101 protein-coding genes and 1 riboswitch are annotated in these 102504 nt (G+C 69.4%); of the genes, 61 read left to right on the top strand and 40 right to left on the bottom strand.

The genetic code is table 11. From position 1 onward, the window contains the following. Positions 1–277 precede the first annotated feature (277 nt). Entirely contained in the window at positions 278–922 is a 645-nt protein-coding gene (locus tag JOD27_RS41115; RefSeq protein WP_204767799.1) for a DedA family protein, read from the bottom strand. Between the two features lie 23 nt (positions 923–945). On the opposite strand from JOD27_RS41115, the gene JOD27_RS41110 reads away from it, so the two are divergent. The 3 genes from JOD27_RS41110 to JOD27_RS41100 all read left to right on the top strand — a co-directional run bounded on the left by JOD27_RS41110 (position 946) and on the right by JOD27_RS41100 (position 2669). Then, the gene (locus JOD27_RS41110; protein ID WP_307830620.1) at positions 946–1737 is read left to right on the top strand and encodes a cytochrome c biogenesis CcdA family protein; all 792 of its coding nucleotides are present in this window, start codon (positions 946–948) and stop codon (positions 1735–1737) included. Between the two features lie 8 nt (positions 1738–1745). After that, positions 1746–2216 carry a redoxin domain-containing protein gene (locus tag JOD27_RS41105; protein ID WP_204767798.1) on the top strand — a complete coding sequence of 157 codons (471 nt, stop codon included), beginning with the start codon at positions 1746–1748 and terminating at the stop codon, positions 2214–2216. A 159-nt stretch (positions 2217–2375) separates the two neighbouring features. Beyond that, the gene (locus JOD27_RS41100; protein WP_204767797.1) at positions 2376–2669 is read left to right on the top strand and encodes an HPF/RaiA family ribosome-associated protein; all 294 of its coding nucleotides are present in this window, start codon (positions 2376–2378) and stop codon (positions 2667–2669) included. A gap of 70 nt (positions 2670–2739) precedes the next feature. On the opposite strand, the gene JOD27_RS41095 is transcribed toward JOD27_RS41100, so the two are convergent. Beyond that, complete coding sequence (locus tag JOD27_RS41095; RefSeq protein WP_204767796.1) at positions 2740–4974, bottom strand: PEP/pyruvate-binding domain-containing protein; 2235 nt, start codon at positions 4972–4974, stop codon at positions 2740–2742. A 60-nt stretch (positions 4975–5034) separates the two neighbouring features. Between JOD27_RS41095 and JOD27_RS41090 the strand changes: the two genes are divergently transcribed. Together JOD27_RS41090 and JOD27_RS41085 are read left to right on the top strand one after the other, a co-directional pair. Beyond that, complete coding sequence (locus JOD27_RS41090) at positions 5035–5385, top strand: YciI family protein (RefSeq protein ID WP_204767795.1); 351 nt, start codon at positions 5035–5037, stop codon at positions 5383–5385. Then, positions 5382–6608, top strand: a complete 1227-nt coding sequence (locus JOD27_RS41085; RefSeq protein WP_204767794.1) for an RNA polymerase sigma factor — start codon at positions 5382–5384, stop codon at positions 6606–6608. Before JOD27_RS41090 ends, JOD27_RS41085 begins: the two co-directional genes overlap by 4 nt. Here JOD27_RS41085 and JOD27_RS41080 read toward each other — a convergent pair. Further along, the gene (locus JOD27_RS41080; protein ID WP_204767793.1) at positions 6516–7046 is read right to left on the bottom strand and encodes a copper resistance CopC family protein; all 531 of its coding nucleotides are present in this window, start codon (positions 7044–7046) and stop codon (positions 6516–6518) included. The two genes, JOD27_RS41085 and JOD27_RS41080, sit on opposite strands and share 93 nt — an antisense overlap. Before the next feature lie 94 nt (positions 7047–7140). On the opposite strand from JOD27_RS41080, the gene JOD27_RS41075 reads away from it, so the two are divergent. The 3 genes from JOD27_RS41075 to JOD27_RS41065 all read left to right on the top strand — a co-directional run bounded on the left by JOD27_RS41075 (position 7141) and on the right by JOD27_RS41065 (position 8577). Next, complete coding sequence (locus tag JOD27_RS41075; protein ID WP_204767792.1) at positions 7141–7629, top strand: sigma-70 family RNA polymerase sigma factor; 489 nt, start codon at positions 7141–7143, stop codon at positions 7627–7629. Between the two features lie 68 nt (positions 7630–7697). Further along, the gene (locus tag JOD27_RS41070; RefSeq protein ID WP_204767791.1) at positions 7698–8093 is read left to right on the top strand and encodes an ATP-binding protein; all 396 of its coding nucleotides are present in this window, start codon (positions 7698–7700) and stop codon (positions 8091–8093) included. A gap of 82 nt (positions 8094–8175) precedes the next feature. Then, the gene (locus JOD27_RS41065; protein WP_204767790.1) at positions 8176–8577 is read left to right on the top strand and encodes an ATP-binding protein; all 402 of its coding nucleotides are present in this window, start codon (positions 8176–8178) and stop codon (positions 8575–8577) included. Here JOD27_RS41065 and bla read toward each other — a convergent pair. Beyond that, positions 8570–9454, bottom strand: a complete 885-nt coding sequence (bla, locus tag JOD27_RS41060; protein ID WP_204767789.1) for a class A beta-lactamase — start codon at positions 9452–9454, stop codon at positions 8570–8572. The two genes, JOD27_RS41065 and bla, sit on opposite strands and share 8 nt — an antisense overlap. Positions 9455–9473: 19 nt before the next feature. Then, positions 9474–9641 (bottom strand): hypothetical protein, encoded by a 168-nt coding sequence (locus JOD27_RS41055; RefSeq protein WP_204767788.1) that lies wholly within the window; start codon positions 9639–9641, stop codon positions 9474–9476. 144 nt (positions 9642–9785) lie between these two features. Here JOD27_RS41055 and JOD27_RS41050 point away from each other — a divergent pair, with 144 nt between their 5' ends. Next, a complete protein-coding gene (locus tag JOD27_RS41050; RefSeq protein WP_204767787.1) occupies positions 9786–9950 on the top strand; it encodes a hypothetical protein in 165 nt (54 codons plus the stop codon). A gap of 88 nt (positions 9951–10038) precedes the next feature. On the opposite strand, the gene JOD27_RS41045 is transcribed toward JOD27_RS41050, so the two are convergent. After that, on the bottom strand, positions 10039–11157 hold the full coding sequence (locus tag JOD27_RS41045) for an alpha/beta hydrolase family protein (RefSeq protein WP_239571284.1): 1119 nt from the start codon (positions 11155–11157) through the stop codon (positions 10039–10041). 134 nt (positions 11158–11291) lie between these two features. Here JOD27_RS41045 and JOD27_RS41040 point away from each other — a divergent pair, with 134 nt between their 5' ends. The 13 genes from JOD27_RS41040 to JOD27_RS40980 all read left to right on the top strand — a co-directional run bounded on the left by JOD27_RS41040 (position 11292) and on the right by JOD27_RS40980 (position 26248). After that, a complete protein-coding gene (locus JOD27_RS41040) occupies positions 11292–12671 on the top strand; it encodes an extracellular solute-binding protein (protein WP_204767785.1) in 1380 nt (459 codons plus the stop codon). Then, the gene (locus tag JOD27_RS41035; RefSeq protein WP_204767784.1) at positions 12664–13554 is read left to right on the top strand and encodes a carbohydrate ABC transporter permease; all 891 of its coding nucleotides are present in this window, start codon (positions 12664–12666) and stop codon (positions 13552–13554) included. Before JOD27_RS41040 ends, JOD27_RS41035 begins: the two co-directional genes overlap by 8 nt. After that, positions 13551–14372 (top strand): carbohydrate ABC transporter permease, encoded by an 822-nt coding sequence (locus JOD27_RS41030; protein ID WP_204767783.1) that lies wholly within the window; start codon positions 13551–13553, stop codon positions 14370–14372. Before JOD27_RS41035 ends, JOD27_RS41030 begins: the two co-directional genes overlap by 4 nt. Further along, positions 14372–15355, top strand: coding sequence for an ABC transporter ATP-binding protein (locus JOD27_RS41025; protein WP_204767782.1), 984 nt, complete (start codon positions 14372–14374; stop codon positions 15353–15355). The genes JOD27_RS41030 and JOD27_RS41025 overlap by 1 nt, the downstream gene beginning before the upstream one ends. Positions 15356–15359: 4 nt before the next feature. Then, complete coding sequence (locus JOD27_RS41020; protein WP_204767781.1) at positions 15360–16043, top strand: phytanoyl-CoA dioxygenase family protein; 684 nt, start codon at positions 15360–15362, stop codon at positions 16041–16043. A gap of 132 nt (positions 16044–16175) precedes the next feature. Next, a complete protein-coding gene (locus JOD27_RS41015; protein ID WP_307830619.1) occupies positions 16176–16964 on the top strand; it encodes an ABC transporter permease in 789 nt (262 codons plus the stop codon). Then, a complete protein-coding gene (locus JOD27_RS41010; RefSeq protein ID WP_204767779.1) occupies positions 16961–17962 on the top strand; it encodes an ABC transporter substrate-binding protein in 1002 nt (333 codons plus the stop codon). Before JOD27_RS41015 ends, JOD27_RS41010 begins: the two co-directional genes overlap by 4 nt. 11 nt (positions 17963–17973) lie before the next feature. Then, on the top strand, positions 17974–18765 hold the full coding sequence (locus JOD27_RS41005) for an ABC transporter ATP-binding protein (protein ID WP_204767778.1): 792 nt from the start codon (positions 17974–17976) through the stop codon (positions 18763–18765). Between the two features lie 157 nt (positions 18766–18922). Continuing rightward, positions 18923–20944 carry a PQQ-dependent sugar dehydrogenase gene (locus tag JOD27_RS41000; RefSeq protein WP_307830618.1) on the top strand — a complete coding sequence of 674 codons (2022 nt, stop codon included), beginning with the start codon at positions 18923–18925 and terminating at the stop codon, positions 20942–20944. Beyond that, complete coding sequence (locus JOD27_RS40995; RefSeq protein WP_204767776.1) at positions 20944–21873, top strand: hypothetical protein; 930 nt, start codon at positions 20944–20946, stop codon at positions 21871–21873. Before JOD27_RS41000 ends, JOD27_RS40995 begins: the two co-directional genes overlap by 1 nt. 61 nt (positions 21874–21934) lie before the next feature. Next, positions 21935–22453 (top strand): RICIN domain-containing protein, encoded by a 519-nt coding sequence (locus JOD27_RS40990; protein WP_204767775.1) that lies wholly within the window; start codon positions 21935–21937, stop codon positions 22451–22453. 155 nt (positions 22454–22608) lie between these two features. Continuing rightward, complete coding sequence (locus JOD27_RS40985) at positions 22609–25725, top strand: AfsR/SARP family transcriptional regulator (RefSeq protein WP_204767774.1); 3117 nt, start codon at positions 22609–22611, stop codon at positions 25723–25725. A 40-nt stretch (positions 25726–25765) separates the two neighbouring features. Continuing rightward, complete coding sequence (locus JOD27_RS40980; RefSeq protein WP_204767773.1) at positions 25766–26248, top strand: hypothetical protein; 483 nt, start codon at positions 25766–25768, stop codon at positions 26246–26248. Positions 26249–26251: 3 nt separating this feature from the next. Here the strand turns inward: JOD27_RS40980 and JOD27_RS46310 are convergent, their stop codons facing one another. Beyond that, the gene (locus JOD27_RS46310; RefSeq protein WP_275591941.1) at positions 26252–26383 is read right to left on the bottom strand and encodes a hypothetical protein; all 132 of its coding nucleotides are present in this window, start codon (positions 26381–26383) and stop codon (positions 26252–26254) included. 216 nt (positions 26384–26599) lie between these two features. On the opposite strand from JOD27_RS46310, the gene JOD27_RS40975 reads away from it, so the two are divergent. Continuing rightward, complete coding sequence (locus JOD27_RS40975; protein ID WP_204767772.1) at positions 26600–29728, top strand: COR domain-containing protein; 3129 nt, start codon at positions 26600–26602, stop codon at positions 29726–29728. Here JOD27_RS40975 and JOD27_RS40970 read toward each other — a convergent pair. Continuing rightward, positions 29725–30900, bottom strand: coding sequence for an SGNH/GDSL hydrolase family protein (locus JOD27_RS40970; RefSeq protein WP_204767771.1), 1176 nt, complete (start codon positions 30898–30900; stop codon positions 29725–29727). The genes JOD27_RS40975 and JOD27_RS40970 overlap by 4 nt on opposite strands. Positions 30901–30967: 67 nt before the next feature. On the opposite strand from JOD27_RS40970, the gene JOD27_RS40965 reads away from it, so the two are divergent. Continuing rightward, complete coding sequence (locus tag JOD27_RS40965) at positions 30968–31498, top strand: methyltransferase domain-containing protein (protein WP_307830617.1); 531 nt, start codon at positions 30968–30970, stop codon at positions 31496–31498. A 2-nt stretch (positions 31499–31500) separates the two neighbouring features. Here the strand turns inward: JOD27_RS40965 and JOD27_RS40960 are convergent, their stop codons facing one another. Next, a complete protein-coding gene (locus JOD27_RS40960) occupies positions 31501–32865 on the bottom strand; it encodes an alpha-amylase (protein ID WP_307830616.1) in 1365 nt (454 codons plus the stop codon). Between the two features lie 226 nt (positions 32866–33091). On the opposite strand from JOD27_RS40960, the gene JOD27_RS40955 reads away from it, so the two are divergent. Beyond that, positions 33092–33484: a hypothetical protein gene (locus tag JOD27_RS40955; protein WP_204767769.1), complete on the top strand. Its 393-nt coding sequence runs from the start codon at positions 33092–33094 to the stop codon at positions 33482–33484. Here JOD27_RS40955 and JOD27_RS40950 read toward each other — a convergent pair. After that, complete coding sequence (locus JOD27_RS40950; RefSeq protein ID WP_204767768.1) at positions 33481–34152, bottom strand: alpha/beta fold hydrolase; 672 nt, start codon at positions 34150–34152, stop codon at positions 33481–33483. The genes JOD27_RS40955 and JOD27_RS40950 overlap by 4 nt on opposite strands. 55 nt (positions 34153–34207) lie before the next feature. Here JOD27_RS40950 and JOD27_RS40945 point away from each other — a divergent pair, with 55 nt between their 5' ends. Further along, positions 34208–34615: a MarR family winged helix-turn-helix transcriptional regulator gene (locus JOD27_RS40945; RefSeq protein WP_204767767.1), complete on the top strand. Its 408-nt coding sequence runs from the start codon at positions 34208–34210 to the stop codon at positions 34613–34615. A gap of 186 nt (positions 34616–34801) precedes the next feature. Here the strand turns inward: JOD27_RS40945 and JOD27_RS40940 are convergent, their stop codons facing one another. From JOD27_RS40940 to JOD27_RS40930, 3 genes are all read right to left on the bottom strand, one after another. Continuing rightward, positions 34802–35359, bottom strand: coding sequence for a TetR/AcrR family transcriptional regulator (locus JOD27_RS40940; protein ID WP_204767766.1), 558 nt, complete (start codon positions 35357–35359; stop codon positions 34802–34804). After that, positions 35356–36750 carry a fatty acid desaturase gene (locus JOD27_RS40935; protein WP_204767765.1) on the bottom strand — a complete coding sequence of 465 codons (1395 nt, stop codon included), beginning with the start codon at positions 36748–36750 and terminating at the stop codon, positions 35356–35358. The genes JOD27_RS40940 and JOD27_RS40935 overlap by 4 nt, the downstream gene beginning before the upstream one ends. Before the next feature lie 75 nt (positions 36751–36825). Then, on the bottom strand, positions 36826–37647 hold the full coding sequence (locus JOD27_RS40930; protein WP_204767764.1) for a LysR family transcriptional regulator: 822 nt from the start codon (positions 37645–37647) through the stop codon (positions 36826–36828). Between the two features lie 82 nt (positions 37648–37729). On the opposite strand from JOD27_RS40930, the gene JOD27_RS40925 reads away from it, so the two are divergent. Continuing rightward, on the top strand, positions 37730–38608 hold the full coding sequence (locus tag JOD27_RS40925) for an MBL fold metallo-hydrolase (protein WP_204767763.1): 879 nt from the start codon (positions 37730–37732) through the stop codon (positions 38606–38608). Here the strand turns inward: JOD27_RS40925 and JOD27_RS40920 are convergent. Both JOD27_RS40920 and JOD27_RS40915 read right to left on the bottom strand, forming a co-directional pair. Continuing rightward, the gene (locus JOD27_RS40920; RefSeq protein ID WP_204767762.1) at positions 38605–38955 is read right to left on the bottom strand and encodes an MmcQ/YjbR family DNA-binding protein; all 351 of its coding nucleotides are present in this window, start codon (positions 38953–38955) and stop codon (positions 38605–38607) included. The two genes, JOD27_RS40925 and JOD27_RS40920, sit on opposite strands and share 4 nt — an antisense overlap. Beyond that, positions 38955–40199 (bottom strand): serine hydrolase domain-containing protein, encoded by a 1245-nt coding sequence (locus JOD27_RS40915; RefSeq protein WP_204767761.1) that lies wholly within the window; start codon positions 40197–40199, stop codon positions 38955–38957. Before JOD27_RS40915 ends, JOD27_RS40920 begins: the two co-directional genes overlap by 1 nt. 186 nt (positions 40200–40385) lie before the next feature. Here JOD27_RS40915 and JOD27_RS40910 point away from each other — a divergent pair, with 186 nt between their 5' ends. Next, the gene (locus tag JOD27_RS40910; RefSeq protein ID WP_204767760.1) at positions 40386–41081 is read left to right on the top strand and encodes a carbonic anhydrase family protein; all 696 of its coding nucleotides are present in this window, start codon (positions 40386–40388) and stop codon (positions 41079–41081) included. Between the two features lie 237 nt (positions 41082–41318). Next, positions 41319–42545: an MFS transporter gene (locus tag JOD27_RS40905; protein WP_307830615.1), complete on the top strand. Its 1227-nt coding sequence runs from the start codon at positions 41319–41321 to the stop codon at positions 42543–42545. On the opposite strand, the gene JOD27_RS40900 is transcribed toward JOD27_RS40905, so the two are convergent. Next, a complete protein-coding gene (locus JOD27_RS40900) occupies positions 42452–43033 on the bottom strand; it encodes a DedA family protein (protein ID WP_204767759.1) in 582 nt (193 codons plus the stop codon). The genes JOD27_RS40905 and JOD27_RS40900 overlap by 94 nt on opposite strands. A gap of 116 nt (positions 43034–43149) precedes the next feature. Here JOD27_RS40900 and JOD27_RS40895 point away from each other — a divergent pair, with 116 nt between their 5' ends. The 6 genes from JOD27_RS40895 to JOD27_RS40870 all read left to right on the top strand — a co-directional run bounded on the left by JOD27_RS40895 (position 43150) and on the right by JOD27_RS40870 (position 49002). Continuing rightward, complete coding sequence (locus JOD27_RS40895) at positions 43150–43704, top strand: DUF1453 domain-containing protein (protein ID WP_204767758.1); 555 nt, start codon at positions 43150–43152, stop codon at positions 43702–43704. Then, entirely contained in the window at positions 43701–44816 is a 1116-nt protein-coding gene (locus JOD27_RS40890) for a sensor histidine kinase (RefSeq protein ID WP_204767757.1), read from the top strand. The genes JOD27_RS40895 and JOD27_RS40890 overlap by 4 nt, the downstream gene beginning before the upstream one ends. Further along, positions 44813–45436, top strand: coding sequence for a response regulator (locus JOD27_RS40885; RefSeq protein ID WP_204767756.1), 624 nt, complete (start codon positions 44813–44815; stop codon positions 45434–45436). Before JOD27_RS40890 ends, JOD27_RS40885 begins: the two co-directional genes overlap by 4 nt. Positions 45437–45548: 112 nt before the next feature. After that, positions 45549–46334 carry a hypothetical protein gene (locus JOD27_RS40880; protein ID WP_239571279.1) on the top strand — a complete coding sequence of 262 codons (786 nt, stop codon included), beginning with the start codon at positions 45549–45551 and terminating at the stop codon, positions 46332–46334. Between the two features lie 72 nt (positions 46335–46406). After that, positions 46407–47759 carry a gamma-glutamyltransferase gene (locus tag JOD27_RS40875; RefSeq protein WP_204767755.1) on the top strand — a complete coding sequence of 451 codons (1353 nt, stop codon included), beginning with the start codon at positions 46407–46409 and terminating at the stop codon, positions 47757–47759. A 61-nt stretch (positions 47760–47820) separates the two neighbouring features. After that, positions 47821–49002 carry an MFS transporter gene (locus tag JOD27_RS40870; RefSeq protein ID WP_307830614.1) on the top strand — a complete coding sequence of 394 codons (1182 nt, stop codon included), beginning with the start codon at positions 47821–47823 and terminating at the stop codon, positions 49000–49002. Here the strand turns inward: JOD27_RS40870 and JOD27_RS40865 are convergent. Further along, positions 48980–50086, bottom strand: a complete 1107-nt coding sequence (locus JOD27_RS40865) for a hypothetical protein (RefSeq protein ID WP_204767753.1) — start codon at positions 50084–50086, stop codon at positions 48980–48982. The genes JOD27_RS40870 and JOD27_RS40865 overlap by 23 nt on opposite strands. A gap of 160 nt (positions 50087–50246) precedes the next feature. Here JOD27_RS40865 and JOD27_RS40860 point away from each other — a divergent pair, with 160 nt between their 5' ends. Next, positions 50247–50702, top strand: coding sequence for an Hsp20/alpha crystallin family protein (locus JOD27_RS40860; protein ID WP_204767752.1), 456 nt, complete (start codon positions 50247–50249; stop codon positions 50700–50702). Positions 50703–50777: 75 nt separating this feature from the next. After that, a complete protein-coding gene (locus tag JOD27_RS40855) occupies positions 50778–51665 on the top strand; it encodes a coiled-coil domain-containing protein (protein WP_204767751.1) in 888 nt (295 codons plus the stop codon). Here JOD27_RS40855 and JOD27_RS40850 read toward each other — a convergent pair. Beyond that, positions 51622–51939 carry a MerR family transcriptional regulator gene (locus JOD27_RS40850; protein ID WP_204767750.1) on the bottom strand — a complete coding sequence of 106 codons (318 nt, stop codon included), beginning with the start codon at positions 51937–51939 and terminating at the stop codon, positions 51622–51624. The two genes, JOD27_RS40855 and JOD27_RS40850, sit on opposite strands and share 44 nt — an antisense overlap. A 94-nt stretch (positions 51940–52033) precedes the next feature. Between JOD27_RS40850 and JOD27_RS40845 the strand changes: the two genes are divergently transcribed. The 6 genes from JOD27_RS40845 (at position 52034) to JOD27_RS40820 (ending at position 55217) form a co-directional block, all read left to right on the top strand. Beyond that, positions 52034–52363 (top strand): hypothetical protein, encoded by a 330-nt coding sequence (locus JOD27_RS40845; RefSeq protein ID WP_204767749.1) that lies wholly within the window; start codon positions 52034–52036, stop codon positions 52361–52363. 251 nt (positions 52364–52614) lie between these two features. Next, entirely contained in the window at positions 52615–52800 is a 186-nt protein-coding gene (locus tag JOD27_RS40840) for an Rv3202a family protein (protein WP_204767748.1), read from the top strand. Beyond that, positions 52797–53177 carry a hypothetical protein gene (locus JOD27_RS40835; protein WP_204767747.1) on the top strand — a complete coding sequence of 127 codons (381 nt, stop codon included), beginning with the start codon at positions 52797–52799 and terminating at the stop codon, positions 53175–53177. Before JOD27_RS40840 ends, JOD27_RS40835 begins: the two co-directional genes overlap by 4 nt. A 6-nt stretch (positions 53178–53183) precedes the next feature. Further along, entirely contained in the window at positions 53184–53507 is a 324-nt protein-coding gene (locus JOD27_RS40830; protein ID WP_204767746.1) for a DnaJ domain-containing protein, read from the top strand. Positions 53508–53784: 277 nt separating this feature from the next. Continuing rightward, the gene (locus JOD27_RS40825) at positions 53785–54690 is read left to right on the top strand and encodes a hypothetical protein (RefSeq protein ID WP_204767745.1); all 906 of its coding nucleotides are present in this window, start codon (positions 53785–53787) and stop codon (positions 54688–54690) included. Continuing rightward, positions 54687–55217, top strand: a complete 531-nt coding sequence (locus JOD27_RS40820; protein ID WP_204767744.1) for a histidine phosphatase family protein — start codon at positions 54687–54689, stop codon at positions 55215–55217. Before JOD27_RS40825 ends, JOD27_RS40820 begins: the two co-directional genes overlap by 4 nt. On the opposite strand, the gene JOD27_RS40815 is transcribed toward JOD27_RS40820, so the two are convergent. Together JOD27_RS40815 and JOD27_RS40810 are read right to left on the bottom strand one after the other, a co-directional pair. Beyond that, positions 55204–56355, bottom strand: coding sequence for a metallophosphoesterase (locus JOD27_RS40815; RefSeq protein ID WP_204767743.1), 1152 nt, complete (start codon positions 56353–56355; stop codon positions 55204–55206). The two genes, JOD27_RS40820 and JOD27_RS40815, sit on opposite strands and share 14 nt — an antisense overlap. 30 nt (positions 56356–56385) lie before the next feature. Further along, positions 56386–59229 carry a S8 family serine peptidase gene (locus JOD27_RS40810; protein WP_204767742.1) on the bottom strand — a complete coding sequence of 948 codons (2844 nt, stop codon included), beginning with the start codon at positions 59227–59229 and terminating at the stop codon, positions 56386–56388. A gap of 217 nt (positions 59230–59446) precedes the next feature. Here JOD27_RS40810 and JOD27_RS40805 point away from each other — a divergent pair, with 217 nt between their 5' ends. The 5 genes from JOD27_RS40805 to JOD27_RS40785 all read left to right on the top strand — a co-directional run bounded on the left by JOD27_RS40805 (position 59447) and on the right by JOD27_RS40785 (position 65389). Next, positions 59447–59836 (top strand): hypothetical protein, encoded by a 390-nt coding sequence (locus JOD27_RS40805; protein WP_204767741.1) that lies wholly within the window; start codon positions 59447–59449, stop codon positions 59834–59836. Between the two features lie 34 nt (positions 59837–59870). Continuing rightward, on the top strand, positions 59871–60302 hold the full coding sequence (locus JOD27_RS40800) for an SRPBCC family protein (RefSeq protein ID WP_204767740.1): 432 nt from the start codon (positions 59871–59873) through the stop codon (positions 60300–60302). A gap of 209 nt (positions 60303–60511) precedes the next feature. After that, positions 60512–63514, top strand: coding sequence for an amidohydrolase family protein (locus tag JOD27_RS40795; protein WP_204767739.1), 3003 nt, complete (start codon positions 60512–60514; stop codon positions 63512–63514). Between the two features lie 82 nt (positions 63515–63596). Further along, positions 63597–64739, top strand: a complete 1143-nt coding sequence (locus tag JOD27_RS40790; protein WP_204767738.1) for a hypothetical protein — start codon at positions 63597–63599, stop codon at positions 64737–64739. After that, positions 64736–65389, top strand: coding sequence for a hypothetical protein (locus JOD27_RS40785; protein ID WP_204767737.1), 654 nt, complete (start codon positions 64736–64738; stop codon positions 65387–65389). The genes JOD27_RS40790 and JOD27_RS40785 overlap by 4 nt, the downstream gene beginning before the upstream one ends. Positions 65390–65398: 9 nt before the next feature. Here JOD27_RS40785 and JOD27_RS40780 read toward each other — a convergent pair whose 3' ends face one another. Next, positions 65399–65749, bottom strand: a complete 351-nt coding sequence (locus JOD27_RS40780; protein ID WP_204767736.1) for an ArsR/SmtB family transcription factor — start codon at positions 65747–65749, stop codon at positions 65399–65401. Between the two features lie 131 nt (positions 65750–65880). Between JOD27_RS40780 and JOD27_RS40775 the strand changes: the two genes are divergently transcribed. Beyond that, a complete protein-coding gene (locus JOD27_RS40775; RefSeq protein ID WP_204767735.1) occupies positions 65881–66537 on the top strand; it encodes a CBS domain-containing protein in 657 nt (218 codons plus the stop codon). Here JOD27_RS40775 and JOD27_RS40770 read toward each other — a convergent pair. Both JOD27_RS40770 and JOD27_RS40765 read right to left on the bottom strand, forming a co-directional pair. After that, positions 66524–67279 (bottom strand): hypothetical protein, encoded by a 756-nt coding sequence (locus JOD27_RS40770; RefSeq protein ID WP_204767734.1) that lies wholly within the window; start codon positions 67277–67279, stop codon positions 66524–66526. The two genes, JOD27_RS40775 and JOD27_RS40770, sit on opposite strands and share 14 nt — an antisense overlap. Further along, positions 67276–67482 carry a hypothetical protein gene (locus JOD27_RS40765; RefSeq protein ID WP_204767733.1) on the bottom strand — a complete coding sequence of 69 codons (207 nt, stop codon included), beginning with the start codon at positions 67480–67482 and terminating at the stop codon, positions 67276–67278. The genes JOD27_RS40770 and JOD27_RS40765 overlap by 4 nt, the downstream gene beginning before the upstream one ends. A 134-nt stretch (positions 67483–67616) precedes the next feature. Between JOD27_RS40765 and JOD27_RS45595 the strand changes: the two genes are divergently transcribed. Next, positions 67617–68141, top strand: coding sequence for an RNA-guided endonuclease InsQ/TnpB family protein (locus JOD27_RS45595; RefSeq protein WP_239571274.1), 525 nt, complete (start codon positions 67617–67619; stop codon positions 68139–68141). A gap of 24 nt (positions 68142–68165) precedes the next feature. On the opposite strand, the gene JOD27_RS40745 is transcribed toward JOD27_RS45595, so the two are convergent. The 7 genes from JOD27_RS40745 to JOD27_RS40715 form a co-directional block, all read right to left on the bottom strand. Continuing rightward, positions 68166–69638, bottom strand: a complete 1473-nt coding sequence (locus JOD27_RS40745) for a hydrogenase large subunit (protein WP_204767732.1) — start codon at positions 69636–69638, stop codon at positions 68166–68168. Beyond that, positions 69635–71074: a proton-conducting transporter transmembrane domain-containing protein gene (locus tag JOD27_RS40740; RefSeq protein ID WP_204767731.1), complete on the bottom strand. Its 1440-nt coding sequence runs from the start codon at positions 71072–71074 to the stop codon at positions 69635–69637. The genes JOD27_RS40745 and JOD27_RS40740 overlap by 4 nt, the downstream gene beginning before the upstream one ends. Beyond that, complete coding sequence (locus tag JOD27_RS40735) at positions 71074–71736, bottom strand: hypothetical protein (protein ID WP_204767730.1); 663 nt, start codon at positions 71734–71736, stop codon at positions 71074–71076. Before JOD27_RS40735 ends, JOD27_RS40740 begins: the two co-directional genes overlap by 1 nt. 3 nt (positions 71737–71739) lie before the next feature. Next, on the bottom strand, positions 71740–72687 hold the full coding sequence (locus JOD27_RS40730; protein WP_204767729.1) for a respiratory chain complex I subunit 1 family protein: 948 nt from the start codon (positions 72685–72687) through the stop codon (positions 71740–71742). Beyond that, the gene (locus tag JOD27_RS40725) at positions 72684–74636 is read right to left on the bottom strand and encodes a proton-conducting transporter transmembrane domain-containing protein (protein ID WP_204767728.1); all 1953 of its coding nucleotides are present in this window, start codon (positions 74634–74636) and stop codon (positions 72684–72686) included. Before JOD27_RS40725 ends, JOD27_RS40730 begins: the two co-directional genes overlap by 4 nt. Further along, entirely contained in the window at positions 74633–75115 is a 483-nt protein-coding gene (locus JOD27_RS40720; RefSeq protein WP_204767727.1) for an NADH-quinone oxidoreductase subunit B family protein, read from the bottom strand. Before JOD27_RS40720 ends, JOD27_RS40725 begins: the two co-directional genes overlap by 4 nt. 76 nt (positions 75116–75191) lie before the next feature. Then, positions 75192–75533 (bottom strand): ArsR/SmtB family transcription factor, encoded by a 342-nt coding sequence (locus JOD27_RS40715; protein WP_204767726.1) that lies wholly within the window; start codon positions 75531–75533, stop codon positions 75192–75194. Between the two features lie 90 nt (positions 75534–75623). Between JOD27_RS40715 and JOD27_RS40710 the strand changes: the two genes are divergently transcribed. Continuing rightward, positions 75624–76019 carry a DUF5313 family protein gene (locus JOD27_RS40710; RefSeq protein WP_239571272.1) on the top strand — a complete coding sequence of 132 codons (396 nt, stop codon included), beginning with the start codon at positions 75624–75626 and terminating at the stop codon, positions 76017–76019. Here JOD27_RS40710 and JOD27_RS40705 read toward each other — a convergent pair. After that, on the bottom strand, positions 76001–78841 hold the full coding sequence (locus JOD27_RS40705; protein WP_204767724.1) for a hypothetical protein: 2841 nt from the start codon (positions 78839–78841) through the stop codon (positions 76001–76003). The two genes, JOD27_RS40710 and JOD27_RS40705, sit on opposite strands and share 19 nt — an antisense overlap. Positions 78842–79001: 160 nt before the next feature. Between JOD27_RS40705 and JOD27_RS40700 the strand changes: the two genes are divergently transcribed. After that, positions 79002–79934, top strand: coding sequence for an aminoglycoside phosphotransferase family protein (locus tag JOD27_RS40700; protein WP_204767723.1), 933 nt, complete (start codon positions 79002–79004; stop codon positions 79932–79934). Here JOD27_RS40700 and JOD27_RS40695 read toward each other — a convergent pair. The 3 genes from JOD27_RS40695 to metH form a co-directional block, all read right to left on the bottom strand. Next, a complete protein-coding gene (locus JOD27_RS40695; RefSeq protein ID WP_204767722.1) occupies positions 79925–81847 on the bottom strand; it encodes a putative bifunctional diguanylate cyclase/phosphodiesterase in 1923 nt (640 codons plus the stop codon). The two genes, JOD27_RS40700 and JOD27_RS40695, sit on opposite strands and share 10 nt — an antisense overlap. After that, entirely contained in the window at positions 81844–82878 is a 1035-nt protein-coding gene (locus JOD27_RS40690) for a sugar ABC transporter substrate-binding protein (RefSeq protein WP_204767721.1), read from the bottom strand. Before JOD27_RS40690 ends, JOD27_RS40695 begins: the two co-directional genes overlap by 4 nt. Positions 82879–82994: 116 nt before the next feature. Next, positions 82995–86567, bottom strand: coding sequence for a methionine synthase (gene metH / locus JOD27_RS40685; protein WP_204767720.1), 3573 nt, complete (start codon positions 86565–86567; stop codon positions 82995–82997). 13 nt (positions 86568–86580) lie between these two features. Next, positions 86581–86661: riboswitch (S-adenosyl-L-homocysteine riboswitch) on the bottom strand. Between the two features lie 64 nt (positions 86662–86725). On the opposite strand from metH, the gene JOD27_RS40680 reads away from it, so the two are divergent. From JOD27_RS40680 to JOD27_RS40650, 7 genes are all read left to right on the top strand, one after another. Then, a complete protein-coding gene (locus JOD27_RS40680; protein ID WP_307830613.1) occupies positions 86726–87556 on the top strand; it encodes a patatin-like phospholipase family protein in 831 nt (276 codons plus the stop codon). A 201-nt stretch (positions 87557–87757) separates the two neighbouring features. Next, complete coding sequence (locus JOD27_RS40675) at positions 87758–89407, top strand: HEAT repeat domain-containing protein (protein WP_204767718.1); 1650 nt, start codon at positions 87758–87760, stop codon at positions 89405–89407. Positions 89408–89442: 35 nt separating this feature from the next. After that, positions 89443–90747 carry a serine hydrolase domain-containing protein gene (locus tag JOD27_RS40670; protein WP_204767717.1) on the top strand — a complete coding sequence of 435 codons (1305 nt, stop codon included), beginning with the start codon at positions 89443–89445 and terminating at the stop codon, positions 90745–90747. A 7-nt stretch (positions 90748–90754) separates the two neighbouring features. Further along, positions 90755–91453, top strand: a complete 699-nt coding sequence (locus JOD27_RS40665; RefSeq protein ID WP_204767716.1) for a MerR family transcriptional regulator — start codon at positions 90755–90757, stop codon at positions 91451–91453. 22 nt (positions 91454–91475) lie between these two features. Then, positions 91476–92360, top strand: a complete 885-nt coding sequence (locus JOD27_RS40660; protein ID WP_204767715.1) for a DUF5829 family protein — start codon at positions 91476–91478, stop codon at positions 92358–92360. A 35-nt stretch (positions 92361–92395) separates the two neighbouring features. Beyond that, a complete protein-coding gene (locus tag JOD27_RS40655) occupies positions 92396–94888 on the top strand; it encodes a helix-turn-helix transcriptional regulator (protein WP_204767714.1) in 2493 nt (830 codons plus the stop codon). Between the two features lie 40 nt (positions 94889–94928). Beyond that, positions 94929–95912, top strand: coding sequence for an alpha/beta fold hydrolase (locus tag JOD27_RS40650; RefSeq protein WP_204767713.1), 984 nt, complete (start codon positions 94929–94931; stop codon positions 95910–95912). 177 nt (positions 95913–96089) lie between these two features. On the opposite strand, the gene JOD27_RS40645 is transcribed toward JOD27_RS40650, so the two are convergent. The 4 genes from JOD27_RS40645 to JOD27_RS40630 all read right to left on the bottom strand — a co-directional run bounded on the left by JOD27_RS40645 (position 96090) and on the right by JOD27_RS40630 (position 100482). Next, positions 96090–97421: a M28 family peptidase gene (locus JOD27_RS40645; protein ID WP_239571270.1), complete on the bottom strand. Its 1332-nt coding sequence runs from the start codon at positions 97419–97421 to the stop codon at positions 96090–96092. 53 nt (positions 97422–97474) lie between these two features. After that, the gene (locus JOD27_RS40640) at positions 97475–98482 is read right to left on the bottom strand and encodes a YbaB/EbfC family nucleoid-associated protein (protein WP_204767712.1); all 1008 of its coding nucleotides are present in this window, start codon (positions 98480–98482) and stop codon (positions 97475–97477) included. Positions 98483–98615: 133 nt separating this feature from the next. Next, positions 98616–99908 (bottom strand): PepSY-associated TM helix domain-containing protein, encoded by a 1293-nt coding sequence (locus JOD27_RS40635; RefSeq protein ID WP_204767711.1) that lies wholly within the window; start codon positions 99906–99908, stop codon positions 98616–98618. 61 nt (positions 99909–99969) lie between these two features. Beyond that, positions 99970–100482, bottom strand: coding sequence for a hypothetical protein (locus JOD27_RS40630; protein ID WP_204767710.1), 513 nt, complete (start codon positions 100480–100482; stop codon positions 99970–99972). Between the two features lie 73 nt (positions 100483–100555). Here JOD27_RS40630 and JOD27_RS40625 point away from each other — a divergent pair, with 73 nt between their 5' ends. Next, positions 100556–100990 (top strand): GNAT family N-acetyltransferase, encoded by a 435-nt coding sequence (locus JOD27_RS40625; protein ID WP_204767709.1) that lies wholly within the window; start codon positions 100556–100558, stop codon positions 100988–100990. On the opposite strand, the gene JOD27_RS40620 is transcribed toward JOD27_RS40625, so the two are convergent. Both JOD27_RS40620 and JOD27_RS40615 read right to left on the bottom strand, forming a co-directional pair. Continuing rightward, positions 100944–101252: a hypothetical protein gene (locus JOD27_RS40620; RefSeq protein ID WP_204767708.1), complete on the bottom strand. Its 309-nt coding sequence runs from the start codon at positions 101250–101252 to the stop codon at positions 100944–100946. The genes JOD27_RS40625 and JOD27_RS40620 overlap by 47 nt on opposite strands. A 15-nt stretch (positions 101253–101267) precedes the next feature. Then, positions 101268–101840 (bottom strand): PadR family transcriptional regulator, encoded by a 573-nt coding sequence (locus JOD27_RS40615; RefSeq protein ID WP_204767707.1) that lies wholly within the window; start codon positions 101838–101840, stop codon positions 101268–101270. A 55-nt stretch (positions 101841–101895) separates the two neighbouring features. Here JOD27_RS40615 and JOD27_RS40610 point away from each other — a divergent pair, with 55 nt between their 5' ends. Beyond that, positions 101896–102282, top strand: a complete 387-nt coding sequence (locus JOD27_RS40610) for a nuclear transport factor 2 family protein (RefSeq protein WP_204767706.1) — start codon at positions 101896–101898, stop codon at positions 102280–102282. Positions 102283–102504 lie beyond the last annotated feature (222 nt).

Genomic DNA, 102504 nt, shown 5'->3' with positions numbered 1-102504 from the left:
CAGAGCAACGATCTTGGTCGACGCTGTTCTAGCAGGAACTCCGTTGCCTGTTTCAGCCGGCCTTGACAGCCAGCCCACGCCGCTAACTACACGGCATTGGTTCTAGAACTCCGCGCATGTGGTCATCGGTCGGCTCGTGGACTCGTCTGGTGGGACGGGACCGCGAGCCGGCCGCCGCGCGACGGCTCCTGCGCAAGCGCCGCCTGGTGACGCTGACAGCGCCCGGCGTCGCCGGCCTCGACTTTCCCGCGCGGCACGGCCCAGATCGCCGCGTGGGCTACGCGGGCGTGACCTCTTCCTTTCCTTCGAGCTCCTGCTCCGCGGCCTTGGCCAGACGGCGCTTCACCACGAAGATGCCGATTCCACCGGCCACCACGGCGATCGTCAGGCCCGCGTAGGAGAAGCCCTTCAACCACTTCTCGGCGACCACGCCGAGGTAGTAGACGGCCGCCGCCGTGCCGCCGGCCCACACCACGCCGCCGAGAGCGTTGGCCACCAGGAACTTGCCGTAGTTCATGTGCAGCGAACCCGCCAGCGGCCCGGCGAGAATGCGCAGCAGAGCGATGAACCGGCCGAAGAACACGGCCCAGGCGCCGCGTTTCTGGAACACGCGACGGGCGTGTTCGACCTGTGTTTCGCCGAAGTGCTTGGGGAATTTCCGGCCCATCCACGCGAACAACCGCGGTCCGCCGCGCCGTCCGATGAGATAGCCGAAGTTGTCGCCGATGATCGCTCCCGCGCTCGCCCACACACCGATCCACAACGGGCTCAGATGGTCGTGCTGCGACGCCAGCAGCGAGGCCGTGACCAGCACGATCTCACCCGGCAGCGGGATCCCGAGGGACTCGAAACCGATCACCAGGCCGACGATCACGTACACCAGCAGAGGTGGGATGGCTTCGAGCCACTGTTCGATCGGCACGCGACAACACTACCGTCGCCGCTGTGAACGACGTCGCATTAGCCGTCATCGCCGGAATGCTGGCCACGGTCAACCCGTGCGGATTCGCGATGCTGCCTGCGTATTTGGCACTCGTCGCGCGGGACAACGCGGGCCGCGCCTTTATGTCCGGTTTGGTCATGACCGCCGGGTTTGTCACCTTTTTCGGACTGTTCGGTCTCGTCCTGACCCCGGTGGCCACGACGCTGAAGCGGTACCTGCCGTTCGTGACCGTCGTGATCGGACTCGCCATGCTCGGCGTCGGCGTGCTCCTGCTGCTCGGCAAGGAGCTCTACCTCCGGCTGCCGAAGCTCCAGGCGGCCCCGAAGAGCCTCTGGTCGATGTACGGCTACGGCATCGCGTTCGCCATCGCCTCTCTCTCGTGCGCGGTCGGCCCGTTCCTCGTCCTGATCGGGACGTCGCTGGAGTCGGGCTTCACCGCGTTCCTCGCCTACGCGCTCGGCATGGGCCTCGTGGTCACCGCACTCGCCGTAGCCGGTTCTCTGCTCGCACCGCGCATCAGGAAGCTTCTGCCGCACGTCGGACGCCTCGGCGGTGTGGTGCTCGTCGTGATGGGCGCGTACGTGACGTACTACGGCGTCTACGAGTTGCGGCTGTTCCTGGCCAACGGCAGTTCACGCGACCCCGTCGTGGGCGCGGCCGGACGGTTCCAGGGCACGCTCGCCGAGATCGTGGGGGCGCTGGGCCCGTGGCCGTTCGTGGTCGTGCTGGTGATCGCGGGCGGCTGGTGGCTGAACCGGAGGAGGCGCAAGGCCGTACGCCCAGACAGGAGGTGAGGAGCCCGATGCGCATCCTCGGAGTACTGCTGGGAGTCGTGCTGCTGCTCGCGGGGTGCGCCGAGAAGGCGCCCACCCCGGAGAAGTTCCAGTTCACCGCGAAGACGCTGGAGGGCGCGGAGTTCCGCGGCGACAAGCTCGTCGGCCAGCCCGCCGTGCTGTGGTTCTGGACGCCGTGGTGCCCCTCGTGCAACGCCGAGGCGGAGCAGGTCGAGCAGATGGCCAAGCGGCACAACAAGGTCCAGTTCGTCGGCGTCGCGGCGGAGGACCAGCTCGACGCGATGAAGAAGTTCGTGTCCGACCACAGGATGACCGGGTTCCCGCACCTCGCCGACCTCGACGGTTCCGTGTGGAAGCGGTTCGGCGTGACCGCTCAGCCGACGTTCGCGTTCGTCCGCACCGACGGCTCGGTGGAGCTGCTCACCGGCTCGCCCACCGAGGAACAGCTCGACCAGAAGGTCTCCGCCCTGATCAAGTGACACACCCAGGTCCGGCACCGGCACCATTCCAAAAGGAATTGTCACAGCAGAAAGACCCTGCTCTGTCGGGACCAACGCCTGGTTCGGCGTTGCGATCGCTTTCGTACCGTCGAACTGGCCACGCGGCGATGCCGCGTTGCCTTGAGGAGGCAGGTGCCGATGGACTACATCCAGGTCTCGCTCGCGGAGGCCATTCCGGAGCAGGCCAGGGACTACGCGTCTGCGCGGATCGGTTCGCTCGACCGCTACGCGCCCGACCGGGTCGACTTCGCCTGGGTCAACCTGACTTCGGACAAGTCCGTCATCCACGCGCACGCCCGGCTCGACCTGAAGTGGGTCGAGGTGCAGGCGTACGCGGAGGCGGACACCGTCACCGAGGTGATCGACCTGCTGCGGGAACGCATGCGGCGTCAGCTCGTCTCGATGTACGACTGCGTTCCCGCGCACAACTGACCTCGGAGTGCGGAACCCGCCACCCGGAGGCGGACGGGTGGTGGGTTCAGCACGCCCATTTTCTGGACACCTATTTTCTGGACACCTTCGTCACGGTTCCCCGTGCCCCGTCCACCTGGATGACGTCTCCCGTGGCGATGCGGGTCGTGGCGTTGCCGCAACCCACCACCGCCGGAATTCCCAGTTCCCGAGCCACGATCGCCGCGTGCGAGAGAGGGGCGCCGACATCGGTCACGATGGCGGCGGCACGGGTGAACAACGGTGTCCAGCCGATGTTCGTCACCGAGGTCACGAGGATCTCGCCCGGTTCCAGGGCCCTGCCCTCGTCGATCCGGCGCAGCACGCGGGCCACTCCTTCGACCACGCCCGCCGAGCCGGGGAACCCGGTGACGTCCGACGGCATCGGCACGTCGGTCGTCGCGTCGTGGAGATCGGCCCGCCGGTTCGGTGAGGCCGCCCAGGACTCCGGGTCGAACCGGCCCCGGATCACCGCCGGATAGGGCGGCAGCAGGCAATAGCGCTCGTAGGCCCTCCGTTGCGCGTGCACGCGGTCCAGCAACGACGTCTCGCCGCCCAGCAAGCGCAGGACGTCGTCGATCGGCAGGAAGAACAGGTCGTCACCGGACTTCGTCAGTTCGCCGGCACGCAGCAGGAATGCCCGCATCACCCAGAACGCGCGCGCCATCTCGGAACGGGCCTGTTCGCGTGCCCGCGCCCCGGCGCCGATCTTCGCCAGCCGCCGCTCGATGCGACGTGCCTGCCGCGGATGCGCCGCCACCAGCCGGTCCCACGCCCGCGCCCGCGCGGTCGCCTGCCGCTCCAGCAGCGCGACCGGATCACCCAGCCGGTCCATCTGCGCCGCGATCCACGTCGGCGCCTCGGCGGGACGTGGTTGGTGGACCTCGAACTCGTTGTGGGACCGATGGCCCCACTGTTCGCGGTACTCCGCGAAGCTCATCTCGCCCGACCGCACCCGCGCCAGCCCGATCAACGGCCCGATGCTCGACAACCCGGCGCCCGCGTGGAAGCCGGTCAGCAGCGTCGTCGCGTTCTCCTCACCGACCAGCGCGACGAGCTCACGCCGGAACGCCGCAGGACCGCCCGCGATCATGCGTGCGCCGGCGTCGAGGATCGGGCACACGTGCCGCAACAGCTGGTCGATGTCGTTGCGCCAGAGGTCGAGCAACGCCTGCGGGGTGGTGCACGCGGCGATGGCCTCGCGTGCGGCGGCACAGCGCGCGGGGTTCTCCCGGACAAGTCGCGGCAGCTGTGTCCGGTAGAGGATCCGCTGCTTGATCGGCCCGCCCGCGCCGCGCGCCACGGCGGCCAGGATCGCGAGCCGCGACATCGGCAGCGGCGGCACCGTCACCCCGGCCGGGATGCGCCCGAACGTCTCCTCGCCGGACCGCAGCATCCGCTCGGTCCTCCCGACGGCCGTGCCGAGCGCGGAGTAGGTGCTGATGTTGAGGTAGAAGCGGCCGCCGATGTTGCCGGAGATCCGGTGTGGCCCGATCGTCATGCTCGACAGCACCTTCACCAGCGACCACGTCACCGGCGTCATGACCTCGGGCAGAGCCTCGCCGACGTTGCCGTTGGACCACAGGTAGTCGCCGTCGAGCGTGTCGTTCCACTCGACCCGGAACGACGTGATGGGCCGCGCCTGCAGGATCCGGAACTCGTCACCGGCCAACGCCCACTCGACGTCCATCGGCATCTTGAACAGGTTCTCGATCCGCTCGCCGAACTCGATCAGTTCGCGTTTCCGCACGTCGGAGAGCAGGTCGGACGAGTCGGCCTCACCGCTGACCAGCGCCTCTCCGAGCCCGCGCACCGCGTTGATCACCGGCTCGGGGCGTCCGGTCAGCGGATCGGCAGTGAACAGCACCCCGGACACCTCCGCGGGCACCATCCGTTGCACGACGACGGCCATCTCCGCGGACTCGACACCGTTGTTCTCGCGGTAGGCGACGGCACGGGCGGACCGCAGCGAGTCCCAGCACTGCAGGATCGCGTCGAACAGCCCGTCCTCGGACACGTTCAGCACCGTGTCGTGCTGCCCGGCGAACGACAGCGACGGCAGGTCCTCCGCGGTGGCCGACGACCGCACCGCCACCGGCCCGCCCAGCTCGCGGAACGCCTCCAGCACGCCCTCCATCGACCGCTCCCGGTAGGCGCGGGTCGTGAGGCAGAACCCGGCGGGCACCGGCAGCCGGGCTCTGGTCAGCCTCACCAGCGAGGCGCCCTTGCCCCCGACCGCGGCCAGGTCGGCCGCCGGGTCGTCGAGCGGGAGGATCAACGGGATCATGTCGCCATAGTTGTCGAAACAGGTCGTCCTCGTTCGTACAAAGGGCGAAAGGAGACCACGATGACCCAGAAATACCTGCTCAGTGTCTATCAGCCCGACGGTGACGTGCCGCCGCCCGAGATCCTCGACCCGATCATGGCGAACCTCGAGAAGCTCAACGAGGAGATGCGCGCCAAGGGCGCGTGGGTGTTCGCGGTCGGCCTGCACCCGCCGTCGACAGCGACCGTGCTCAGGGCCAAGGACGACGACGTGCTGATGACCGACGGACCGTTCACCGAGGGCAAGGAGCACATCGGCGGCTTCACGATCATCCAGGCAGCCGACCTGGACGAGGCGCTGGAGTGGGGCCGGCGGCTCGCCACCGTGCTGAACCCGCTGTCGGTCGAGGTCAGGCCGATCGCGTTCGCATGATCGAGGAGATCTATCGCGCGGAGTACGGCCGCGCGGTGTCCGTCCTGACCCGCCTCCTCGGCGACATCGACCTCGCCGAGGAGGCGGTGCAGGACGCCTTCACCACGGCCGCCGAGCAGTGGCCGGTGAAAGGCGTGCCCCCGGCACCGGCGGGCTGGATCATCACGACCGCCCGCAACCGTGCCATCGACAAGCTGCGCCGCGAGACCAAGGGACACGAGAAGCACGCGCAGGCAGCACTGCTGCGGCACGAACCGGAGGAGGAGGTGGAGGACGTGCCGGACGACCGGCTTCGGCTGATCTTCACCTGCTGCCACCCGTCGCTCGCACCGCAGGCCCAGGTCGCGTTGACGTTGAAACTCCTCGGCGGCCTCACCACGGCCGAGATCGCACGGGCGTTCCTCGTGCCGGAACCCACGATGGCGCAACGGATCGTGCGCGCGAAGGGCAAGATCCGCGCGGCCCGCATCCCGTACCGGGTGCCACGTGACGCCGACCTGCCCGAACGCCTCAATGCCGTGCTCGCGGTCGTGTACCTGATCTTCAACGAGGGTTACCTGGACAAGCAGGAGCTGGCCGAGGAGGCGATCCGGCTCGGCCGCGTGCTGGCCGGGCTCATGCCGGACGAACCCGAGGTGTGGGGGCTGCTCGCGTTGATGCTGCTCGTCGCCTCCCGCCGGGACGCTCGGGTCGTGGACGGCTCGCTGGTGCTGCTGGAGGACCAGGACCGGTCGCGGTGGGACGCGGACCTGATCGCGGAAGGTCAGGACATCGTGCGGCGGTGCCTGCGCTGGAACCGGCCGGGTCCGTACCAGATTCAGGCCGCCATCAACGCCGTGCACAGCGATCCACCGACCGACTGGCATCAGGTCGTGGCGCTCTACGACCAGCTGCTGGCGATCACGCCGAGCCCTGTCGTGGCTCTGCATCGCGCCGTCGCCGTCGCCGAGGTCGACGGACCTGCCGCGGCGTTGCGCGAAGTCGACGCGCTCGACCTCGACCGCTACCACCTGTTCCACGCCGTGCGCGCCGATCTGCTGCAACGGCTCGGCGAAGACCCCACGGCAGCGTTGGAGGCCGCGCTCGAACGGGCGGAGCACCCGGCCGAACGCGACCTCCTGCGCAAACGGCTAGGACTTCCGGCGGACGAGCAGGATCGCGCCGACGACCGCGATCAACCCGGCCACGACCCACAGCCACGCGGGAACACCACCGGGGTCTGACGGCGTGGTCGACGGGGGAGCGTTGGTCACCGGCGCGCTCATCATCACCGACGACGTGGGTGCCGCGGAGGGCGCGTTCATCGTGAACGTGAACTTGCCGCTGATGATGTCACCGTCATCGGACTGAGCGCGCCACTCCAGCGTGTGCGCACCGGACTTCGCCGCGGCGGTGTCGACCTTCGCCGTGATCGTCCTGTCGACGGCGTGGGCCTGCGTGACCGGCCACTTGACACCGTCCGGGCCGGTCACGGTGACCGCGTCGCCGTCGGGCAGGCTGACGACATCGCTGAACGTCAGCTCGATCTGCGGTGGCGGTGCGTCGAGTGCCGCGCCGGACGCCGGGTTGCTGCTCCTGAGCTCGGCGTGGGCCTGCGCGGGAACGGCCATGGCCGTCGCGGTGAGCAGTGCCAGCACGAGCGCGCTGAAGTAACGCCTCACGTGCGCAGCGTAGTGGCCCACTCGCTGTACGGGGTTTCCTGTCGGATTGGACAGAGTCGTTGTCCGCGGGGCAGCCGGGGATTTCACTGACCCGATGCACGACTTCCTCCGCGTGCTCTACCAGGATCATCACCACAGTCTGCTGAACTTCGCGACCCGGCTGACCGGCGACCGCGCGGCCGCGGAGGACGTCGTCCAGGAGACCTTCCTGCGGGCGTGGCGCCATCCCGAGTCGTTCGCCGACGGATCCTCCGCCCGCGGCTGGCTGATCACTGTGGCGCGCAACGTGGTCATCGACCGGGTGCGCGCCAGGACGGTGCGGCCGCGCGAAACGGCAGAGCACGAACCGGAACCAGCGCCGGATCACGCTCAGCGGGTTGTGGACACGATGGTGATGAACGCCGTGCTGGCATCACTGTCCTATGAGCACCGTCGCGTGCTCACCGAGCTCTACTACAACGACCGCACGTACAGCGAGGCTGCTGTGTGTTTGGGCGTGCCCGCGGGAACGGTGAAATCCCGCAAGCACTACGCGTTGTGCGAGCTGCGCCGTGCGTTCGACGGGAGGCCGCCGCCCAGCTAGATGGTTTGGTGATCAATCCACTTGGGTAACCCGCGCCAGAACTGATCAACACCAGCTCGAGGAGCGGTTTGGCGCGCGACCAGGCAGCGAGGACAGGTGAGGCGGCCCATCTGCCCCTGGGCAGGCAGCGGCCGAGTCTCGCGACCGTCCGGCGCTGGGTCAGGCTGGAGCTGACCGGGGTGAACGCCGACTGCGTCGCCGATGTGCTGCTGGTGGTGAACGAACTGGTCAGCAACGCCTACCGGTACACGTCGGAACCGTCGTTCCTGCGTGTCGTCATCGGGAAGTCCAAGATCCGGATCGAGATCGCGCACGACGCCCGTGCTCATCCGCCGCTGCGGAAGGTCTCCCGTCCGCAGCGGGGATACGGCCTGGTCCTGGTCGCGCGGTTGTCCGAACGGTGGGGTGTCGACCGCGCTCACGGGGGCACCGTGGTGTGGGCGGACCTGCCGAGGGAGTTGTGAGTGAAGTTCGATGGGTTTCGACGTTCGCCCGAATGGGTACGGAACCTCCTGCCTTGAACCAACAGGGCACGGGGAGATGCTGATGGGTATTGCAGGACGGTCCAGCGAACGCCTGGACCTCGTCCTACCAGAGGGAATGCTGCCGCTCGCGGACGTGCGGGCGGAGGTTCGCCGCCTGCTGCTGGGAATGCACGAGAACGTCGTGGTCGATGTGATGGTCGTGGCCACGGAACTCGTGAGCAACGCGTACCACCACGCCGCCCCGCCGCGCCGTGCCCGCATCCTGCGTCTGCCGGAACGCGGGGTGGTGCGGGTCGAGGTCGACGACGGGACACCCGGACGGTTCCCCCAGTTGGGAAGGATGGGGTTTCTCGGGCGGCGGCAGCGGGGGTTGTTGCTGGTCAACGGTTTGGCACAGGTGTGGGGACACAACCGGTACCCGGACTCGAAGACCGTGTGGGCGGACGTGTCCTCGGTCAGGTGAGGGTCTTGGTGACGTAGGCGGCGGCTTCGGCGATGAGGGCCTCGTCTATCTTGGCGTCGGCCGCGGGCCTGCTCGACATGATCGAGATGAGAATCGGCTCGCGGTTCGGCTGCCAGACAACGGCGATGTCGTTGGCGGTGGCGTAGTCGCCGGTGCCGGTCTTGCTCGCGACCCTGGTGCCCTGCGGGACACCCGCCCGGATCCGCTTGGCACCGGTGACCGAGCGCTCCAGCAGGTCGGTGAGGAAGCCTCGCTTCTCCTGGTCGAGGGCGTCGCCGAGCACGAGCCGCTGGTAGTCCGTGCCGAGGGAACGCGGCGTGGCGGTGTCCCGCGGGTCGCCCGGTGTGGCCTCGGTGATGGCGGGCTCGGTCCGGTCCATGCGGGTCTCGTCGTCGCCGAGTTCGCGCAGGTACTTCGTGAGCTCAGCAGGGCCGCCGAGCTCGCGCAGCAGCAGGTTGCCCGCCGTGCCGTCGCTGAAGCGGACGGCGGCGTCGCACACGTCGCGCAGCTTCATGCCGGTCTGGACGTTCTTCCTGGTGATCGCCGAGCTCTTCATCAGGTCGGCTTCGGTGTAGGTGACGACCTTGTCGAGGTACGTCATCGGGTTGCGGTGCAGCAGAGCCGCCGCGGCGAGGCCCTTGAACGTCGAGCAGAACGCGAACCGCTCGTCCGCGCGGTGCTCGATCGTGCCGACACCGGCCGCGTAGACGCCGAGCCGCGCGTCGTACTTCTTCTCCAGTTCGTACAGGGCTTCGTGCCGGACGGGTGCCGCGCTGGTCGTCGTCGCCGGTGGAGTGGCCGGTGTGGACGGCCGAGCCGCGCAGCCGGCCAGGGGGAGCAAGGTCAACGTCTTGAGCAGGGTGCGTCGAGCAGTCACGTCTCCACGTTATTTGATCTCAGACCGTCGACCGGCGGATCACCTGATCCACCTGCGGCAGGTGCAGCGTGAGGTGCGCACGATCACCGCGCGGCACGACCCACGACCGTTCGACCGGAACACCGCGGACGTCGTGGGCGATCCACGCCATCGACAGCACGGGTGTGGCGGGCTTGACGTCGGGCATCCCGACGATGCGCGGTGTGGCGAGCGCGGTCGTGCACCACGGGTGCAGCTCGCCGAACCGGATCTCGTACCTGTCGACGAGGAACCGTCGAGCAACGCGATCCGCGCCCGCAGTTCCACGCGCAGCAGGTAGCCGGGCTTGCGGGTGACGAGGTCCAGTCCGGCTTTCCGCAGCGCGGACACGACGTTCAACAGAATCCCGCGCGCGGTCGGCGGGTGCCCGTCCGGCCACAACGCCTCGGTCAGCTCGCTGATCGACATGCCCCTGCCCGCGTTGAGCAGCAGGAAACCGAGAGTCGCCGGCGGGTGAACCCGCCGAGCGCAAGCTCCCTGCCATCCACGCGGACCATGAGCGGCCCGAGGACGTCGAACCGGACGGACATCGCCCAGGACGATACTCACCGCACGAGCCGGATCCCCGGATGGCGCGGCCGGTCGAACAGCGTCGTGGCCCTGTGCTTCAGGTGCAGGTCGAAGAACGCGGCCACGTAGTCGTGCTGGGCGTTGAGCGCCTCCTGCGGATCGATCGTTCCGATCAGCCCCGCACGGCGTTGCGGAGAGATCTGGGCGATCTGCGGCACCGACCACTGCAGGTCGCTGAAGCCGGAGTGCGCGCCGTTGTCGAGATGCACGTCGCGCTTCCACCCGCGCTGGTTGGGCCAGAAGTCGGCCCACGTCCTGGTCAGGCTCGTGTCGACGTGCGACAGCTCCTGGTCGCCGCGATCGCCGCCGAACAGCAGGAACGGCCGGTCCAGGCCGTTCTTCACCACTTTCCCTGGCGCGTAGGTGCCACCGTCGCCGGTGTGCTCCATCGCGCCGTCGATGTTGATGCCCGCGTCGAACCTGCGGTCGTTCACCATCGTCTCGCCAGCCGTGTAGCCACCGTAGGAGTGCCCGGCGATGCCGACTCGATCCATGTCCACCCACCGGTGCAGCCGCGGCAGTTCCGTCAGCACGAACCGCATGTCGGCCACCCGTGCGTCGATGGCCTTCTTCATCGTTTCGGGCTTTCCGTCCCGTACCAGGCCCCACTCGATGCGGTTGCCGGGGAACTCCACGGCCGCCGACTCGTGGGTGTGGCTCACCGTCACCACGACGTAGCCGCGGCTCGCCAGGTCGTCGGCGGCGCCCGCGTAGAACTCGCGCGGCGTCTGCAGACCCGGCGAGAACAGCACGACCGGCCACCTGCCCGGCACCGCAGGAGCGTCCACACGGGCCTGACGGAGCGTTCCTGACCAGTCGACCGACCCGGCGGGGATGTCGAGGTAGTCCGGGCTGGAGATGATCGGGTCGATGGCCTGCGCCAAGCCCCGGCCGAGCCACGGCGCCTGCGTTCCCGTACGCCTGGCCGGATAGCTGACGGTGACCATCAGTTCCCGGTTCTTCGCCGGCTGGAACGGGTCGGCTCGCGTGGAATCGGTGAGGTGAGCGTCGAACGTTCCGACCGGGAACGGGCCGGTGAGCTGCGGTGACACCAGCGTGGAGGCGGCGAGGACGGCCGCCATGAGCAGTTGCATTGTTGATCTACCCCCTTCGGGCGTGAGCCTCCCAGGCGCGCGCTGAGAGAGGGCTGAGAGCTTGTGGCGCCCGTGATCCAGTGCCATGTTGGGGTCTGACGTACCGGCTGGTCCTCTGGGTGGGGAGATCACGGATGCGGCGAACAACGGGGTTCGGGCTGCTGGCGGTGTGCGGTCTGCTCGCGGGGTGTCTGGGGCAGTCGCAGGAGGGTGACCACGCGAGAAACGCCGACGCCAAGGAGATCACGCTGACGATCGTCGCCAACGCGGCGGCGGGCGGGAAGAACGCCAGAGGCGCGAACTGGCTGCAGAACTGGGTGATCCCGAAGTTCACGGAGCAGCAGAAGGCCAAGGGCGTCACGGCGACGATCAGGTTCGAGCAGAACGGCACCGGCGACGAGGACTACAAGACCAAGGTCGCGCTCGACCTCAAGACCGGCGGTGGCGGCGACATCATCGAGATCGACGGCATCTGGCTCGGCGAGTTCGCGCAGGCCGGGCAGATCAAGCCGCTGGGCGAGGTCGTCGGCGACACCGACTGGGACGGCTGGAACCAGATCCCCAAGGCCGTGCAGGGACTCGGCGAGTTCGAGAGCAAGCGGTACGGCGTGCCGATGGGCACGGACGGGCGTGTGCTGTTCTTCAACAAGAAGCTGTTCACGCAAGCCGGGCTTCCCTCCGACTGGCAACCCAGGTCGTGGCAGGACGTGCTCGACGCGGGTGCTCGGTTGAAGACGCTGCCGGGCATCTACCCGATCCAGCTCAACGCGGGCACCGCGATGGGCGAGGCCACGACGATGCAGGGCGTGCTGCCCGCGCTGGCCGGCACCGGCAAGCCCATCTACGACAACGGGAAGTGGCAAGGGGATTCGGCCGGGCTGAAGGACGTTCTGGGGCTGTACCGGAAGATCTACGGCGGTGGCCTCGGCGATCCGGTGCTGCAGCAGGAGGCCAACGGCCGGCAGCGGTCGTTCCAGCTGTTCAGCGAGAACAAGATCGGCATCCTGCTGGAGAGCGACTACTTCTGGCGATCCGTCGTGGAACCGAAGAACGGCGTCGCGAAGATGGCCGACCGCGACACGGCCGTGGGCTGGGCGCTCGTGCCCGCTCGTCAGGCCGGTGCGGGAGTCGGTGGACAGGACTTCGTCAGCATGTCCGGTGGCGGCGTGCGGGTGATCAACCCGAACACCAAGTACCCGAAGCAGGCGTGGGAGTTCTTGAAGTTCCTCAACTCCAAGGAAGCCGTGAAGGAGTCGCTCGCGGGTACGGCGCAGACGACCCAGCGCCAGGACGTCAACGACGAGGTGCTCAGGGGCGACCCGATGCTGACGTTCATCGCGGAGAAGGTCCTGCCGATCACCCGCTACCGGCCGGGTCTCGCGAACTATCCGAAGGTGTCGGCGGCGCTGCAACAGGCGACCGCGGACATCGTCTCCGGCAAGACCCCCGACGACGCTGCTCGTGCCTACCGCGAGGCGCTGGCCAAGGCCGTCGGCGAGCAGAACATTGGCTAACCGGCTCGATGAAGGGATCGACAGCGCGGGGCTCGGGGTGCGGCGCGGTCTGGCGTTCGTCGCGCCGGCGCTGGTGCTGATCGGGGTCTTCCTGGTTTTTCCCGCGCTGTGGACGCTCTACATCGGCATCACGAACTACCAGCTCACCGGACCCGCGGCGGCGAACCCGCGGGTGGTCGGGCTGGACAACGTGCTCACCGCCGTGCACGACCCGCTGTTCACCAACTCGGTGTGGCTGACGGCGTTGTTCGTGCTGTTCTCCGCGGTCATCGGGCAGAACGCGCTCGGCTTCGGGCTCGCGTGGCTGCTGCGGTCGGCGAACCCGTGGCTGCGGCGGACGATCGAGGGTCTCGTGCTGCTCTCGTGGATCCTGCCCGGCACCGTCGTGGCGTTCCTGTGGTTCGCGGTGCTCAGCCGCGACACCGGCACGCTCGGCCTGCTGCTCGGTTCGCCGGAGACGTCGTGGCTGGTCGAGTACCCGATGACCAGTCTGATCATCTTCAACGTCTGGCGCGGCACGGCGTTCTCGATGCTGCTCTACACCTCGGCGCTGGCCGCGGTGCCGCCATCGCAGCTGGAGACCGCGCGGCTGGTCGGCGCGTCGGGCTGGCAGACCGTGCGGGACGTGGTGTTCCCGCACATCCGCGGGCACGTGCTCACCAACACGCTGCTGATCAGCCTGTGGACCGCCAACGACTTCACGCCGTTCCTGCTGACCTCCGGCGGCCCGAACCACCGGTCGGAGGTGCTGCCCGTGCTGATCTACCGGCAGGCGCTGGAGGGCGGCGAGCTCGGGTACGCCTCCGCGATGTCGTTGCTCCTGCTGCTCGGCAACCTCGTGATCGCGCTGGTGTACCTGCGACTGTTGCGGAGGCGCGCGTGAGTCCTGTGTGGATGGTGCGGAGGATCGGCTTCTACGTGCTGATCACGGTCGTGCTGGCGTTCTTCGCGGTGCCGATGCTGTGGCTCGCCTCCGCGCCGTTCGACGCGAAGCCCGGCCTCGGGCCGCGGTGGCCGGACTGGACGCTGTCGAACGTCTCGGCGACCTTCGACCACCCGTTCACGTTGTCGTCGCTGGTGAACTCGTTGATCCTGTGCTCGATCGCCACGGTGGTGACGACCGTGCTCGCGGCGCTGGCGGCGTATGCGTTGTCGCGGGTGCGGATGCCCGGCCGGGATTTGTTGCTGTATCTGCTGTTGCTGCTGTCGTCGGTGGTGACCGGAACGGCCGCGATGGTGCCGATCTTCGTGATGATGCTGCAGCTCGGCCTGATCAACTCGCAGTTCGGGACGGCGCTGGTGATCGCGGGCGGCATGCTGCCCGCCGCCATCTTCATCCTGAAGGACTTCATGGACGCGGTGCCGCGGTCGTACGAGGAGTCCGCGCGGGTGTTCGGTGCCTCGCCGCGCCAGGTGCTGAGCCACGTCGTGCTGCCCGTCGCACGGCCCGGTGTCGCCACGATCTTCGTGTGGGCGTTCGTCAACGCCTGGGGCAACTTCCTGCTGCCGTTCCTGCTGCTGCGCGATGTCGGCCGACAGCCGGCGGCGGTGCTGCTGCGCACCCTCTACGACGAGGGCGGCAGCGCCAACCTGAGGGTGATCCCGGTGTTCTCGTTGCTGTACTCGATCCCGGTGGTCGTGCTGTACCTGTTCGTGAGCAAGCGGTACGGGTTCCGATTCCACGGAGGCGTCAAGAGCTGATGGCGGGCATCACGATCGCCGGTCTGTCCACTGTGTACCCCAACGGGGTGCGGGCGGTGGACGCACTCGACCTCGACATCCTCGACGGCGAACTGTTCGCCCTGCTCGGCCCGTCGGGCTGCGGCAAGACCACGCTGCTGCGCACGATCGCGGGCCTCGAAGGCGCCTCGGAAGGCGACGTGTCGATCGGCTCGCGGGTCGTCACGCGGCTGCAGCCCGGTGATCGCCGGGTCGCGATGGTGTTCCAGGACTACGCTTTGTTCCCGCACATGACCGTGGCGGAGAACATCGCCTACCCGTTGCGGGTGCGGGGCGTCGCGAAGTCGGTCCAGCAGGAGACCGCGGTGCGCACGGCGGGTGGGTTGAGTCTGGGCGCGTTGCTGGACCGGCGGCCCGGCCAGCTCTCCGGCGGGCAGCAGCAACGGGCAGCGCTGGCCCGTGCCGTCGCCGCGTCCGCCGAGGTGTTGCTGCTGGACGAGCCGTTGTCCAATTTGGACGCTCGGTTGCGGTTGGAAGCAAGGACGTTCCTGAAGAAGCTGCAGCGGGAGCTGGAGCTGACGACGGTGTTCGTGACGCACGACCAGGCCGAGGCGCTGGCGCTGGCCGACCGGATCGCGGTGATGGACGCCGGGCGGATCCGGCAGCTTGGGACGCCTCGCGAGGTGTTCCAGCGCCCCGCGGACACGTTCGTCGCCAACTTCATCGGCTCGACGCCCATGAACCTCGTGCCGCGCGGCTCGGAGATCATCGGCGTGCGGCCCGAGTACCTGAGGCCCGCCGCGGAGGGTCTGTTCACGGGGTCCGTGTCCATTGTGGAGAACCTCGGCGTGACGTCGCTGGTGACGCTGGACTGCGGCGAGGACCAGATCGGCTACGTCGTGCCGGAGGACGAGGAGCCCGCGATCGGCACCGTGGTGGCCGTGGACGCCGCGCCCGCACGCGTTCTGCGCTATGACAAGGAGACCGGTCTACTCGTGAGGTGACGCGATGTTCCAGAACGACGGCTACGAGACGCACTCCAGCGTGCTCGCCCCGGCCAGGTTCGAGGCTCTGGCGGCGCACTTCGAGGCCAAGCTCGCTGCCCTGCCGGAAGGCCGGCGGCCGGAACACATGGACGTGCCGCACCTGACCGACCCGGCGCTGTTCGAATGGCTGCTGGACCCGGACGTGCTGGACCTCGTCGAATCGCTGATCGGCCCGGACATCGCGCTCTTCTCGTCGCACTTCATCTGCAAGCCCGCCGGCGACGGCAAACCCGTGCCGTGGCACCAGGACGCGCACTTCTGGCGCGACACCCTCGACCCGGCGGGCGACGCGATCACGGTCTGGCTCGCCATCGACCCGTCGACGACCGAGAACGGCTGCCTGCGCGTGATCCCCGGCAGCCACCTCGCGGCCGTCTCCCACCACGGTACCGACGACTGGTTCTTCAACCAGGAGACGTCGGTCGACGAGTCGCTCGCCGTGGACGTGGAACTGGAGCGTGGCGCGTGCAGCGTCCACTCGGCCATGCTCGTGCACGGCAGCCCGCCCAACCGCAGCACGAAGCGGCGCTGCGGTTACACCATGCGGTACGTGCCAACCACCGTCCGGTTCCTGAAGGACGATCATCGGATCTATCTGGCGCGTGGACGTGACCACGCGGGCAACGTGTACGCGCAGGTGCCCTGAGTCCGAATGGTCTGATCCAGCTGGATCGATCCGCCACCTTGACCGGTCAGCGAGCCGGACCTAGCGTACGGGAAAGCGCTTTCCGACGTAGGGGGCACCATGGAACCGGTTTCGGGGGACCGTTGGCGTGGTGTGGCGGAGCGATCGTGGCGTCCGGCCGCGCTGCTCGCGGCCTGCGTGGTGATCTGGCACCTCGTCACCGTCACGGGCCTCGTCGAGGCCTATCTGGTGCCGTCGCCGGGCAAGACGTTCGACCTACTCGTGGACAAATGGTCCTACCTCTGGGGCCACACCTGGGTCACCACGTACGAGACGATCCTCGGCTTCGTCATCGCGGGCGTCCTCGGCGTCCTGGTGGCCGTCGCGATGGTGTACTCCAGGACCGTCGAGAGCACGGCCTACCCGATCCTGCTGTTCGCGCAGGTCATCCCGAAGATCGCCATCGCGCCGCTGTTCGTGGTGTGGCTCGGCTTCGGCTTCGAGCCCAAGGTGATCGTCGCCGTGCTGATGGCGTTCTTCCCGGTCGTCATCTCCACCGTCACCGGCCTCAAGTCGGTCGACGCCGAGATGCTCGAGCTCGCCGCCACGATGGGCGGCGGCCCGGTCAAGACGTTCGTGAAGATCCGCTTCCCCGCAGCCCTCCCGCACCTGTTCGCGGGCCTGAAGGTCGCCGTGACGCTCGCCGTCACCGGCGCGGTCGTCGGTGAGTTCGTCGGCTCCAACGAAGGCCTCGGGTACGTGATCCTGCAGGCCAACGGCAACATGGACACCCCGATGCTGTTCGCAGGCCTGATCGTCATCTCGGTGGTCGGAATCCTGCTCTTCCTCCTGCTCGACCTCGCCGAGCAGCTGATGCTGCCGTGGCACTCCAGCAGGCGTGGCGCCGCCGTCACAACCCTTCTCGCGAAAGGTGGGTCATGAAGAAACTGCTCGCAGGCCTTCTCCCCGCGATGCTGGTGGTTGCCGCCTGCGGTGGTGGCGGCGGTACGGCACAAGGCGGTGGGACCGAAGAGGTCACGTTGACCCTCAACTGGTACCCGTACGGCGAGCACGCGCCGTTCTACTACGGGGTCAAGCAGGGCATCTTCGACAAGCACGGCATCAAGCTGAAGATCCAGGCCGGTCAGGGTTCCGGCAAGACCGTCCAGGCGACCGGCGCGGGGCAGACCGACTTCGGCTGGGCCGACACGTCCGCGCTCGCCACCGCCGTGGAGCAGGGCGTGCCGGTGAAGAGCGTCGGCGTGTTCCTGCAAACGACGCCCGCGTCCGTGCAGTTCTTCAGCGAGAAGAACATCAAGAAGCCGGAGGACCTCAAGGGCAAGTCCGTCGCCACGACCGCGGGTGACGCGCTGACCAAGACGTTCCCGGCTTTCCTGAAGCAGAACGGCATGCGGGAGTCGGACGTCTCCATCCAGAACATCGACCCGGCGGGCAAGATGGCCGCGGTCATCTCCGGGCGGACCGACGTGTTGCTGGGCTTCGCGTCCGACCAGGGGCCGACGATCAAGGAGAAGTCCGGCAAGGACGTGGGGTACCTCCGGTTCTCCGAGTTCGGGTTGAACTACTTCAGCAACGGGCTGCTCGCCGGCAAGGCCGTGCTGCAGAAGAACCCCGAGCTGGTGAAGAAGATGGTCGCGGCGACGCAGGAGGCGTGGAGCGCGGCGGAGAAGGCGCCGGAGGCCGCGGCCGAGTCGATGAAGGGTGCCGCCGAGCAGCTGCCGTCGCCTGCCGTGGTGCTGGAGCAGTTCAGGACGACGCTGACGTTGCTGCACACCGAGGCCACGAAGGGCAAGGCGCCGGGCGTCAACACCGCGGACGACTGGAAGAAGACGATCGACACGTTCCAGGAGACCGGGATCATCAAGGAAACCGCTGAGCCGTCGGCGTACTGGGAAGAAAGCGTCGCCCCGAAAGGATGAGGCCAGCAGGGATGAGCACCACTTTGGGAACCACCTCGGCTGTCGCGATCGACGACGTTTCCGTGCGCTTCCGGTCGAAGCGCGCCGAGACCACCGCGATCGGGCAGGTCTCGCTCGACGTCGCACCGGGCGAGTTCGTGTCCATCGTCGGCCCGTCCGGTTGCGGCAAGTCGACGTTGCTGAAGCTGGTGTCGGGGCTTCTCCGACCGTCGACAGGTTCGGTCACGTTGCTCGGCGAGCAGGTGTGCGGGCCGCGGCACGACATCGGGTTCGTGTTCCAGCGCGCGGCGTTGCTCGAGTGGCGGTCCGCGCGCCGCAACATCCTGCTGCAGGCCGAGATGCGGGGCATGAGCTCGGCCGAGGCGGGCAGGCGCGCCGACGAGCTCATCGAGATGACCGGGCTCACGGGGTTCGAGAACGCCCTGCCGCACGAGCTGTCCGGTGGCATGCAGCAGCGAGTGGCGTTGTGCCGGGCGCTGCTGCATCGGCCGCGGGTGCTGCTGATGGACGAACCGTTCGGCGCGCTGGACGCGTTGACGCGTGAGCAGATGAACGTCGAGCTGCACCGGGTGTGGCGGGAGACCGGCACGACGGTGCTGCTCGTGACGCACTCGATCGCGGAGTCGGTGTACCTGGCGAACCGGGTGATCGTGCTGACGCAACGGCCCGCGCTGGTCAAGGAGGTCATCGACGTCGATCTGCCGGCTGAGCGCGACTACGCCGAGACGATGGCCCGTTCGGGGTTCGCGGCGGCGACCGCGCGCATTCGGGACCTGCTGGGAGCCGTGACCGGGCACGATTGATCGGAGAGGTCGGAGGGGTTGTCACCGATCCACCGGCTGGGTAGATTCCGGTGACCGTCGCCACGGAAAGCGCTTTCCGCTGCCGTGCTGCCACGGCCTGGCCCACAGGGTGGTGGGGATGTCCAGACGGTTGTCCTGTTTGGCTGCCACAACATTCGTGATCTCAGCGCTGTTCGTGCCCGTCGCGTCGGCCCAGCCGGACGCACCGATCGCCGACCCGTTGCCCACCCCGGGCGCCTCCGGTGTCGGCCTGGAGCTCACCGAAGTCGCGCAGCTGCCGGAGTCGAAGCCCGTGCCGCCGCCGACCGACTCGCGGTTGCGCCGCTACAACCGGATCAACTACCTCGGCGAAGTTCCGGACGGTTCCGGCCGCCTGTTCGTGCCGGACATGAACGGCAAGCTCTACCTGCTGGACAACGGGGTTCAGCACGCGTTCCTCGATCTTGGCGCCGCCGTCGGGCCCGACTTCCACACGCACCGCGGGCTGGGCAGCGGGTTCGGGTTCGCGGCGTTCCACCCGAACTTCAAGCGCAACGGCAAGTTCTACACCGTGCACACCGAAGCCGGTGCCGCGCTGACGTCGAAGAAGCCGGATCTCCCTTCACCGCAGGACATGGTGGTCCAGGGCGTGATCACCGAGTGGACCGCGTCGGATCCGCGCTCCGATGTCTTCTCCGGCACGCGTCGCGAGATCCTCCGCGTCGGCTACGCCTCGTTCATCCACGGCTTCCAGGAGATCGGGTTCAACCCGACGGCACGCTGGTGGGACGAGGACTTCGGTTTGCTGTACGTCGCGTCGGGCGACGGCGGCATCGGCGTCTCCTCGACCGTGCCGCAGGACCTGGCACTGCCGCAGGGCAAGATCCTGCGCATCGACCCGGCCGGTCGCAACGGAGTCAACGGCCGGTACGGCATCCCGCGCTCGAACCCGTTCGGATCCCGGCCTGGTGCGCTGGGCGAGATCTACGCCTACGGCATGCGCGACCCGTACCGCTTCAGCTGGGATTCCGGCGGCTCGCACAAGATGTTCCTCGGCCACATCGGCGAGAAGGCCGTCGACTCCGTGTACGAGGTGCGCAAGGGCGCCAACCTGGGCTGGAGCGAACGCGAGGGCCTGTGGGAGTTCCGGCGCGGCGACCCGTCCTGCGGTGTGTTCCCGCTGCCCGCGGACGACGCGAAGTACGGGTTCACCTACCCCGTCACGGCGTTCGACCACAACCGGCTCGCGTCCGCGAAGCCCTGCGCCGACAGCGGCAACGCGTTGATGGGCGGCTTCGTCTACCGCGGCTGGAAGATCCCCGCGTTGCGCGGCAAGTACATCTACGGCGAGGGCGTGAAGGGCCTCATCTACTACGCCGAGGAACGCGAGATGCGCCTTGGTCGGCCGATGGCCGCGACGCGCGAAATGATGGTCTACGTCAACGGCCGGCTGACCACTCTCAAGGCGCTGGTGAACGATCCGAACCGCGTCGACCTGCGCTTCGGTCAGGACGCAGCCGGTGAGCTCTACGTGCTGGCCAAGGCCAACGGCAAGGTCTGGAAGGTGACGGGTGCGCGTGCCTTCGCCTCCTGCCCGTACGGCCACGACTTCGTCGCCGGTGGCGGAGCGGCGCGCTGGTGGGAGCCGGTCACGCCCGAGCTGTGGCAGTTCACCGGCCGTGAAGTCGTGCTGGCCCGACCGGGTGTCGCACGTCCCGGCCCGCGCCGGCCGTTCGAGTACGCGGTACTGAAGAAGGGCCCGGCGTTCGGCTCGGTGCAGATCGACGCGTCGGTGCGGCTCGACACGCCGGTGCCGGAGTCGAACCGGGATGTGATCATCGTGTTCGGCTACCGCTCGGACACCGAGTTCTACTACGCGCATCTGTCGTCCGACAACAAGATCTACCCGCACAACGGGATCTTCGTCGTCAACAACGCGGACCGCCTGCGCCTCGACCACCAATGGGACGCGGCACGGTCCGTCGGTGGCCCTCCCGCCGTCTCCGACACGGCCTGGCACCGCGTGCGGGTGCGGCACTGCGCCGACTCCGGCGAGATCGCGGTGTACCTGGACGGCTCGCCGTTCCCGCTGATGACGGCCGTGGACAGGACGTTCCCGTCCGGACGCGTCGGCTTCGGCTCGTTCGACAACATCGGCAGAATGCGCGACCTGCGCGTCCACGGCGAGGGGGTGCGGTGATGCGAAGGCTGTTCGTCGCCGGTCTTGTGGCGGTGTTCTGCGTGGGCCTGACCGCCCCGGCCCAGGCCACGTTCGGCACGGTCCTGCCGTCCCTGTCCCGCAACCTGGTGTCGTACTACGACTTCGAACACCCCGTGCGCGACGACAAGGCCCTGGAACAGGACAGCGGCCGTTCGGGCACGGCGTTGCAGCTGATGAACGGCGGTGCCGACATGCGTGTGCGGGACGGCGCGTTCTGGCGCAGCCGCACCTCGTTGCAGCTCAAGCAGGTCAACCCCACGACCGCGGGCAACGACGACTGGAAGGCGGGCCTCTACAGCGAAACCGGCGTGCCCAGCCTGCGCGCGTTCAACGGCGCCCGCCAGGCGTCGATCATGGGCTGGGTGAAGATGACGGGCCAGAACCCGGCACCGAACTCGAACTCGGCCAATCCGGACGACTTCTACGGCGCGATCGGCCTCGCTGGTGTGCTGTCCGGCGACTCCAACGGCCACGCGGTGCGCGCGTTGCTGGAGCTGATCGGGGTCGACGGCGAGCTGAAGCTCGTTGCCCTGGCCAGGCGGATCGACGGCGGTGAGTCGCAGACGTTCGCGGCCACCGAGCCCTGGCAGAAGCTGCTGCCGCAGAACGAGTGGGTGTTCCTCGCGGCCACCTTCGACTTCGACACGGGCGCGATGGCGTTGTACCGCAACGGAAAACCGCTGGCAGGCAAGTACGTCGTGGCGGGTGACCCGTGGAAGCTCGAAGGCGAGCCGGAACCGGATCTGGCGTCGGCCACGGATCCACGCGGCATCAAGATCGGCGGGAGCTATCCGCAGAACACCCGTGAGGGCAACGCCTGCAACTGCCGGATGGACAGCCTGATGTTCCTCGACCGCGTGGCGAAGCCCTGGGAGGTGCATTTGCAGTACCACTGGATGAACGGCTGACTGTCGACGGATTGTCGACGGGCGTTGCCATCGTGAGTGCCGACCCAGGGAGGTACTCACGATGAGAAAATGGATCACCACGTCGGCGCTGACCATGGCCGTCGCCGTGGTGGGCTCGATCGGCCTCGCCACGCCGGCGTTGGCGGACGACCACTTCGACGTGACCGTCCGCAGCGCGGCCAGCGGCAAGTGCCTGGCACCGCAGGGCGGCTCGTCGGCGGACGGCGCGCCCATCGTCCAGGTGACGTGCGACGGCAACCCGTTCCAGCGGTGGGACTTCATCGACCACGACGACCACATCTTCCAGATCCGCAACGCGGTCACGCTGAAGTGCATGGACGTGACGTCGGGTCCCGCCAACGGGATCCCGGTCGTCCAGTGGCCCTGCAAGAACGTCACCAACGAGCGGTTCCAGGCGAGCAGGGACCTGCCCGACTTCGTGTCGCTCAAGTCGCGGGTCGCCGGGACGAAGACCCACTGCGTCGACGTGCCCGGCGGACGCTCCGACGAAGGCCTCGCGGTGCAGCTCTGGACCTGCAACGGCACCGCCGCGCAGTCCTACGGCGTGTTCCCCGTCTGAGCGAGTTCATTCGGACCGCTACGATCGCCTCATCACCGGGAATCTTCCGGCGAGGGGCGCTCGTGGCGGTCTGCTCTCTTCGGACCAGCCTCGTATCCCCGCGCCGGATGGGTGCTCTCTCATTGCGGCGGAACCAGGGGCTGGGCGGAGGCCGGATGGCGGGGCGACGGGTGCCGGACGACGGCATTCGCGTGCTGGGACCGCTCGAAGTCGATGCGGGCGACGGTCCGCTGGATCCCGGCGGACCGCGTCTGCGGGCGATGCTCGCGTTGCTCGCGGCGTACGCGGGCCGCCCGGTGAGCGTGTCGATGTTCGTCTCGGAGCTGTGGGGTCCCGCGCCACCACCGGACGCCGAGCGGACGGTCCGTACCTACGTCTCCCGGCTGCGCAGGGGCGTGGGGCCGCTGGCCGAGCTGATCCGCACCCGTCCGCCGGGCTACCTGTTGCTGGAACCGGAGATCGTCGACGCGGTGCGGTTCCAGCGGCTCGCGCGAGAAGGCCGTGCGGCGCTCGCGGAAGGCGCTTTCCCGGTCGCGCACGAACGGCTGACCGCCGCGCTCGCGTTGTGGCGGGGCAGGGCCTACGACGAGTTCGACGGGATCGCCGCGCTCGAAGCGGAGCGCACCCGGCTGGAAGGCGTGCGCCTCAACGCCGTGCAGGACCGCGTCGACGCCGACCTGGCCGCCGGGTCCGGCGGAGAGCTCGTCACCGAGCTGACGGACCTCACGGCGGCCCACCCCGGCCACGAACGGCTGTGGGGCCAGCTGATGACGGCCCTGTACCGCGCGGGTCGCCAGGCGGACGCCCTGGAGGCGTTCCGTCGCGCGCGACGCCAGCTCGTCGAGCACGCGGGCGTCGAACCGTCGCCGTTGCTGACCGATATCCAGGAACGCATCCTCGCGCACGATTCCCGGCTGCTGGCCGCGACCGCAGACCTGCGGCCGGCGCAGCTGCCGCCTGTCGTGCGGGGCTTCACCGGCCGTGAGGCCCAGCTCGCCGCACTCGACAACGTTGTCGCCGCGGCACAGGACACGGTCGCCGTGGTCGCGGTGTGCGGCACGGCGGGAGTGGGCAAGACGGCGTTGGCGGTCAGATGGGCACACCGCGTCGCCGCCCGGTTCCCGGACGGACAGCTGTACGTGAACCTGCGGGGGTTCGACCCCGACGGAGCGCTGCCGCCGGAGGAGGCGCTGCACGGGTTCCTGACCGCCCTCGGCGCCGACCGCATCCCCGACGTCCTGCACGCGCAGGTCGCGTTGTACCGCAGCCTGACAGCGGGAAAGCGCTTCCTCGTCGTGCTCGACAACGCCCGCGACGCCGCCCACGTCCGCCCATTGCTGCCGTCCGAGCCTGGCAGCGCTGTCGTGATCACCAGCCGCGACGACCTCATCGGGCTGGTCGCCCGCGACGGCGCGAGCAGAGTGGGGCTGGACGTGCTCGGCCTCGGCGAGGCGGTCGAGCTGCTCCGGCTGCTCGTCGACGAAAAGGTGGCCGCACAGGAAGAACTCGAGGAGCTCGCCGAGCGGTGTGTACGGCTGCCCCTGGCGCTGCGGGTCGCCGCCGAGCTCGTCGCCCGCCGCGGCCGAGTCGGCCTGGAGGACCTCGCCGACGAGCACCGCAGGCTGGATCTGATGGACGCGGGTGCCGACGCCGACACCGCCGTGCGGGCCGTGTTCTCGTGGTCGGAACGGCACCTGCCACCGGCGGCGAACCGCCTGTTCTGGTTGCTCGGCCTGCATCCTGGGCGGGACAGCGACACCGCCGCGGTCGCCGCGCTCGCCGGAGTGGAGGCCCGGGAACTGCTCGACGTCCTGCACGGTGCCCACCTCGTCGAGAGTGCGGGCGCCGGCCGCTGGACGATGCACGACCTCCTGCGCGCGTTCGCACGGGAGCGCGCGGAACAGCGCCTCACCGAGCTCGATCGGCACAGCGCGTTGAAGAACGTCTACGAGCACTACCTGACCACCGCGCTGGACGCGATGGACGCCGTGTACCCGTACACGAGGCTTTGGCGTCGCGGCGACACCGGCGACGACCGGCCGTCATCCATGACGAGCGCTGCCGCGAAGACGTGGCTGGACACCGAACGGCTCACGCTCGTCACGATCACCAGCACCGCGTCCGGTGACCTCGCCGGGTATGCCGTCAGGATGGCGCGGGCGATCGACCAGCACCTGAACGTCGGCTTCTACAACGCCGACGCGTTCTCGGTGCACCAGCACGCTCTCGCCGCGGCGGAGGACCTCGGCGACGAGCCCGGCAGGGCGCGCGCCCTGCTGGAGCTCGGGCGCTCGCACGCCCGCGCCGGTGCCTACGGCGAGGCCGACGAACACTACCGGCGGGCCCTGCGGCTGTACCGGCGGCTCGGCGACCTGGTGGGGGAGGCCAGAACGCTGCACGCCCTGGGCAACAACGAGGGCAGGGTTCGGCGTAACCACGACGCCCTCGCGAGCTACGGCCTGGCACTGACCTTGAGCCGGCAGGCGGGCGACCGCGCCCAGGAAGCCGTCGAGCTGGCCAGCATCGGGCAGGTGCAGCACAGCCTCGGCAGGCACGAGGAGGCGCTGGCGCAGTACCGCCGGGCGGCGGCGATCTACGAGGAGATCGGGGAACGGGTCGGGCAGGGCCGGATCCTCAACGATCTCGGCACGGCCCTGCAGAGCTACGGCCGTCTGGAGGAAGCGCACGACCACCACCGGCGTGCCCTGGCGATCCTGCACGACGTGGGCGACCGCGCGGCGGAGGCGATCGCGCACACGGACCTCGGCCGGATCTGCTCGCGGTGGGGCCGTCACACCGAAGCCCTGGAGCACCACCGGCAGGCGATCACGGTGTTCCGCGAGATAGGCGACCTCGTGGGTGAGACCGAGGTGCTCATCAACCTCGGTCTCGCCCACGAGGGCATGGGCCGCCACGGGGAGGCGGCCGACCTGCACCAGCAGGCCGAGACGTTCGCCGCGAAGCTGGGTGATCGCCTGCTGGAGTGCGCGGCTCTCAACGGTCGCGGCCGGGCGGCCCGCGCGTCCGGCAGGTACGCGGAGGCGATCGAGTGCCACGAACAGGCGCTGGTGCACGCGCGCGAGATGGAGGATCGCGAGCAGGAGGCGCGCTCGCTCGACGAGCTGGCGGCCGCGCACGAACGCACCGGCGCGATCGCCGAAGCACGCCGCCTCTGGACTGCCGCGCTGCCGATCTACGGCGCCCTGCGCATGCCGGAGGCCGCCGCCGTGCGGCAGCGACTGGGCCCGCATCCCGGCACGGGCAACACATGAACTACGGCGCGCGGTGATCAGCTTCACTAGGCTGGCGTTCGTGCCGGGAGAGAAGAAGCGCGCGGGGCTGCCCCGCTGGGCGGGCCCGTTCTACCTGGCCGCCGGCGTGATCACGCTGATCTGGGCCGGCGTGCTGTTCAACGACTTCCTGAACGCGCCTGCCCGCTGCCCCGACACCAAGCTGCGCTGCGGCGCGTTCCTCACCACGTCGCTGCGCCAGTACACGATCTCCTGGGTGGTCTTCGACGTCGCGCTCGCGGTGATGCTGGTCGTCACCGGCTGGCTGGCCCTGCGGCGGCGGGACCACGTGCAGCTGCCCGCCGCGGTGACCGGCGCTTTGCTGTTCGTGGACGCCTGGTTCGACACGATGTCGAGCCCGCGCCGCGACCGCCCGCTCGCCTGGGCCCAGGCGCTGTTCGTCGAGCTGCCGCTCGGTGTGCTGTGCCTGTGGATCGCGGGACGGGCGGAACGCGTCCGCAGGGAACGGCTCGCCGAGGCGTTGCGGCGCCTGGACGAGTCCTGAGGATCAGTGCATGGCGATCTCGAAGTGGACTACGCCGTCCTCCTCTTCCCACAGCTGTTTGCCGAGCGCGCGCCACAGGTCGAGCGCTCCCGGCGAGTGCCGGTAGGTGTGCAGGTACTCCGGCCGCACGTACACCCGGCGCAGCTGGGCGGTCTCACCGTCGGGGTAGCGCTCGACGAGCCACTGCGGCTGCCGTGGCCTCCGTTCTCGTCGTAGGCGACCAGCAGGACGTGGCGGTCAGGGCGGAGGTAGAACCCTTCCATGTCGATGACGTCCTCGTGCCTCACCGACCTCGTCCTGCGTCGCCCCTCCGCACTACGATCGAATGCCTCCAAACAGGAGGGGGCTGGGGTGACGCCGGACTATCTGCCCGAGCGCAACGTGCTGACCGGTGACGAGAAGTACCGGCAGGCGCTGCTCGCCATCGAAGGCGGAGATCCCACGGTCGATCTCGCGTACGTCGGCATGGACGAGCTCGATCCCCGGCGGCACCTGCACGGCGGCATCGTCAACCTCGACATCTACAACAACGCCTTGCGGCGCCTTCCCGACCAGGTGGGTGAGCTGCTCGCGCTGGAGTGCCTCGACGCGAGCGACAACGACCTCACCGAGCTGCCGGCGTCGCTGACGAACCTGGCCCAGCTGTCGGCGTTGAACGTGTCGCTCAACAAGATCTCCAGGTTGCCCGCGGACATCCAGAAACTCGCGAACCTGAGGTCCCTCAACGTCTCCGACAACGACCTCGAAGAGTTGCCCGCGCGGATCGGGGGTCTGAGCGCGCTGGAGGAGCTCGACGTCAGCGGGAACAGGCTGACCGCGTTGCCCGCGAGGTTCGGGCGGCTGCACCGGTTGCGCGTGCTCGACGCCTCGTACAACGGTCTTCGGACGTTGACTGACGATCTGTGCCAGTTGCGCGAGCTGGAGGAGCTCCTCCTGTACCGGAACCGGATCCGCCGCCTGTCGGCGGACCTCGGCCAGCTGCGCCTGCTGAGGGTGCTCGATCTCTCGTACAACGCGCTGCGGGAGTTGCCTGCCGAGGTCGGGGCACTGCGCAACCTCGAGTCGTTGCGGTTGGCGGGCAACGCGCTGACCGAGGTCCCTGCGGGCGTCGGCAAGCTGAGTGGCCTTCGTGAGCTTGACCTCTCGAACAACTTGCTGACCCGATTACCTCGCGAACTCGGCTACCTCCCGCAGGGAATCCTGTTGCGGCTGGGCGGAAATCCGCTGGTCGAGCCGTACTCGACGTTGCTCGGCCGTGGCGTTCCGGCATTGCTGAGCTACCTGCGCAGCCTGGAGGACAGCGCACCCCAGTACGAGGCGAAGGTGCTGCTGGTCGGTGAAGGCGGCGTGGGCAAGTCCTCTCTCATCGCGGCACTGCGGGATGACGAGTTCGTGCACAACCGGCCCACCACGCACGGCATCGAGATCGGCAGGCTCGACCTTCCCCACCCCGAGCTCGACGCTCGCCTGACCCTCAACACGTGGGACTTCGGCGGCCAGGAGGTCTACCGGATCACCCACCAGTTCTTCTTCTCCCGCCGGGCTCTCTACCTGTGCGTGTGGAAGCCGCGCGAGGGCCAGCTCGAGAACGGGGTCGAGTCGTGGTGCCGGCGGATCAGGCTGCGGGTGGCCGACCAGGCCAGGCTGATCGTCGTCGCCACGCACGCGAGCGAACGGCGTGCCGAGTTCGACTTCGGCCACCTCAAGTCCAAGTTCCCCCACCTCGTCGTCGACTACTTCCGCGTCGACAGCGAGACCGGTGAGGGCATCGCCGAACTCCGCGCGGCCATCGCCCGTCATGCCGCGGAGCTGCCTCAGATGGGGGAGCTGCTGAACAACAGCTGGCGAGAGGCTCGCGACGAGGTGCTCGCGCACACCGAGTCGCACATCACCCGGCTGAAGTTCGAACGTGTCTGCGCTTCGCACGGGTTGTCAGAGGACAGCACCGCCACGCTCGCCGGTCTGATGCACGACCTTGGCCACATCATCAACTACGCGGACGACGACGGCCTGCGTGATCTCGTGGTGCTGCGCCCCGAGTGGCTCACGAAGGCGATCGGGTACGTCCTGGAAGACGAGTTCACGCGCGAGAACGCGGGCGAACTGCCCCACGACAGGCTGAGCACGGTCTGGTCACCGGGAGGCGTACCGCTCTACCCGTCGGAGTTCCACCCGTACTTCCTGCGGCTGATGGAGAAGTTCGACGTCTCCTACCGGTTGCCGGACTCCAGGGCGAGCCTGGTGGCCCAGCTCGTGCCGTACGAGCGGCCGAAGCACATCTGGCAGGACAAGGCCGTCGACGTGGAACCGCGGCGAAGGGTGATCAGGGCGATCTGCCGTACGGCGGAGGAGGCGCCGGGACTGATCGCCTGGCTGACGGTGCGCAACCACCGGTTCTCCGTCGGCAAGCACTGGCGCCGTGGAGTGGTGCTGCGCCACGAAGAGCACGACTCGGAAGCTCTCTTCGAGCTCATGTCCAACGACAGGGACCTGCGGCTCACCGTGTTCGGCCCCGCCCCCGAACACTTCTTCCACGTGCTGAAGGACGGCGTCGAGGACCTGATCCACCACCGGTGGAAGGGCCTGACCTACGAGTTCCTGGTGCCGTGCGGCAAAACCGAGAGCGACGGGACGCGTTGCGTCGGCGTCTTCCCCTATCGGGCACTGGTCAAGTTCCGCCAGCGCAGGGAACGCCGCATCATCTGCACCTCGTGCGCGTCGTGGAGCGACGTCGAGGAACTGATCTCCGGTCTCTCCCAGCCGACCGGCTCGCTCGAGTTCATGGTGCGCAACGTCCACCGAACCCTTGTCCAGCAACAGGAACAGCTCAGCCGCATGGAGGCCTCCATCGCCACGTCGGCGAGGTTCCGCCAGGTCTTCGAGGCGGAGACCAGCCGCCACCTCCGGATCGCGCTGCGCATGCTCAGCGCGGAGGTGACGGACTGCCCGCGCCTGTTCACGATCGCTCCGGCCGACCGGAAAGCCGTCGTGCACGCGATGTCGACGCGCCTGCACTACAAGATCACCCTGTGGTGCGAGGAGTCCGGGCACGAGCATCCGTGGCCCAACGCGACGTACGACTTCAAGCCCACCAAGGAATGGATCACCACGATCGGGCCCTACGTCCGGTTCATCGCCGGGATGCTCCGGTTCGTGGTGCCGGTGGCGGGCGCCGTGTACGCCACCACGCTGACCAAGGACGAGCTCGAGCTGGTCAAGGCGGACATCGAGCTCACGAAGACGCTCGCGGACAAGCTGCCGCAGAGCCAGGGCGAGTCGACCACCTCCCTGCCGCAGGGCATGACGAGGGCCGAGGGCGCGGGACTGCGGACCCTGCGGTCCCTCCTGCTCGCCCTCGACCCGGTCAGCGCGTTCGGCGATCTGCGGCGAGTGCACACACCGTCCGGTGACATCGCCTGGGTGTGCCCTCACCACCACAACCTCTACGACCCCGGACTTCCCGAGCTGCCGGCAGGTTAGAGCGTGCCGAGCCGGACGATGTTCGCCATCGCCTCGAAGCCCTTGTCGCCGGGGTGCAGGTGATCGCCCTGGTCGTAGTCGGGCCGGATCCGCTGCGGGTCGGCGGGATCGCGGATCACCTGGTCGAAGTCGACGACGGCGTCGAAGTCCGTGCCGGTGCGGATGAACGCGTTCACGGCCTGCCGCACCGCCTCCAGCTCCTCGGTGTAGCTGTACCAGCCCTTGAACGGCGTGATGGTCGCGCCGATCACCCGCAGGCCGCGGTCGTGCGAGCGCTGGGCGATCTGCCGCAGCGCGGCGATGATCTCGGCGGGGTCGGTCTCGTGCGGGGTTTGCTGGATGTCGTTGATGCCCTCGAAGACGATGACCGTGCGGACGCCGGACTGGGTCAGCACGTCGCGGTTCAGGCGGGCGAGGGCGTTGGGGCCCGCCGAGCCGCCGTCGAGGAGCAGCCGGTTGCCGCTGATGCCCGCGTTCAGGACGCCCAGGCGGGTGTTGACGCGGTCGGCGAGCTGGTCGGGCCAGCGGAGGTTGGCGCCCCAGGTCGAGTTGGCACCGTCGGTGATCGAGTCGCCGAGGGCCACGACGCTGCCGCGCACGGTCGACGAGCGGACATCCACGCCGGAGACGTAGTGCCAGGCCGTGGTGCGTTCACGGAACGCCGCGGCGGACTCCTCCGCCGTGTGGTTGCCGTCGCGGGAGAAGTACGAGTTCTGCATCGTCAGCTGGTGGTGTGTCACCGGGCCGCCCGGTGCCGGGGTGAACACGCTGACCAGCAGGTCGGAGTCGGCGGGCACGGTCAGCGCCACGCCGTCGCTGACGACGTCGGCGCCGGGCGGGGCGGTGATCGACTGGGAGCCGCCGAACGTCAGCGTGCGCATCGTGCCGGGCACCGCCGAGGGCGTGTCCGAGCCTGCCGCGCGGGCCACGGTCACCTGGCCGAACTGGATCGGCGTGCGGCCGTAGGCGTTGGAGAGGCGCACGCGGATCTCCTTGCCGCCCGCGCTGACGTGCACGATGTTGCGCACGGAGAAGTTCGGGTAGCCGTTCTCGGTTCCCGGGACGGCCGAGGACGGCGCTGCCGCCCACGTTCCCACCCATCTGGGCGGTGCGGCGCCCGCGGGCGAGGCTGCCGCCACCAACAACGCCACTGCCAGCAGAAAGCGTGTCATGCACTCGACCCTGGCAGCGCTCCCGCACGCCCGGTATCCGCCGACCTTCGGATCTATTCTGAGCAGCGTGTGGAACGGGGCCGAGTACCAGCGCAGGTTCGACTCGCTCGCCGAGTCGGGAATGGACGTGCACGGCGAGGCGGCGTTCGTGCGCGCCTATGAGCCGAAGACCGTCCTGGACGCGGGATGCGGCACCGGGCGAGTCGCGATCGAGTTGGCGCGGCACGGCATCGAGGTCGTCGGCGCGGACCGCGACGAGTCGATGCTCGCGCACGCCCGGCAGACCGCACCCGGCATCACGTGGGTGCGATCCGACCTGGCCGAACTGGACCTCGGGCGTACCTTCGACGTCGTCGTCATGGCGGGCAACGTGCCGTTGTTCACCGAGCCGGGCACGCAGGACAAGCTCGTCGGGGGCGTGGCGCGGCACGTGGGGAACCTGCTGATCGCCGGCTTCAGCCTCGGCCGCGGGTACACCGCCGAGGAGTACGACGAGCACTGCGCGCTGGCCGGGCTGCGGCTCGTCGAGCGGTTCGCCACGTGGGACCGCGAGGAGTTCCGCGGCGGGAACTACGCGGTGTCAGTGCACGCGCGGTGAAGTCACCCTCTCGCGTTGACGTGCAGCGCGAGCGCGGTACCCGCTCCGAGCGTGGCGGTGAACCTGCCGGACGAGTCGACCGTGACCCGGACGCAGCCGTTCTCCTGGACGTTGCAGTAGGTTCCGGCCGGCAGCGCGGTCTGGTACGTGTGCGTCACAGGGAAGGTCTCCCGGTTGATCGCGACGAAACCCTTGTCGCCGCGTCCGAACGCGATCGCGTCGTAGCCGTTGTCCCACCAGTTGTTCACGTCGGTGCCGGCCACGGTGTTGCGGAAGGCGACCATGTTCGCGATCTGGGTCCACAGGTGCTGGCACTTCCAGCCGTTGAAGCAGACGGAGTTGCCGGGCGCGCCCGCGTCGGAGTCGGTGAACTCGTAGCCCGAGTACACCTGGGGTGCGCCGTAGTTCCAGGCGAGCATGAACACGTTGGCCAGCGTGTAGGTGGAACCGTCCTTGTAGGACAGTGTCGAGCCGTTGCGCTCGGTGTCCCAGTTGTCGACGAACGGCCTGGCCTGACCGCTGGGCAGGAAGCCCCACGACTGGCCGAACGTGCGCAGGTACGCCAGGTTCTCGTTCTGGAAGATCCGCTTGAGGTCGTAGGCGTAGCGGAACTCGTCCACGTCACCGGAACCGGTGTACTCGCCGGGCTGCACCGCCTCGCCGGCGCCGTAGATGACCTCGTGCACCCAGAACACGGTGGGGTTGCTGAGCTTCGCCTTGATCGCCGCGAGGTCGGCGGCGGCGATGTGCTTGGCGGCGTCGACGCGGAACCCGTCCACGCCCATGGCGATGAGCCGGTTGAGGTACCCGGCGATCGCGCCGCGCACGTAGTCGCTGCCGGTGTCCAGATCGGACAGGTTGACGAGCTCGCAGTTCTGGACGTTCGAGCGGTCCTGGTAGCGGGTGATCGCCGTGCGGCACGAGTGGAAGTCCCAGTCGCTGTACACGCCGGGGTAGTTGTACTTCGAGTAGCCCGATCCGCCGGTGCCGGTGCCGGATCCCGCGCTCATGTGGTTGACCACGGCGTCGGCGATCACCTTGACGCCCGCGTTGTGGCAGGCCGTGATCATGTCGCGGAACGCGGTCTCGTCGCCGAGGCGTCCGGCGATCCGGTAGCTGACCGGCTGGTACGAGGTCCACCACTGCGGACCCTGGACGTGCTCGGTGGCAGGTGACACCTCCACGAAGCCGTAGCCCTTGGGGCCCAGAACGCCGGTGCACTCCGAGGCCACTCGGGCGAACGGCCATTGGAACAGGGTGACGGTGACGTCCTTGTCGCCCGGCGGAGCCGCAAAACCTTGCACCGGTGTGCACACGACGGCAGCCAGGACGGCCGTCAGCAGGACGCGAAAAGCAGAGGAAACCACGATGTCTCCTTGCAGCAGGGGTACTTCACCCGTTCGTACCAGCCGGTGCTCCTACCGTGGAAGTGCTGCAAGAAGTTTCGCGCCGAATTCGTCCGCAGGGGCGTACGGGTCAGTCCGTCGTGGACGCTCCCGGCTGCTGCGGGGCGTCTTCGAGACGGACGCGGCTTCTGGCTCTACGGTGGTCACCGGCAGAGCGGCGAAAGTGGCGTGAGGGGCGGGTCCTGGCGTGACGTCGTGGATCGAAGTGATCAACTATGTCCGGCTCCGGTACGAGGTGCTGGAGGAGACCGAGGAGTGGCTGCGCTTCCGGCTCGACACGGCGGGGGAGCGCACGCAGCAGGTCGCCGTGCACCACCTGCCGGACGTGGACGGCACGGCATGGCTCGAGATCTCCTCGCCCGTCGGACGGGCTGACGAGGTCGACCTGCTCCGCTTCCTCGAGCTGGCCGGTGAGCCGGAGGTCGGCGGCGCGGCGATCGTGGACGGGCTCGCGCTGCTCAAGCACGTGGTGCCGCTGGAGGACCTGAGCGTGCGGGAGGAGTTCGAACGCCCGCTCGGCCTGCTGGTGTCCCGTGCCGACGTCATCGAGCACGAGCTGACGCAGAAGGACCACTTCTAGCCGATCAGGGCTTCGAGCAGGTCCTCAGGCGTCTCCAGCTGCGGCAGGTGACCGGTCCGGGGCAGCAGGGTGAACGTGGCCGACGGGATCGCGGCCGCGTACGCCTTGCCGTACGCGGGGCTGACGATCCGGTCGCTCTCGCCCCACAGCACCCGCACGGGGATCCGTACGTCGCCGAGCCGGTCGAGCAGGGCCGGGTCGGACATCGACGGGCCGGTGTAACCGATCAGCGCCCGCACGTCCGGGCTCGGGCCGGTGGGCGCCTTGGCCGGGTCGTGCCACGAGTGCGCCTGGATCTCGGCGAGCGTGAAGCCCCTGACGTCGGTCACGGGATGGCCCTCGACCTCGACGCCGATCCCGTTGACGATCACGGCCGCGCTGACGCGCGGGCTTGCACACAGCGCGATCTCGGCGGCCAGCCAGCCGCCGAAGGAGTTGCCGAGCACCGTCACGTCCGTGAGGCCGAGCTCGTCCAGCAATGCGACGTAATGGCGGGCGAGCTCGGCGACGCCGGTCAGCTCCGCGGGCTTCGGGGTGCCGCCGAACCCGGGATGGGTGGGCACGAGCACCTGGGAGCCGGTGCGTTCGCGCAGCAGGTCCGCGAACGAGGTCATCGTGTGCACGCCGCCTCCGCCGTGCAGCAGCAGGTACGCCTTGGTGGTGGTCATATAAGGAACCTTAGATAAGGGTGCTTATATAAGCAAGGTGGTTAGGATTCTCGCTGTGAAGCACCGCCCCGCTGACGTCGCGCTCGCCGTGAAGCGCCTGCAACACCGCCACCACCGCGCGCTGAGCCAGGCGCTGGCCCCGCTGGGGCTGTCGCTGGTGCAGTGGGACACCCTGCGCCACCTGCACCGCCAGCCGGACGCGTCGCTGCACGACCTCGCGGTGCTGACGTTCCAGACCGACCAGTCCTTCGGCTCGCTGGCGGTGCGCATGGCCGACCGCGGCCTGATCGAGAGGGTCTCGGGACCGGGGCGCGCGGTGCGGCACCGGCTCACCGAGGAGGGCGAACGGCTGCGCGCCGCCGGTCAGGAGCTGGTCGACGCCATCACCGAGACCTCGTTCAGCGCGTTGTCGGCCGCGCAGCTCGACCAGCTCGGCGACCTCCTCGAGGCCGCGCTCGCCTAGGGTCTGTATCGCCCTAGTTGCTTAGTTGTGTGGTCCGCGATCTTGAGTTGGTTGTAGTTGCGAGCCGAGGCAAACGTTTGCTGATCACGCCACCTACCGCCAACTCACGATCACATCGCCGACACGCCGCGCGACACGCGGACGACCGGCCCATACCAAAGGTTAGAGGCGACGCTCTACTCGGAGTCAGGCCAGCAACTTCGCCGCCGCCCACGTCACCGCGTCCGCCGTCTCGGCGGGGGCGGCCGAGGGCTGCATCACGTGGCTGAGCACGTGCCGGACGATCAGGTCGACCGCGATGTCCAGCTCAGGGCGTTCCAGCGACAGCTCGTAGGGCTCCAGGCACCTCGCCACCACGCCCTTCGCCGCGTCCATCAACCCGTCGGTGTGCGTGGTGAGCAACGGCAGCAACTCCGTGTTCGCCCCGTGCGTCGCGGACACGACGGCGTGCAGCAAAGCGTTGTCCCGTGCCAGTTCCAGCACGCCGCGCACGGCGGCGTTGATCGCGACGAGCACGTCGTCGGGGTGCTCGTCGAACGCGGTGATCACCACCGCGAGGAAGCGGTCGAGCTCCGCGAGCACGACCGCTTCCGCCAGCTGGGGCTTGGAGCCCACCTCGTTGTAGACCGTCTGCCTGCTCACGCGGAGCTCGCCGGCCAGCCGCGACATGGTGACCGCCTGCCAGCCCTGGTCCGTGATGAGCTTGGCGGTGACCGACAGGATCGCGTCGCGCAGTGCTGTCATGGGGCTCCGATGGAGACGAAGTCGACCTTTTCCCGCACGCCGCAGTCAGGACAGCACCAGGAGTCCGGCACCGCCGACCACGGCGTGCCCGCGGGGAAGCCCTCGCGAGGAGCGCCGACCGCGGAGTCGTAAACGTAACCGCACCCTGGGCAACGGCCACCCTCGGCGTCCCGGTCGAGCACCACGACGGTGTCGGACGCCGGTGCCGCGGCCGGTGCGGGCGGCAGCGGGTGGCGGGCCAGCACCTTCGCCCGCGCGGGCGGATGGATGTTCGCCCTGCTGATGTCGCCGTCGAAGTGGGCGAGCACGCGCGGATCCATGACGCGCCGCCACACCGGCGGCACCAGCGCGAGCAGGATCATGCCGGCGTACCCGGTCGGGAGCACCGGCGACTCCTCGAAGTCCCGCAGCGTCTGGTAGCGCCGAACGGGGTTCGCGTGGTGGTCGCTGTGCCGTTGCAGGTGGTACAGCAGGACGTTCGTGGCGATGTTGTTGGAGTTCCAGCTGTGGCTGGGATTCACCCGCTCGTAGCGGACGCGGCCGGGGATCCCGACCTTCTGCCGCAGCATGCCGTAGTGCTCCATGTAGTTCACGACCTCGAGCAACGAGAAGCCGACGACGGCCTGCAGCACCAGGTACGGCAGGATTCCGAGCCCGAGCCACCAGATCATCGCGCCCCACAGCACCGCCGACATCAGCCACGCGTTGAGCACGTCGTTGCCGATGCGGAACGGGTGCCGATCGCGGCGTGCGTAGCGCTTCGTCTCCAGCCGCCACGCGCTTTTCACCGATCCGATCACCGTGCGGGGCCAGAACCGGTAGAAGCTCTCGCCGACCCGCGCGCTGGCCGGGTCCTCGGGCGTCGCGACGCGCACGTGGTGGCCGCGGTTGTGCTCGATGTAGAAGTGGCCGTAGAAGCTCTGCGCCAGCGCGATCTTGGACAACCAGCGCTCGTGGCTCTCCTTCTTGTGCCCCAGCTCGTGCGCGGTGTTGATGCCGATGCCACCGATGCAGCCGATCGAGATCGCGAGCCCGATCTTGTCCACAACGGACAGACCACCGGTCGCGATCACCCAGAACGCCGTGAGGAAGCCCGCGTACTGGATGGGCAGGAACAGGAACGTGATCCACCGGTAGTACCTGTCCTGCTCCAGCGCCTCGATGAGCTCGTCCGGCGGGTTCGAGCGGTCCAGGCCCGCCATCAGGTCGATGGCAGGAACGATCACGAGGACGACGACCGGGCCGGTCCACAGCCACACGCCCCAGCCGGTCAGCGCGTGCAGTCCCAGCGCCACGAAGGCGAGCGACGGGACCACCAGCCCGATCAGCCACAGATACCGCTTGCGGTCCTTCCACTGTTCGGTCGAGCCGGGTGTGACAGTGCCTGTCATCGTCGCTCCTCCCGTGGGCTTTACAAAACGGTAGGAGATGTAAAACTCTTTGACAAGTGGGGCCGAGTTGTAAAGTCAGGGCCGGTACGCCTGGGCGGCCGCCTCGACGAACGCCCTGGTCAGCGGATCGTCCTTGGTCCACGCGAGCACGACGGGGCTGGGCGGCAGGTCGTCGAGCGGCACGACCTTCAGGTCACCCAGGTCGTGACCGAGTGGGGCGAGACCCACGGTTCCGTTCCACAGCACCGACTGCACGCACTCCTGCACCGCGCGCACGACCGGGCCCCTGCGGGGTCTGCCGCCGTTCCAGTAGTTCCGCCAGATCTCGTCCGTGCCTTCCGGGAACTGGAACCAGGTGCGGTCGTCCAGCTCCGCCGTGGTGAGGCGGTCCCTGCCGGCGAGTGGATCGTCCGCCCGCAGGACCGCTCCGATCGGATCTTCGCGCAGAACGAGGGTTTTCAGGCCGCGCGTGTCGAACGGCCCGCGCGTCAGGGCCACGTCGACCAGGCCGGTGCGCAGGCCGCAGGTGGGGTCGGTCAGGTCGGCTTCGCGGATGCGCACCTCGATGTCCGGGCGCTTCCGCCGGAACGCGGCGGCGAGCCCGGCGGCGCCGTGGTCGGCGAGGATGCCGACGGTGATGCTCGCCTTCCCGACCGCGGCCCGGATGCGGTCGGCGTGGTCGAGCAGGGCTTTCGCCTCGCGCAGCAGGGTGTGGCCTGCCTCGGTGAGTGCGACGCCGGCGGGGGAGCGGTGCAGCAGCGTCGTGCCGAGGTCGGCTTCGAGGTGCTTGATCGCGCGGCTGAGCGGTGGCTGGCTCATGTGAAGCCGTTGCGCCGCCCGGCCGAAGTGGAGTTCCTCGGCGACCGCGACGAAGTAGCGAAGCGTCCGCAGCTCCATGATCAGTCACGATACTCGTGCGGTATCGGGGCGACCTACTTGGTCTTGGACCGTTCAGGGGGTGTGGCGGTGGAGTGGGGGCATGAACCTTCCTGACCCCGCTGTCGACGTTTCCGGTGCCGTCGAGATCGCTTCCGATGTCCTGGTGATCCCGAACAACGACGTCGCGCTCGTGCCCAACATCGGTGTGGTCGCCGGCTCCGAAGCCGTGCTCGTCGTGGACACCGGACTGGGCGTCGCCAACGCGTCCCGCGTGCTGGAGTTCGCTTCGGAGGTGGCGCGTGGACGGCGGCTGTACCTGACGACGACGCACTTCCACCCCGAGCACGCGTTCGGCGCTTCGGTGTTCGCGGGTTCGTACGTGGTGAATCGCGCGCAGGCGGAAGACTTGCGGCGCAAGGGGTCCGGCTACCTCGAGATGTTCCGCGGGTTCGGCGGGGCGATCGCCGACCGGCTGGCCGGGGCCGAGGTGCCCGTGCCGGACGTGGTGTTCGACGGCGTGCACTCGCTCGACCTCGGCGGCCGCACCGTGCTGCTGCGGCCCACCGGCCGCGGGCACACGCTGGGCGACCAGGTGATCGAGGTGCCCGACGCCGGCGTGCTGTTCACCGGTGACCTCGCCGAGACCGGCCAGTTCGCGATCTTCCCGTGGTTCCCGCCGCACGACACCGACGTGTCCGGGGTGTCGTGGATCGAGGTGATGGACCGGTTGATCGAGGCGGGGCCGCGCGTCGTCGTGCCGGGGCACGGGACCACGGGCGGTCGTGAGGTGCTGGAGGGCGTGCGGGACTACCTGCGCGAGTTGCGGGACGAGACCTGGCGGCGGCGCGACTCCGCGGATGTCGTGGCCGAGGTTCGGGCGGTGCTGGTCGAGCGGCACCCCGAGTGGGCGGGACGGGAGTGGATCGACCTCGGGGTCGGCTGCCTGTGCGCTGAGCTCTATAGCTTCAGTGTTGACTAAAGGAAGTCCTCGCCGAGGTGCTCGCGGATGACCTTCTTGGGCACGCACATCGTCCAAGCACCGACGACGAGCTCGGTCATCTCCTCGGCGTCCAGTTCGGCCATCGAGGCGTGCACCCACTGGAACCGCATGTCGGACTGGCTCGGGAACGCGAACTTCACCGGGTCGCCGGCGACGAGGGCTTCGCGTTCCTCGCGCGGATAGCCGAAGCCCAGCACGGTTTCGTCGCGGGAGAGGGCCGCGTAGACGATCTGGCCCACGCGGAACTTCACGCGGTCGCGGATCAGGTGTTCGGTGGTGCGCGGCAGCGACAGTGCCAGGGCGCGGACGTCGGCGACGGTGACCATCAGGCAATCCTGTACGCCGCGCCGCCGTTGTGCAGGAAGTTGGCGCGACCGCCGCCGTCGGAACCGATCAGGGACATGACCTCGTGACCGCCGGTGGTGATGATCGTGTTGTCGCCGAGGCGGACCACCTCGACCGGGTCCCTGCGGGCGGCGAGGAACGACGCCGCCAGGTCGCTGCGCGGGCGGTAGGTCAGGCGGGTGCCGTCGAGCGTGATGTCGTACAACGGATTGCGGTAGGTGCCGTGCATCCAGTCGTCGATCGGGGCGGGGTCGGCGGGCGGCGTAGGTGGTGGTGCCGCGTCGATGCCGATCTCGTTGAAGATCTCGTAGGCCAGCGGCCGGCCGTTGGTGCTGTTGGTCAGCACGGCCACGGCGAGGTCCTTGGCCGGGGCGACGCGCAGGAAGGCCTTCTGTCCCTTGGAGACACCGGTGTGGCCGGCGATGCCGCCGGGGTAGAGCATCCAGCCGAGGCCCCAGCCGACGATGCCGTCGCCGAAGTCCGGGACGGGGTCGACCTGCGGCTCCAGGAGTTCGGAGAAGTCGGTGAGGTGGTGCCGGACGAACGTCAGCAGGTCGCGGGCGCTCATCGCGAGGTGCGAGCCGCTGGGGGCGGTGCGGTAGGAGACGGCCCACTTCTTCGTGGGCACGGTTCCGGTGTGGCCGACCGCGGCGCGGTGCAGGATCGCCTCGTACGGGGTGGTGGCGACGGTGTCCAGGCCCACCGGTGTCACCAGGTGTTCGCGCAGGACATCGTGGAAAGGCTTGCCGCGCAACACTTCCACGAGCCTGCCGAGCACGGTGAACCCGGTGTTGGAGTAGGAGAGGAGGGTGCCGGGCGGCAGGAGGTGCTCCTCGTCGGCGAGGGTGGCGACGAACCTCGCGATGGCGTCGTCGTCGCGGCCGGTGTCGGTGAAGTGGTTGGGCGCGATGCCGCTGGTGTGGGTGAGCAGGTGCCGAGCCGTCACGGTCGCGGTGGCTTCCCGGTCGCTCAGCCGGAAGCCGGGCAGGCGGTCGCGGACGGGGTCGTCGAGGCTCAGGGCGCCTTCGCCGGCCAGCTGCTGGACCAGGGTCGCCGTCCAGAGCTTGGTGATCGAGCCGATCTTGAACACCGAGTCGGTCGTCGTGGGCACCTGCGTGTGGGTGCTGAGCACGCCGGCGGCTTCGTCGTGGATCTCGCCGTCGGCCAGGATCGCGACCTGCGCGCCCGGTACGTCGTGCTTCGCGATGAGCTCGCTCAGGTTCATCAGGCGATCATCGTGGATGTGGTGCGTCACGTGAAATACGAACGAATCGGACAGCATTTCCAATTGAGACCGGAATTGAATCCGGAGCCGTGAGAGCGAGACCACACTCCAGTTCTCTTTTCACTCCATCGGGTGAAAAGTGGCGCAATGAACCTACGACGGTCCCTTCCGGCTCTATTGCCGCTGGTGCTTGCCGCGTCCTTCGCCGCGGTGGGCACCGCCGAGTCGGAGACACCGAAGCAGAGTCCCGTCAACGTCACGCCCAGCGCGATCCGGTTCGACCCGCACGCGCCCAAGCTGGACGTCACGTACGGCTACTCCGCGCTGGAACTGAAGTACATCCGCAAGGACGCGGCGAAGCCGGACGGCTGCACGACCCGCGACCACGAGGAAACCGAAGAGGCGGACGTCCAGCCCGGTTCGGGCCACGTCACCGTCGCCGGCACGCGCTACGACCTGGTGCAGTTCCACTTCCACACGCCGTCGGAACACAAGTTCGGCGGCTACGACACGCCGCTGGAAATGCACCTCGTGCACCGCAGTGCGGAGGGCAAACTGCTGGTGATCGGCGTCCCGCTGGTCGTCGGCTCGCACTCCGTCGTCGACGACGTGCTGGCGAAACTCGCCCCGGAATGCGGCGACCCGGTGGATATCGAGCCCATCAACCTGAACCGGTTGCTGCCGCTCAACCACCACACGCTGCACTACACCGGCTCGCTCACCACGGCCCCCTTCACCGAGGGCGTCGAGTGGTACCTCACGGGTGAGCAGCACGTCACGGCCGCGTCCATCGCGCGCTTCCAGGGGTTGTTCACCGCGGGCAACGCTCGGGCGACGCAGCCGTTGAACGGCAGGACCTTGGTCGAGGTTCCGCGCATCTGATCCGCATCGCCGGAAGGCCGGTCCCTGTTACGGGGGCCGGCCTTCTTGCTTTGTTGGGCTGGGTGATTGGCGGTGGGGAATGCGCGGAGCTTGGGATCGCGTTGCGGGGGAGGGCGCCGGGCCTTGTGGCGGCTCCGCGCTGCTGAAAAGGCGTGTGAGCAGCGGCACGAAGGCTTCTGAAGCGCGTCAGAACGGCCGTAAAGTCGTTCCGGTAGCTAACTAACTTCGGGGGAACCTGTGAACACGACCCGCGCCATGACCGCGCTCGCGCTCGGCGGGTTCGGCATCGGTACGACCGAGTTCGCGACGATGGGCCTGTTGCCGCAGATCGCGGAGACCTTCCAGATCCCCGACTACGAGGCTGGTCACGCCATCAGCCTCTACGCCGCCGGTGTCGTCGTCGGTGCGCCGTTGATCGCGGTGCTCGGCGCCAAGCTGCCGCGCAAGGGGATGCTGATCGGGCTGATGCTCGCGGTGGCGCTGGGCAACGGATTGTCGGCGGCGGCGCAGGACAAGACGCTTCTGCTCGTCGCCCGGTTTGTCGCGGGGCTGCCGCACGGCGCGTTCTTCGGCATCGCGGCCGTGGTGGCGGCAATGCTCGTGGCTCCCGAGCGGCGTGGCACGGCCGTTGCGCGCGTGATGGTCGGTCTGACTGTGGCGAACCTTGTCGGCGTGCCGTTGGCTACGGCGGCGGGGCAGCAGATCGGCTGGCGCACGGCGTATCTCGCGGTGGCGGTCATCGCGTTGGTCACGGCGGCGGCCATCGCGGCGTGGGTGCCGCGGGTGCCCACGGTCGAGGGTGCGTCGATGAAGGGCGAGGTGCGCGCATTCGGGCGGCCGACGGTGTGGTTCGCGATCTTCACCGGCATGATCGGCTTCGGCGGCATGTTCGCCGTCTACTCCTACGTCGCGCCGCTGACGACCGAGGTCGCCGGGTTGCCGGCGGGAGCGGTGCCGTGGATGCTCGCGGTGTTCGGGCTCGGCATGACGCTCGGTGCGACGTTCGGCGGCCGGTTCGTGGACCGGTCCGCGATGGGTTCGGTGTTCGGCGGGCTGGTCGCGGTCTGCCTGATCCTGGTCCTCTTCGGACTGACGGCGACGATCCCCGCGTTCATGTTCGTCGTCCTGTTCCTGCTCGGGTTCGTCGTGCAGATCCTGGCCGCCGCACTGCAGATCCGGCTCATGGACGCCTCGCCGGACGCGCCCTCGCTCGCCTCCTCGTCGAACCACTCGTCGCTCAACGTCGCCAACGGCGCGGGCGCGTGGCTCGGCGGCCTGGCGATCGCGGCGGGCTGGGGCTACACGTCGACGGCGTGGGTCGGTGTCGCGCTTTCGTTGGCGGGCCTGGCGATCGCGGTCGCGTCGGTGGTCTACGAACGGCGTGCCCTGACGCGCGAGACCACGAACCAGACGATGGCGATGGCCAGCGCGACGAGCACCGCCGTCGACACCCAGCCCAGGTAGCGGTCGACCAGCTGGTAGTTCTCGCCGAGCGCGTAGCCGGCGAGGATCAGCGCGGTGTTCCAGACGAGGCTGCCCGCCGCCGTGTAGAGCGTGAACTTCCCGATCGGCATCCCCGACACCCCTGCGGGCACGGAGATCAGGCTCCGCACGACCGGCACCATGCGCCCGAAGAACACGGCGGCGTTGCCGTGCCGGTCGAACCACTCGTCGGCCTTGTCCACATCGGACACCCGGACGAACGGCAGCCTGCGCAGGCGGTCCAGGCCCAGCCACGCGCCCAGGCCGTACAGCACCAGCGCGCCGGCGACGGAACCCGCCGTGGTCCACAGGATCGCGGCGACGAGCGAGATCCTGCCCTGGCCCGCGGTGAACCCGGCCAGCGGAAGGATCACCTCGCTCGGCACGGGCGGAAACACGTTCTCCAGTGCCACCGCGAGCCCCGCGCCGGGCGATCCCAAGGCCTCCATCAGCCGGACGATCCATTCCATGGTTGTCGAATTACCCGTTTTGCCCGGCTTCTCAACCTCGGGTGGAGATGGATCTCCACCCGGCCTACGGTTCTCGCCCCACGCGCCGAGCAGCGGGAATTCCTAGCGTTGCAGCCATGACGGGGACTGTTGAGATTGTGTTGATCATCGCCGCGATCGGCTACGTGCTGGCGCGTCGGCTGATGGGGGAGCCCGCGGTGGGCAAGCGGCTGCTGCTGATCCCGGCCGTGCTCGGCGTGATCGGGCTGACGCAGATATCGGTGCACTCCGCGACCGCCGTGGTGTTTCTCGTGTTCAGCTCGGCGATCAGCGTGGCCTTCGGGTTGCTGCGCGGGCTGAGCGTCCGCACGTACGAGCAGAACGGCATCGTGATGCTCCGCTACACCGCCATGACGATCGTGTGGTGGGCGGTCAGCATCGCCGCGCGGTTCGCCGCCGGGTTCGTCATGGGGCTGGTCGACGCGAGCGCGGTGCAGGCGGGCAACGGCCTGATGCTCGGCGTCGGCGCGGGACTGCTCGCCGAGGGGCTGGTCGTGCTGAGCAAGGCGGTGCGGGTGCGCGGCCAGGTCGTGTGGTCGAAGGGACGCAGGGGCGCGCCGCACCGCACGTCGCCGTTCCTCGACTCCTGGCAGCAGAAGGTGCACCAGAACAGGCATGATTCAGCTCGATGACCAGGCTTCCGCGGGTGACCGACGACTACGTGTTCCGGCCGTTCGGCACGCTGGTGGTCGCCGTGATCACGGTGATCCACCTCGTCGACCGCCCGCCGCCACTGCCGGCGCTGACCTGGACGCTGACCGCCGCGGTGATCACCGCGGCGGTCGCCGCCGGGTTCACGGCACGGATGCCGGAACGGTGGCGGGTCGCGCTGATCACGGCGTACGTCGTGCTCAGCGCGCCGTTGTTCGCGCTGGGGCCGGGAACGGCGGCGGTGGCGTTCGTGTTCCTGGCGACCAGCACGGCGGGTCGCCGCCTCCGGTCCGTCCACGTCGCATCGGCGCTCGGGGTCGCGGGCTCGGTGCTCACGGTGCTCTCGACCGCGGCGGCAGGGTCGCTGGGATTCTCGGACGCGCCACCGTGGTGGTTGTCGGCCACCGCCGGTCTGCCGGTGTTCTTCGGCCTGGCCCGCCGCGCACGCACCGAAGCGCTGGCCGCCGCCGAGTACGCGGCCGAGCAGAGCAAGCGAGCGCTCGCGTCCGAGGCTCGTGCGGCGGCGCTGGAGGAACGCGGCCGGATCGCGCGGGAGATCCACGATGTCGTCGGCCACTCGCTGTCCGGGATCGCCGTGCAGCTCGACATGGCCGATGCCCTGCACTCCGCCGGAAAGGAAAGCGAGGCCAACGAAGCCGTGCGGCGGGCACGGGCGTTGGCGGTGACAGGGCTGAAGGAGACGCGGCGCGCGGTACACGCGTTACGGGTCGACACGCTGCCATTGCCCGAGTCGATCGCTCAACTCGCGGAAAGTCACGGCGCGACGTTGCGTGTCGCGGGGGAAGCAGGGCCGGTGACCGTCGAGATCGCGCAGGCCATCATCCGCACGGCGCAGGAGGCGTTGACGAACGCGCACAAGCACGCGCCCGGCGCCGACGTGTCGTTGCTGCTGGAGTACTCGGAAGAACTGGTCAGCCTGACCGTGACCGACGGCGGCACGGCGGGGGAGCAGCACACCGGCGGCGGGATGGGGCTGGCGGGGATGCGGGAGAGGGCCGCTCTGCTCGGTGGAACACTGATCGCGGGACCGGACGGTCCGGGGTGGACGGTCAGGATGGAGCTACCGCGATGATCAGGCTGTTGATCGTGGACGACCAGGCCGCCGTTCGCGACGGGCTCGCCGTGATGCTCGACCTCGACCCGGACATCACCGTCGTCGGCACGGCGGTCAACGGCCGGGAAGCCGTTGCGGCCGTTGAGGAACTCGGCCCCGACGTCGTGCTCATGGACCTCAACATGCCCGTCATGGGCGGTGCCGAGGCGACCGGCGTGCTGCGGGCGTCCCACCCCGATCTGCCCGTCGTCGTGCTGACCACGTTCGACGACGACGACTCCATCCTCGCGGCGTTGCGCGCGGGTGCTCGCGGCTACCTGACCAAGGACGCGGACCGGACCACGATCATCCAGGCCGTGCGTGCCGCCCACGCGGGCAACGCGATCCTCGACCCCACCGTCCAGTCACGGCTGCTGGACCTCGCGAGCCGCCAGCCCGTCGAGCAACCGGCCGTCGACCTGACCGCCCGCGAACGCGAGGTTCTCGAGCTCATCGGGGAAGGCCTGCGCAACCCCGAGATCGCCCGGCGGCTGTTCATCAGCGAGGCCACCGTGAAGACCCACATCAACAACCTGTTCGCGAAGGCCGGTCTGCACTCCCGCGCCGACGCGGTCCGGTTGGCCCTCAAGCTCCGATGAATCTTGTCAAGTTCTGGCATTCGGTGTCACCTTCGTTGACATCGCAGGTCGAGACCTCCTACCTTCGTGGTGTTCCCCTGTCGTACGCCGCCAGGAAGGACGCATCGAAACGATGGAATCGCGTATCACCCGCAGGGCGGCTCTCACCGCGGCCGCCCTGATGCTCGTCACGATCAACCCCGCGTCGGCACTCGCCCCCGCGTGGAATCCCAACCCCGCGACCGACGGGCTCAAGGCGTTTGAGGGCATCGAGGTCGACCGCGGCAACAAGTTCCCCGAGCGCAAGGGCAAGTACATCGTCGTAGAGGGCGACCACTACCGGTTCAACATCTGGAAGAACGACCGCGACACCACCGGTGGTGGCGACCGTCAGCGCACCGAGTCCAAGGGCATGGTCAGCAACGGCAGCGCCCTCAAGATGAAGAACGGCGAGACCTGGGTCATCTCCTACGAGATGTACATGCCGTCGTCGTTGCACGGCACGAGCAAGTTCACGCACATCTTCCAGACCAAGACACCGTCGACCAACGGCGGACCGTGGACGACCCTGTCGTTGAGCCGCAGCGGTAGCACAGAAACCATCCGGGCACGCGCGTTCAGCACGTCCGGCGCACCGGACATCGCCTCCACGAACCTGGCCCCGCTGCGCGACAAGTGGGTCACCGTCGAGTGGACGATCACGCCGGGCTCGAGCGGCACCGTCGGCTTCGTGCTGCGCAACGGCACCGGTTCGAACGCGCCGATCGCGGTGCAGGGCAAGCGTTCCGGCGTGCGGATCCCGGACGAGGGCGACTACGTCCGCCCGAAGTGGGGCATCTACCGCTCGGTCGAGAGCGCCTCGTCGGACATCCTCGACACCTACATCAACTTCCGGAACTACACGGCCACCAAGAAGTAGGGGACGGGTCGGGTGGCCCGCTGATCGCTGACAGGTCTACCGTTGATTGCCTTCCCTTCATGGAGGTCGACGGTGCGAGGCGCGATCGCGGCGGGCCACCCGCTCACCGCACAGGCGGGCGCGGCGATGCTGCGCGCCGGAGGGAACGCCGTCGACGCGGCCGTTGCCGCGATGCTGACGTCGTGCGTCACCGAGCCGTTGCTGACGGGCCTCGGCGCCGCCGGGTACATGCTCATCGCCCCGGCCGGTGAAACCCCTGTGCTGCTGGACTTCTCGGCGGAGGCACCAGGCCGCGAGGCCTCGGGCGCGCGGGCGCCGCTCGACCCCATCACCGTCCACTTCGGTGACGCCGAGCAGGAGTTCCACGTCGGACCGTCGTCCGTCGCCGCCTACGGGATGCCCGCCGGCGCCGCGAAAGCCGCCACCTACGGCCGTGCGCCGCTCGACGAACTCGTGATGGCGGCGGCGAAGCACGCCCGTGAAGGCCACCGCGTCAACCGGTACCAGGCCTACGTCACCTCGCTGCTGCTGCCGCTCGCCCGCAGCGCGGGCCTCACCGCCTTCGAGGAGGGCGAGCTGCTCGTCCAGCCCGAGCTCGCCGAAGCCCTCGACCGGCTCGGCCAGGACGGCGCGGCCCCGTTCTACACCGGTGACATCGCGGCCGCGATCGCCGACACGATCACCGCTGCGGGTGGTGACCTCGGCCGCGCGGACCTCGCCGCCTACGACGTCGTCCCGCGCGAACCGCTGCACGTGCGCCACCGCGGCCGTGACATCTACACGAACGCACCACCCGCCGCGGGCGGCGCACTGCTCACGCAGATGCTGGAAGCGTTGCCGGACAACCCGTCCCAACGAGACCTCATCCGCGCGATGGCCGCCCCGAAGACGCACCTGAACCGCCTCGGCTCCACCACGCACATCTCGGTGCTCGACGCCGACGGCACCGCGTGCTCGGTCACGACGACGAACGGCGCGGGCTCCGGCATCTCGATCGCGGGAGTGCACCTGAACAACATGATGGGCGAGGAGGACCTGTCGCCCGACGGGTTCTTCAGCCACGCGCCCGGCGACCGGCTGCCGTCGATGATGTCCCCGACCGTCGTGACCAACGACGGCGGCGCCGAGCTCGTGCTCGGCAGCGCGGGGTCGAGCCGGATCTGCGGCGCGATCCTGCAGGTGCTCGTGAACGTCCTCGACCGCGGCATGCCAGCCCAGGACGCCGTCGACGCGCCCCGGCTGCACCTCGGTGGAGACCACCTCCTCGTCGAACCGGGAATCAGACCGGAAAGCGAACTCCCGGTGACCTGTTTCCGTGCTCCGAACATGTTCTTCGGCGGCTGCCAGGTCGTCGAGATGACCGGGTCCGGCCTGCTCAGGGGTGGTGGAGATCACCGTCGCGACGGTGCCGTCGTCATTGTGTGAGACATTGCCCGCATAATGGGAAACCAGTTTTCCTGATTCACGAGTCAGCACGCACGATGGCGTGGTGACGGCACTAAGCGAGAGAACCTCCTCGCCGCTCCTTTCCCGAACATTCCTCCAACTCTCCGTCATCAGCGTCGTGTCCGGCGTTTCGATGGCGTTCGCGATGCCGTTCCACTCGCTGTTCCTGACCTCCGAGGTCAAGGTCACGCCGGTGCAGCTGAGCGCGTTCCTGATCGCGAGCCCGCTCGCGTCCGTGGTCGCCAGCACGATCATGGGCAAGCTGTCGGACGGCCGGGTGCAACGCCGGTTCCTGCTCGCGGCGGGCGGTACCGCCGGCGCGATCGGCTACGGCCTGTTCGCCGTGCTGCGCGACTACTGGCTCCTGCTGGGCGCGGCCGTGGTCTTCGTCGCGATGACGTCGTCGTTGCTGCCGCAGATCTTCGCCTACGGACGCGCGGCGTCGCGGGGCCCGTCGATGATGGTCAGCGTCCTGCGCACGCTGCTCTCCGTCGCCTGGGTCGCCGGTCCGCCGCTGGCCGCGCTGATGGTCGCCAAGACCGGGTGGGTCGGGCTCTTCACGGCCACGGCGCTGCTGCAGCTCGGTGTCGCGGTGCTGGCCCTGACGCTGCCGGTTCCCGTGGCCGAACCGGAGACGCAGGCCGAGGAGGAGGCAGCGGGTCCGACGCGGGCCGGGATGGCGGTCGTCGCCGCGGGGTTCGTGTTCCTGCAGGGCTCGGTCGGCCTGGCGGTCGGCGGTCTGCCGTTGTTCGTCACGACCGAACTGCACGGCACGGCGGGAGACGCCGGGCTCGCGATGGGCCTGTGCGCCGCGCTGGAGATCCCGATGATCCTGTGGTTCGGGTCGCTGGCGAACCGCATGTCCCAGTACAAACTCGTGGTCATGGGCGCGGTGATCGGCCTGAGCTATCACGGCCTGATGCTGCTGACCGACTCCGTCTGGCAGGTGCTGGCCGCGCAGCTGCTGCACGCCACCGTCATCTCGCTCGTGATGGGTGTGGGCATCACCTACTTCCAGAGCCTCGACCCCGGCCGTCCCGGCCACGCCTCGACGATGTTCAGCAACACCCAGATCGTCGGCGGCATGATCGCGGGCGCGCTGACCGGTCTCGCCGCGCAGCTGGGGTTCCGCTGGATCTACGGGTTCAGCCTGTCGATGGTCGCGCTCGGGCTGACCCTGCTGCTCGTGGCGGGCAGGGTCACTGGATCGTCGAGGCGGTGACCTTCGGCTTCTCTCCCACGCCGAGGTAGAAGATCCCCTTGATCGTCTCGAACCCCTCGCTCGGGTTGCGGCGCACCGTGGAGCCCTCCACCGACATCGAGCCGGAGTTGTCGTTGCTGACGAAGAACACCGCGCCACCGCCCTCGTTGGCGTGGTTGTCCTCGACCAGCGAGCCCGCGATCCGCAGCGTGAAGGTGTTGCCGTCGTTGTAGATCGCGCCACCGCTGCCGCCGCCCGGCGTGCCCGCGCGCGCCGGGTTGGCGCCGCGGCCGATGGCCTTGTTGCCCCTCATCAGGCTGTTGAGCACCACCCACGACGCGCCGATGCTGCTCAACGCACCGCCGTTGGCGCACACACCGCCCTCGAACGTGCTGCTGGTGACGTAGACCGGTGCCTTGTCGGCCCAGTCGGTCACGCGGATCGCGGCACCACCGAGGTCGGGACCGTTGGCATCGCACTTGTTGTTGGCGAAGCGGGAGTTCACGACCTTGAGCTGACCTCCGCGCACCATGATCGCGCCGCCGCCACCGCCGTCGGCCGTGTCGCCGGTCGAGTTGCCGTCGGCGAGGGTGATGTTCTGGACCACCAGCCTCGGCCCGTTCTGGTCGATCACCCGGCGCTGTCCCTGGCCGCTCAAGGTGATCCGGCCGCCGCCGTCGATGACGGTTCTCGCACGGACCTTCGCGGTCGCGGCCAGGGGAACCGTGTGCGGGTTCGGCCCGCAGTCGAACGTGATGACGCCACCGGCGGCGACCGCGTCGACCACGGCCTGCGACGTGCAGCTCGCGGGTGTGCCGGTGCCGATCACGCGGGTGGGCTTGGAGGTGTCCTCGGCGGCGGCTTCTCCCGGTACGGCGGCGGAACCGTCCGGATTGCCGAACTTCGCGGGAGGTGGCGGTGAAGGGGGAGCGGGCGTCTTTGGTGCGGCGCTGCTGCTGCTCGGAGGTGGCGTCGTCGTCACGACGGTCACGGTCTGCGACGACGACGCCGCGGGTAACGGTGCGGCGACTGGGCTTCCGGGGATCGTCGTGCCGCAGCCCGCCGTGAGGACGGCCAGCAGCACGACCACCTGTCTACCTGACATGGCGGGCACCCTAACCCGCGCCGCCTTGCCGATGCGTGCTCTGTCGCGGCGCGTTTCACACCAACGGTTGAGTCCTTCCGGCTCAGGTTCGGGAACAAAGACAGGCTCAACTTCGTCGTTCCAGGTGAGTGTTCGTGTGACTCTCATGGAGGTGAAAGTCATGGCACTGCCTGCTGTGCGATCGTCGGCCCCGCTGGGCCGCTGGGACCCGTTCCGCGAGTTCGAGGACCTCTACGGTCAGCTGGGCAGGTGGATGGAGTCGGTCGCCGGCACCGTCGGTGAGAGCGTGCGCGCCTGGGCGCCGCTGGCCGACGTGACCGAGACCGGGGATGCCTACCTGGTGGAGGTCGAGCTGCCGGGCGTCAAGCGTGACGACATCGCGGTCGACCTGGCCGGCACCGAGCTGTCGATCAGCGGTGAGGTCAAGGAGAGGGAACGGCAGGGGCTGTTCCGCCACCGCACCCGACGTGTCGGGCAGTTCTCCTACCGGGTGACGCTGCCGCAGGACGTCGACGCCGACAAGATCCACGCCGATCTCGCCGACGGCGTGCTGACCGTCCGCGTGCCCAAGACCGAGGCGGCCAAGCCGCGTCGCATCGCCATCAACGGCAAGTAGCACCCGTCGCCGCCGATCACGGTCCACCCGGACCGCGGTCGGCGGCGCTGTCGTACCCGGAAGGAGCAGGGGGAAGTGGAGTTGTTGCCGCTGCGAACCGACTTCGACGTGCGCTGGCGCGGCTACGACCACGATCAGGTCCAGCACTACGTGCACGCGGTGGAAGGTGAGCTGGAGGTGCTCACCGCCGACAGGGACGCCGCCCTCGCCCGCGCGGAGTCCCTTGCGCGGCAGCTGGAAGCCGCCCGCGCGGAGAACGCCGGGCTGCGGGCACGCGTCGACCGGATCAGCCGCACCCCGATCGATCCCGGCGCGCTCACCGAACGGCTGCGCCGCATGGTCGAACTCGCCCACGCCGAAGCCGAGGAGATCACCACCCGCGCCCGGATCGCCGCCGAGCAGGACTGGGCGAACGCCCACCGGGCCGCCGACCGGTTGCGCGGGCGCGCCGAGCACCTCGTGGCCGAGCTCGACCGGCGGCGTGCGGACGCGGAGGCCGAGCACCGCGAGCTGATGGACCGCGCCCACGCCCAGGTCGAGACGATGACCCGGCAGGCAGAACGGCGCCGCCGTGAACTCGACGACCAGGCCGCGCAGATCCGCGGGCAGATCGAGGCGGACTTCGAACAGGCCATGACACAACGCCGCGCCGAGGCGATGCGCGCGCTGGCGGACCAGCAGCGCTCCGCCAAGGCCCGTGCCGACCAGATCGTCCAGGAGGCCACCGAGCACGCGCACCGCATCGTCGCCGACGCCGAGCAGCGCGTGGACCTGCTGCGCCGCCAACGCGAGCACATCGCCGAGGAACTCCGTGCCGCACAAGCACTCCTGGCCGACATGGAGCCCCTGCTGCAACCGTTGCCCGAGGAAGCCGTCGTGAAGATGGAGGTGATCCACCATGATCACGGCAGAAGTGGCGTCAGTGCGGCTGACCTGGTCCCAGTTGCCGGCGCAGCTCGGTGATCTGGTCGTGGGCGGCGGCGAGCTCGTCCTCCAGCCCGATGATGCGGGCCGTCGCGGCGAGCGTGTGGCCCTCGTCGAACAGGACGCGGATCCGGCCGGCCAGTTCGAGCTGGCGGCGGCTGTAGCGGCGGTGCCCGCCGTCGGAGCGCTGCGGGCGCAGCAGGTCGGCGGTGTCCAGGCTCCGCAGGAACGCCTGCTGCACACCGAGCAAGTCCGCGGCCTGCCCGGTGGTGTACGCCGGATAGTCCGCGTCGTCGAGGTCGTCGAGGGGCACAACCGGAGGCTATCTACATCAGATGCTTGACACAATCTACAGTGCGCGCTATAAGAAAAGTGTCGGTCAGTGACCAGGTGACAGTTGCCCGGGAGTGATCGAGATGGTCGGCGAGAACGTGGTCCCACACGTTGATCGCGGCGGCGTGCCGGTGTTCGCGGACGTGGTCGCGGCCGATCTCGACTGGGTGCGGGCGGAGTTCGACGCGATCGTGGCAGCGAACTTCCTCGAGTCGTCGTCCGCCCCGCCGCTTCGACGGCACCCGCGGCATCCACGCAAGCATCCTCGCCACCCGGCACCGATTCCGACGGCGACACCGTCCGGCCGCGAGTCCGGTGACTTGGCCGGGACAGCACGAAGAGTGGGCGCGCGGGAGCGCTCTCCTCCGCGCCCGGTGTACGCCGCGGTCGACCCTCGGACCTGACACCTCGAACGCCACGCAGGAGGTGATAGCGGTAGGGCACGGCTCGACTGTCGTAGCTGTTCGCCCAGCTTCACGCCGGTTCACGCCTCGATGCGACAACCGGTCTGCGTCTCGTGACGCTACAAGGGGCGACCGGACCGTGCCAGAGACGATGCGCTTCTGCAGATCTCCGAGTTGAGTCCGATCACGCCCGCCACGGCCACCGGACGCCGTGGCGGGCATCGGGTTGTGCCGCGAAAGGGGGAACCCTCATGATCGACCTGGGCAAGCCGTGGAACGACGTGGCCGACCAGTTGCGTTCCGCCTGGCCGGAAGTCGACGAGATCGACCTCGACGGTGTGTCGGATCGCGAGGCCGACCCCGCCGACGTCGCCGACCAGCGCCGTGTCGTGCCGCTGCCCGACGACGAACCGGACCCCGCGGGAGTCCGGGCATGAGCCGGGGCGAACCAGGCTTGGTCGCGGTGCTGGAGCAGGCCACGCTCGCCGCTCACCACGCCGCCTTCGAGTACGCCGACCCCTGCGGCGCGCCCGATCTCGCCACGGCGCGCGCCGACTCCTGGCGACTCATCCACCTGCTGGGTGCGCTCAGCGATCTCACCACCGCGCTGGCTGCCTACACCGGCGAGTGCCCACAACGGCACGAACTGCACTCCGACGACCCCGTCGAGCCAGCCCAGCACCTGGCACACGCCTGCCGCGGCTGGGCCGACCTGCGTCACGCCCTGGACAGCGCACAGCAGTCCTGCCGCGAGGCCTACGCCTCCCTGAGCCACCTCGACGCGCGGCCTCTGCCCACCCGGCCGGGGAAGTGAGCAGACGTGGCCGCGCACCGGAACCCCTCATCACCGGACCCCTACCGGGTGCTCGGGGTGCCGCGCGACGCCTCCCCGGCCCAGATCCGCGCGGCTTACCGGGCTCTGCTCCTCGCCCTCCACCCGGACACCCACGCGGAGCCGGCCGACCCGGCACGGCTGGCCCAGGTCGTGGCCGCACACGCCCAACTGCGCGACACCTTCCGCCACGACGCCGAGACCCCGCCGGCGCGGAGCGGAGTCCCGATCCCTGTCCGCGTTCGCAGCCCTCGCCGTGAGCGGCCGGACATCCGGGTGGGCCCTGTGCGCAACCACCCGGAAACGCCGTGAGACCAAGGCGTTCTGCAGGTGTGTCACGACCGTGACCAGGAAACCGGGACAAGATCCGGATTTTCCCACCTGTCGGACAGGTGTGCGCAGGTGCGGCGCGGTATTTAGCTTGACTCACGAGTCAGTTTTCAACGGTTCGCTGCGCCGGTCGTTGTGACGGAACGTAGACAAAATGGCGCAGCGGCCTACACAGCGTGCGGTTAGTTGAGGGCAAACAACACGTTCGTGAAAGAGCCACACGTTCGGGTGGCCGTCTGTCCCTGGCACACTGCGCTCCGTGCCGACCCAGTTCCCCGACGAACCGACCGAGCGTCACCTCGCGCCGGACCCCGCGTTGATGGAGGCTGCCCGCGCCAGGGGCCGCGAACGCTGGGCCGCCGCCGGCGAACGGGCGGTGCCGGAGGAGAAGCCGCCGGGCCGTCTGCTCAGACCTCGCGTCGCGCTCATCGCCGCCGTGACGGCACTCCTGGCCCTCGCGGGAGTGGCGATCCTGACGTTCGGCGGTGGGGCGGACGACGCCGCGACGGACCCCGCGCAGCCTTCGCAGAGCTACGTTCCCGGCCTGATCACACCACCGGAGGAACTGCCGGAGCAGTCGTCATCGGCCGGCATGGACCCGACGCTCGCTTCCTCCGCTCTCGGTCTGATCCCCACGACCCAGCCCGCGCCACCACCCGTCGAGAACAACAACCGGGCGCCCAGCGGTGCCAAGTCGCTGACCATGGGGCCCGGCTGCGGCGGCTACACCAACGTCGGCTCCTACCGCGACGGCCGCAAGGGCTGGGTCGACCACGGTGACGGCAAGTGCGGCTCGACGTTCGTGTCGGTCCCGATGTCCGGTGACGCGCGGCGCGACGACCCCTCCGCCTACGCGCAGTGGACGTTCTCGGTGTCCGGCACGTGCGACGTCTCGGTGCACATCCCGAACGGCAACCTGGAAGAGGTCGGGGGTAACCCGACCGTGTACTACGTCTACGACCGCAACGGCGTCGGCGGCACCCCGGCGGCGTCGTTCGCGATCAAGCAGGTCGAGAAGCGCGGCCAGTGGGTCAGCGTCGGCAGGTTCAAGTCCAGCGGAAACCTGACGGTGCAGCTCCTCACCCGAGGTCAGGACTGGAACAACTCCGGACCTACCTACGCCCATCACGCCGCGAGTGCGGTCAAGGCAGACTGCACGGCGTGACTCGAGATCTTCATCTGGTCCGGCACGGCGAGGCGACGAAGGACGAGACGAGGCTGACCGCACGCGGCCGCAGGCAGTCCGAGCTGCTCGCGGAACGGTTGCGCGGCATCGGTTTCGCGGCGGTGCACCACGGCCCGCTACCGCGTGCCGCCGAAACCGCGTCCATCATCGCCGACGTCCTGCGGGTGCCCTGCCGCGTCGAGGCCGCCGCCGACGACTACGTGCCGCACTTCGTCCCCGACCACGACGAGTTCTTCGACCAGTTCCCCGAGTCCGAGCGCACCCGCGGCCCGGCGCTGGCGCACGAGGCCGAGACGCGGTTCGCGCGGCCGGGCGACGGTCCGGTGCTGGTGGTGACGCACTCGTTCCTGATCAGCTGGCTGGTGCGCGATGCGCTGGACGCCCCGCCCGAGCGGTGGTTGTCGCTGAACCACGACAACGCGGCGCTGACCGTCATCCGCTACACGACGGGCAAGTCACCGGCGTTGATCAGGTTCAACGACAGTGGACATCTCAGCTCGCTTTGAGCGTCAGCAGCGTGATCTCGCTCGGCGCGAAGACGCGCATCGGCGGGCCCCAGAAACCGGCGCCGCGGCTGGTGTAGAGCTGGGTGCGGTCGCTGTGCCTGCTCAGGCCGGCGACCACCGGCTGCTGCAGCCGCACCAGGTAGTGGAACGGCCAGATCTGGCCGCCGTGCGTGTGCCCGGACAGCTGCAGGTCCACGCCCGCCTCGACGGCCTTGCGGATCTCCGACGGCTGGTGGGCGAGCAGCACGACCGGGTCGCTGCCGGTGCCGCGCAACGCCAGCGCCAGGTCGGCGGCGTGGCCCGGTTCGCCGGAGTGGTCGGCGGTGATGTCGTCGATGCCCGCGAACACCAGGCGGGCCCCGTCGCGCTCCAGCGCCACGTGCTCGTTGTGCAGCGCCTTCCAGCCCAGGCGGGTCATCAGGTCGATCCAGCCCTGCGCGTTCGAGTAGTACTCGTGGTTGCCGGTGATGTAGAAGCGGTGCGGCGTGTTCACGTCGCCGAGCGGGGTGGCCTGCTCCAGCCGTTGCTCGGCGGTGCCGTCCGCGATGTCGCCGACGTGCACGGCGACGTCGGCGTTGAGCCCGTTGACGGCCTCGACCATTTCGCGCGACCACTTCGCGCGGTTGATCGCGCCGTAGTGGGTGTCGGTGATGACCGCGACGGTCAGGCCGTCGAACGCCGGGTCGAGGCGCGGGATCGTGACGTCCTGGCGCTTGATCCGCGGCACGCGCATGGCCTCGTAGACGCCGTAGATCGTCACGGTGACGATGAGCCCGGCGAGCACGACCGCGATCAGGCGGGAGCGGAACGGGTTCTCGACACCGCCCAGCGCCAGCGCGAGCCGCAGGACGTCGGTGATCAACGTCCAGACGAACGCGATCCAGACGAAGCCGAGCAGGAACTGGGAGATCCGCGCGGCCCGGTCCGAGTTCCGCTGGGTGAACAGGACGATCATGCTGACGGCCGCCGCGATGAACACGATCGCGGCGATCGGGCGGACCGGGGCAGGCCACTCGGCGCTCGCCGCGAACAGGCCCTCGAACGGCACCCAGAACAGCAGCGTCGTGACCGTCAGGAGGACGAGCGTGAAGACCACGCGCCGTACCGTGATGCGGGGCCGGGTCACCGTGGTCGTCATCGCGCGTCCTCCCGAGTTGTCATTTCCAATCTATGTCAACGCGCGGTCGAGGGTTTGCTCGCCCGAGTTGCCGTAGACGTCGGTCACACGTGTTTTGAGGGAAACCGGGCCGGGTTTCACTTTCAGCAGAACTCCGCGGTCGCCGAACAGGACGTACGAGCCCGGCTGCCACGTCCTGCCGTCGTCGTAGGACACGTCCACGGTGAGCTTCCTGGTTCGACCGGCGGTCGTGGTCCTGTCGAGCCGGAACGGGACGGTGCCGCCGTCGCGGTCCCCGAACCGGACCGCCGTGAGGGGCAGCGGGCCGGTGCCCTGCTCCGACTCGAACTCCCAGGTGGCCTTGATCTCGGCCGTCCTGGCTTCGAGGCGGTACCCGGCTTTCGACGGCGGCACCTGGAAGACACCGCCGTCCGCGTGTGCCATGCCGTCGACGAGGTTGCCGTCACGGCGCAGTTCGGTGATGCCTTCGACGCCTGAGTCGCCCGCGATGCCGTAGTGGCCGGGCGTGAAGTCGGACAGCAGCGCGAGGTTCGCGGTGATCATGTTGCCGTTGCGGCTGTGCGTGGTCGACATGACGGACGGGCCTCGGACGCCGTGACCCCACCTCTCCTCGTAGTCGCGGCCGTTCGTGTACCCGCGCCAGGTCCGGGCCTGCAGCACGGCCTGGTCCCGCACCTGGGCGGCCCACCACTCGATGTCACCCGTCGAGTGGTGGTAGGTCGTGTGCTTGCCGGGGAACCGGACGGGTTTCGCGCTGTCGCCGGGTGGTGGTGTCGACAGGGGGTGCTCGGCGAACGTGATCCACTCACCGGTGCCTTCCGGTGCCGTGATCGTGGCCGTGGAGATGGCGAGGTCGGCGTCGTGGACGTCAGGGAACGTTGCGGTGATCGCGTTTTCCTCGCTGACCGCGATCGCGCACGGGCTTTCCGTGCCACCGCAGGTCGAGCTGCCCGGCACGTTCCTGACGAACTGCACCGCCGTGTAGATCATGCCCTCCGCGCCGCCAGGAACCGCGTAGACCTCGTCGCCCTGGCTCGCGAACGCCGACCCGTTCGGTGTGCCGAGGCTGGTGCCGACGAGACCGGTGCCCTTCCTGCCGTTGACGGTGGCCTCGACCCGGCGGCCCGGCCTGGCGTCGAGGATGACCTCGGCGCCGTCCGGTCCGACCGTGACGTCTTTGCTGACAAGGGTTTGCGACGGTTCCCACGGCGGGCGGCCGTCGATCGGGCTCGGGACCCACGAGTAGACGGTGTAGCGGCCCTGCGGGATCTCGCCCTGCAGCGGGCGGCCGTTGCCGATGCCGCCCGCGTAGAGCTTTTTGTCGGTGTGGTTGGCCATCGCGATCAGGAAGCCGTAGCCGCCGGTGCCGTTCTGGGAGCCGGTGCGGTCGATCGACCCGACCTTGATCTGGGCGGTGGCTTCGGTTTTCTGGTGTGTCGAGATCGCCGTGCGGATAACGGTGTCGTTGCCGCGCGCGGTGATCACGTCGCCGGCGCCGGGTGTGGTCGCCTTGAACGTCGCGGTCGCGGTGCCCTTGGCCGGGACGTCGACGGTGGTCCGGTCGGTCTCGACGTTGCGCGGCAGACTCAGGGCGAGCGTGATCGGCCGGGCGCTGTCGTTGCGGTAGGTGATCGTGCCGGTGCCGAGCTTCAGCGTCGCCGGTTCGGCGGTGAGCTGCGTTTTCGTTGCCCTGTCCAGGTTCACGACGCCGGTGCCCTGGTCGAACACCGGGGCGTTGATCGGGTCGGCGGTGGCGGTGAGGGCGGCCTTGAGGCGTGCGGGAGACCAGTCCGGGTGCTGGCCGGCCAGGATCGCCGCTGCTCCCGTGACGTGCGGGGCGGCCATCGAGGTGCCGCTGGCCAGGGTGTGGCGGTCGTTCAGCGGATAGCCCATGCCGGTGCCTCGGGCCCGTGCCGCCGCGATGGCGTAACCGGGCGCGCTGATCTCCGGCTTCACGGCGCCGTCGATGCGCGGGCCGCGGCTGGAGAAGTAGCTGAGCTGGTTGTCCTTCGTGACACTCGCGACCGCCAGTGCCGCGTCCGCCGCCGCGGGGGAGGAGACCGACTGCGCACGCCCTTCGTTACCCGCCGCGACGACGAAGAGCGTGTTGTGCTTGACGCTCAACGCGTTCAGCTCCTGGCTGAGCTCGTCGGTGCCGTCGGTCGCCTCACCGCCGAGGCTCAGGTTGACCACCTTCGCGCCCTGCTCCGCCGCCCACCGCATGCCCGCGATGACCGCGGACTCCTCGCAGAAGGACGGCCCGCAGACCTTGCCGACCAGCAGATCCGCGTCCGGTGCCGTGCCCGGTTCCGGTCCAGAGCCTGCGATGATGCCCGCGACGTGCGTGCCGTGGCCGTGCTCGTCGGTGACGCCGTCCTCGTCGGTGAAGTTCCTGGTGGCCTTGATGCGGCCCCTGAGGTCGGGGTGGTCGGCGTCCACGCCGGTGTCGAGGACCGCGACCTGCACGCCCTTCGCCGTCTGGCCGCGCTGCCACGCCTTCGGTGCCTTGATCTGCGCGGCGCTGTCGTGGTCGAGGGGCTTGAGGATCCGGTCGGGGCTGATCTTCGCGATGCCGGGCAGCGAGCCTGTCTGGTTCGGGGCGTGCGGGTTGATCTCGTGCCACAGGGCGCCGGTGACCTTCGCGGACCTGAGCTCCCGGCCGCCGAGGTAGCGGATGATGACCTTGCGCGCCGGCGTGCCGACGTCGAACAGCTTCGCGTCCAAAACCCCGTTGACGACGAGCTGCTGTGCGTCGAACGGGATCACCGATACGCGGCCGTCGTCGACGGTCTTCAGGAACGGCATCCGCTCGCGTCCCGGCGCGGGCTCGATGACGACGTTCGGCGGCTTGCCGGGCCGCGTGACGACACTCACGCGGTCTCCGGTGATGAGGACGGCCCCACTTTGCGTTGGAGAGGCAACCGCGGGGGCGACCGCGAGTCCTGATATCAAGACCGCGGCCGTTGCCAGCGCGGACCTGCGAAAGGTTTTCATGCAGGTCACGCTTCCGGCGGCCGCTGTCGCGGAACAAGTGCCGGAACGGCCACAACCGTTCACCGACGTCCAGACGAGCCGACATAGGGTAGGGCCCATGATCTTCTACACCGACGAGGAGAGCCGCACGCTGCGCACCGCCGTGTACGGCGCGATGTTGCTGGTTTCCCACGCCGACCCGGGCCCCGTGCTGGAGGAGCGCTTCGCCGGGCTGCGTGCCCTCACGCACCTCTCGCCCGACCTGCGCACCGTCCTGGGCGGCGCCCGCCCGTCCGTCCCCGCCGGCACGGACGAGGAGATCGAGCCGGTCATCCTGGAGGCGCTGCGCCGCTCGATGAAGATCCTCTCCGCCCGTTCGCCGGAGGACGCCGCGTCGTTCCCGCGCGCGGTGCTCGCGATCTGCCGCGAGGTCGCCGAGGCCGACGGCGTGGTCGTGGACTCCGAGAACGCGATGGTGGCCCGCATCGAGGGCGCGCTCGTCATCTGATGCGGGAGCGTTCCGGCAGGTCTAACCTCCTGCCATGAGCGTGGACGTGCGTCCCTCGGTCGTCGTGCGCAGGCCGCGGGCCGAGGTCGCGGCCTACATGTTCGATCCCGCCAACGACCTCGCGTGGACGGGCGGGATCACCGCGAGTCGGCCCGACCAGCCGGGGCCGCTGGTCGAGGGCGCGACCGTCGTGCGCACCGCGAAGTTCCTGGGGCGCACGTTCGACTACGGCTACGTGGTGACGGCGCACGAACCGGAGCGGCTCGTGGAGATGAACGTCGAGAAGCCGTTCCCGATGGTCGTGCGGTACGAGCTGGAGGACGTGCCGGAAGGGACGAACGTCGCGATCCGGGCCACCGGGTCGCCTGGCGGGTTCTTCGCGGTGGCCGAGCCGTTGATGCGCTGGCAGGTCAGGCGCAGCATCTCCGCGGATCTTCAGCGTCTCAAGGAAAACGTCGAGCGCTAGTGCCGCGGCGACCGATTAACGGCGCGTCTGTCCACCTGAGGTGAACAAATGCGCCGTTCATCGCGAGCTGGTGCCGTGAGGTGGCCTGCTGCGTCGAAGACGCGCCGATGGTTGGCGGTCGCGACACTGGGCCGAATGGCCGATGTGCCGGAAGATCTCGATGGCAGGGTGGATCTCCTAGGGGATCAACTCTCGGGGGAGTGCCGCCAATGGACCTGTCGCGCCGTGAACTGCTGACCCGCACCGGCCAGGCAGCCGCCGTCGCCACCGCCGCGTCCACGCTCACGATCGGCACGGCGCAGGCGCAGGCCGAATCCGCCGGCGTGAAGCTGACGCAGGGCACCAACATCTCGGTTTCCCGGTCCGCTGACGGGAAATGGCTGGCGATCGACCTCGTCACCGCGATCTGGGTGCTGCCGGCCACGGGTGGTACGGCGCGGAAGCTGACCGACGAGCTGCAGGACGCCACGTTGCCGTCGTTCGGGCCGGGCAACCAGATCGCGTTCCAGTCCTATCGAGACGGCAACTACCACCTCTACGTCATCGGCCTGGACGGCACGGGCCTGCGGCAGCTCACGCACGGCAAGTACGACCACCGCGAGCCCGCGTTCTCGCCGGACGGCACGAAAATCGCCTTCACCAGCGACCGCGCGGGGAGCTACGGCGTGCACGTCCTGGATGTCGCCTCCGGAGCCATCACGCAGCTGACCGGAGTCCCGGACGAGGCCGCGGCACCGCAGTGGTCCAAGGACGGCAAGCGGATCATCTTCATCACCGGCAACGCCGCCGTCGAGGTGGTGTCGCTGGACGGCAAGCGGGAGAAGCTCGTCACGGCGCCGACGGGCATGCAGCTGTTCGGTGCCGCGTTCGGTCCCGGCGGCCGGCCGAGCTACACGCAGATGCGACCAGGCCAAGCCGAGCTGATGCTCGGCACCACCGCCGTCGTCACCGGGCAGGACGTGTTCGGTTTCGCGCCGGTGTGGGATGGCGACCGCGTCCTGTACACCGCGGACGGCAGGATTCGCTGGCACGCCAACGGTTCCGTCACCGACATCCCGTTCGAGGCGACCGTCCCGGTGCGCAAGGTCGAGCGGCACCGCACGCGTAACCTCAGCGGTGGTCCGGTCAAGGGCATCGCGGGTCCGGTCGTCTCCAGGGACGGCACCAAGATCGCGTTCAGGGCGCTCAACTCGCTCTACCTGCTCGGCAACGGCAAGACCACGAAGCTCACCGACGGCAAGTACTTCGACTCCGACCCGGACTTCTCGCCGGACGGCACCAAGCTGATCTACGCCAGCGACCGCAGCGGCGTCGCGCAGCTGTGGGTGCGCGACCTGAACTCGGGCGAGGACAAGCTGTTCGCGCCTTCGCCAGGCGCGCAGACCACACCCCGCTTCTCCCCGGACGGCACCAAGGTCGCCTACGTGGACCACGACGGGCAGGTCTGGGTCGCCGACGCCACCGGTCGCCGCCAGATCACGCCGACGCTGTTCCAGCCGGGCAGGCCGACGTGGTCCGCCGACGGCACGGTCGTCGCGCTGGCCGCGGTGAAGCCGTTCTCCCGCCGGTTCCGCGAGGGCACCAGCCAGATCCTGAGCGTCGACCTCGCGAGCGGCGAGCTCAAGTACACCGAGCCCATGCCGTTCCGCTCCATCGCCACCCGCGGCGACGACGGCCCGGTGTGGTCCCCGGACGGCAAGCACATCGCGTTCGTCGTGGAAAGCGTCGCCTGGGTCGTTCCCGTCGACGCCAAGGGCGACTTCCAGGGCGAACCGCGCCAGGTCACCCGCGAAGTAACCGACTCGCTGGCGTGGCACGGCAACGACGCGTTGGTGTACCTGAACAACGGACGCCTCCGGAAGTCCACTCTGGACGGCAAGGCCTCCACGATCCGCGTGCACCTGAACTGGAGCAGGCCCAAGCCGCCGGAGCGCAAGGTCGTCCACGTCGGCGCCTACTGGGACGGCGAGGCGCAGAACCTCCGCCAGAACGTCGACATCGTCGTGGAAAACGGCCTTGTCCAGGAAATCCGCCCGCACCAGGGCCGCGCCGACGTCGACGCCTCGCGGCTGACCGCCATCCCCGGCCTGATCGACGCCCACAACCACTGGCACCTGCGCGGCCGCCAGTGGGGCGCGCGGCAGGGGAACGTGTGGCTGGCCTACGGCATCACGACGGTCCGCTCACCCGGCGACCCGGTCTACCAGATGGTGGAGACCCGCGAGGCCCTGGCGGCGGGAACCCTGACCGGACCGCGTTTCTACGCCACCGGCGAGGCCGTCGACGGCTCCCGCGTCTACTACAACTTCATGCGCCCCACCCTGTCGCGCGCCCAGCTGGACCTGGAACTGCGCCGCGCCCACGAGCTCGGCTACGACATGATCAAGACCTACGTCCGCCTGCCCGTCGAACTGCAGCGCGCGGCCGTCCAGCGCTCGAAGGTCCCGCTGTCGTCGCACTACCTCTACCCGGCCGCCAACCTCGGCATGGACGGCATGGAACACGTCGGCGCCACCAACCGCCTCGGCTACTCCCACACCGTCTCCCGCCAGGGCAAGGCTTACCAGGACGTGGTGTCGCTGTTCACCAGCTCCGGCATGTCCATGACCCCCACGCTCTTCCACAACCGGGCCCTGTTCGCCGAGGACAAGTCGCTGGCCACCGACGAACGCACGCGCGTCCTCTTCCCGCCGTGGGAGTACGAGCGCTACCTCGCCGACGCCGACAGCGGCGGCGCCGCCTCGTCCGCCTACGTCCTGCGCAACTGGGTGGAGTTCGCGCTGGCCGTGCACCGCGGCGGCGGCTTGGTCATCTGCGGCACCGACGCGCCGTTGGACGCTCCCGCCACCGCCACCCACATGAACCTCCGCGCGATGGTGAAATACGGCTTCACGCCACGGGAAGCGCTCATCACCGCCACCCGCAACCCGGCCCGCTGGCTGGGCCTGCCGCTCGGCGCGATCAAGCCGGGCGCACCCGCGGACATCTCGTTCGTCGAGGGCGACCCGCTCGCCGACATCAAGGCAGCCGCGAACGTCAAGCAGGTCATGGTCGGCGGACGCGTGCACCAGATCGCGGATCTCCTCGCGCCGTACGGGCAGCAGGCCAAGCTGGTGTCCACAACGGACGCTCTGGCGCCGCTGCCGTCGGCGGAGAACAAGCACTGGTGGCACGAGCCGGAGTGGGCGGAGCACGTCTGCTGCGACCACTGACGCCGGCGCTGAGCTACTCCGTTGGGGTGGCCGTCCTAGGTGTGTCGTAACGCTGTGTGCACATCCCTCGATCAGCGGAGACATGAGCACCCTGCCGCCTTCCGCCGTCGACAACGCCGACCTCTCGGAATATCGCGCCTACCTGCAGCGCGGGGAGACCAGGCTGTCGACCCTGCACCGCGTCGCAGGCGCGTTCATCAGCGGTGCGGGGCTGTTGACGCTGCTGCCGTTGCTGGTCGGCGGTACCTTCTCCGGGCTGTTGGCCTTGATCGTGTTCTACGAGGCGAACGGCCTGCCTTCGCCGGCGTCGGTGCAGCGGTGGCTCGCGCTGTTACCGGTCCTGGCGTCGGTCACGTTGCCGCTCGCCGCGTTGTACCTGTTGATCCAGGACCTGATCCTGTTCTACTTCACGGCTCGCACGTTCCGCAGGGACACCAACGGGTTGATCTACCCGCGGTTCGTGCTGTCGGGGATCATGGTGTCGGAGTCCTCCCTGCACGACGTCGGGGCACTGTTGCGGGCCAGGGACGACGAGTACGTGCGCAACCTGCTCGTGCCCAGCCCGTCCGCGCTGAGGCGGCGCATCCTCAAGGAAGCGCAGTCCATCGGCGACCTGCGCACGTCGACGATGAACGACCACGAGAACCTGCTCGCCGAGGAGCTGCGCGACTACGTGTTGCGGCAGACGGGTTCCCACGAGCGCAGCCTCGCGGAGGAAGCCGCCAAGATGGAGGCCTCGATCGCACGGCACCTGCGGTTCCTGCGCGGGTTGGTGCTGCGTTACGCGAAGGCCTTCCTGCTGACCATTGCCACGACCGTCGTTACGCTCGGCGCGAGCGGCGTTCTCACCCTGCTGCGGCCGATCGACGGCCGGCCGCTCGTCGGCGTCAGCGGCGAGTACGTGTGGCTCGCGACGCTGGCCATCTACGCGGCGTGGGCCCTGGTGTCGACGATCATCGTGCGGAAGCCGGTGATCTGGCTGTACGCGGATTCCAGCAACAGCAAGGTGAACAGGACACCGCAGTCCCTGCTGAACTTCGAGCGGTCCACGCTGGCGGTGTCGCTGTTCATCTCGGGGATCATCGGGCTGGACCTGTTCCTGGCCACCACGCCGCACGACGGTCCGGGGTGGATCGTGGCGATCGTGACAGGGGCGATCATCGTGACGACCATCGTCATGGCCGTGCGCGCCATCATCAGCGAGCGGTCGGCGGCACGGGCATGACCGCGGAGGAACAGGCGCGACTCGTCGCCACGCTGGCCAAGCGGGTCGAGGAGCTGCGCGGGCAGGTGGCGGCGCTGCAGCTGGAATACCGCCAGGCGGGCAACAACCTTGCCACGACGGTCGCCGACGACCTCACTGTCATCCGCGAGGCGAGGGAGGAATCCCAGCGGATCACCACGATCCTGCGTGGCACCGAGTTGTTCGGCCGCTACGCGCAGGACGCGGACCACCATCTCAAGGTGGCCAATCATTGGCGTGCGGCGGCTGTGGTGGTGTTGCTGCTCATGCCGGTCGTGGCGGTGGTGCTCGCCGTCTTCGTGCCGCTGGGCGCGGTGCCGTTGACGATCGCGCTCACCCCGTTGCTCACGCTGTTCATCTACGCGTCCGTGGAATCCCACAACCACCGCCGCCGTGAGTTCGATCGGCGCAGGATCGCTCTTCGCATGTCCGCCATCGAGGCGTTCACTCATCAGCGCAGGGAAAGCGGACAGGAGTCCGACCGCAGAACGGCCGAGAAGCTGATGGACGAGTTCGTGCGCAAGCACTTCATCCAGCCCGACCTGGATTCCAACGACATGTCCTACCTCGGCCCCCGGCGTGGCCCGGTGACGGTTCGCGGCCGTGACGACAAACGGCAGGCCGCGCCGTGACGACGAGCCTCAGCCCCGCCGCTGGCCCTGGTCGGCCGGCGCGCGGAGGTCCTCGAGCAGTTCCATCTGCCCGGTGATGACGCCGGTGAGGATCAGCCGCGCCACGGCGAGGAGCTCGGCGACGTGGGGGCTCGTCAGGGAGTAGTGGACGTTCGAGCCCTCTTTGCGGGTGGTGACGAGGCCGGCGCGGCGCAGCACGGCGAGGTGCTGCGAGAGGTTCGCTGCCTCGATGCCGATGTCGGGCAGCATCTCCGCCACCGAGTGCTCGCGCTGGCTGAGCAGTTCGAGCACGCGGATGCGCGCCGGGTGGCCCAGGGTTTTGAAGAACTCGGCCTTGACCTGGTAGAGGGGCCTGCTCACCGGAGCCACGTCCCGCGGATCGTCGTCATGCGTTGATCCTATGCCGGGATGCGTTCCCATGTGGTTGAGCAGTTGCTAACCTTAGTAAGTTCGCAAGTCCGGTCGTCTCGCGTCGCCCTGTGGGAGGCCGAGTGGGTGAGTTGACCACGGCCAGTGTGATGTGCCGGCGCGTCGTGACCGCGGCGCCGGACACGGTGTTCAGGGACCTCGTCGGGATGGTGCTCGCCTGCGAGGTGAGCATGGTGCCGGTGGTCGGCCCGGCCGGTCGTCCGCTGGGCGTGGTGTCCGAGACGGATCTGACCGCCAAGCTGGAGTTCCGCGGCGGCACCGCTTCGCCGCCGGTGCTCGCGGGTTCGGTCGTGCGGTCGCGGTGGCAGCGGTGCGGCGGCCTGCTGGCGAGCGAGCTCATGGTCGCTCCCGCGATCACGATCGGCGAGCAGGAGCCGTTGTGGTCGGCGCTGCGAGTGCTGACCGCGGCACGGGTGGATGCGGCGTGTGTGGTCAACGACAACGGCACGTTGATCGGTGTGCTGGCGCGCCGCGATGCGCTGCGGGTGTACCTGCGCGACGACGCGGCGATCCGTGCCGACCTCGAACGGGCGTTGGTCTCCTCGGACGTGCCGGTGGAGGTGCGGGTCGCGGGAGGGCTCGTGACGCTGGAAGGGACGCTGTGCCTGCGTAGTGCGACGGAACGCGCGGAGCGGATCGCGCGCGCCGTGGCCGGTGTCGTCGGAGTGCGCAACAACCTCGGGTTCGACGTCGACGACCTGATGATCACCGGTCTGTAGCCCGCGGGACGGCGGCCAGCGCCAGGGTGGCGGCGACGGCGACCTGTTCGACGAGCGACGCGTCCGGCTTCCGCGGCAGCAGAGCGCTTTCCGGGGCGGCCTGCGCCAGGGCGAGCGCGCAGTCGCGGTGCACGTCGAGAGTCGGCGTCGCGCCGGGACTGCGGGTGAGCGCCTGGAGCAGGCCGGGCAGGGCCAGCAGCGGGTCGCGGGCGGGATCGGGCACGATCACCGCCGGGACGTTGTGCCGCGGCCAGGCGTAGCGGCCTCCTCCGCCGACCAGGTTGATCACGGCGTCCGCTCCGCTCGCGACGCGCAGCAGCGGGTACGCCATGGCGTCGGAGGGGTTCCACGCGGTGATGTGGCCGATGCCGGCGATCAGCAACAGCTGGGTGAGCGACGGCATGGTGCGGGCGCCCGCGACGACAACCTGGCTCAGATGCGGTGCGCGGTCGGCCCGGCGGAGCGTCGTCAGCAGCGCGGCGGCCAGCGCGATGGCGGCCGTGTCGTGGTCGGTCACGACAGGGATGCCGCGCATGACCTCGCGGGCCATCAGCACTCGTTCGGGTTCTGCCCTGGCGAGGAACACCGCCCCGACGTCGGGTTCGACGCGGTGCAGGCCGTAGTCGGTGGCGATCACCCTGGTCGGCAGCCCGGCGAGCTCCTCGATCGCGTTCGCGTAGCGGCGCAACACCGCGGTGGTGGCGCCGATTCCGCCGACCACGGCCACAACCGGCGCGTTCACCGTCCGCTCTCCAGCGACTCCAGCTGGGTGGCGTCGATCCAGTCGTGGGTGTCGATGCCGTGCCGCTCCGCGAGGTCGAGCAGATCGCGGATCCTGGCGCTGTGCAGGTGCACCTCGTAGTCGTGACCGGCCTGCCTGGCCTCGGTCAGTGTCCGGCCGGCGTCGGTGACCTTGTCGCGCAATGCGGTTTCGAACTCGTTCATGTCAGATCCTCGGAGGAGACCCAGTCCTTCAGGACGGGGAGGAATCGGCTCCCTCTGGAGCAGGGCAGGAACAGCCGTGTCGCCGTCGGGGCGATATGGCGTTCACGAACCACCCACGTGGGACACGCGGTGGCTTGGGCAGCGGCAACCGGGCCAAGGCCCGCGTCAAGGTCGCCCGTGTGCAGGCCCGGATCGCCGACCGGCGCACGGACTTCCTGCACAAGGTCACTACTCGGCTCGTGCGTGAGAACTCGCTCGTGATCGAGGACCTGGCCGTGTCCAACATGGTCGGCAACCACCACCTGGCCCGCGCGATCAGCGACGCCGGCTGGCGGCAGTTCCGGCGGTTTCTGGAACACAAGGCGAGCTGGCACGGGCGGGACGTGATCGTGATCGATCGCTGGTTCCCGTCGTCCAAGCTGTGCTCGGCCTGTGGCGCGCTCGCGGCGGCGATGCCGTTGCACGTGCGGGCGTGGATCTGTGGCTGCGGTGCGGCCCATGACCGGGACGTGAACGCGGCACGCAAAATTCTGGCCGCCGGGCTGGCGGTGACAGTCTGTGGAGCCGGTGTAAGACCTCAACGGAACCCTCCGGGCGGGCAGTCGGTGACGAAGCAGAAAACCCTGCGGCGCGGCCGTAGGAATCCCCCTCGTTCATGAGGGAGAGGAAGTCAAGTCTCCTTCTCACAGGTCGTTTCCGGCGTAGGACAGGTTGAAGCTCTTGTTGGCCAGCGGGAAGTCCGGGACGATCGTGTCCGTCATGGCGACCGGCAGCGCCGGCCAGTTGAAGAAGCTCGGGTCGACGATCTTCACGCGGGTCAGGCGGCCGTCGGCTAGTTCCGCGCGGTGCACGACGGTGCCGCGCCAGCCCTCCACGATGCCCACGCCCGACCGCGTCCCGCTCGGTGCGACCGGGTCTTCCGCGCTCGCGCCGAGGCGATCGTCGAGGGTCGTGACGAGGTCGGTGACGAGTGCGATCGAGTCGGCGATCTCCTCTGCCCGCACCAGGAAGCGGGACAGGACGTCGCCGGTCGTGCGGCTGTGTTCGCGGCGGGGGTGTTGTCCCGGCAGGAACGGGTGGTCGTGCCGCGCGTCGACGGTCAACCCGCTGGCGCGGGCGACGTAGCCGAGGGTACCGAGGTCGGCGGCCTGGTCGTGGCTCAGGACGGCGGTGCCGGTGAAGCGGTCGGCCACGACCGAGTTGCCCAGGGCGAGCGCGACGATCTCGGCGACGTCGGCGCCGATGGCCGCGAGCCGGTCGGTGTCCGGCAGCGAGGTGAGGGCGGCTCCGCCGACGTGGACGGCTCCGCGCAGCAACCTGTGTCCCGTGACGGAGTCGTTGAGACGCAACAGGTTTTCCCGCACGCGCTGGGCGTGGGAGTTGAGGATTCCGTACGCGACGTCGTTGCACAGCGCGCCGATGTCGGCGATGTGGTTGTAGACGCGTTCGAGCTCCAGCAGGATCGCGCGGACGCGCTGGGCGTCCGGCGGCACGGCGATGCCCAGGGCGTCCTCGACCGCGAGGCAGTGGGCGAGGGCGTGCCCGACACTCGTGTCGCCGCTGACGCGTTCGGCGAGTTCGATGCCGCTCTCAGAGGAGCGTCCCTGGAAGAGCTTCTCCAGTCCTCTGTGGACGAACCACAGCCTCGCCTTGAGGTTGAGGACGGTCTCGCCCACCACGGAGAACCGGAAGTGGCCTGGGCCGATCATGCCCGCGTGCACCGGTCCGACCGGGATCTCGTACACCCCGGGCCCTTCGACCGTGCGGAACGGGAACGGGCCGTCGACGTCACCGAACTCCGGCGGCGCGCCGACGTCACGCCGCATCGGGTGCCAGCCGGCCGGCCAGTGGAAGTGGCGCACCAGCCGCTGGGGAAGCGGGTGTCCGGTCGGGACGATGCCGAACAGGTCGTGCATCTCCCGTTCGAACCGCCCGGCGGGGAACGACAGGTGCGCGAGGCTCGGCACGCACGGCGCCGCCAGGTCCAGCGGCACGTGCAGCTCGACGCGGCGGTCCGGCGAGGGTGCGGTGAACAGGTAGACCGCGCGGAGCCGATCGCCGTCATCGTGCCCGGCGGCGAGCGCCAGCCGGAAGCCCTGTCCCAGCAGGGATTCCGCCTGCACGGGCAGCTCGTCCGGCGTGATCATCCGGGTCATCGCGTCACCACCAGGAGGCTCGCCGCGTCGTGCAGCAGAGGTGAGAGCGGGCCGATCGCGACGCCGAGCGCGGCGCACACGGCCAGTCCCGCCACGAGAGTCATCGGCACGCTGCCCGTTGCCGGTTCCTGCGGTGGGCCGAGCAGCATCCGGCTGGTGCGGGTGACGAGCGCGGCGGCGATCACGAGCACCAGCGCGAACGCCGCGGCGGTGAACCAGCCCATCCCCGCCGCGAACCCGGCGCGGGCGATGCCGAGCTCACTCGCGAACAGGCTGAACGGTGGCAGCCCGATCAGCGCCAGTACGCCCGCGCCGAAACTCCCCGCCAGTGCCGGGCGGCTCGCCAGGAGTCCGCGCACGCCGTCGATGCGGCTCGTGCCGGTCGCCTGCAGGATCCGGCCGGAGCCGAGGAACAGCACGCCCTTGGCGAGGCCGTGCCCCGCGACGTGCAGCAGCGCGGCGGCCAGGGCGAGTGGCGTGCCGATCGCGGCGCCCAGCGCCACGAGCCCGAGGTGTTCGATGCTGGAGTAGGCGAGCATGCGTTTGTAGTCGCGGATCCCCAGCAGCAACGACGCCGCGATCGCGAGCGACGCCAGTGCCATCACCACCAGGACCGCTCGCGTGAACCCCGTGCCGAGCGCCACGTCCGCGATCACCTTGACCCGCAGGATCGCGTAGAACGCCACGGACAGCAGGACTCCTGACATCAGCGCCGACACGGGCGCGGGGGCCTGGGAGTGCGCGTCGGGCAGCCACGCGTGCAGCGGTGCGAGACCGGCCTTGGTCCCGAACCCGAGGAGCAGCAGCACGACGGCGATCCTGGTGACCGCGGGATCGAGACCGGACGCCGCGGCCGCCAGCCCGGCGAGGTCCAGCCCGGCCTCGTGTCCTGAGTGGACGGACGCGTGGTTCAGCACGATCGTGCCCATCAACGCCAGCGCGATACCGGCGGAGCAGATCACCACGTACTTCCACGCCGCTTCGACGGCTGCCCTGGTCCTGCGCTGCCCGACGAGGAACGCGGTCACGATGGTCGTCGCCTCGATCGCCACCCACAGCACGCCGAGGTCGGCGGCCGTGACGGCGAGTGTCATCGCGGCCAGGAACAGCTGCACCAGCAGGCTGTGCCGGGCAGCGGTCCGGGTGCTCGCGCGGCCGGCCGCGATCTCGGTCCGCAGGTGAGCGGGGGAGGCCGCGGTGGCGAGCAGACCCACGGCGCCGATCACCAGGAGCATGAACGCCGACAACGCGTCCACCCGCACCAGGCCGGCCGATGCCGTGCGCGGGAGGTCGCCCGCGGCGATCGCGATGGAGGAGGCCAGCATGACCGACGCCGAGGCGGTGCCGAGCCAGACCGTGGCGCGACGCCAGCCGAACACGGCATAGCCCGCCGCGCCGAGCAGCGGTACGAGCAGCGGAAGCAGGAGGATGGTCATCAGTCGCGCAGCTCCCGCAGGTCGTCGAGGTCGGTGTCGCCGAACGTCTCTCGAATCCGCACGGCGAGGATCTGCAGCACCAGCACCGCCAGCAGCACGTCGAGCGACACGCCCACCTCGACCACGAGACCGACCCCGGTGGTGGTCAGCAGGCCGAGCGCGGTGATCCCGTTGTCCATCAACAGGAAACCGACCACCTGCGACACCGCGTGCCGGCGGGTGACCAGGACGAAGAACCCGATCAGCACCACCGTCACGGCGATCGGGATCGCCTGGGCCGCCGGGCTCGGCGCCAGCGTCACCAGCGGCCGGGACACGGCGTGGGCGAGGAACGTGAGCACGGCGGCGGCGAGCAGCGAGGCAGCGACGTTCACGAGCGGCCTGGCCTCGCGCTGGGGTTCGCCTGCCGCGGCGAGGGTGCGGCGCAGCAGGTAGGGGAGCAGACCGGCGCGCAGGGCGAGCACACCCGCCGCGATTACCCACAGCTCACCGGACCGCTCGTGCGCGGCGAGCACGGCGACGAGCGCGGTCAGCGCCGCGCCCTGCAGAGCGAACACCCGCACGATCACGGAGAGATCCCGTCGCCACAGGATCAGCACCGCGGTCAGCAGCAGCGCGCCGCAGGTCAGGTCGAGCAGTTGCACGTACACGGTTTCAGTCATGAGTCACGCCAGGAAGTACGAGGCCGCGACGGCCAGCAGGGACAGCAGGAACGAGCCGGCCAGCAGCTCGGGTACGCGGAACAGCCGCAGCTTCGCCAGGAACACCTCGGCCGCGGCGAGGGCGGCACCGAGCACCCCGACCTTGAGCACCAGCGCGAGCACCCCCGCGAGCAGCGCCGCGGGGGTCGCCGTGGTCGCGATCCCCCACGGCACGAACAGATTCGCCAGCAGCCCGAGGAACACCGACAGCCGCATCGCCGACGCCAGCTCCACCAGTGCGAGGTCCGGTCCCGCGTACTCGAGCACCATCGCCTCGTGCACCATCGTCAGTTCCAGATGTGTCGAGGGGTTGTCCACGGGAATCCGCCCGTTCTCGGCGACGGTCGCGATCACCAGCGCCACCGCGGCCAGCAGGCTCACCGGGGAGATCACCCGGGACGGTTCCCGCACCATCGACGAGACGACGTCGCCGAGGTTGGTCGACCCGACCCGTGCCGACAACGCGAGGATGGCGACCAGCAACGTCGGCTCGACCAGAGCCAGGATCGTGACCTCCCGGCTCGCTCCCATCCCGCCGAAAGCAGTGCCCGTGTCGAGACCCGCGAGCGCCAGCGCGACCGCGCCCACCGCGAGCAGCGCCACGACCACGAACAGGTCGGCCACCGGGTTCAGCACGGACGCGACCGTGACGAACGGCGCCACGACCGTGATCACCAGGGTCGTCGCCACCAGCACCAGCGGCGCCACCCGGAACACCTCGCTCGTGCCGCGTGGTGCGATGCGCTCCTTGCCGAACAGCTTGCGCAGGTCGCGCCACGGCTGCCGGATTCCCGGCCCGGCCCTGCCCTCCAGCCGGGCGCGGACCTGCCGCATGACCCCGACCAGCACGGGCGCTCCCGCCACGATCAGCACCGGCTGCACCACCGCTCCGGCCAGCCCGAGCGCGGTCATCGCGTCACCGCCAGGAGCAGCAGCGCGGCGCACAACGTGTAGAAGCCGTAGCCCAGGTAGCGGTGCACGCTGCCGGTCGCGAGCGAGCGTCCTGCCCTGCCCCACGCCCGCGTCGCGGCGAGCACCGGCGCGTACAGCCGCCGTTCCACCCGGTCCGGGACGGAACGGCGGAACTCCACGGCCCGCACGAGGTACCGCGACTCCTCGTGGTGTGTCACGTGCACGTCCAGCTCCGGCTGCACCACGTCGTCGAACACCCGTTGCAACGGCTCGGCGAACGACGTCGCCGTGTACTCCATCCGCGCGGACATCGGTCCACCGCCGCAGTCCCACAACCGCGCGTCGCGCCGGGTCCGCCGCGCGACGACGCCGCGCACCCCGGCCGCCACGACGACCACCGCGACAACGAGCCACAACGTCAGCAGCAACGGCGACAGCGACCCGGTGACACCGGTCAGTCGCAGCGTCACCAAGCCGGTCGTGGCACCACCGGCGACGGCCGGGAGCACCAACGACGGCAGCAACGCGAGCACCACGCATCCCAGCGCGGCGATCGCCATCCCCGCCCGCATCCCGTACGGCACCTCCCGCGCGTTCGCTGCGGCCTCGCTGCGCGGTTTGGCCAGGAACCCCACCCCGAACGCCTTCACGAACGTCACCACCGCGAGTCCCGCGGTCAGGGCGACCGCCGCCACCGCCACCGGCAGGGCGATCGCGGTGTCCACACCGGACGGTGGCAGGCCGTGGACCAACGCCTGCAGCAACAACCACTCGGACACGAACGCCGTGCCGGGAGGCAACGCCGACGCCGCCAGTGCTCCCACTCCGAACAGCGCCGTCGTCACCGGCATCGTCCGGCGCAGACCGCCCAGCGCGTCGAGGTCACGTGTGCCGGTGCCGTGCAGCACCGCACCGGCCGCGAGGAACAACAACGTCTTGAACGCCGCGTGGTTCACCACGTGCAGCAGTGCCGCCGCCGTGGCCAGACCCGCCAGCACGGGGTTGCCGGAAGCCGTGAACAACCCGGCCGCGCCGACACCGACGAGCACCAGCCCCATGTTCTCCGTGGTGGACTGGCCCAGCAGCCGTTTGAGGTCGGTGCTCATCGCCGCCTGCAGAATCCCGTGCACCGCGGACAGCGCACCCAGCGCGAGCACCAGCAGCCACCACCACCGCGGCCCGCCGCCGAGCAGGTCGAACCCGACTCGCACCAGGCCGTACACACCCAGGTTCACCATCGCCGCCGACATCAACGCGGACACGTGACTCGGCGCCTCCGGGTGCGCCCGCGGCAACCACGCGTGCAGGGGCACGATGCCCGCCTTGGACGCGAAACCGGCCAGCGTCAGCACGAACACCGTCGCGGACACCGCCGGCGACAACCGCGCCTCCCGCAGCGCCGCGAACGAGTCCGCCGGCGCGTGCGCCGCGAACACCATCAGTCCACAGAGGATCGACACGAACCCCAGGTGCGTCATCACCGCGTACCAGCGGCCCGCCGACGTGACCTCGGCCCGCGACCGGTTCTCGCCGATCACCAGCAGCAGCGAGAACAGCGCCATCAGTTCCCAGCACACCAGCAACGTGCCCACGCTCGCCGCCGCGGGCACGAGCAACATCGCCAGCACGAACATCGGCAACACCGCCGACGCCTTGCCGTAGGAGGTCGCGTACACGCCGGCCGCCACCGCGACACCGCCGGTCACCGCGACGAACAACCCACCCAGCGCGTCGAGCGTGAACGACACCCCGGACAGCGGTAACAGTCCTGGCAGCACAAGGGAGAACGAGTGCCCGGACACCGCCGCGACTCCCGCAGCCAGCCCGGCCGCACCCGTGAGCGCGGTACCCGCACCCACGACCACCCGCCTCGGCACGACGATCGCGGCCACGGCGGTCGCGAGCGCCAGCGCCACCGCCGCACCGAACGTCACCTGCGCGGGGTTCACCGGCCGGTCAGCTTCCGCAGCCCGTCGACGATCGCCTCCGGCCGCGGCGGGCACCCGGCGATCTCGACGTCCACCGGCACCACGTCCCGCACCGCGCCCACCGCGCCGTACGCACCCGCGAACGCCCCGCAGTTGCGCGCGCAGTCGCCCACCGCCACAACCACCTTCGGTGCCGGCACCGCATCGAACGTCCGCAACAACGGCTCGGCCATGTTCCGCGTCACCACGCCCGTCACCAGCAGCGCGTCCGCGTGCCGCGGCGAGGCGACCAGCCGCGCCCCGTACCGCTCGGCGTCGTACACGGGCCCGAACGCGGCCCCGATCTCGATCTCGCAGCCGTTGCACGATCCGGCGTCCACGTGCCGGATCTGCACGGAACCGCCCAACGCGCCGGCGGCAGGCAACTGCTCGGCCGGCGCGGGCGGGGCGGGCTCGGCCACCCGGCCGGTCCGGCGGATCATGCGCCACAGGTTCAGCACGTCGGGCTCCCGGTTGGCGTTCGTCGAGTAAGGGGAAAGCGGTCTGCCTCCGAGGGGAGTCGAGGCAGGCCGCGGGTCAGTCGCGCAGCGGCGGGGGCGTGCGGAGGTCCTCGAGCAGCTCGACCTGGCCGGCGATCACCACGGACAGGATCTGCCGCGCGACGGTCAGCAGCGTCGCCACGTGAGGGCTGGTCAGCGCGTAGTACGCGGTCGAGCCCTCCTTGCGGGTGCTCACCAGCCCGGCCCGGCGCAGCACCGCGAGCTGCTGCGACAGGTTGGCCGGCTCGATGCCCACCTCCGGCACCAGTTCCGCCACCGCGCGTTCGCGCGCGCTCAGCAGTTCCAGCACCCGGATCCGCGCCGGGTGACCCAGCGTCTTGAAGAACTCGGCTTTGAGCAGGTACAGGGGCTCGCTCACGTTCGCCTCCCTCTCCTGCTCTTGCGCGACTACGAGGTTCACCAGTTGCTAATGTTAGCAAGTCTGAATGCCGTTGAACGAGAGAGGCCCATGAACCTGCGAGGAACGAGGCCCAACCCGCTTCAGTGGCTGTGGTACGCGGTCGGTGGCCGGTTGCCGCAGCGCTGCAACCGGTGGGTGCTGCACGACGTCACCTGCCGCGCCTGGGCCGTGCGGCACTTCGTGCGCGGGCTCGTGCAGATGTCGCCGCTGGCGCTGCTGCTCCTGCTGCCGGGGCCGCTGCTGGTCAGAGTGCTGTCGATCCTGCTCGGCCTGATGGTCGGGTACTTCTACTCGATGACCTACATGTGGCACACGACCGAAGAACGCCTGGTCAAGCAGGGGTACGAGCGTGGGCTCGGGGAGCAGACCCGGCAGGCCAGGTATGCGGAGCAGCACGCTCGCGCGAAGGAGGCCTACGACCGGATCTACCGCAACGTGTCGTGATCGCAGCCGGGCGGAAGTCCGAGCTTCTCCTTGAACTCGACCACGTCGAACGCGGCCGCGTCGGTCTTGCACATCGCCGTGTGCCGCTGCGAGTCGAGGTCCTTGATCGACAACGGGGAGAGCGACCACGCCAGGGGTGCCTGCAGGCCGGGGGAGACCTCCGGCCGGATGGCGAGGAAGCTGCCGGGGAACGTCGCCTCGGCGCGTTGCTCGGCGCCGATGTCGTCGAGCTCGTCCGGCAGGCCGCGCGTTGTCGGCGGGATGTAGAGCTCCTGGATCCGGCCGTCCGCTCTGGGTGTGGCGATCGGCAGGTAGTGGTTGTCGAGCACCAGGAAGTACGGCTTGACGGTCCGTGTCGACGTGCTGTTGTGCAGCGCGACCTTCGGTTCCAGCTTCCGCCAGAGTTCGAGCATCGCGTCAATGCCCGTGTTGTCGGCGTAGCCGCCGTCGACGACACCGATCGCGATGTCGTCGTCGGAACAGCGGTACATCCGGCCGGACGGCGAGATGTACGGGAACCGGGCGGAGAGCAGTGCGGCCGTCGAGCGCCGCAGGCCGCCCAGCACCGTGCTGTCCTCTGCGCACAGGTAGTCGAGCACGTCGCTGGTCATCGGGGCGCCGGTGTGGCCGGTCACGCTGTTGCACGCCTGGCCGGCCGTGGCGAGCCGCACGGGGGAAATGGCGATGCGGCAGCCTGTTTCGACCTGCGTCCCGGTCAGCACGAGCAGCGGACGTTCGCCGCCGTTGCCGTAGACGCCGCTGAAGAAGCTGGAGTGCAAGCCGTTCACCCGGCGGCCGATGCCGTCTTCCAGAATGGCTGCCCGATCGGGCCCGCCGAAGCCGACGTAGGCGCGGGCCAGGTCCACCGAGAGCATCCACGCGAGCGGCTGCGTCAACGGATCGGACTCGGCGAACGGGCCGGAGTACCAGGTCGCGTTGTCCTTCACCGCGCCGTCGAGGGTGGCGACCCACGCCGTGTTGCCGAGGCTTCCGCCGGAAGCGCCGCCGAGCGCGAACACCGCGGCCGCGGGATTTCCGCCGCAGCCGCCGCCCAGCTTCGTGCCGAACAGCTCGGTGAGCGTGGACGCGGTCCAGTACGCGGCACGCTGCCCTCCGCCAGGACTGCTGACGAGGACCAGCGGGATTTCTCCGGTCTCCTTGCTGTCCGCGCAGTTCGCGGCTTTCCAGGCCGTCCAGGCCTGGTCGAGGTCGACGCCGCTCGACGACGGTGAGGCGTCGTTCGTGCGGCGGGCGTCGTGGGCGGAACCGTCGGCCGTCAGGCTGCACACACCGAGGATCGCGGCCAGCAGCAGCACGACGGGCATCCGGGAGAAGCCCAGCACCAGCAACCCCTTCGGCACCGGCCACCGCTCCGAGAACCGTTGCGCCACCGTCAGTCCACTGAGGAACAACGTGAGAAACATCGCGAGCACGACCAGGGAGGGGATCGGCAGCCGGTCGGTCACCGTCGACAACACCGCGATCCCGATGATGATGGCCACGCCCGCGACCAGCACGGCGGGGAACTTGGCAGCGAGCCAGCAGAGGAACGCGCCGATCGCGATGCCGGTCAGCAGGATGCCCGATACCCACCCGATGACATGCCGGCTGATCGTGTTCTCTTCCACCACGAACAACACCGGTGTGTAGGCCTTCACCGTTCCGAGCAGCAATGCCAGCAGAGGCGCACAGGTGAGCACGACTGCGAGCGCGCGGATCATCGGCACGTCGAGTGGGTCGGGATCACCCGCGTCCTGCAGCCGGTTCTGCTGGGCTGCCGCCGCCGCGGTCGCGGAGCTCACAGTGGACTCGTTGCGCCAGAGCAGTTCGAGCAGCAGGATCAGGACGAGCACACCGACGATCCCCCACAGGGGGTGCAGCTTGAACCCGACGGCGAGTCCGGCGAGCATCACGCACGTGATGGCGACCGTCAGCCGCAGGGCCTTCTGCCGATTCTCGAGCGTGACCGGATCCGTGTCCTCCTGGTAGGACTCGATCAGCAGGCTGTGCACCGACCTGCCCGCCGCGAAACCGAGCACGCAGGTGGCGGCAACGACGCCAACGCCGCTCCAGAAGTTCCCGTACCACTGGCGGATCAGGTCGTTGACCTGGCCGGTGGGTTCCAGCACCACGAGCCCGGCGAAGAGGGCTACCGCGACCGTGGCGAGCCTGGCGCGCCAGACCACCTTGGCGAGCCGCCACGCCCTTCCCCGCAGCACCGCCCAGAGGTCAGGTGATCGCAGGCACTCCGCGAGGATCCCCGCGACGACGAGCACCAGCAGCCACTTCACGGCGGTGACGCAGAACGAAGTCCAGATCAACTCCTTCGGCACGCCGGAACGCGCGCGGTGGAACATCCAGTACCGCAACGAGTTCTCGACGAGATCGACTCCGGGGAGGATGAGCAGCAGCCGCAGTCGCCGCCACCCTTTGAGCATCGTCAGCGTTCCGAGCCACGTCCGCCTGGCCGGTGGGAAGAGCTGGAGGGTCAGGCGGGCGGCGCTCCACAACAGATAGAGGATCGCCGTGTACAGGACCATGTACACCAGGTCCGCGAAGAAGTACGCCGTCATGACGTTGCCGACGATGTCGTGCATCTTGTCGTCGTAGGTCCAGGCCTTCAGGATCGACTGCGTGTCCACCACGATGCCGGTCGGCGGCAGCCGCCATGCCAGGGACTCCACCCCGCCTGCCTGCTCCGTCGAGACCTGCACCGAGGCGAGCAGCGAGTTCATCGCATCCATCGCCACGAGCACCCAGGACGCCGCGAGCACCAGCAGAACCAGCACCACGGCTGCCATCAACGCCACCATGATCACCACGGGCGGCCTCCCTCCGTACCTGAGGAAGATCTGTGCCCGAAACGTCGCGGCCGTGCCACCTGGTGTGACTGGAGCAGTGGAAGTTCACCCGTTTGACGTACCTCGGCCGCCGCGTGTAAATGGTCTGCGGGTGATCGACGGGTCGTGACACGATCGTGCCATGACGGACTTCGCGACTCCCGAACAGATCGCCCACCGCACCGACGCGGCCAGGACAGCCGCCGTGGCAGCGGGCCGCGACCTCGGGCTCGAGATCACCGAGGGCAAGGTGCTCTACGAACTGTTCTCCGTCGTGGTCCACCTCGCCCCGGCGCCGGTCGTCGCCCGCATCCCGACGGTCCTGCCGCACACCGCCACGCCGCAGGACCTGGCCCGGCGCCAGCAGCAGGAGCTCGACGTGGCGCAGTGGCTGCACGACCAGGGCACGCCGGTGATCGCGCCCAGCCCGCTCGTGCCCCGCAAGCCGGTGCGGCGGGACGGGTTCTCGATCACGTTCTGGCCGTTCACCGAGGAGGACAAGGACCGAGAACCCGACTACGTCAGGAACTCCGAGCTGACCGCCGACCTGCACAGGGCGCTGCGGGACTACCCCGGAGAGCTGGGCTTCCTGTCCTCCGCGGAGCCCCGGTTCGTGACGGAAGGCCTCGACCGGCTCGAGCCGGACGTCGTCGACCCGGCCGATGTCCAGCGCGCCAAGCAGGAGTGGCAGGTCCTGCAACCGCTCGTCAGCGACGAAAGCGAGTTCCGGAAAGCGTTTCCCGGTGTCGACCTGCAGCCGATCCACGGCGACTCGCCGCCCGCCAACATCTTCGCGAGCACGAACGGGCCGTTGTTCTCCGACTTCGAGCTCGTCACCAAGGGACCGGTCGAGTGGGACCTCGGCGGCCTCGGCCCTGAGCTCGAAGCCGCCTACGCCCGCGGTGCCGCCAGGAACGGCCTGAGGCCGCTGAACCGGGAGGTCCTGAGGTTCGTGAACGCGGTCGGCGCGATCCGGGTGCTGGCCTATCTCTCGTGCGCCGACCAGTTGCCCGCCATGGTCGAGTTCATGAAGCCGTTCATCAACCAGTGGCGGGACACCGAGCCCTATGCGTGAGCGGCTGCCCGATCTCCCAGCCAGGCCACGATCTCCTCGGCGGGCAACGGCTCGCTGAGGAAGTAGCCCTGGACGACGTCGCAGCCAGCCTCGGCCAGCGCCGTCCAGGTGTCCTGGTCCTCCACGCCCTCGGCGACGGCCTGCAGACCGAAGTTGCGGGCCAGGGCGACCAGGGCGTGCACGATCGCGCTGTCGCCGGCGTCGGTGCACATGTGCGTGACGAACGAACGGTCGAGCTTCATCTCATGCACGCGCATGCTGCGCAGGTAGGAGATCGAGGAGTAGCCGGTGCCGAAGTCGTCGATGGACAGCCGGACGCCGAGCTCGGTCAGGCCGCGCAGCACGTCCACCGCGCGGTCGGGGTCGGAGATGATCGCCGACTCGGTGATCTCCAGGGTCAGCAGGCGTGCGGGCAGGCCGTGCCGCTTGATCAGGTCGGCGACGTCGCCGGGGAACTCGGTGTGCAGCAGGCAGGCCGCGCCCACGTTGACCGAGACGGGCACCTCCCAGCCCGCGTCGGACCACGCCCGGCACTGCCGCAGCGCCGCGTCGATGACGTAGCGGGTGAGCGGCTCGATGAGGCCGTTCTCCTCGGCGATCGGGATGAACTCGTCGGGTCTCACCAGGCCGCGCGTCGGGTGCTGCCAGCGGGCCAGGGCCTCGACGCCGCACACCGCGCCCGTGTTGGCCAGGGCCTTGGGCTGGTAGTGCAGGAAGAGCTCGCCGCGGTCGATCGCGTGCCGCAACTCGGTGACGGCGGTGAGCTGCGAGGCGCCGCGTTCGTGCAGACGTGCGTCGTAGACGGCCACACCGGACTTCTCGCGCTTCGCCGCGTACATCGCGATGTCCGCGTGCCGCAGCAGCTCGTGGCCGTCGATCGAGTCCGCCGGGCACAACGCCACACCGACGCTGCCCGCGATCTCGAGTTCCAGACCCTCCAGGGTGACCGGCATGGCCAGCGCCGACAGGATCTTCTCGGCGACCATGCGGGCGTTGTCGGCCGAGCCAACGCCGGGCAGCAGCACCGCGAACTCGTCGCCGCCCAGGCGTGCCACCAGATCCGTGTCGCGCACGGCCCACGACAGGCGGTTGGCCACCTGGCGCAGCAGCAGGTCGCCGGAGTGGTGGCCGAGCGAGTCGTTGACCTCCTTGAACCGGTCGAGGTCCACGATCAGCAACGCCAGCGGCTCGTTCTTCTTGCACGCCTTGGCGACGGCCGTCTCCATGCGGCGCGCGAGCAGCGTGCGGTTGGCCAGGCCCGTCAGGGCGTCGTGGTGGGCCTCGTGCTCGTTCTTGGCGGCCTGGCGCAGGATCTTGCGGCGGTGGCCGAGCAGCACCATGCCGAACAGCGCCACGAGGAACGCGTCCAGCACGAACGCGATGATCTGAGCCACCCGCAGCTGCGAGTTCCTCTCGTCGGCGGCCCGCAGGTACTCGGTGACCTCCAGCCGCTTCGAGCTGAGCGTCGAGGCGATCTGGCGGCGCAACGACGAGTGCGCGAGGTTCGCCTGGCCCGCCTGCAGCGTGTCCCCGCCGGCGACCACCTTGCGCAGCATGTCCGCGGTCTGGTCGTAGAGGGGCAGCAGCCTGGTGGCTTCCGTGATGTCATCGGGCTGCCCGCTGGCGCGCAGCCACTCCAGGTCGCCCCGTGCCGAGCCGATCGAGTTGCGCAACGGGTCGATGGTCTGCGGTGTGCGGGCGACCTGCAGGTCGCGCAGCGCGTTGTCGGAGATGTTGATGTGCTGCATCACACGGCTCCACCGCTCGCTGGAGTCGTTGATCTGCCGCACGTGCGCGGTCGTCGCCTGCGCGCTGACGCTGCTCCACAGCGCCAGCCCCGCCAGGACCAGCAGCCCGGCCGTCAGCCCCGCCGTCGCCACCCGTGCGGTGGCGCGGCCTTCCCAAAAGCTCACCGTGCCTGCTCCAACGGTCGCACCCAGCTCGCCGGGTCCTCGACGAAGCTGTCGATCTGCGGCTGGAAGAACTCCTTGCGAGCCCTCTCGGACTCCTGCCGGTGCAGGATCTGGTCGAGGTTCGCGGTGGTCACCGTCAGCCCCGGCGTCTCGATCCAGCCCTCCGGCAACGGGGCCGCACCCGTCGCGTGCCGTGCGAGCAGCCAGCCCGCGACGGCGCCCTTGAGGTAGTGCTCAGGCGAGATCGTCGCCACCATGGCGCCGTCCCGCACCGCCTGCAACGTTCTCGGGTCGACCCCGAAACCGCCCACCAGCCACCTCGCCGACTTCTCGGTCTTCAACGCGGCCAGATTGACCCCGTCGCAGTCACCGGTCCCAACGAACGCCAGTGCGTCCGGGTTCGCGGCGACGAGCCGGCGCCACGCGTCACGATTCGCATCATCGTCACGTTGCGTGTCGAACGGCCCCAGCACCAGTACTCCCGGTAGCTTCTCGGCGAATCGCCCTCGAATGCCTTCTGCCCGGTCGTCGAACCCGGCGAGCCCCGGCGAGGTGTTTCCCAGCACCACTGTTCCGGTCGCGTCCGAGGGCAATCGGCGCATCAACTCGTCTGCCAGCTTTTCGCCGAGTTCGTAGTTGTCGTTACCGATGTGCAGTTTCACGCCGGAACTCGCGGTGAGTCGCATGTCGACACCGACGACGGCGACGTGCTGGGCCAGCGCCTCACCGATGGCGGGCGCCATCAGCGCGGGTTCGGACGTGGCGACCGCGATTCCGCCTTTCGCGGCGAGCGTCAAATCGGCGAACAACTCGACTTCCTTGTGCCCGTCCTGGCCGGGTGGCCCGGTCACGGTGGCGCTGACGCCGCCGACGCGCCAGACGCCTTCGTGGAACCCGCTGGTCATCTCCTGCGCGAACGAGCCACCGGTGCGTTTGACGACGAAACCCACGTGCGGCAGCGCATCGGACTTCGCGGCGCCACCGCACCCGGATAAGACCACCAGACCCAGCACCAGCGCCGCAGCTCGCATGCATGACCTCGGGCTCGCTCGACGTTTGATCCAGAGCGGCCCGATGCTACATCGGCTGGTGCCAAATCGGGATGACGCCTCCCAACACCGGGAAGCGCTTTCACGTTACCGAACCGTCAGGACGGCTCGTAACCCAGGTTGGGGCGCAACCACTGCTCGACCTCGGCGACGGACTTGCCATACCGGCGTGCGTAGTCCACGACCTGGTCGCGGCCGAGACGCCCGACGGTGAAGTACTTCGCGTCCGGGTGCTGGAAGATCAGGCCGCTCACGCTCGCCGCCGGGGTCATCGCGAACGACTCGGTGAGCCCGACGCCGATTTCCTCCGCCCCGAGCAGGTCGAACAGTTCACGCTTGACCGTGTGGTCAGGGCAGGCCGGGTAGCCGAGCGCGGGCCGGATGCCGCGGAACCGTTCCGCGTGCAGGTCCTCGAGCAGCGGCTCGGCGTCCGGCTCGAACCAGTCGCGGCGGGCCCGCAGGTGGATCCACTCGGCGAACGCCTCGGCGAGCCGGTCGGCCAGCGCTTTCACCATGATGGCCCGGTAGTCGTCGTGCTTGGCCTCGTACTCCGCCGCCAGCTTCTCGGCCCCCAGGATCGTCACGGCGAAACCGCCGATGTGATCTCCTTGTGGCGCCACGTAATCCGACAACGAGCGGTTCGGGCGCGACACCTGCTTCTGCGTCTGCTGGCGCAGCATCGGGATCAGCACACCGTTGTCGAGCTGGATGTCGTCACCGGCGGAATGCGCGGGCCAGAACCCGTACACGCCCTTTGCCTCGAACAGGCCCTTCTCGATGATTTCGTCCAGCAACGCGGTCGCGTCGTCGAACAGCTCGCGGGCGACCGGCTGGTCGAGGATCGCGGGGAACTTGCCTTTGAGCTCCCAGGCGAGGAACAGGAACGTCCAGTCGATGAACTCGCGCAGTTCCGTCAACGAGGGCGACATCACACGCGTGCCGGTGAATGCGGGCGTCGGCAATTCGGCGAAATCGACCTTTTCCGCGTTCGCGCGCGCGGCTTCCAGGCTCAGCAACGGCAGCTGCTTGCGGTTTTCGTGCTGTTCCCGCAGCCGTGCCTGCTCTGCCCGGTTCGCGATGTTGAGCTCGTGTCCGCGCCGGTCGTCGAGCAGGTCGGAGACGACGCCGACGACCCGTGACGCGTCGAGCACGTGGATGACCGGCTCGTCGTAGACCGGGGCGATCTTCACGGCGGTGTGCTGGCGGGACGTGGTGGCGCCGCCGATCAGCAGCGGCAGCTTCATGCCGCGCCGCTGCATCTCCTCCGCGACCGAGACCATCTCGTCGAGCGACGGCGTGATCAGCCCGGACAGGCCGATGACGTCGGCGTGCTCGCGGATCGCGGTGTCGAGGATCTGCGCGGCCGGCACCATCACGCCGAGGTCGATCACCTCGTAGTTGTTGCACCCCAGCACCACGCCGACGATGTTCTTGCCGATGTCGTGCACGTCGCCCTTGACCGTGGCGAGCACGACCTTGCCGTTGCCGCCGGCCGTCGACTTGGGCTCCGCGTCCATGAACGGCTCCAGGTACGCGACCGCGCGTTTCATCACGCGGGCGCTCTTCACCACCTGGGGCAGGAACATCTTGCCCGCGCCGAACAGGTCGCCGACGACCTTCATGCCGTCCATCAGCGGACCCTCGATCACGTCGAGCGCTCGCGGGAGGGCGAGGCGGGCTTCCTCGGTGTCCTCTTCGATGAAGTCGACGACGCCGTGCAGGATCGCGTGCTCCAGCCGCTTGGCGACCGGGGCCTCGCGCCACGACAGGTCCACGACCCGCTTCTGGCCGGGGCCCTTGACGGTCTCGGCGTGCGCGACGAGCCGGTCGGTGGCGTCCTCGCGGCGGTTGAAGATGACGTCCTCGACCAGTTCCAGCAGCTCCGGCTGGATGTCCTGGTAGACGACGAGCTGGCCGGCGTTGACGATGCCCATGTCCAGACCGGCCTTGACGGCGTGGAACAGAAACGCCGAGTGCATGGCCTCGCGGACGACGTCGTTGCCGCGGAACGAGAACGACAGGTTCGAGATGCCGCCGCTGGTGCGTGCGCCCGGACAGCGCTGCTTGATCAGCGGCAACGCGTCGATGAACGCCTTGGCGTAGCCGTTGTGCTCCTCGATGCCGGTGGCGACGGCGAGCACGTTCGGGTCGAAGATGATGTCCTCTGCCGGGAAACCGACCTCCCGCGTCAGCAGGTCGTACGCGCGGGCGCAGATCTCGACCTTGCGCTCTGTCGTGTCGGCCTGGCCCTGCTCGTCGAACGCCATCACGACCACACCCGCGCCGTACTCGCGGATCGTGCGCGCCTGCTCGAGGAACGGGCCCTCGCCCTCCTTGAGGCTGATCGAGTTGACGACACCCTTGCCCTGCACGCACTTGAGGCCCGCCTGCAGCACACCCCAGCGCGAGCTGTCGATCATCACCGGGATGCGGGCGATCTCCGGCTCGGTCGCGATCAGGTTCAGGAACGTCGTCATCGCCTGCTCGCCGTCGAGCAGGTCGGCGTCCATGTTGACGTCCAGCAGGTTCGCGCCGCCGCGCACCTGGTCGAGCGCCACCGCGAGCGCCGCCTGGTGGTCGTCGGCCTCGATCAGCCTGCGGAACTTCGCTGAGCCGGTGACGTTGGTGCGCTCACCGATCATCACGAAGCCGGTGTCGGCGCCGATCTCGAACGTCTCCAGGCCGCTGAACCTGGTGGTGTTGCGGGACTTCACCACCTCGCGCGGGGTGGTGTCGCGCACCGCCTCCGCGATCGCCCTGATGTGCGCGGGAGTGGTGCCGCAGCAGCCGCCGACGATGTTGACGATGCCCTTGCCGGAGAAGTCCTGCAGCAGCGTGGCGGTCTCGTCCGGCGTCTGGTCGTAGCCGCCGAAGGCGTTGGGCAGGCCGGCGTTCGGGTGGCAGGCGACGTAGGTGTCCGCGAGCCGCGCCAGGTCCGTGACGTGCGGGCGCATCTCCTCGGCACCGAGCGAGCAGTTGACGCCGACGACCAGCGGCTTCGCGTGTTCGACGGAGTTCCAGAACGCCTCGACCGTCTGGCCCGACAGCGTGCGGCCGGACAGGTCGACGATCGTCACCGAGATCCACAGCGGCAGGTCGGGAGCGACCTCCTGGGCGGCCGTGATGGCGGCCTTGGCGTTCAGCGTGTCGAAGATCGTCTCGATGAGCAGCAGGTCGACGCCGCCCTCGTGCAGCGCGGCGATCTGCTCGGCGTAGGAGGCCTTGACCTCGTCGAACGTGACGGCGCGGAACGCGGGGTCCTCGACCTTGGGGGACAGGGACAGCGTCACGTTGAGCGGCCCGACCGACCCGGCCACGTACTTCCCGCCGAACTCGTCCGTGGCCTGCCGCGCGAGCCGCGCTCCAGCGACGTTCATGTCGTGGACGCGGTGCTGGAGGCCGTAGTCGGCCTGGCCGATGGACGTGGCGGTGAACGTGTTGGTGGTCGTGATGTCCGCGCCCGCCGCGAGGTACTGCCGGTGCACGTCGAGCACCAGGTCCGGCCGCGTGAGGTTGAGCAGGTCCGGGTCGCCCGTGACGTCCATGTGGTGGTCGGCGAACTCGGGACCGCGGTAGTCGGAGGGAGCGAGTTCTGCCTGCTGGAACATGGTGCCCCAGGCGCCGTCGAGCACGGCGATCCGCTGGTTCAGCAGGGACTTGAGACCATCCACGCGCGCTCCCGAAAGGTCGGAAGCGCCCTTGTTCGTGGTGGTGCGAAACCGAGCGTGGCGGGCACATGGGCCCGTTGCAGCGCTTCTCGGCCTCGCGTTCCAGGCTACCAAGGGTGACCATGGTTCAGGAACCTGTCTCACTTCTTAGGATGGACCTCGTGACAGAGAAGCGCGCGTTGGTGCTGGGCGGCGGTGGCGTCACCGGGATCGCTTGGGAGACAGGGATTCTTCAGGGGCTCGCGGAAGCGGGAGTCGACCTCGCGGAGGCGGACCTGTTAGTGGGGACGTCCGCCGGGTCGGTGGTGGCGACGCAGCTGGCCGGTGGTGTCTCGGTGAGCGACCTGTACGCGAGTCAGTTGTTGCCGCCCGACGGGGAGATTCCGGCCCGGCTGACCAGGTGGATGCTGGTCCGCTACGTGCTTTCCTACGTGATGCCGGGAACTCCCGCCCAGAAGCGCGCGCGGCTGGGTCGTGCCGCGGTGAAAGCCCGGACGCCGTCGGAGGAGTCGCGGCTCGAGGTGTTCGCGCACCGACTGTCCATTCAGGACTGGCCGGACCGCGCGCTGAAGGTGACCGCTGTCGACACCGCGGACGGCAGGTTCGTCGCGTTCGACCGGGACAGCGGGGTGCCGCTGGTGAAGGCGGTCGCGTCGAGCTGCGCGGTGCCGCTGGTGTGGCCGCCCGTGACGATCGACGGCCACCGGTACATGGACGGCGGGATGCGGTCGGCGGCCAACGTCGATCTCGCCGCCGGGTGCTCACGAGTCGTGGTCGTGGCGCCGTTGACCAGGGCCGCGAGCGCCGCCGCGACGCCTCAGGCGCAGGCGGCCAAGCTGGGCGTGCCGTCGGTCGTCGTGAGCCCCGACCAGGCCGCTCTGGCGGCGATAGGGCCGAATCTGCTGGACCCGGCCCGCCGCAAGCCGGCCGCGGAAGCGGGCCGCGCGCAGGCCGCCTCGGTCGTCGAAGCGGTTCGGGAGGTGTGGAGCTGACCGAACGCGCAGTAGCGACCCGAGCAGGATCATCGTCGGTTACAACCCGGACGGCTCGCAGATCGACAGCGGCGCGTTGTGGAACAGGATGCTGAACACACCGATCGACAGAACGCGTAATTCGGCGCGAGCATCCAGCTGTCGGTGATGATCACGGTAAGCGGGAACCACTGGATTCCGTGAGTCCTGTTCAATGACGTGATGGGGATCGCGAAGGCGCGCCGGATCGCGAGGCGTGCACACCGAGGGCAGCTCACCGGCAGCGGTGAGCTGTTCTCGGATCAGCTGGAACGCCTCGCTCGCGCCGTCGAGGAGCGGGGTGGCGGCTGGGTGGCCGTGCAGGCGGCGTGGTTGCACGCCGTTCCCTCGACCGGGGTGGACCTGGCCCGCCTGGGCATCCATCCGCGCGTTCTCCGTGCGGTGGAGGCGTTGCAGCCGGAGCCCGGCTGGTCGAAGCCGTCGCCCGCGAAGGTGCGACGGGTCCCCGACGCCGTCCTCGTGCACGAGGCGCTGGAGGCCGTCGCCCCCTTCAAGAGCTCATGGCAACCCGTGGTGCTGATGGACGTGGGCATGCTGCCGCAGTTGCTCACCGATTACGCGCAACGGCGCGACGTCGAGGCCAGACGAGCCCTCAGCGACCTGTTCGCCAGGCCGATCGACCTGAACACCCCGGCGGTGGCGGAGCTGGCCGAACTGTGGTGGGACTCCGACGACGACTGGGAGACCTACATCGCGGTGCTGGCCGCTCGCCGAGCCGGACGGCTGGACCGGGAACGTCTGCTGCGCAAGATCTCCGAGGGCGCCCCGTTGGCTGCCAACGCCGCGATCGAGGCACTGGACGGCGCGGGGGACGAGCACGAGATCGAGGTCCTGCGCACCGTCATGCTCAGGCCGGAACCGCGGTGGCGCTGGGTTCGCCCCAGCGCACGAGCCCGGCTGGCCTCGATCGGCGGGCCGCACGCGGAAGCCGCCTTGGAGGAGTGGGTGGTCAGCCCGCTGGACGTGCCGTGGCGCAACGACCGCGCCTGGTTGTTCCGGCACGCGGCAGAACTCGTTCCCCGGCTGATCGAAGCGCTGCCCGACCCGATGTGGTCGTACGAAGCCTCGTTCGCGCTGGGGGAGCTCCGGATCGTCGAGGCGGTTCGGCCGTTGTGCGAGAGCGCACGGACCGCACAGATCCCGGTCCCGCAGATCGAGGCCCTGGGCAAGATCGGGTCCGCCGAAGCGGTGCCGACGCTGGTCGAGCTGGCCGGACACCGCAACCCGGACGTGCGGGACCACGCCCTGCGAGCGCTCGATCGGATCGGCGGCGACGACGTCGTCGACGTGGCGATCACGGCGTGCGACGACCCGAGTGTGCTGGTGCGGGACCGGGCGGCGCGGGTGCTCGCCCGGCGGGGCGACGGTCGTGCGGTGACCCAGCTGATCCGCCTCTGCGACACCCGGCACGCCGCAGGGGCGGCCGACGCGCTGGCCCGCATCGGTGATCCTCGCGCGTTGCCGACGCTGTGGCATCTGTTCGAGCACCACGACGACAAGGCGGTTCGCTATGCGGCGGGACGTGGCCTCGCCCGCATCGAAGGTGCCCAGCAGTGGTATCCCTCGTTCGATCCACGGATCGTGCGTGCCTATGTGTGGTTGCTCGGCCACAAGCCGGAGTGGAGCCACGGTCGGCTGGAGCAGGCGACCGGGCACGCCGACGCGATGGTGCGGGCCCGTGCCGCGGAGGCCTACGGCCGCCTGCGCGATCCCGCGGGCGCCGAGCACGTCCGCCGCTTGCTCGCCGACCCCGATCCACGGGTCAGGGCGGCCGCCAAGATCGCGATCAAGCGCATCGAATCACACGCTTGACCTTGACCCAGGGTCAAGGTTCGAGGGTTACTGCCATGAACAACGACTTCATCGCAGAGGCCGCCGCCCGCTTCGACATCCCCGGCGCCGCCGTCGGCGTCTTCCACGACGGACAGGAGCACTTCTTCTGCCACGGCGTCACGAGCGTCGAGAACCCGTTGCCGGTCAACGTGGACACGCTCTTCCTGCTCGGCTCGGTCACCAAGACCTACACCGCGACCGCGATCATGAAGCTGGTTGCGCAGGGCAGGGTCTCGCTGGACGCGCCGGTCCGCGAGTACGTGCCGGAGCTGAGGCTCGCCGACGGCCGCGAGTTCACCGTGCGGCAGCTGCTCAACCACACGTCCGGGCTCGACTGGGGCACGCTGGCCGACACCGGCGAGGGTGACGACGCGCTGCAGCGGCACGTGGCGGAGCTCGCCACGCTGAAGCTGGTCGGGGAGGTCGGCGAACGGCCTTCCTACAGCCAGTCCGGGTACAACCTCGCCGGGCGGATCATCGAGAACGTCACCGGGCAGACCTACGAGCAGGCCGTGACGTCGTTGCTGCTGGAGCCGCTGGGGTTGGGCAACACGCACTTCGACCGGGACGCGGTGATGACGCGCCGGTTCGCCGTCGGGCACGAGAAGGGTGAAATCGCGCGGCCTTGGCGGCACTGGCGGGCCAACAACCCCGGCGGTGGCATCGCGGCCTCGGTCGCGGATCTCCTCGCGTGGGCGCGTTTTCACCTCGGTGACGGTGCCGGTGTGGATCTCGCCGCGATGCGTCGGCCGACGGCGGTGTTGCGCGGCAGCAACCTCGGTGACGCGATCGGCGTCTGCTGGTTCCTGCGCGAGATCGACGGGGTGGCCGCGATCGGGCACGGCGGTTCGTCCAACGGGCAGTTCGCCGAGCTGCTGATCGTGCCGTCACTGAACTTCGCGGTGGTGTCGATCGCGAACCAGGGGCCGGACGGGATTCCGTTCAACCAGGCGATGGTGCGCCGTGCGTTGGAGCACTACATCGGTGTGGTGGACCGGGATCCGGAGCCGTTGCCGTACAACGCGGAAGCCGCGCGAGAGGTCGCGGGAAACTACGACAACGACGCCATGGTCATGACGATCGACGACACCGGCAGCGGGCTGGTGCTGGAAGTGCTGATCCGGCCGGAGATCCGGGAGTCCGCCGAGATGGAGCTGCCGGCCGACCACGCGCCGTTCCCGATGGGGTTGCTGCCCGACGACGAGTACGTGATCACGGACGGCGCGTTCACCGGGCAGCGCGGGTTCTTCACCCGCGACGACAGCGGTGCGATCGTCGGGGTCGATCTCGCCGGTCGCATGTTCGGCCGGGTGAAATGATGGCGCAATGATCACGATCGGCCAGCTCGCCCGGTACGCGGGCGTCACGATCAAGGCGGTCCGGCACTACCACAAGGTGGGGCTGCTGCCGGAACCCGAGCGTGATCACTCGGGATATCGGCGGTACAGCGCGCAGGACGCGATCGACCTGGTCAAGATCCGCACGCTCGCCGAGGCCGGGGTGCCGCTCGCCCGCGTCAGGGAACTCCTTGCGGCGGGGGAGGAGGAGTTCGCCTCGTCGATCACCGAGATCGACGAGGCGCTCCGCCGCCGTGAGGAGGAGATCCGGCTCGCGCGGGAACGGGTGGTGCGGTTGAAGGCGGGCAACGAGTTGTTCGTGTCCGCCGAAGCCGCGGCGATGCTGGAGCGGCTGAGCGAGATCGGCGTGAGCGAGCGGGGCGTGCGGATGGAACGCGACATCTGGGTGCTCATGCAGACCGTGGCGCCGGACGAGGCGGCGGTGTGGCTCGCGGACAAGGCCGAGGCGTTGGCGGATCCCGAGTTCCGGCAGATCTACCTCGCCTACGACGAGGCCTTCGACTGGGCGCCGGACGATCCGCGGCTGCCCGCGCTGGCGAAGCGGGCAGCCGCGTGGATGTCGACGCGGCCGCCGATGCCGTTGGCGGACCCCGAGATCACGGCGCTGGCGATGGAGGCGGCCGGTGCGTCGTCTCCGGCGTGGAACCGAATGGCGTCGTTCCAGTGAGCCCCCGTCCTAGGATCGTTTCATGGGGAATCGACGCTTGTTCAGCGTGATCTTGACCGTTCTGCTGATCGTGGCCGGTGCCGGGCCGGCGCAGGCCGCGGAGCGACAGCTGTTGTACTACAACCACTCCTGGGGAACGTTCGACCGCGCCACGGCCGACGCGATCGAACACTCCTCCTACCTCAGGGAGTTCGCCGACTTCGAGGTCCGCACCACGACCGGCGCCGACGGCAAGGTGTGGACCGGCCGCTACCTGCGCGGCCGGGAGACCTACCTGGAGCTCTTCGGGGTGGGCGACGTTCCCGGTCAGGACGGCGAGCTGGGGTCTGCCGGGCTCGGGCTCTCGACCGAACGCGACGGTGACATCGACACGGTGAAGTCGCGGCTCGTCGCCGCCGGCCGGACGCCGTTCGAGTTCCTGCAGACCCGCGACTTCGGCGACCACAAGCCCGTGCCGTGGTTCGACGCGCTGTACCTGGCCGAGCAGTACGACAGGTTCGGCGCCTGGGCGATGGAGTACCGCGACGAGTACTTCGCCGATCCGCGCGGCCAGACCGGTCCCGCGCGCTTTCCCGGTGACGTCAGCCGTGACCGCTACCTGCCCGACCGCTACAAGGACAGGCTGATGCGCGACATCAGCCTGATCCGGATCGCGGTGACCGCGCGCGACCTGGCCGCCACCACGCCGTTGCTGCGCGCCGGTGGTTTCTCGGTGCGGACCGAACCGGGTGGTGTCGTCGCGACACGGGGAGGCACGACGATCCGGTTCGACGAGGTGGCGATGGGGCAGACGGGGCTCAAGCGGGTGGAGTTCTCGCTGAACCGCGCCGTGTCGCCGCACCTGGAGGTGCTCGGGAACTCGAGGCTGGTCGTGGGGCCGGGCGCGCACGCGGTCTGGGCTTTCTGACACCCTGGTCAGGACGGGTCGACGAACGGGGTGCTGTGTCGCTGGTCGGACGTGAGCGGGAGCAGGAACGGCTGGCCGCACTGGTGGCGTCGGGTGGATCGCTGCTGGTCGTCGGCGAGCCCGGCGTCGGCAAGTCCGCGCTGCTGCGGTCGCTCGACGGCCACGTGGTCGTCGGTGTCGAGGCCGAACAGGACCTGCCGTACTCCGGGCTGCACCAGGTGCTGCACCCGTTCCTCGATCTGTCCACTTTGTCCAGTGTGCGGCGCACCGCGCTGGAGGTCGTCTTCGGGCTCGCCGACGGCACCGCGCCGTCGGTCCACCTCGTCGGCCTGGCCGCGCTCGATCTCCTGACCGCCGCCAAGGCCGTCGTCCTGGTCGACGACGCGCACTGGCTGGACCAGGCGAGCCAGGACGTCCTGGGTTTCGTGGCACGCCGGCTGTCCGGGGCGACGCTGGTCGTCGCCGCCAGGACACCGGTGTTCGCGGGCGTGCCGGTGCTCGCCTTGGAACCGTTGACCCCCGGCGCCGCCCACGCTCTGCTCACCGTCGTCGCGCCCGATCTGGACGCCGAACGCCGGGAGTGGCTGCTCGCCCAGGCCGCCGGAAACCCGTTGGCGCTCACCGAACTCCCCTTCGGCGGCACGTCCCTGGAGGAGACGTTCGCCGCCCGCGCCGCGACGTTGCCCGCCGACGTGCGGCTGGCGTTGCTCATGACCGCACTCGGCGGAACACCGGCCGGCGACCTGGTGCCGGCGGTCGAGGCCAGACTGGTCGACCGCGACGGCGAGTTCCGGCACCCGCTGATCAGGTCGGCGATCGTGCAGGCGGCGAGCGCAGACGAACGCCGGGAGGCGCACCAACGGCTTGCCGCCACCGACGAGCCCGACCGGCGGGCGTGGCACCTGGCCAACGCGGTCACCGGCACCGACGAGACCGTGGCGTACCTGCTGGAACAGACCGCGGACCGCGCACTTCGGCGTGGTGGCGCGGCGGCCGCGATCCGTGCACTCGAACGGGCAGCGCGGCTGGGCGACGGTGGCGAGCGGGCGGGCCGGCTGCTGCGGGCCGCCGAGCTGGCGGCGGAGGCGGGCAGCCGTGACGACGTCGAGAGGATCCTGCTGGAGGTGCGCGGGCTGGACCTCACGCCGCGGGAGCGGGCGTTGGTGACGTGGCTGCCCAGCGCGTTCGACGACGGGGTGGGAGAAGGCACCGCGGGACCGGGCGAGCTGGCCGGGCTGGCCGAGGCCGTGGTGGGCGACGGCGATGCCGAGCTGGGGCTGCGGATCTTCTGGAGCGTCGCGATGCGGTGCTTCTGGGTCGAGCCGGGAACGGCTGCCAGGCAACGGATCTCCTCGGTGGCGGCGAGGTTGCCGGTCGACCCCGCTGATCCGCACATGGTGGCGATGGCCGCGTACGTGAGCCCGGTGGAGCAAGGTGATGCGGTGATCGCGGCGCTCCGCTCGGGGACGCCGGACGATCCGGCGACGTGCCGCCTGCTCGGCAGTGCGGCCCTGCAGGTCGGTGCGTTCGAGGAGTCGGTGCGCTTTTCCGTTGCCGCACAACGAGGTCTGCGCGCCCAGGGCCAGTTCGGACTCCTGACGAGGGCCCTGGCCGTCGAAGCCTGGAGCCGGACCCGCCTGGGTGACATCGCCGCCGCCGAACCCGCGGCGGAGGAAGCCGCCGCACTCGCCGAGGAGACCCGGCAGCCCTTCATGCGCGGCCTGGCCGCCGCCGTGCAGGCCGAGATCGCCGCCCTCAAAGGCGACTACGACGAAGCGGCCACGAAAGCCGCCGAAGCCGAACGGATCGGCCTCGCCGCGGGCGCCCGTCCCGTCCTCGCCACCGTGCAGCTCGCCAGAAGCCTCGCCGCGCTGGGGGAAGGCCGCTACGCCGACGCGTTCGCCGCCGTCCGCCGCATCCACGACCCCGCCGATCCCGCCTACCAGCTGGCGTTGCGCCGGTACGTGCTGCCGGAACTGGTCGAAGCCGCCACCCGCAGCGGCAACGCGGATGAGGCCTGCAAGATCGTCGAGGAGCTCGACACCGCCACCAGCTCACCGGCCCTCGCCGCCGGCCTGAGGTATGCGCGCGCCCTCCTGGAAGAGGACGAAACCCTGTTCACGGCAGCGCTGGAAACGAAGAGCTCGCGCTGGGACCGGGCCCGCGTCCAGCTCGCGTTCGGCGCCTGGCTGCGCAGGCAACGCCGGGCGGTCCAGGCGAGGCCCCACCTCAAGGCGGCAGCGGAGGCGTTCGAGGCGTTCGGCACCAGGGGCTGGGCGGAACGCGCCCGTGAGGAGCTGAGGGCGTCCGGTGAATCCCGCAACGGCAACGGCGACCTGACCGAACACGAGCTGACCATCGCGCGCATGGCCGCGGACGGGCTGACGAACAAGGAGATCGGCGAGCGGCTGCACCTGTCACACCGCACCGTCAGCACGCATCTGCACCGGATCTTCCCCAAACTCGGCGTGACGGCACGGTCCGAGCTGAAGGAAGCGTTGATGACGTACGCCGACACCGTCATGTGACGGTCGCGAGGTCGCCAACACCGTCCCTATGGTCGAAGCCATGATCAGCAGGCGACAGTTCTCCCAGGCACTGGCCGTGGCGGGCATGGCGGTACCCCTCGTCGCAGGAACCGCGAAGGCATCGGTCAGCGCCCCGGCGTGGGGCGCGATCAAGCAGGTCAGGGCCGGTCTGCTGAACATCGGGTACGCCGAGCTCGGCCCGGCCGACGGACCCGTCACGATCCTGCTGCACGGCTGGCCGTACGACATCCACAGCTACGTCGACGTCGCGCCCGCCCTCGCCGCGAAGGGCCACCGGGTGCTCATCCCGTACCTGCGAGGCTACGGCTCCACGCGGTTCCTGTACGCGCACACGATGCGCAACGGCCAGCAGTCCGCACTGGCCGCCGACGTCATCGCGTTCATGGACGCCCTCAAGATCCGCCAGGCGACGCTGGGCGGCTTCGACTGGGGCGCGCGGACGGCGTGCATCACCGCCGCGCTGTGGCCCGAGCGGGTGGAGGCGCTGGTGTCGGTCAGCGGCTACCTGATCGTCAACCTCGTCGCCAACCAGGAACCGCTGAGCCCGCAGGCCGAGCTGGGCTGGTGGTACCAGTACTACTTCGCCACCGACCGTGGCGTGAAGGGCTACACCCGGAACACCTCCGAGTTCAACAAGCTGATCTGGAAGCTCGCGTCGCCGCAGTGGAACTTCGACGACGCCACCTACGCCAGGAGCGCCACGGCGTGGAAGAACCCCGACCACGTCGCGATCGTCATCCACAACTACCGCTGGCGCCTGCAGCTCGCGGAGGGCGAGCACCGCTACGACGGGCTCGAGCGCAAGCTGCAGACCAGGCCCGTGGTCAGCGTGCCGACGATCACGATCGCCAGCGACTTCGACGGGCCCAACAAAAGCGGCGCCGGCTACCGCGACCGGTTCACCGGGCCCTACGAGCACCGGATCCTCGACGGCATCGGGCACAACGTGCCGCAGGAGGCGCCGGAGGCGTTCACCCGCGCCGTTCTCGACGTGAGCGTCTAGTCCAGTGTCCTGCGCCGGAGATCCGGCAACGAAGTCGTTCCTCACTACCCGGCGTGTCCTGCCACGCCACGCCGGTGCTGAAAAGTACGCGGGGAGCTTTCGTACTCTTGGAGCGGACGAAAGGCCCCCGCGTGCCAAAAAGAAACAAGACTGGACTTCTGCTACGGATTTCCGGCGCTAGCGCTGACAGGCGAGCCGGTAGGCCGCCGCACCGATCAGCTCCAACGACACCTGCAACCGCTCCAGGCTGACGTTGTCGCGAATCGTGTCCTCCGGCGTGTGGTAGATCGGCTCCAGCTGCGCCGGTCCACCCTCGCCGCGCCAGCTGAAGTTCGCCGACGCCATGCCCTTCTCGTGGAACGGCACGTGGTCGCTCGACCCGCGCGCCACCGGGCCGTGCACCCGCGGGTCGTAGCCGAGTCGCTGCGCCGCCGCCCGGACCTCCGCGGTCGTGGCGTTGTCCGCGCCGTCCACCGACAGCAGCCAGTACGCCGTCGCCGGATCGTGGCTCGTGGCGACCATGTCGTTCTGGAACACGCCCTTGATCCGCGCGATCTCCTCGGCGGGCAGCTGCGAGACGTAGTGCCGCGACCCGAGCAGACCCTGTTCCTCCGAACCCCACAACGCGAACCGGATCGCCTTGTGCGTCGGCAGGTGACGCAGCACTCGCGCCAGCTCCAGGCACAGCACCGTGCCACTGCCGTCGTCGTTGGCGCCCGGCGACCCCGGCACGCTGTCGTAGTGCGCGGTCACCATCACAACACCGTTGTCCCGCCACGGGAACGTCGACGGCCGCTCGGCGATCACGTTGTAGGAAGTGAGGTTCGGGTGGTGCGTGGTGCTGATCGTCAGCTGGCCGGAGCCCTGGGCGCGCAGCTTCTCGGTGTGCACCTGGGCGAGGCCGATCACGGGCACGGTGACGTTGCGGTCGAGCGTCGGTGAGAACGCGCTGGACTTGGCGGTGGTGGCGGAGATCCGGCCGAGGATCACCGCCACCGCGCCGCGCTCGATCGCCGCGTGCGTCGGCGCCGAGCCCGCGGGAGCGTTGACGTACAAGGCGATTTTGCCGGTCAGGTCCGGTAGTTGGCCGTCGGTCACCTCGACGAACGGCGCCGTGACCGTTGCTCCGAGCGCGCCGAACCGCGACGCTCCCGCCTGCCACGTCGAGTTGATCTCGGCGAGGTACTTGTCCGGCACGGTGAACGGCTGCGTCGTCACCTGGTACCGCAACGACTTCAGCTCTCGCACGAGGTAGTCGCGGGCCCGGTGCTCGGACTCGGTGCCACCGATCCGCGGGCCGATCTCGTTGCTCAGCACCTTCAGGTGTTCCAGCGCCTTGCGGGCTCGAACCCGTGCCACGACGGGGAAATCGCCGAGGTTCAGGTCGGGCAGGCCCGTCGCGCCCGGTCGCTGTCCGGTGGCCGCGAGCGCGCTCGCGGGGTTGGCCACCACGGCGGCGACCCCGGCCGCCGCGGCGAGGAAGTCACGTCTGCGCATGTCGTCCCCCATCTCCTGATGTTCCCCGGCGAACGTAGGCAGGGCGGGAGGCGGGCGACAACCGACTACTGGCTGGCTTTCTCGGCGTGCTCCAGAACGAGGTCCTGCACTTGACGCCGGGCATCCGACCGTGCTCCGTCGACGCACGCCATCAGACGCGCGGCCAGCACGTCGGGGTCGAGGCCGCGAACGGCAGGGCTGAGCGAGATGCCGGTGGTCACGCCGTTCGAGTCCACGGTCACGGTGACGCCGCCGCGCGTCGACTCGCCGCTGACCGCCGCGAGCAACTGGAGCAGGTCGTCGTACCGGCGGCGCTCCTGTTCGACGGCGGCCGTGCGGCGCTCTTCCCACCACGCGAGACGGCGGCGCAGCAGCGCGAGTGCGGTCGCCGGGTCGGACACCGGAACCGTCCACGAGCCCGACGCCGTGTGCAGCACGACATTGCTCGCTTCCGCCGTCACGTGCTCGATCCGCGCGAAGGGCACCCCGGCGTCCACCCGCGTTCCGCGCCTGCTCGTCCAGTCGATGCGGTCGGTGCTGATCACCACGCGCGCTCCCGGACCGTTCAGCACGAGCGGGAACGCCGTCGATCCCAGCTCCAGGACGGGAGCCGTGAGCAGCGAACGCCTGGCCAGCCGTGCCAGCGAACAGGCCGAGCCGGCGCCGAGCACACCGGCCGCGCACAACGCCTTCACCGCGAGCGCCGCGCCGGGGCTGAGCCGCAGCGCGATGCCGGAGCCCGGCACCACCCCGAGGACCAGCTGCGCGCCGGTCATCAGGGTGGTGGCGGGTAACCACGAGTGCGGGTCGCTCAACCCGTTGCCGCGCAACCACGTCAGCAGCGCCCACGCACACGCGGCGGCCGCGACGGCCGGAATCGCCGACCACCACGGCATGATCCGCTGCCCTGCCGAGGTCAGCACGGCGAGCACGACACAGACGACGCCGATCGTGACGGGCAGCACACCTGCGGAGAGCAGCAGCAACGTCCTGGTGCGCCGCCACCGCGCGGCCAGCGCGTGCACGACCTCGGGATCGTTGATCAGGGGAATGGCATGCGGGATGAGTGTCATCGGCGCGCCTTTCGTCAGCTCGCCGCCGTCACCAGGTGTGACGCGCGGGCCGACCAGGCTTCCCGGCACTCCAGGACGTAAGAATGCCGTAAAAGCCCAGCTCAGGCAAGCCTGTCCACTGTGGACGATCGAGTCAGGCCGTTTTCGCCCGCCTTCCGAGCAGCAGATCGATCGCGAAGAACAACACGAGGCTGATGCCGAGCAATGGCACGAACCAGCCCACGGCCAGCGCGCCGACCCCAAGCCCGATCAACGCCACGGGCGGAGCCTTGCGCCACTGCCCGCGCGGCGTCGGACGGCCGAAGCCCTTCGTGGGCCTGCGCCTCCACCACATCCGGTAGCCGAGCACGACCAGCGCGACGAGCCCACCGCCGATCAGCAGCAACACCAGCTGGTTGGGCCAGCCGAACAGCGCGCCCATGTGCGCGTCGATGCCCCACCTGGTCAGCTTCGCGGCCAACGGGTAGTCGGCGAACTTCACCGAGCTGACCACCGCGCCGTCCTGGATCGCCACCGCGTCGACCTGGGTGGGCCAGCTGCGGCCGATCTCTGTCACCTTCCACGCGCCGCCGGGCGTGGCCGGCAGGCCGATCTCGACGGGTCTGGCGTCGATTCCCGAGGTTCTGGCCGCCCAGAGCACCGTGTCGATGTCGCTGTGACCGTTGCCGGACGAGCTGTGCTCGCCGTGCTCGGCGTGGTCACCGCCGCCACCGCTGGGCATCTTCAACGACGGCGTGGCCCAGCCGAACGCCTGGCGCAGCGTGGAGACGTTCTCCCCGGCGTAGGCCGACCACGTGAGGCCCGTCGCGGACAGGAACAACGCGCCGACCAGCACCCACACGCCGATCAGGCCGTGCGTGCGGATGCGCTTGCTGTTGCGCGGCCTGGTGATCCACAGGACGAGACCGCCCAGCGCCACCACCCAGAGCCACGAGGCGGCGAGCTCGCTGTAGAGGCGGCCCGGTTCGCCGAGCATCAGGTTGCGGTGCAGCTGGCTCAGCGTCATGCGCAACGGCAGCACGCCGCTCGTGCCGTAGGCGACGAGGTCACCGGTGACACGGCCAGTGCCTGGGTCGACGAACACCGCACGGCGTTCGGACTCGCCGAGGCCTTTCTCTGAGAACAGCACCCGAGTCGTGTCACCGGGTTCGGGCGCCGGCCGCACCGCGACGACCGTGCCCTGCGGCGACGTCGCGAGAGCGGCATCGATCTGCTGGGACAGCGGGAGTTGCTGGGAGGAAACGGGAACGCGTAGCTGATCGGAATAGACCCACGACTCCAGTTGCGGCGTCAGGGCGTACAGGACGCCGGTCAGCGCGGCGACCAGGACGAACGGGCCGACGAGGACACCGGCGTAGAAGTGCAGGCGCAGGAAGAGTCCCCGCCACGCGAACGAAGTGCGCGGCGGAGCTGAGGTGGTGGTCATGAGGCTCCAATGGGCGTGAACAGGTGCAGGACCGCCTGGGGACGGCCCTGTGAAGGGGGTTTCAGACCTGTTCAGCCGGAGGACCGCGCCACGACAGCACGTCCAGGAAGACGACCTCGGCGGGAACGACCCGCGGTGTGGCGACGACCAGGGGTGCCGAGGCGGGCAGGGGAGTGAGCCTGCGCGGGAGGACCGACGCGAGGGCGCGGGCGACCATCAGCACGGTGCGTTCGGCGACCGCGAGGACGGCCACGGTCAGCGCGGTGGCCACGACGTGCGCGGCGACCATCCGCGACGGGTCGGGTTCGTGCTCGTGCCGGGACGACGCGAGCGACAGCACGAGGTGCGTCGCCAGCTGGCCGCCGCCCATCAGCACCAGCAGCCGGCCGGGCGTGAGCTCGCGCCGCGCGAAGCCGGAACACGCCCACGTCAGCAGTGCGACGAGCGAGAAGACCAGACCCGAGTCGGGCAGGTGACCGTCCGCCGACGTGTGCGCGAAAACGGCCAGCGCCCCGGTGACAACGCCAACAGCAGCACAGCGCGCACGGCGCAGAGGGGCTGTCGGCAGGGGCACGAACAGGAGCTTAGCTGTCGGAACGATCAAATCCAGCCCTACGGAAGTTCCGCGGAAACGGTTCAATAGCGCTGTGATCTCGTACAACACCGGCGTCAGTGATCTCACCGAGGACGATCTGGCCGGCTTCTTCGTGGGCTGGCCCACACCGCCCTCGCCTGCCCAGCACCTCGCCGTGCTGCGCGGCAGCTATCGCGTCGTGATCGCGCGGTCGGATGACACCGTCATCGGTTTCGTGAACATGATCAGCGACGGCGTGCTCACGGCGTTCATCCCGTGGCTGGAGGTGCGTCCGGAGTTCCAGGACCAGGGCGTCGGCACCGAGCTGATGCGCCGGATCCTGGCCGAGGCGGAGCACATGTACTCCGTGGACCTGATCTGCGACGAAGAGCTGAAGACCTTCTACGAACGCCTCGGCATGACGGCGTGGACCGGCATGATGCTGCGCAACCGCGCCGCCATCAGATCCCTTCCAGATCGAGCGTCTGCTGGTGAGGGCCACCCGTGAACGAGCTGGTGAGCAGTCCCGCGCTGCGGCAGCGCCCGCACGAGACCGGTGAGGTCGTCGGTTTGAAACGGGTGAAGTCCCAGCTGCCCGTGCCGACGTGGCAACCAGGGCCGGGCACCTCCAGCCCGAGCCAGCCCTGCATGCGCACGGCGTGCACGACGTCGGACCCCTCGAGGTAGCCGTTGAGCCGTCCCGCGAACCGGTTGCGCGCCTCTTCCGCGGGCGCGCTGAGAGCCTCCTGCAACACCGAAATGCCGTTCATGGGCCTGATTGAACCTCACGGGGACGCGTCGAGCCGCGCACCACGCCGCTCCAGGACCGTGAGGCAGCGCGCACACCAGCGCACGTTGTCCCGCTCGAACGACAAGCCGCGCAACAAGGTCAGGTAGGGCCCGACGCGTTCGGCGGTGGTGAGGAACTCCTCTTCGGTGCGGCCGTCGAGCAGTTTGGCCTTGATGCGCTCGTACCGCCCGATCTTCGCCTCGGCCCACTGCCTGCGTTCTCTCAGCGACGCCTTGACCTTCTCGACGTCACCGGCATCCGCCGCCATCACCGCGACCATCAGCTCGTCGCGAATCGCGGTGGGCTTGTGCGGTTCGGCGGTGAACTCCGCCAGCGCCTCCAGGCCTCGCGGCGTGAGGGAGAACAGCCGCTTGTTCGGGCGGCGTTCCTGTTCGACCGTGCGGGCCCGAATGAGGTCGTCGGCCTCCATCCGGTCGAGCTCTCGGTAGAGCTGCTGCGGCGTGCACATCCAGAAGTTGGCCACGGAGGCGTCGAACGCCTTGGCCAGGTCGTAGCCGGACGCCTCCCCGTCGAGCAGGACCGCCATCACGGCGTTGCGCAGCGACATACTCGCAGGTTACGGTCTGGCGACCTAGTCAACAAGTTGAGTATTTGGGGTCGAGATGAAGGCGTTTCGAGCAGCCGTCGAGGCACGGGACACCGACGCGATGGAGGCCTGCCTCGCGGACAATGTGGTGTTCACCAGCCCTGTCGCGTTCGCCCCGTACCCCGGCAAGCCCCTGACCGCCGCGATCCTGCGCGGTGTGCTGCGGGTGTTCGAGAACTTCCGCTACGAACGGGAGATCGTCGACGGCCGGAACCACGCGCTGGTGTTCCGCGCCGAGGTCGGCGGCAAGGAGATCCAGGGCTGCGACTTCCTGCACCTCGACGCGGACGGGCTGATCGACGAGTTCACCGTGATGGTGCGGCCCCTTTCCGCCGCCCAGGCCCTGTCCGAGGCGATGGGCGCGCAGTTCGAGCAGATCAAGGCAGAAGCACAAATGGCGTGACCCGACGCCACTAGTGGAGCGTCGCGGCTTAGTTGTGCTCCGTTGAGTCGGGCCGGGGGCTGGGCGGTCTGGTGCTCGTCTCCGAAAGCCCGGATGGTCGCGCTCTCATGCACGTCCGCTGCCGAGATGGCGGTAGAGAAATGCTGACGCAAACGTCTTGGCGTCAATGGGTCGTCGCAACACCCCTCTGATCTGGGAGGTTGCGATGGGTCGGCCTGGTTT

The organism is Lentzea nigeriaca, assembly GCF_016907955.1.
In the GTDB taxonomy this organism is placed as follows: domain Bacteria; phylum Actinomycetota; class Actinomycetes; order Mycobacteriales; family Pseudonocardiaceae; genus Lentzea; species Lentzea nigeriaca.
The sequence above is the reverse complement of the archived record's forward strand: the minus strand, read 5'-3'. Positions and strand labels throughout refer to the sequence as shown.

What these genes read in the sequence shown, in the direction of transcription:
- JOD27_RS40925 (WP_204767763.1), top strand. Translation starts at nt 37,730, where the DNA reads ATGAACCTTCCTGACCCCGCTGTCGACGTTTCCGGTGCCGTCGAGATC.
- JOD27_RS40900 (WP_204767759.1), bottom strand. Translation starts at nt 43,033, where the DNA reads ATGGAATGGATCGTCCGGCTGATGGAGGCCTTGGGATCGCCCGGCGCG.
- JOD27_RS41040 (WP_204767785.1), top strand. Translation starts at nt 11,292, where the DNA reads ATGCGGCGAACAACGGGGTTCGGGCTGCTGGCGGTGTGCGGTCTGCTC.
- JOD27_RS40640 (WP_204767712.1), bottom strand. Translation starts at nt 98,482, where the DNA reads ATGACACTCATCCCGCATGCCATTCCCCTGATCAACGATCCCGAGGTC.
- JOD27_RS40730 (WP_204767729.1), bottom strand. Translation starts at nt 72,687, where the DNA reads ATGACCGCGCTCGGGCTGGCCGGAGCGGTGGTGCAGCCGGTGCTGATC.
- JOD27_RS40660 (WP_204767715.1), top strand. Translation starts at nt 91,476, where the DNA reads ATGGGGAATCGACGCTTGTTCAGCGTGATCTTGACCGTTCTGCTGATC.
- JOD27_RS40765 (WP_204767733.1), bottom strand. Translation starts at nt 67,482, where the DNA reads ATGAACGAGTTCGAAACCGCATTGCGCGACAAGGTCACCGACGCCGGC.
- JOD27_RS40670 (WP_204767717.1), top strand. Translation starts at nt 89,443, where the DNA reads ATGAACAACGACTTCATCGCAGAGGCCGCCGCCCGCTTCGACATCCCC.
- JOD27_RS40800 (WP_204767740.1), top strand. Translation starts at nt 59,871, where the DNA reads ATGAGCGTGGACGTGCGTCCCTCGGTCGTCGTGCGCAGGCCGCGGGCC.
- JOD27_RS40740 (WP_204767731.1), bottom strand. Translation starts at nt 71,074, where the DNA reads ATGACCATCCTCCTGCTTCCGCTGCTCGTACCGCTGCTCGGCGCGGCG.
- JOD27_RS41075 (WP_204767792.1), top strand. Translation starts at nt 7,141, where the DNA reads ATGCACGACTTCCTCCGCGTGCTCTACCAGGATCATCACCACAGTCTG.
- JOD27_RS40940 (WP_204767766.1), bottom strand. Translation starts at nt 35,359, where the DNA reads ATGACAGCACTGCGCGACGCGATCCTGTCGGTCACCGCCAAGCTCATC.
- JOD27_RS41055 (WP_204767788.1), bottom strand. Translation starts at nt 9,641, where the DNA reads ATGCCCGACGTCAAGCCCGCCACACCCGTGCTGTCGATGGCGTGGATC.
- JOD27_RS40840 (WP_204767748.1), top strand. Translation starts at nt 52,615, where the DNA reads ATGATCGACCTGGGCAAGCCGTGGAACGACGTGGCCGACCAGTTGCGT.
- JOD27_RS40950 (WP_204767768.1), bottom strand. Translation starts at nt 34,152, where the DNA reads ATGACCACCACCAAGGCGTACCTGCTGCTGCACGGCGGAGGCGGCGTG.
- JOD27_RS41095 (WP_204767796.1), bottom strand. Translation starts at nt 4,974, where the DNA reads ATGATCCCGTTGATCCTCCCGCTCGACGACCCGGCGGCCGACCTGGCC.
- JOD27_RS40935 (WP_204767765.1), bottom strand. Translation starts at nt 36,750, where the DNA reads ATGACAGGCACTGTCACACCCGGCTCGACCGAACAGTGGAAGGACCGC.
- JOD27_RS40815 (WP_204767743.1), bottom strand. Translation starts at nt 56,355, where the DNA reads ATGACGACCACGGTGACCCGGCCCCGCATCACGGTACGGCGCGTGGTC.
- JOD27_RS40690 (WP_204767721.1), bottom strand. Translation starts at nt 82,878, where the DNA reads ATGCGAGCTGCGGCGCTGGTGCTGGGTCTGGTGGTCTTATCCGGGTGC.
- JOD27_RS40970 (WP_204767771.1), bottom strand. Translation starts at nt 30,900, where the DNA reads ATGACACGCTTTCTGCTGGCAGTGGCGTTGTTGGTGGCGGCAGCCTCG.
- JOD27_RS40620 (WP_204767708.1), bottom strand. Translation starts at nt 101,252, where the DNA reads ATGAACGGCATTTCGGTGTTGCAGGAGGCTCTCAGCGCGCCCGCGGAA.
- JOD27_RS40650 (WP_204767713.1), top strand. Translation starts at nt 94,929, where the DNA reads ATGATCAGCAGGCGACAGTTCTCCCAGGCACTGGCCGTGGCGGGCATG.
- JOD27_RS40880 (WP_239571279.1), top strand. Translation starts at nt 45,549, where the DNA reads ATGGAATCGCGTATCACCCGCAGGGCGGCTCTCACCGCGGCCGCCCTG.
- JOD27_RS40835 (WP_204767747.1), top strand. Translation starts at nt 52,797, where the DNA reads ATGAGCCGGGGCGAACCAGGCTTGGTCGCGGTGCTGGAGCAGGCCACG.
- JOD27_RS41065 (WP_204767790.1), top strand. Translation starts at nt 8,176, where the DNA reads ATGGGTATTGCAGGACGGTCCAGCGAACGCCTGGACCTCGTCCTACCA.
- JOD27_RS40665 (WP_204767716.1), top strand. Translation starts at nt 90,755, where the DNA reads ATGATCACGATCGGCCAGCTCGCCCGGTACGCGGGCGTCACGATCAAG.
- JOD27_RS40865 (WP_204767753.1), bottom strand. Translation starts at nt 50,086, where the DNA reads ATGTCAGGTAGACAGGTGGTCGTGCTGCTGGCCGTCCTCACGGCGGGC.
- JOD27_RS40710 (WP_239571272.1), top strand. Translation starts at nt 75,624, where the DNA reads ATGAACCTGCGAGGAACGAGGCCCAACCCGCTTCAGTGGCTGTGGTAC.
- JOD27_RS41020 (WP_204767781.1), top strand. Translation starts at nt 15,360, where the DNA reads ATGTTCCAGAACGACGGCTACGAGACGCACTCCAGCGTGCTCGCCCCG.
- JOD27_RS40610 (WP_204767706.1), top strand. Translation starts at nt 101,896, where the DNA reads ATGAAGGCGTTTCGAGCAGCCGTCGAGGCACGGGACACCGACGCGATG.
- JOD27_RS40930 (WP_204767764.1), bottom strand. Translation starts at nt 37,647, where the DNA reads ATGGAGCTGCGGACGCTTCGCTACTTCGTCGCGGTCGCCGAGGAACTC.
- JOD27_RS40615 (WP_204767707.1), bottom strand. Translation starts at nt 101,840, where the DNA reads ATGTCGCTGCGCAACGCCGTGATGGCGGTCCTGCTCGACGGGGAGGCG.
- JOD27_RS40675 (WP_204767718.1), top strand. Translation starts at nt 87,758, where the DNA reads ATGGGGATCGCGAAGGCGCGCCGGATCGCGAGGCGTGCACACCGAGGG.
- JOD27_RS41105 (WP_204767798.1), top strand. Translation starts at nt 1,746, where the DNA reads ATGCGCATCCTCGGAGTACTGCTGGGAGTCGTGCTGCTGCTCGCGGGG.
- JOD27_RS40785 (WP_204767737.1), top strand. Translation starts at nt 64,736, where the DNA reads ATGACCGCGGAGGAACAGGCGCGACTCGTCGCCACGCTGGCCAAGCGG.
- JOD27_RS40790 (WP_204767738.1), top strand. Translation starts at nt 63,597, where the DNA reads ATGAGCACCCTGCCGCCTTCCGCCGTCGACAACGCCGACCTCTCGGAA.
- JOD27_RS40745 (WP_204767732.1), bottom strand. Translation starts at nt 69,638, where the DNA reads ATGACCCGGATGATCACGCCGGACGAGCTGCCCGTGCAGGCGGAATCC.
- JOD27_RS40895 (WP_204767758.1), top strand. Translation starts at nt 43,150, where the DNA reads ATGACGGGGACTGTTGAGATTGTGTTGATCATCGCCGCGATCGGCTAC.
- JOD27_RS40735 (WP_204767730.1), bottom strand. Translation starts at nt 71,736, where the DNA reads ATGACTGAAACCGTGTACGTGCAACTGCTCGACCTGACCTGCGGCGCG.
- JOD27_RS41025 (WP_204767782.1), top strand. Translation starts at nt 14,372, where the DNA reads ATGGCGGGCATCACGATCGCCGGTCTGTCCACTGTGTACCCCAACGGG.
- JOD27_RS40635 (WP_204767711.1), bottom strand. Translation starts at nt 99,908, where the DNA reads ATGACCACCACCTCAGCTCCGCCGCGCACTTCGTTCGCGTGGCGGGGA.
- JOD27_RS40700 (WP_204767723.1), top strand. Translation starts at nt 79,002, where the DNA reads ATGACGGACTTCGCGACTCCCGAACAGATCGCCCACCGCACCGACGCG.
- JOD27_RS40860 (WP_204767752.1), top strand. Translation starts at nt 50,247, where the DNA reads ATGGCACTGCCTGCTGTGCGATCGTCGGCCCCGCTGGGCCGCTGGGAC.
- JOD27_RS40990 (WP_204767775.1), top strand. Translation starts at nt 21,935, where the DNA reads ATGAGAAAATGGATCACCACGTCGGCGCTGACCATGGCCGTCGCCGTG.
- JOD27_RS40645 (WP_239571270.1), bottom strand. Translation starts at nt 97,421, where the DNA reads ATGGGGGACGACATGCGCAGACGTGACTTCCTCGCCGCGGCGGCCGGG.
- JOD27_RS40995 (WP_204767776.1), top strand. Translation starts at nt 20,944, where the DNA reads ATGCGAAGGCTGTTCGTCGCCGGTCTTGTGGCGGTGTTCTGCGTGGGC.
- JOD27_RS40795 (WP_204767739.1), top strand. Translation starts at nt 60,512, where the DNA reads ATGGACCTGTCGCGCCGTGAACTGCTGACCCGCACCGGCCAGGCAGCC.
- JOD27_RS40805 (WP_204767741.1), top strand. Translation starts at nt 59,447, where the DNA reads ATGATCTTCTACACCGACGAGGAGAGCCGCACGCTGCGCACCGCCGTG.
- JOD27_RS40915 (WP_204767761.1), bottom strand. Translation starts at nt 40,199, where the DNA reads ATGAACCTGAGCGAGCTCATCGCGAAGCACGACGTACCGGGCGCGCAG.
- JOD27_RS41085 (WP_204767794.1), top strand. Translation starts at nt 5,382, where the DNA reads ATGATCGAGGAGATCTATCGCGCGGAGTACGGCCGCGCGGTGTCCGTC.
- JOD27_RS41090 (WP_204767795.1), top strand. Translation starts at nt 5,035, where the DNA reads ATGACCCAGAAATACCTGCTCAGTGTCTATCAGCCCGACGGTGACGTG.
- JOD27_RS41005 (WP_204767778.1), top strand. Translation starts at nt 17,974, where the DNA reads ATGAGCACCACTTTGGGAACCACCTCGGCTGTCGCGATCGACGACGTT.
- JOD27_RS40920 (WP_204767762.1), bottom strand. Translation starts at nt 38,955, where the DNA reads ATGGTCACCGTCGCCGACGTCCGCGCCCTGGCACTGTCGCTGCCGCGC.
- JOD27_RS40890 (WP_204767757.1), top strand. Translation starts at nt 43,701, where the DNA reads ATGACCAGGCTTCCGCGGGTGACCGACGACTACGTGTTCCGGCCGTTC.
- JOD27_RS41045 (WP_239571284.1), bottom strand. Translation starts at nt 11,157, where the DNA reads ATGCAACTGCTCATGGCGGCCGTCCTCGCCGCCTCCACGCTGGTGTCA.
- JOD27_RS40885 (WP_204767756.1), top strand. Translation starts at nt 44,813, where the DNA reads ATGATCAGGCTGTTGATCGTGGACGACCAGGCCGCCGTTCGCGACGGG.
- JOD27_RS41100 (WP_204767797.1), top strand. Translation starts at nt 2,376, where the DNA reads ATGGACTACATCCAGGTCTCGCTCGCGGAGGCCATTCCGGAGCAGGCC.
- JOD27_RS41010 (WP_204767779.1), top strand. Translation starts at nt 16,961, where the DNA reads ATGAAGAAACTGCTCGCAGGCCTTCTCCCCGCGATGCTGGTGGTTGCC.
- JOD27_RS40985 (WP_204767774.1), top strand. Translation starts at nt 22,609, where the DNA reads ATGGCGGGGCGACGGGTGCCGGACGACGGCATTCGCGTGCTGGGACCG.